Here is an 81,115-nt window from a genome sequence, read left to right on the forward strand (position 1 = left end):
ACAATCAACGACGCCACTCAGCACTCGGAGGCCACCCTCCGATCAGCCGACTGTCAACAACGTCTTAGCCGAGTACAGCTAGGGCTTGCGGGTCAGCGCCTCGACGGCCGCCTGCGCCCACTGTCGCCACTGCTCGGCGTTGGCCTTGGCTTCTTCGGCTTCCTTGGTCCGGCCCGCGGCCGCGGCCTTCTGCGCCTGTTGTTCGTATTGCTCGGCGCGGGCCTGGAACTGCTCGGCCCGGGCCTGCGCCTGCGGGTCGGCCCAGCCCGTGTCGCCGGCGTCGCGCACCTTCTTCTCGACCGCGCGCAGCCGGCGCTCCAACTCGGCGGAGCGCTCGCGCGGGACCTTGCCGATCGCGTCCCACTTGTCGGTGATCGTGCGCAGCGCCGCGCGGGCGGCCTCGTGGTTGCTGGTGTCCAGCTTCTCCGCCTCGGCCAGCAGCGCCTCTTTCGCGGTCGCGTTGGCCCGGAACTCCGCGTCCTTCTCGGCCGTCACCGCGTTGCGGGCGGTGAAGAACACGTCCTGGGCTGCCTTGAAGCGCCGCCACAGGGCGTCGTCGACCTCACGGGTCGCCCGCCCGGCCGCCTTCCATTCGGTCAGCAGCTTGCGGAACTCGGCGCTGGTGGCGGTCCAGTCGGTCGAGTCGGACAGCGCTTCGGCACGCTCGCACAGGCGTTCCTTGGCCTGGCGAATCCCCGAGCGCTCCCGGTCCAGCTCCGCGAAGTGCGATCCCCGCCGCCGGTTGAACGCCTCCCGGGCCGCGGAGTAGCGCCTCCACAGCGCGTCATCGACCTTGCGGTCCACCCCGCTGATCGTCTTCCACTCGTCGAGGATCGCGCGGAACCGGTCACCCGCGGCCTTCCACTGCGTCGAGTTGGCGGCCAACTCCTCGGCCTCCGCGGCGAGCGCCTCCTTGCGGGCGGTCTGGGTGGCGCGGTGCTCCTCACGCCGGGAGCGCTCCGCTGCGACGGCCGCCTCGGCGTGCTCGGCGATCGTGGCCAACCGGCCCGCCAGCGCCTCGACATCGCCCAGCACGGCCGCCGTCGGCAGCGTCTCGGCCAGCTCGGCCGCGTGCGCCTTGATCTTGCGCGCGTCACCGGACCCGGAGGCCAGGCGCTCCTCCATCAGGGTGACCTCGGTGGCCAGGTCGTCGAAGCGCCGGCCGAAGTGAGCGAACGCCGCCTCGCGATCGCCGGCCTGCCAGGAGCCGACGATGCGCTCGCCGGCGGAGCTGATCAGCCATACCGTGCCGTCGTCGTCCACGCGCCCGAACTGGTGCGGATCGCTGGGCGGCGGCACCACCAGCGGGTGCGCGGTGGTAGGCCGCGGTGTCGGCCGGGGACCGGGTCGCGGTCCCGGGCGCGGCGCGGGCCGAGCTGAATCGTCGCGAGGCTCGTCAGCCGTCATGCGCTCGTCACTACCCTTTCACAACCCTTCCGCGCGGTCCGTGTCCCGCGCGCCTGCCGCGCGTAGCGGCACCGTCTCCTGCCTCTGTCGGATGGTTCTCCAACAGCTGCTTAACGATATTCAAGCAGCTTGTTCTGGCACGCGCCGCCACCTTGCCATTCCCGGCGGCCCGGCGGCCGCGCGGCACCGGCGCGCCCTGCGCGCGGGCGGGTACGGTCGTGCTATCGCGTCACCGCCCCGGCGTTCGTCGAACCCTGGTGAGCGTTGTCTTCGGCTCTCCTCGAGCCGCACGTCGATGGGAGGTCACCATCGCCAAGGTGGATATCGCCGCGCTCCTCGCGCTGATCGCCGCGCTGATGTCGGGCGTCGGCGACGTGATCCGGCAGCGCTCCGCGCAGGAAATCACCGACGAACAGGTGGGCCACCTCGCGCTGTTGCGGATGTCGTTGCGCGACGTCCGATGGTGGCTGGGTGGGATCGCGGCGGTGGGCAGCTTCACGCTGCAGGCCGTGGCGCTGAGCCTGGGTTCGGTGGTGCTGGTGCAGGCCTTGCAGGTGACCGCGCTGCTGTTCGCCCTGCCGGTCTATGCCTGGCTGACCAAGCACCGGTTGAGCCGCCGCGAGTGGGTGTGGGCGGTGCTGCTGGCGGCTGCGGTGGCGGTCTTCGTCACCGTCGGCGAGCCGGCCGCCGGCTACCAGCGGGCGTCGCTGGATTCGTGGGCGGTGGTCGCGATGGTGATCGGGCCGGCGATGGCGTTCTGTGTGCTGGGCGCGCGGCTGTGGTCGGGCCCGCTGGCCGCGGTGCTGCTGGCGCTGGTGTCGGCGTCGTCGTGGGCGTTGTTCGCGGTGCTGACCAAGGCGGTGGTCGACGTGCTGCCGGACGGGCCGGGGGCGCTGGCGCGCACCCCGGAACTGTACGGCTGGTTGCTGGTCGCGGTGCTCGGCACGATCTTCCAGCAGTCCGCGTTTCGGGCCAGCGCGCTCACCGCGTCGTTGCCGACGATGACGGTGGCCGAGCCGCTGGTCGCGTCGGTGCTGGGCGTCACCGTGCTCGGTGAGACGCTCGGTGCCAAGGGCCCCGCGGTCATCGCCCTGGTGGCGGCGGTGGTGATGGTCGTCGTCGCGACCGCCGCCCTGGCCCGGGGCGAGGCCGCGTCCCTGAACGCGGCCGACGACGCGCCGGACGATCGAACCGATGTTGTGACGCTGATCCCATCGCGCGCGGCGGGCGAGGCGTGAAAAGGCCTGGCAGCGAACGGGCTTAGCCGTCGCGCACAGCTACCTGTGTAGTTCTCTTAGAGTTACCCCACGCGTTACATAGGTTGTTGAAGTACTACTTGAACGGTTACCTGCGGCGCAGTGAGCAACGTGTGGAACGTCATGAATTTGTAGTTGAACTGAACGCAAATTGTGCGTGTATTTACCTGCGCCTCGGGGAAAGCTGGGTCGGACGGTCGTGAGGCGGAGGGGTCGAGAATGTCGAAAGTTGATGTCGCAGCGTTACTAGCTCTCTGCGCGGCGCTGGCATCGGCGGTCGGCGACGTGGTCCGGCAGCGCTCCGCCCACGAGGTCACCGACAAGCCGGTGGGCCACCTCGAGCTGTTCCGCATGTCGCTCAAGGACACCCGGTGGTGGCTGGGCGGGCTGGCCGCGATCACCAACTACAGCCTGCAGGCCGCCGCCCTGGCGTGGGGCTCGGTCGTCATGGTGACCGCGCTGCAGGTGACGGCGCTGCTGTTCGCCCTGCCCATCTACGCGCGGCTTGCCCATCACCGGGTGAAGCCCCGCGAATGGGGGTGGGCGCTCATCCTGGCCGCCGCGCTGGCGGTCGTCATCATCGTCGGCGACCCGGCGGCCGGGCAGCAGCGCGGCCTCCTGCAAACCTGGCTGATCGTCGCCATGGTGATGATCCCGCTCCTGGTGGCCTGCGTGGTGGCGGCGCGTCGCTGGTCCGGCAGCCCGTTCTCGGCCGTGCTGCTCGCGGTGGTGGCGGGTTCCTCACTGGCGCTGTTCGCGGTGCTGACCAAGGGCATCGTCGAGATGGCCGAGAACGGCCCGATGGCGGTGCTGACGTCGCCGGAATTCGTGCCCTGGCTGCTGGTCGCCCTGGCCGGGATGATCTTCCAGCAGTCGGCCTTCCGCGCCGGCGCGCTGACCGCGTCGCTGCCGACCATGACGGTGGCCAAGCCGGTGGTCGCCGGCCTGCTCGGGGTTCTGGTGCTGGGCGAGACGATGAACGCCAGCGGCCCCAGGGCGTTCGTGCTGATCGGGGCGGTCGCCGTGGTTATCATCGCGACGATCGCGCTGGCCCGCGGCGAAGCCGCCACCATCGACCAGGCCGAGCAGAAGGCGGGTGGTGCCCCGCGAGAAATGCCGACCCGGGAGATGACCGAAGACGACGACTTCGGCCCCTTCAGTGACCGCCTGGTCGTGGCGGACAGCTTGCGCCGGTGACGTCCGCCCCGGCACGCCGCACCAGTGCCGGGCCGTCGCGTTAGTTTGGTGGCGTGCTGAGCGCCATTGCGATCGTCCCGTCGGCGCCGGTCCTTGTCCCCGAACTCGCCGGAGCGGCCGTCGCCGAGGTGGCCGATCTGGCCGCGGCGACGCTTGCCGCGGCCGCGCTGTTGCCCGACCGCTGGGTGGTGATCGGGGCGGGAACCGACGACGACGTGCTGGGGCCCGACGCGGCGGGCACCTTCGCGGGTTTCGGCGCGGACGTCCGCGTGCGGCTCTCCCCGCGGGCCGATGAGGCCGCCCCGCCGATGGCGCTCCCGGTCTGTGCGCTGCTCGCCGGGTGGGTGCGCGGCCAGGCGCAGCCGCATGCCAGCGCCCAGGTCCGCGTCTACCGCACCGACCACGACGCCGGCACCGCGCTGAGCCTGGGCAGGCGCCTGCGCGCCGAGCTCGACCGGGTGGCCGAGCCGGTCGGGGTGCTGGTCGTGGCCGACGGAGCCAATACGCTGACGCCGGCCGCCCCCGGCGGATACGACCCGGACAATGCCGACGCGCAACAGGCCCTCGACGACGCACTGGGCGGCGGCGACATCGCCGCGCTGCGCCGCCTGCCTGAGCAGATCCGCGGCCGGGTCGCATTTCAGGTGCTGGCCGGCGTGGCCGAGCCCGGACCCCGATCCGCCAAGGAGCTGTACCGCGGGGCGCCCTACGGCGTGGGCTACTTCGCCGGCGCCTGGCAGCTGTGACGGCCGTGCGCCCCCTGGCGATCATCGGCCCCACCGGCACCGGCAAGTCGCAGTTGGCCCTCGACTTCGCGGAACGCGTCGAGCGACTCGGCGCCCGCGCCGAGATCGTCAATGCCGACGCGATGCAGCTGTACCGCGGCATGGACATCGGCACCGCCAAGCTGCCCGTCGACGCCCGCCGCGGCATCCCGCACCACCAGCTCGACGTCCTCGATGTCACCGAGACCGCGACGGTCGCCCGCTACCAGGGCGCGGCCGCAGCCGACGTCGAAGCGATCGCGGGCCGCGGCGCGGTGCCGGTCATCGTGGGCGGCTCCATGCTCTACATCCAGTCGCTGCTCGACGACTGGTCGTTTCCGGCCACCGATCCCGCGGTGCGCGCCCGCTGGGAGCGGCGGCTCGCCGAGATCGGGGTCGGCGAGCTGCACGCCGAGCTGGCCCGCCGCGACCCCGCCGCGGCCGCGTCCATCCTGCCCACCGACGCGCGGCGCACGGTGCGGGCCTTAGAAGTGGTCGAGCTGACCGGCCAGCCGTTCGCCGCTTCCGCGCCGCGGATCGCCGCCCCCAGATGGGACACCGCCATTGTCGGATTAGACTGCGACACAACACTTCTCGACGAGCGCCTGGCCCGGCGCACCGACGCGATGTTCGACCAGGGTCTGGTCGGCGAGGTGATCGCGTTGCTGGACAAGGGCCTGCGCGACGGGGTCACCGCGTCGCGGGCGCTGGGCTACGCGCAGGTGCTGACGGCGCTCGACCAGAGCGGTCCGGCGGGCCCCGGCGCCGATCAACTGCGAGACGCGCGCGAGCAGACCTTCTACGGCACCCGGCGCTACGTCCGGCGCCAGCGGTCCTGGTTCCGCCGCGATCACCGGGTGCGGTGGCTCGACGCGTCCGAGGGCGCCGCGATCGTCGACGCCGCCGTGCGGGCGTGGCGCCACGTATCCTGAACAGGTGAAATTCGCGAAGGGCCACGGCACCCAGAACGACTTCGTGGTGCTGCCGGACCCCCAGGCCGAGCTGCGCCTGACCGGGGCGCGGGTGGCCGCGCTGTGCGACCGGCGCCGCGGGCTGGGCGCCGACGGGGTGCTGCGGGTCACCACCGCCGCCGCGGCGCTGTCGGCCGGCGTGCTCGACCGGGTGCCCGACGGGGTGAACGTCGGCGACTGGTACATGGACTACCGCAACGCCGACGGCTCCGTCGCCCAGATGTGCGGCAACGGCGTGCGGGTGTTCGCGCACTACCTGCGTGCCAGCGGCATGGAATCCCGCGACGAATTCGTGGTCGGATCGCTGGCCGGTCCGCGGCCGGTCGCGGTGCATCGCGCCGACGCAACCACCGCCGAGATCAGCGTCGACATGGGCAAGGCCAACACGCTGGGCCCCGGCGACGCGGTCGTGGGCGGCCGGCGCTTCTCCGGCCTGGCGGTCGACGTGGGCAATCCGCACCTGGCCTGCGTCGACCCACACCTGACGGCCGAGGGCCTGGCCGCGCTGGACGTGGCCGCGCCGGTGAGCTTCGACGCCGCCCAGTTCCCGGACGGGGTGAACGTCGAGATCATCACCGCATTGGCCGACGGCGCGGTGCGCATGCGCGTGCACGAGCGCGGAGTCGGCGAGACGCGCTCCTGCGGCACCGGAACGGTGGCGGCCGCGGTCGCCGCGCTGGCCGATGTCGGGGCGGCCACCGGCGCCCTGACCGTTCTCGTGCCCGGCGGCGAGGTCGTCGTCACCATCACCGAGGCGACCAGCTTCCTGCGCGGACCGTCCGTACTGGTGGCCCAAGGAGAACTCAGCGAGGAATGGTGGCACGCACAGCAGCGTTAAATCAGGTGCACGACACCGTTTTCGCGTGCATCATCTTGTATTGCCTATGACAGAACCAGAATTTCGTGATCACGCTCCGGTGATTCCGGAGCCCAGCACGGGTGAACTCGCCCTCGAAGATCGGTCTGCGCTGCGCCGCGTCGCCGGCCTGTCGACCGAACTCACCGACATCTCCGAAGTCGAATACCGCCAGCTCCGGCTCGAGCGGGTCGTCCTGGTGGGCGTGTGGACCGACGGCACCGCCGCGGACAGCGAGGCCAGCATGGCCGAGCTCGCCGCCCTGGCCGAAACCGCCGGCTCCGAGGTGCTCGAGGGGCTGATCCAGCGCCGCGACAAGCCCGACCCGTCGACCTACATCGGCTCGGGTAAGGCGGCCGAACTGCGGGAGGTGGTGCTGGCGACCGGCGCCGACACCGTCATCTGCGACGGCGAGCTGTCCCCGGCGCAGCTGACCGCCCTGGAGAAGGCCGTGAAGGTCAAGGTCATCGACCGCACCGCGCTGATTCTGGACATCTTCGCCCAGCACGCCACCAGCCGGGAGGGCAAGGCGCAGGTCGCGCTGGCCCAGATGGAATACATGCTGCCGCGGCTGCGCGGCTGGGGTGAATCGATGTCCCGGCAGGCCGGTGGCCGGGCCGGCGGCAGCGGGGGAGGCGTGGGCCTGCGCGGTCCCGGTGAAACCAAGATCGAGACCGATCGGCGGCGCATCCGCGAGCGGATGGCCAAGCTGCGCCGCGAGATCAAAGACATGAAGCAGGTCCGCGACACCCAGCGCAGCCGGCGGGTGCGCAGCGACCTGCCCGCGATCGCCATCGTCGGCTACACCAATGCCGGCAAGTCGAGCCTGCTCAACGCGCTGACCGGGGCCGGGGTGCTGGTACAGGACGCGCTGTTCGCCACCCTGGAGCCCACCACCCGGCGCGCCGAGTTCGAGGACGGCCGCGCGTTCGTGCTGACCGACACCGTCGGATTCGTCCGGCACCTGCCCACCCAGCTGGTCGAGGCATTCCGCTCCACGCTCGAAGAGGTCGTGGACGCCGATCTGCTGGTGCACGTCGTCGACGGCTCAGACGTCAACCCGCTGGCGCAGATCAACGCGGTCCGCCAGGTCATCTCCGAAGTCGTCGCCGATTACGGGACCGACCACGACGGCGACGCACCCCAGGAGCTGGTGGTGGTGAACAAGGTCGACGCCGCAAGCGATCTGACGCTGGCCAAGCTTCGCCACGCCCTGCCGGGCGCCATGTTCGTGTCCGCGCGCACCGGCGACGGCATCGACGCCCTGCGCCGCCGTATCGCCGAGCTCGCCATCCCCGCCGACACCGCCGTCGACGTGGTGATCCCGTACCACCGCGGCGACCTGGTGGCCCGCCTGCACGCGCACGGGCGCGTGCAGCAGGAGGAGCACAACGCCGAGGGCACCCGCATCAGGGCCCGGGTTCCGGTGGCGCTGGCCGGCCGGCTGCGCGAGTTCTCCGCCCAGTGAGCGCCCGGTTCGCCCCGGGTTCAGGGCGATCCGTGCAGCGCAAGGCCCGTCCGACCCCCGCGAGGCGAATGTAGGCGACCCCGCCGTCTGTCTACCAACCGTCCGGTTGGTATATCTTGGGCTGCAGAATCCCCAGTCGCCGGAGGTCTTTCCATGAGCAGCGCCATCAAATACCAGCGCACGCTTTTCGAGCCAGAGCACGACCTGTTCCGTGAGTCCTACCGGGGCTTTTTGGAGCGCCACGTCGCGCCCTACCACGACGAGTGGGAGAAGGCGAAGATCGTCGACCGCGGCGTCTGGCTGGAGGCCGGCAAGCAGGGCTTCCTGGGCATGGCGGTGCCCGAGGAGTACGGCGGCGGCGGCAACCCGGACTTCCGGTACAACACGATCATCACCGAGGAGACCACCACCGGCCGCTACAGCGGCATCGGTTTCGGCCTGCACAACGACATCGTTGCGCCGTACCTGCTGGCCCTGGCCACCGAGGAGCAGAAGCAGCGCTGGCTGCCGAAATTCTGCACCGGAGAGCTGATTACGGCGATCGCGATGACCGAGCCGGGGACCGGTAGCGACCTGCAGGGCATCAAGACCCGTGCGGTCAAGCAGGGCGACCACTACGTGCTCAACGGCTCAAAGACGTTCATCACCAACGGAATCAATTCCGATCTGGTGATCGTGGTCGCGCAGACGGACCCGGAAAAGGGCGCGCAGGGCTTCTCGCTGCTGGCCGTCGAGCGCGGCATGGAGGGCTTCGAGCGCGGTCGCCACCTGGACAAGATCGGGCTGGACGCCCAGGACACGGCCGAGCTGTCCTTCACCGACGTGCACGTGCCGGCCGAAAACCTGCTGGGCCAGGAGGGCATGGGATTCATCTACTTGATGCAGAACCTGCCCCAGGAACGCATCTCGATCGCCATCATGGCGGCCGCGGCCATGGAGCAGGTGCTGGAGCAGACCCTGGAATACACCAAGGAGCGCAAGGCATTCGGCAAGCCGATCGGCAGCTTCCAGAACAGCCGCTTCGTGCTCGCCGAGCTGGCGACGGAGGCGACCGTGGTCCGCATGATGGTCGACGAGTTCGTCCGCCTGCACCTGGACCACAAGCTGACCGCCGAACAGGCCGCGATGGCCAAGTGGTACTGCACCGAAAAGCAGGTGCACCTGATCGACCGCTGCCTGCAACTGCACGGGGGTTACGGCTACATGCGCGAATACCCCGTTGCCCGTGCCTATCTGGACGCCCGGGTGCAGACCATCTACGGCGGCACGACCGAGATCATGAAGGAAATCATCGGCCGCAGCCTCGGCGTATAGCGTTTCGTTTGCTGGATAACGGCCGCGCCCGAGATAAACGGCGCGGCGCACATTCGCCGGTCGGCTCGCGCGGCGCTATTGCCGGTGAGCGATCAGACTCACCGATGCGCGGTCGGTTCGTCGCGTCGGGTAGAGCGTGAATGCTCCGGTGGCTCCCGCACTGTCGGTATCTCGGGTGTGCGGATCGCGTCATCACGCCTGGTCAGGCCGGGATCGCGGCATCGGCGACGGCTCGTACGCCCTGCGCGGCCGCGACCGACGGAATTCCGGTGTGCGAGTCGGCGGTCCGGCGGCATTACTCCGTCCCGCGTTCCCGCGCCTATTGGCGCGATATCCGCAACGGCGCGCGAACGTTGCCGCAACGGTCGCGATTGGGCCATGGGCGCGCATCATTTCGACATCGGTGTGGTATCCGTTTTTGTAAAATTCGTGATTTGACTTCGCATTTCTTGTTGGCTGGAGCAAAGTTATGCGAGCCCGGCGATAAGGCTGATCCTGCGCGGGTCCATTCTCCGCGCAAGGACCGCCTGCTCGCCGGTTATGCAGGTAAGGGCATAGCCGCAGATAGAGCCATATCCGCCGGTTTGGAAGGCTTGGTGAAGGTGCAGAGAGGTCACATGCGCAAGCTGATCGGAAGCGCGCTGGTCAGCTTGACGACCACAGCACTGGTCGCCGTGTTGCTGGCCCCCACCGCGGTAGCGAGTCCGATCGGCGACGCCGAGGCGGCGATGATGGCCGCATGGGACAAGGCTGGCGGCGACACCTCGCCGCTGGGCGCCCGCAAGGGCGACGTGTACCCGGTCGGGGATGGTTTCGTCCTGGACTTCGACGGCGGCAAGATGTTCTTCACCCCGGCCACCGGGGCCAAATTCGCCTACGGGCCGGTCCTGGACAAGTACGAGCAGCTCGGCGGGCCGGCCGGCAGCGACCTGGGTTTCCCGGCGATCAACGAGGTGCCCGGCCTGTCCGGCCCGGACAGCCGGGTGGTCACCTTCTCGGCCAGCGACAAGCCGGTGATCTTCTGGACGCCCGAGCACGGCCCGTTTGTGGTGCGCGGCGCCATGAACACCGCCTGGGACAAGCTGGGGAGCTCGGGTGGCGTTCTCGGCGTGCCGGTCGGCGACGAGACCTACAACGGCGAGGTGTCCTCGCAGAAGTTCAGCGGTGGGCAGGTCTCGTGGAACCGGCAGACGAAGCAGTTCACCACCGAACCGCCTGCGCTGGCCGACCAGTTGAAGGGCCTGCAGGTGGCGATCGATCCCACCGCGGCGATCAACACGGCCTGGCGCGCGGCCGGCGGACCCACGGGACCCTTGGGCGCCAAGCAGGGCGGGCAGTATTCAGTCGGCGCTGACGGAATCGCCCAGAACTTCGCCGGCGGCAAGGTCTTCTTCACCCCGGCCACCGGTGCGAACGCCGTCGAGAGCGACATCCTGGCCAAGTACGAGTCGCTGGGCGGGCCGGTCGGCAGCGACCTGGGGTTCCCCACCAGCAACGAAACCGACGGCGGCATAGGGACTTCCAGCCGCATCGTCACCTTCTCCGCGGCCGACAAGCCGGTCATCTTCTGGACGTCCGACCGCGGCGCGTTCGTGGTGCGCGGGGCGATGAAGGCCGCGTGGGACAAGCTGCGCGCCCCCGCCGGCAAACTCGGCGCGCCCGTCGGCGACCAGGCCGTGAACGGTGACGTGATTTCGCAGCAGTTCACCGGCGGCAAGATTTCGTGGAACCGCGCGAAGAACACGTTCAGCACGGAACCGGCCAACCTCGCGCCGCTGCTGTCCGGCCTGCAGGTGTCCGGTCAGAACCAGCCGAGCAATTCGGCCATGCCGGCGCATCCGAAGAAGTTCGCCTGGCACTGGTGGTGGCTGATGGTCGCCATTCCGGTGCTGGCGTTGCTGGTGCTGCTGGTGTGGATGCTGTTCGCCCGGCGGCGGCGCCGGCCCGGCCGCGAGGACGCCATCGGCTACGCACCGGACCACCGCGGGGACTTCGGCTACGGCGCCGACGAACGCTGGGGACACGACGAATCCGACCACGACGCCGAGGCGTTCACGCTCAGCGCGCCGCACCAGCCCGACCCGGAACCCGACGCCGGGCGGGTCAGCTGGCAGCGTCAGGTCCCCGCCGAAAGCGACTACGGGTTCACCGACGAAGATCCCGACACCGTCGACACCGACTCCATCCCGGTGGTCTCCGAGGAGATGCTGTCGGAGGCCGAGTACTCCGACGCCGGAGCCGACTACACCGACTACACCGACTACACCGACGCCGTTCCCGACGTCGCCGAGCCCGAGACGGCGGACGACGCCGCCTACGTCGACGCCGAGGACCCCGACGCCGGCTACGCCGAGGAGGTGTATCCGGACGACGAGTATCCCGACGTCGCCGTCCCGCACACCCCGCCGGACAGCGACGCGGTGACCGGCGCCCTGGAAGCCGCCGAGCCCGAGGACGAGTACGCTGACCTCGCGGCGCCGGAGCCCGACGTCGAGCCCGCAGCGGACACGCCGGCGAACGCCGACGTGGCGGAGGCCGCGGTCGCGGCGGGGACGCAGGCACGAAGCGGTCGGCACGCCGCCGCGGATGCCGAGGACGCCTCGGAGAACGGCCTGGCGGGCCCGGACGGGCGACCCACGATCCACCTGCCGCTCGACGACCCGTACCAGGCGCCCGACGGCTACCCGATCAAGGCGAGCGCACGCTACGGCCTGTATTACACGCCGGGCAGCGACCTGTACAGGGACACGCTCGCCGAAATCTGGCTGTCCAGCGAAGAAGTCGCTCAGGCCAACGGGTTCACCCGGGCCGACTGACTCGGTGCGCCGCCGCCTCAGACCTTGCGGATGACCGTGACGACCTTGCCCAGCACGCTCGCGTCGTTGCCGGGGATCGGGTCGAATGCCGGGTTGTGCGGCATCAGCCACACCTGACCGCCGGCGCGTTTGAACGTCTTGACGGTGGCCTCGCCGTCCAGCATCGCCGCGACGATGTCGCCGTTGTCGGCGACGTTCTGCTGACGGACCACCACCCAGTCGCCGTCACAGATCGCGGCCTCGACCATCGAGTCACCGACCACCTTGAGCAGGAAAAGCGTTCCCTCGCCGACCAATTCGCGCGGCAGGGGAAAGACGTCCTCGACGGCCTCCTCGGCGAGGATGGGTCCGCCGGCCGCGATGCGCCCGAGCACCGGCACGAACGTGGGCTCCGGCAGGGCGTCCGAGCCGGCCACCTCGGTGGCGGGCGCCGCCACGTCGTCGTCGGCCCCGCGGACATCGACGGCCCGCGGGCGGTTGGGGTCGCGGCGCAGGTATCCCTTGCGCTCCAGGGTGCGCAGCTGGTGCGCCACCGACGATGTCGACGTCAGGCCGACGGCGTCCCCGATCTCGCGGATGCTCGGCGGGTAGCCGCGGTTGGTGACCGAGGCGCGGATGACATTCAGGATGGTGCGCTGCCGTTCGGTCAGCGAGGAGTCCACGGAGTGCAACCGACCCTCGGGGCCGGCCGATGAGATGTCGTTGCTGTCGCCCATGGCACTGAATGTAGCCGCACCGCGGACAAGAATCAAACATGTGTTCGAGTAGCGTGTCGCGCCGTCCGGACACCCCCGGGAAAAGGCCGGAGTCGGGTGAATCACAAATGTGTAACTCTTCGAGATATCGGGTATTTGTGCCTCGTGACAATGCTAGAGGCCGACGAACTTGTCGGTGGTGTGATCTAGCGTTTGCTCGTGCGACACGCTTCGCTCAAATGTTCGGTTTCGAACATACAAGCGATTAGTGTCGAACACACGAGCGAGAGCTAGTTGACCGGAGGAACGAAGATGACAGTCATCCACACGCCCGCGCCGCGTACCAGCAGTCTTCGGCGCCCGATCAACGGACCCGTCCAGGGTGCTCGCTACGGGCGGGACGGCCTGGCCAGGTCCCGCAGGCCCGCGCCATCGCGGCCGGTGGGCGCGGCGACGCGCTACCACGGCACCGGGGTGGCAAGGTCGGTCGCTCCGCACCGCAGGCGCGCCACGACCTGGGCGTCCACCCTCGGATTGGCGCTGGCTGCCGGGGCGATCACGCTGTGGCTGGGTCTCGTCGCGAACGTCGGCCAGGTGCTCAACGGCGACTCCACTAACTCGGCGGCCCACGTTCCGGACCGGCTCGCCGTCGTCCGCGTCGATGCGGGGGAGTCGCTTCAGGACTTCGCTCACCGGGTGGCGCCCGACGCGCCGACCACCCAGGTCGCCGACCGCATCCGCGAACTCAACGATCTGCACTCGCCCAACCTGATGGCGGGCCAGACCCTGATCGCTCCGGTCGGCTGACAACCGTTGTGCCGGCCCGGCGGCTCCGTTAGCCGTGCAGGTCAGCGCGCGGGTACGCTCAAAGTCCAGCGGTACCTTGTCGGCGCGATGAAGGAGCGGTCATGCACTGTCCGTTCTGCCGCCATCCCGACTCCCGGGTGATCGACTCGCGCGAAACCGATGAGGGGCAGGCCATCCGGCGCCGCCGATCCTGTCCAGAATGCGGGCGACGTTTCACCACCGTGGAGACTGCGGTCCTGGCGGTGGTCAAGCGCAGCGGCGTCACCGAACCGTTCAGCAGGGAGAAGGTCATCAGCGGCGTCCGCCGGGCCTGCCAGGGGCGCCAGGTCGACGACGACGCCCTGAATCTGCTGGCCCAGCAGGTCGAAGACACCGTGCGCGCCGCGGGCTCGCCCGAGGTCCCCAGCCACGAGGTCGGCCTTGCCATCCTGGGGCCGCTGCGCGACCTCGACGAGGTGGCCTACCTGCGGTTCGCCTCCGTGTACCGGTCGTTTGAGTCCGCCGACGATTTCGAACGCGAGATCCAGGCGCTGCGCGATCACCGCGGGGTGGCGACCCCGGGCTGACGGAAGGCGTCGGGTCGTCCCGGCCTAGGCTCGGTTCCATGCCCCCTGACTTGCATCCCGACCTTGCGGCGCTGGCCCCGCTCCTTGGGACCTGGACCGGGCAGGGTTCGGGTAAGTACCCGACGATAGCGCCCTTCGACTATCTCGAAGAAGTGGTGTTCGGCCACGTCGGTAAGCCGTTTCTGGCCTACGGGCAGAAAACCAGGGCGGTAGCCGACGGCAAGCCGTTGCACGCCGAAACCGGTTATCTTCGCGTGCCTCAGCCGGGTCACGTCGAACTGGTGCTGGCGCATCCAAGCGGCATCACCGAAATCGAGGTCGGCACCTATTCGGTCACCGGCGAGCTCATCGAAATGCAGATGTCGACGACGACGGTCGGGCTGACGCCCAGCGCCAAAGAGGTGACGGCGCTTGGGCGTTCCTTCCGCATCGACGGCGACAAGCTCTCCTACACGGTGCAAATGGGTGCGGTCGGGCAACCACTGCAGGACCACCTCGCCGCGGTGCTGCACCGGCAGCGCTGACCGCAAGGGCGTCGGCCGCGCTCAGTCCAGGTGTCGCACACCGTCATTGACGACCCGCCCGGCCACCCCGACCCAGCCCTCGGCGCTCCACGTCGTCTCGATGACCGAGCCCTTGCCCTGGGTGATCCGCAGGCTCTGGCTCAGGTAATCGGTGATCCGCATCGCCGCCGAACCGGTCGCCTCGTCCTCGACCACACCGAGGTTGGCGGCGAACATGCGCGACCGCAACGACCCGGCCGCCCGCTCGGTCCAGGCCCACAGGTAGTGCGCGGTGTCGTCGGGATAGTCCGACGGGTCGGCGGCGAGAACCTCGTCAGCCGAAGCGAATTCGTGCAGGGCGAATTCAGGTGCCCAGTCCGCGCGGGCGTTGATGCTGGCGCGGTGTTCGTCGTAACCCACCTGCACGATCCCGGCCGGCACCTGCAGCGTGTTGATCGGCGAACCGTTCTCGCGCAGCCACCACGTCGCGCCGACGGTCGGGTGCCCGGCGAACGGCAGTTCGGTTCGCGGCGTGTAGATGGTGGCGTGCGCCGTGGCGGAGCCGGGGGCCGGAAGGCCGACGAAAACGGTCTCGCTGTAGCCCAATTGGGTTGCCAGCCGCTGCCGGGCCGCGACGTCGACCCGGCCGGCCTCGACCACACCCAGCGGATTACCGAAATTGCCGTCCGAATCGGTGAACACCCGCAACACCGTCACGTCGATCCCCATGGCCCGACTGTACGACGCGGCGTCCGGGCGTATCGATCAAGGTGATCAGGTGGCGCTGCGCTCGTCGGACCCCATGGCGTTGAGCACCGCGACGCGAGTGGGAGCGGGACCTGAGACTTTCCGCTCCCCGCCGCCGGTGCGGAGCAGGCCGCGGAGGCTGGCCTGGTCGTATTCGGCGGGGTCGGTGGAATCGATGAAACGCTCGACGACGTCGATGAACCGCGCCGGGTCGTCGTGAAACGGGAAGTGGCCGGAGCCTTCGAAGATTTCCAGACGCGAGCCCGGCATCGCCGCATGCGCCATCCACGCGTGCCGGACCGGAACCACCACATCCTTTGTGCCCCAGACGATCTGCACCGGAATGGCCTCGGTCAGATAACATCGGTCGAGCATGGTGACGATCTGCCCACGCCAATCCACCACCGCCCGCAGCGTCCTGCTGAACGCCGCGGAGGCCGTCGGTTCGGGCAGGTCGTCGAGGATCCGCAGCACGTTGGGCAGGTCGCGACCCAGCCCGGTGCTGCCCAACGCCAGGCCCAGCACGCGTCCCATGGCCTGAACCGCCGGCAGCACCAGCGGCAACCGCAGCAGGGCGATCGCCTCGCTGCCCATCGGCAGCGAGGCCCAGCGCAGCACGAAGTTGACGTCCTTGGTGACGCCGCCGGCGCCCACCAGAATGAGTCGTTCCACCAAATGCGGGAATTGATAGGCGAATTGCATGGCCACGCCGCCGCCGAGCGAGTGGCCGATGATGGTGACCCGCTCGATGTCGAGCACGCTGAGCAAATCGCGCATCCCGTTCGCGTACGCCGCGATCGAGTAGTCGGCGCGCGGCTTGTCGGATTGCCCGTGGCCCAGCAGATCCGGGGCGATCACCGTGAAACGCTGGGCGAGCTTGGCCTGCACGGCATTCCACGTGGTGGAGTTGTCGCCGATGCCGTGGATCAGCAGGATGGCCGGCCCGGAACCGGCGATGCGGTAGGCCCGCTTGTAGCCGTGGATGGTGCGGAATTCGAGCTTGGGTGCGGCCACTTCACGCACCGGGCGGAGCGTGTTCGTGCGCTTCCGCTCGGTCATATCGCCAACCTTGGTGTCGGGCCGGGCTAGGGACGGCCTGGCTGGGGCGTCGCGCTGAGGGGGTCAGGTCTTGTCGTCGTCGTCGAACTTCTTCTCCGCCTGCTGGGCCAGAAACCGCTCGAATTCTGCGCCCAGCTCGTCGCCGCTAGGAAGATCCTCGTCGCGAGCCAGTAACGATCTGTTCTCCTGAGCGTCGATGAAGGCATCGTACTGGCGCTCCAGCGCGGCCACCACTTGAGCGACCTCCGCGCTCGCTTCGACCTGTTCGTCGATCTTGGCCCGAATCACCTCGGCCGCTTCGGTCAACGCCGTCAGCGGCAGCTCCAGCGACGCCGTCTTGGCGACCTGCTCGAGCAACGCCTGCGCGGCGGCCGGGTAATCGGTCTGGGTGAGGTAGTGCGGGACGTGCACGGTGTAGCCGACGACCTCGTGACCGTGCTGGCCCATCCGGTACTCCAGCAGGTTGGACGCACTGCCGGGAACCTGGATCTCGGAGATCCACGGCTGGAAGTTGGCGATCAATTCCGGGTTGTTGGAGTGTGCGGTCATGGTGGTCGGCCGGGTGTGCGGAACCGCCATCGGGACCGTGCCCAGGCCGATGGTCTGGCGCACGCCGAGGCGCTCGGCCAGCAACCGGACGGCGGTGATGAAGCGCTCCCACTTGAGGTCCGGTTCCATGCCGGCCAGCAACAGGAACGGCGTGCCGATCGTGTCGCGCATCGCGTACAGGTTCAGTTCGGGGTCCTCGTAGTGGGTGAAGTGGTCGGACTTGAACGTCATCAGCGGCCGCCGCGAGCGGTAGTCCAGCAATTCGTCGATCGCGAACGAAGCGACCAGCTCGGTGTCCAGCACGGCCTTCAGGTGCGCGGCCGCCAGCTTGATGGCATGACCGGCGTCGGAAAAGCCTTCCAGCGCATGCACCAGCACGGGACCGCGGCCGTCGGACGTCGACAACTGCGGCGCCGGCAGCTCGAGCTCGTACATCCCAGCCTGCCCTGGCTGGTACTGATCACCTGGGTCTCGGTGGTGAGCCATCTGCGATCGCCTCCTTTCGGGGGTCCCTTCAGGGTGCCCTACCAAGTCTCCCCCGAATCAGGCGGCACCAACATCCATCAGCGAACTTCGCAGTCACGCTATGAGCTGAAACGCGACCATCCCCAGGCGTAATCCGCCAACGACGGCCCGCGGGCCGCCGGCGTGCGCGCCAGCAAACCCTGGGGCGCACCGGGAGGTGTGGAAGTCGGCTTGTCGACCGCCGGTCAGGCATGATGAAGGCGATGCGCATTCGGATCCTGATGCTCTGCCTGGCTGTGGGGGTGGCTACGTCGCTGACGGCGTGTCGTCCCCCGGTGCAGCATGCGTCGGGCGCGCCGGTGTCGGCTCCGCGCGTGGGCGGCCCGGTGCAGCGGCTCAGCCAGCCCGAGCAGAAGGCCGTCGCGGGCCCGGTCGAGCCGGATCGGCGCATCGGGGCGATCTTCATCGACGGTGGCCCGCTGCACGTCTGCACCGGCTCGGTGGTGCATTCCGCGGGCGGCAACCTGATCATGACCGCCGCGCATTGCCTGGCCGGCGCCTCGCTGATCACCTTTGTCCCCGGTTTCGCCGGGGACGCCGCACCCGGTCCCGCCGATGTGTGGAAGGCCGACGCGGTCTACCTCGATCCGCGCTGGATGGCCAGCAAGGACCCGCACGCCGACTACGCGATCGCGCGGGTCAGCAACGAGGCCGGCGCTCCGGTCGAGTCCCGGGTCGGGCTGGCGCTGACGCTGGGCGTGACGCCCCCGCCGGGCAGCCGCGTCACGGTGCTCGGCTATCCGGCGGGCGTGGGTGGCTCGCCGATCGGCTGTCAGGCCAGCACGTCCGTCACCGACACCGGGTTCCCCGCGTTGGCCTGCGAGGGCCTGGTGGACGGTACCAGCGGTGCGCCCTGGGTCAGCGGCACGACGCTCATCGGGCTGATCGGCGGTCTCGAGCGGGGCGGCTGCGCCGCGAACATGTCGTATTCGGCGCCGTTCGACGCGCAGACCGCCGAGCTGCTGCATCGCGCCGAGGTCGGTGGGCCCGGCGATCCGGTCCCGAACGACCTCACCGACGCCTGTTAGCAGCCATCGCCAGCGCAGCGGGCCGCCACCATCGGTTTAGTGGCGAAACTGGTTGAGCGCGCGCACTTTGTTCATCACGTCGAGCGCCGCCACCTTGTAGGCCTCGGAGAACGTGGGGTAGTTGAACACCGCGTCCACCAGGTATTCCACCGTGCCGCCGCAGCCCATCACGGCCTGCCCGATGTGCACCATCTCGGTGGCGCTGGTGCCGAAGATGTGCACGCCGAGCACCTTGAGGTCCTCGGTGGACACCAGCAGTTTGAGCATCCCGTAGGAGTCGCCGGCAATCTGACCGCGGGCCAGCTCGCGGTACCTGGCCACGCCGACCTCGTAGGGCACCGAGTTCTTGGTCAGCTCCACCTCGGTCGCGCCGACGTAGGACACCTCGGGGATGGAGTAGATGCCGATCGGTTGCAGCTCGGTGATGCCGTCGCTCGCTTCCCCGAACGCGTGGTAGGCGGCCAGGCGTCCCTGCTCCATCGACGTCGCGGCCAGCGCGGGGAAGCCGATCACGTCGCCGACGGCGTAGATGTGGGGCACCTTGGTCTGGAAGTTGTCGTCGACGAAGATCCGCCCGCGGTTGTCGGCTTCCAGCTCGGCGTTGTGCAGGTCGAGGTGATCGGTCTGGCCCTGCCGGCCGGCCGAGTACATCACCGTCTCGGCGGGGATCTGCTTGCCGCTGGCCAGGGTGGTGACGGTGCCCGCCGACCCGACGTCGACCGCGGTCACCTCCTCGCCGAACCGGAACGTCACCGCCAAATCGCGCAGGTGGAACTTCAGCGCCTCGACGACCTCGGGGTCACAGAAGTCGAGCATGTCGTCGCGCTTCTCCACCACGGTGACCTTGGTGCCCAGCGCGGCGAACATCGAGGCGTACTCGATGCCGATGACACCCGCGCCGACCACCACCATCGAGGTGGGCAGCGACTTGAGATCGAGGATCCCGTCCGAGTCCAGCACCCGATGCTCGTCGAACTCGACGCCGGAGGGCCGGGCCGGCCGGGTGCCGGTGGCGATGACGACGTATTTGCCTGTGATGGTTATCTTTTCGCGCCTCGACGGATCCTCGACCTCGATGGTGTGTGGGTCGACGAAACGCCCGTGGCCGATCAGCAGGTCGATGCGATTGCGCATCAGCTGGTTGCGGACCACGTCGACTTCCTTGCCGATCACGTGCTGGGTTCGGGCCAGCAGGTCGGCCGGGGTGATCTTCTCCTTCACGCGGTAGCTCGCGCCGTAGAGCTCGCGCTGGCTCATCCCGGTGAGATAGAGGACCGCCTCGCGCAACGTCTTTGACGGGATGGTGCCGGTCTGGACGCAGACACCGCCGAGCATCTGGCCGCGCTCGACGACGGCGACCGACTTACCGAGCTTGGCCGAGGCGATGGCCGCCTTCTGCCCGCCGGGCCCGGACCCGATGACCACCATGTCGTACTCTTGCGCCGAACTCATGGCTTAAACAGTAAGGCAGCACAACGCACAGTGCTGGGTTCATCCACAGGTCCGCCGCCGCACCCGCACCCGCGCGCACCGGTTGACGGTGGCGGCCGTCAGCGTTGGTGCTCATGACGACGCCTCGAGAAGACTTCGAACTTTCCCGCCCCGGTGCCCTCATCGCCGCGCTGCCGGCCGTTCTCGGCTTCGTTCCCGAAAATTCGTTGGTACTAGTGTCTTTGGGTGACGGGGAACTGGGCTCGGTGATGCGCGTCGACCTCTCCGAGGAACTTGTCGATCGGGTGGAGCACCTGGCGGAGGTCGCCGCAGCGGCGGCCCCGGAGGCCGTGATCGCGGTGATCGTCGACGCGGACGGGGCTTACTGCCCCAGCTGCAACGAGGAATACCGGCAGCTGGCGGCGGCGCTCGCAGAAGCCTTGGCGCAGCACCACATTGAGCTATGGGCCACACACGTGGTCGACCAGGTGGCCCTCGGCGGCCGCTGGCACTGCGCCGAGGGCTGCGGATCGAGCGGCCTGGTCGACGATCCCGCGGCCTCCCCGCTGGCCGCCGCGGCGGTGCTGGAAGGCAGACGGCTCTATCCGCGGCGTGCCGACCTGCGGGCGGTCATCGCGCCCGACGACCCGGCGCGCAGCACCGCGCTGGCCGACGCGGTGCGGCAGCAGGCCACCCGGCGCCGGGCGGCGCATCGTGCGCATCCGGTCCGCTGCACCCGCGGCGATGTGGAGGCGGCGATGGCGGCCGCCGCCCGGGTCGCGGCCGGGGAATGCCTGTCCGACGCGGAGATGGCGACGCTGGGCTGTGCGCTGACCGACGCGCAGGTGCGCGACATCCTGTATGCGCTCGCGATCGGGGAGAGCGCCGGCGAGGTCGAGTCGCTGTGGGCGCTGCTGGCGCGCACGCTGCCGCCGCCGTGGCGGGTCGAGGCCCTGGTGCTGATCGCGTTCAGCGCGTACGCCCGCGGCGACGGCCCGCTCGCGGGCGTGTCGCTGCAGGAGGCGCTGCGCTGTGCGCCCGACCACCGGATGGTGGGCATGCTCGACACCGCGTTGCAGTCGGGTCTGCGGCCCGAGGACATTCGGGACCTGGCGCTGACCGGCTACCGACTGGCCAAGCGGTTCGGCGTGCAGCTACCGCCGCGACGGCCGTTCGGGCGCAGGGCGGGGTAGTGGCGATCGCGAGCGCGGCCCCGGGCGAAGCGGGGCGCCGCAGTCGCGGGGTGGAAACGAACGGCCCGGGTCAGACCTTTTCGACCTTGACCGCGTGCGCCATCTCGTGTGGCAGGGTGACGTTCTCGTGGCCCGGAATGACGATGGTCACCCCGGCGGAGCCGTTCTCGACGGTGACGCGCGCGTTCGGGACCACGCCGGCGTCCTTCAGGCGTGAGATCAGGTCGATGTCGCCCTGGACGTGCTCGGTCAGCTGGCGGACCACCACGGCCACCGGCGCGCCGGCGGGCAGCTCGGTCAGCCGGACCAGGGGGCCGTCTTCGGACCAGGACTCGGGGCCCACGCCCAGGTCCAGGAGCCCCGGGATCGGGTTGCCGAAGGGCGAGGTGGTCGGGTTGTTGAGCACCTTCACCAGGCGCCGCTCGACGTCCTCGCTCATCACGTGCTCCCAGCGGCACGCCTCGGCGTGGACCTCTTCCCAGGGCAGGCCGATGACGTCGACCAGGAGACGTTCGGCGAGGCGGTGCTTGCGCATCACGGAAATGGCCAGCGCCCGGCCCTTGTCGGTGAGCTCCAGGTGGCGGTCGCCGGCCACGTGAAGTAAACCGTCCCGCTCCATGCGCGACACGGTTTGGCTGACAGTCGGCCCGCTCTGATCGAGGCGTTCGGCGATGCGGGCACGTAGCGGCGTCACGCCCTCTTCTTCGAGGTCGTAGATGGTCCGCAAGTACATCTCGGTGGTGTCAACCAGGTCGTTCATTCAGCACCCTCCGTCGACGCTGAGTCTACTTGGCCAGCTGCGTGAATGGTTGCAACGCGTCGGCCGCAAGCAGTATGCCCGCCGCTGACGCGGCGGGCATACCGTCCTGCTACCTAGCTTGAGTGAGCCATTAGCTCGCGTACGACCGTAGCCTGTCGGCGCGCTCCCCGTTGCGGAGTTTGGACATTACGTCGCGCTCGATTTGGCGGACCCGCTCGCGGGACAGGCCGAACAGCTTGCCGATCTGGTCGAGCGTGCGCGGCTGGCCGTCGTCCAGGCCGAAACGCAACCGGATGACCTGGTGCTCACGCTCATCGAGGGTGGCCAGCACGCTGCGGATGTCGGTGTGCAGCAGCTCGGCGATCACCGCGTTCTCGGCGGACATCGCCTCGGCGTCCTCGATGAAGTCGCCCAACGGGGCCTCCTCCTCGGAGCCGACGGGCATGTCCAGGCTTACCGGGTCGCGGCTGTGCTCGAGCAGGTCGTTGATCTTCTCGACCGGGATGCCGGACTCGGCGGCCAGTTCCTCGTCGGTCGCCTCGCGGCCCAGGTTCTGGTGCATCTCGCGCTTGATCCGCGCCAGCTTGTTGACCTGCTCCACCAGATGGACCGGCAGCCGGATGGTGCGGCTCTGGTCGGCCATGCCGCGGGTGATGGCCTGACGGATCCACCACGTCGCGTAGGTCGAGAATTTGAATCCCTTTGTGTAGTCGAACTTTTCCATCGCGCGGATCAGCCCGAGGTTCCCCTCCTGGATCAGGTCCAGCAGCGGCATGCCGCGACCCGTGTACCGCTTGGCCAGCGACACCACCAGACGCAGGTTCGCTTCCAGCAGGTGGCGGCGCGCCGCCTGACCGTCGCGAACCACGGCCTCCAGATCACGTTTGCGGTTCTCCCCGAGGCGCTTACGCGTTGCAAGCAGGTGTTCGGCGTAAAGCCCGGCTTCGATGCGCTTGGCGAGTTCGACTTCGCCGGCCGCATTGAGAAGCGCCGTCTTACCGATTCCGTTGAGATATACGCGCACTAGGTCCGCTGCGGGGCTTTGAGCATCCAGATCGCCGTCAAATCTGCTCGTGCTGGCGTTCGCCATAGCGACCTCCCGTTCGGCTTTGTTCTGTCATCGAGTTCAACGACAGATCAGCTCTGAGAGTTCCCAGCGATTCGCCATCTCACACGTCTTGACGTGCAGAAATGTGCCGCAGACCTGAGAATGTCCTGAGAAGTCCGCCCGGGCGGCACCTTCAGCAGAAACGACGGCTAACTGTGATCGGTTCCGCCCCGCGCGCCCGGAGGCCACTCCGGCTGCGGGCGCTGCGGGGCTTCGAGCGCGCGACGTTCGGCCCGAGGGAACAGGGGGGTGCGCTGGCGGGCGTTGTCGAACCGGCGCGGCTCGTCGGCACTGCGCGGCGGCCGGTCGTTCGCGATCAAAACGGCCATCCACGGCAACGGGATTGACAGCGCCACGATCGCCAGGGAGATCAGCCCGTTGTGCCACGCGCCGTAGGCGACCGCGGCCAGGATGAGCGCCGGGATCCGGAAAGCCATCAACGTCAGGTACTTACGGACGCGAGCACGGTGTTGCTCCTCATACGAGGTCGCTGCGGCGGTGATGAGTACAGGGCGGCCCTTGTGGCCGTCAAAGTCATCGAACCCCGGGTCGGAGCCGTGCTTCATTTCTCCACTGTCCCACAACTGGCCGATTCCGGCTCAGGCGGTTTCCGGGCCCGCGGGGCAGTGCACAATGTCAGGTATGCAGACCCAAACGATCGAACGCACCGAGACCGACGAACGCGTCGACGACGGGACCGGCAGCGACACCCCGAAGTACTTCCACTACGTCAAGAAGGACAAGATCGCCGAGAGCGCGGTGATGGGCAACCACGTCGTGGCGTTGTGCGGCGAGGTTTTTCCCGTCACCAAGGCGGCCAAGCCGGGCTCACCGGTCTGCCCGGACTGCAAGCAGATCTACGACCGGATGAAGAAGGGCTGATCAGCCCGGCGGCTCCGCCGGCGCGACATCGCGCTGTTGCGTCGCGGGGTTCGCAATCGGGCTGGCGAGGGTCTCCACGGTCCGCTTCAGAGCAGGTGACCGCGTGAACAACCATTTGCGCAGCCGGTGGGCGTGCGTCCGGGGTGCGGGGAATTCCTCCTGGACCGCCGCATTGAGCTCGGCGCCGAGCATGATCGCGAAGCCGCCGAAGAACGCGAACAACAGGAACGCGATGGGCGTGGAGAGCGCGCCGTAGGTGTAGCCGGTGCTGGTGATCCATCCCAGGTAAAAGCGCAGGCCGAGCGTCGCGGTGACGAATACGGTGGTCGCCAGCATCGCGCCCAGGATCAGCCGGTGCGACGGCAACGGCTCGGGGAGTGCGACCCGGTACAGGATCATCACCCCGATCGTCAGCGCCACGATCAGCGCCGGGTAGTAGCCGTAGCGCAGCACGTTGGACAGGCCTAGCGGGATGTGCTCACCCACCTTGCGCGGGCCCATCACCACCAGCGGCGCCGTCGCCACCACGAACACCAGCATCACCACGTAGAGGAACAGCGCGAACAGGCGCTGGCGCACCGGGTGGCGCAGCGGCGTCTGGTCGTGCGCCTCGACCACGGAGTCGACGAACGCGGAGATGGCCGACGACCCCGCCCACAACGAGATGATGAACCCCAGCGACACCACCTCGCCGCGGGCGTTGTTGGCGATGTCCCGGACGGTCGGCTCGATGATCTCGTTGACCACGCTGCGGGAGAACACGCTGTGTGCGGTCGAAATCAGCTGACGCAGGATGCTGGGCAGCATGTCGGGGCCGAACAGCGGCGCCACATAGGCCAAGGTGCCCAGCATCCCTAGCAGCAACGGCGGCAGTGACAACGCCGACCAGAAACCAGCCTGAGCCGACTCCGAAAAAATCGAGTCGTCCCAACTCTTGGAAAGAGTCCTCTTGGTGATCCGCCAAATGTGATGGCGCGACGGCTTCGCGACCTGCTCGCTCATACCCGTCCAGCATTACCGAAGATCGCTCGCACCGCCCACATTGGCGAGGGGCGAGTTCGGCTGCGGGCTAGCTTTCGCTGAACTCCAGCACCGCGTCCAGCTGGGTCAGCTTCGCCTCGTGCTCGTTGGCGTGATGCTGGCAGAAGAGAAGCTCCAGTCCTGAAGGCAGCTTGGCGCGTACCCGAGCCGCAGCACCGCAGCGGTCGCAGCGGTCAGCGCGGGTCAGTTCTGGACTCGTCAGAGTTGCATTCATGGCTTCTCCGTTCTCTTGCATTCACTTTCTCAGACGTATGGCGTTTTCGCCTTGTTCCCCGATCGTTATCGGGTGTGTCGTTTCTCACGGGCTGGTCAGGTTTGGTGCGGGCGTCTCTAGGGTGTCGAAGTTGTGACCTTCGTTCCTGACGTCCTGGTGCATCTGTGCGGAACCGAGCAGTGGGCGCGGGCACGCCGGGTGGGCGCCATCCACCCGGACGCCGCCGGCGGAGGCGAGTTCATCCACCTGTCGATGCCGGAGCAGGTGCACCTGCCGGCCAACCGGCTCTACCGCGGTCGTGACGACCTGGTGCTGTTGCACATCGACCCGGCCCGGCTTACCGCGCCGGTGCGGTGGGAACCGGGGGTAGCAACCGATCCCGAGTCCATGTTGTTCCCGCATCTGTATGGCCCCCTGCCGGTGGCCGCTGTGGTCCGGGTCAGCGCCTACCCGCCGGCCGACGACGGCTCCTTCGCGCCGGTCTCCGGCGACGCGGCCGGGGAGTCCACGTAGGCGTCGGCCTCGATCTCGATCAGCAGCTCGGGCGCGATCAGCGCCGAGACTTCGACCATGGTGGCCGCAGGTCGTATCGCCCCGAAGACCTGCTCGTGCACGCCTGCCACCTCGCGCCAGCGCGAGATGTCGGTGACGTAGATGCGGGTGCGCACCACGTCGGTGAGGCCGGCACCTGCTTGGTGCAACGCAATCTTGATGCGGCGCAACGCATCTCGGGCCTGGGCGGCGATGTCGCCGGCGGGCCCGGTGCCGGTTGTGCCGGCCACCGCCACGTGCGGGCCGACCCGCACCGCGCGCGAGTAGCCGACGGCCGATTCGAAGTCGGATGCTGACGAGACGAGGGTGCGCTCCGCGGACATGGACGTCACCGTACGGCGGCGGCGCGGCGGCCGCAGCCGAATTTCAGCGGTCCTCGAGATAGCTTGTGGCGCAGCCGCTTTCGACCGGCGGCCGACTCATCTAGTCCAGGTAGTCGCGCAGCACCTGAGACCGGCTGGGGTGGCGCAGCTTCGACATCGTCTTGGACTCGATCTGGCGGATGCGCTCACGGGTCACGCCGTAGACCTGCCCGATCTCGTCGAGGGTACGGGGCTGGCCGTCGGTGAGGCCGAAACGCAGCCGCACTACGCCCGCCTCGCGTTCCGACAGCGTCTCCAGCACCGACTGCAGCTGGTCCTGCAGCAGCGTGAACGACACCGCGTCCACGGCCACGACGGCCTCGCTGTCCTCGATGAAGTCGCCCAGCTGGCTGTCGCCCTCGTCGCCGATGGTCTGGTCCAGCGAGATCGGCTCGCGCGCGTATTGCTGGATCTCCAGCACCTTTTCGGGCGTGATGTCCATTTCCTTGGCCAGCTCCTCGGGCGTGGGCTCGCGGCCCAGGTCCTGCAGCAGCTCGCGCTGGATACGGCCCAGCTTGTTGATGACCTCGACCATGTGCACCGGGATGCGGATGGTGCGGGCCTGGTCGGCCATGGCGCGGGTGATGGCCTGACGGATCCACCACGTCGCGTACGTGGAGAACTTGTAACCCTTGGTGTAGTCGAACTTCTCGACCGCGCGGATCAGGCCCAGGTTGCCCTCCTGGATGAGGTCCAGGAACGCCATGCCGCGGCCGGTGTAGCGTTTGGCCAGCGACACCACCAGTCGCAGGTTGGCTTCCAGCAGGTGGTTTTTCGCGCGGTCGCCGTCGCGGCAGATCCACACCATGTCGCGGCGCTGGGCGGCAGGCAGTTTGTCGCCGCGCTCGGTCATTTCGGTCATCAGCTGCGTGGCGTACAGCCCGGCCTCGATCCGCTTGGCCAGCTCGACCTCTTCCTCGGCGTTGAGCAGCGCGACCTTACCGATCTGCTTGAGGTAGGCGCGAACCGAGTCGGCGGAGGCTGTCAGCTCGGCATCCTTGCGCGCCTGCCGCAACGCCTCGGATTCGTCCTCGTCCCACACGAAATCGCCGGAGGCCTTGTCCTTTTCGCTGGGCTCGGCGATTTCCTCGTCGTCCTCCGCGGCGGCCTCGCCGGCCTTGGCCGCGGGCTTCGCGGCGGCTTCTTCGTCAGCCTCGGCCTCGTCGGAGTCGGCGTCGGCCTCGTCGGCCTCTTCGCCGTCGGCCGCTACGTCGTCCTCGAGGTCGTCGAGGCTGAGGTCGGCGTCGATCTCGAGGTCGTCGCCGGGCTCACCTTCGAGGTCTGGTTCGTTGTCGAGATCCTCGACGGCACCGTCGGAATCGAGGGCGTCCGGATCCGCCGGCCCGCCCTTGGCCGCTTTCGTTCCGCGCGCCGACGGGGCCTTGGCGCCCTTGGCCACGGCGCGGGTCTTCTTGTGGTCGGCGGCCGCACCGGCCTCGGACTTGGTGGACGGCGATGCTGCCTTGGCGGCCCGCTTCGCGGGTGCCGATCCGTTGGCGGCCTTGGCCGCCGGTCGCTTGGCGGGGGACGACGGAGACTTCGTGGCGGTGCGTTTCACCGGCCCATCCGTCGCCGGGCTTGCTTTCGTCGCTGCCACTTACACCCCTTCGTTTGGGCTCACCTTCGGTGGGTATTGGGCATGGTTAACCGAAAGTGTCTGCTATGTCGATGTCGGCGTTGGTATCAGCGTGGTAGGTGCACGCTATCGGTTGGGCATTCGCCGAGGACCATTGTAACGACAGTGCGCGGTACTACGGCTCTGCCGGGCGAAATCAGTGGGTCACGTCCGAGGTGGCGGCCATGGCCGCGCCGACGATTCCGGCGGTGTTGAGCAGGGCCGCGGCCACCACCGGGGTGCGGTTGGTCAGCAGCGGCACCCATTTGTCGGCCTTGCGGCTGATTCCGCCGCCCGCGATGAACAGGTCCGGCCACACCGCGTTCTCGATGCTCACCAGCACTTTGGTCACCTGCTTGGCCCACTTCTCGTAGGACCAGTCGTTCTTCTCCTTCACCGAGGACGCCGCCCGCTGCTCGGCCTCCTTGCCGCCGACCTCGAGATGGCCGAACTCAGTGTTGGGTATCAGCGTCCCGTTGTGAATCACCGCGGAGCCGATCCCGGTGCCGAAGGTCAGCAACACCACCAGGCCGGACTGGCCCTTGCCCGCGCCGTAATGCTCCTCGGCCAGCCCGGCCGCGTCGGCGTCGTTGAGGACGGTGACCTCCTGACCGTTCAGCTCGGCGCTGATGATGTCGCGCGCGTTGCTGCCGATCCAGGCCTTGTCCACGTTGGCCGCCGTCTGCACCACGCCGTGGGTGACGACACCGGGATAGGTCACTCCGAGCGGGCCGGTCCACTCGAAGGCGTTGACCACCTGGGCGATGGTCTTGGCCACCGCCGAGGGCGTCGCGGGCTGCGGGGTCAGCAGCTTGACCCGCTCGCCGATCAGCTGCCCGGTGTCCATGTCGACGATGCCGCCCTTGATGCCGCTGCCGCCGACGTCGATGCCGAATCCGCGACGCTGCGGCCTGCCGTCGGCGACGGCGGTGCCGGGCGTGTCCGTGGTCGAGTCGGTGCTGGTCATCGAATCTCCTCGGCGTGACTGGGCTGTCCGCCCACCTTAGCGCCGCGGCGGTGTCGCCCGTGGCGTCTGCGCGACCGCGGCGACTGTGATGCGATAGACCGGTGACCCCTTCCGATGACGAGCTCGTACGGCTGCGCTCGGTCGCCGAAACCTTGGCCACGGAGGCCGCGGCGTTCGTGCGGCGTCGGCGGGCAGAGGTTTTCGGCGCCGAGGTGGGCGGCGTGCACAACCCGGACAGTGGCGCGGTGCGCTCGAAGAGCACCCCGACCGACCCGGTGACGGTGGTGGACACCGAAACGGAACGGCTGTTGCGCGACCGGCTGGCCGAATTACGGCCCGGGGACCCGATTCTCGGCGAGGAGGGCGGCGGGCCCGCCGATCCGGCGGGCACCCCGGCCGGATCGATCACCTGGGTGCTCGATCCGATCGACGGCACAGTGAATTTCGTCTACGGCGTCCCCGCCTACGCGGTGTCGGTCGGTGCGCAGGTCAACGGCGAGTCGGTGGCCGGTGCGGTCGCCGACGTTGTGGGACACCGGGTGTACTCGGCGGCGCTGGGCCTGGGCGCACATGTGACCGACGACGAGGGGACGCAGCTGTTGCAGAGCTCCGCCGTCGATGATTTGTCGATGGCGTTGCTGGGCACCGGTTTCGGCTATTCGCGGCAGCGCCGCGCGGCGCAGGCGGCGCTGTTGGCCCGGATGCTGCCCGTGGTCCGCGACGTCCGTCGCATCGGTTCGGCCGCGCTGGATCTGTGCATGGTCGCCTCGGGCCGGCTCGACGCCTACTACGAGCACGGCCTGCAGGTGTGGGATCGCGCCGCCGGTGGGCTGATCGCCGCGGAGGCGGGGGCCCGGGTGGTGCTGCCCGCGCCCGGCGTGAACGGGGCCGGCCTGGCGCTGGCCGCCGCGCCCGGCATCGCCGACGAGCTGCTGGCCGTCCTGGAGCGGTTCGGCGGCCTGGATCCGATTCTGGATTGACCGCCCCCTCAGCAGCTGCTGGCGTGAATCTTGGCCAGCAGCGTGGGATCTGAGGGCTCGGTGGCGCCGGGACGCAGGGTGGCGAGCACCGCGTCGATGTCGTCGTTGTGGGCCAACGCGCTGAAGTCCGTGCCCAGGGAGAGGTCGACGGAATCGTCGGCGCGGTTGTCGTTGAACAGCTCGGTGCAGGGCGCCACCAGCCACACGGCCGCCGCGGTGGCCTGCCCGGCGGTGCCGAAACGGATCTGGCCCTGGCAGGTGAGTCTGGTGCCCGCATAGAGGGGGTCGTTGGCGGCGGTCGGCTGGGCGAAACCGAGGTCTTTCATCGCCCCCGCCACATCGCCGGCCTGTCCGCCCCGGCCGCTGGCGTTGAGGACGCGAACCTTGGTGTCGGCGAGCTTGGCGGGTGTGACGTCCATCATGGCGCTGCGCGATACCTGCTCGCCGAGCTGGGCCGGCGACGCGCCGGCCGCGGCCTGGGGCGGGGGATTGCACACCGCGGCCTCGTGCACCTTGGCGGGCCGGGTCAGCGCGATCGTCCAGATCACGCCGGTGGCCACCGCGAGCAGCACCACCACGACGATGGCCGGCCGGGGGTTACGCCGCCGAAAAGGCCGACCGTGCTTGTCAAAGGCTGTACCCTCGGTGATTTGCGTGACCACAGCTGCACTCTAAACCCACTGTTCAGACACGAGCGCAAGGGTAAAAATAGTGGTGTGATGCAAATCACACCTTAATGGGCCGCGATACGGGCACGAATCGTTTGGTGGATGCGTTCGACGCTGGTACAAAGCGATGCTTGGATAACGAGGGCATGTGAGGGGATAGGGCAATGCCTACCGATTACGACGCTCCACGGCGTACCGAGACCGATGACGTTTCGGAGGACTCGCTGGAGGAGCTCAAAGCGCGACGGAACGAGGCGGCTTCGGCCGTCGTCGATGTCGACGAGTCTGAATCCGCTGAGAACTTTGAACTGCCTGGTGCCGACCTGTCGGGTGAAGAACTGTCGGTGCGTGTGATCCCGAAGCAGGCCGACGAGTTCACCTGCTCGAGCTGCTTTTTGGTGCAACACCGCAGTCGGCTGGCCAGTGAGAAGAACGGCGTGATGATCTGTACCGACTGCGCGGCCTGATCGGTCAGCTGCGTAATGCCGACAACACCCGCTCCGGGTGACGGCAGCTCACCAGCCAGTACGGCGTCGGATCGTCCGGATCGTCGAGTACGGCCAGGATCATCGGCCCCACCCATGCCCTGTGCAGCACGTACGCCGCTGGGTCGAGCTGCCGGCCCAGGGCGGCGGACTTGGCCGAGGGCGCTATCTCCGCGGACCGGGAGATCACGGTGACCGGCAGGTGCGCCTGGCCGGCCCACAGCTGCACCTCGCCCGGCGCCGCGGGGTCGGCGGTGACCCGGATCTCGATGCGGCCCAGCCACAGCAGCGCCGCGGCCGCGACCGCGAACAGCGCTGCGTATGGCCACCACGACGACGCGCGGGTGACGCCCATGTTGAATTCGAAGGCGATGATCGCGGCCAGCGCGAAGGCCGGTGGCCACCACCACCACGGGACCCACAATCGTTCGCGATACCGCACGTTGTGCGGCGCGACGCGCGTATCGGACACGCAGTCAAGGGTAGTCTGTGGCCCCGTGTCGACCAGTCTGGCCATCGTCCGTCTTGACCCCGAGCTTCCGCTGCCCAGCCGCGCCCACGAGGGCGATGCCGGGATCGATCTGTTCAGCGCCGAAGACGTCAAACTGGAGCCCGGGCGGCGCGCCCTGGTGCGGACGGGGGTGGCTGTCGCCATCCCGTTCGGAATGGTCGGCTTGGTGCATCCACGCTCGGGACTGGCTGCGCGAGTTGGACTTTCGATCGTCAACAGTCCGGGTACCATCGACGCGGGCTATCGCGGCGAGATCAAGGTTGCGCTGATCAACCTCGACCCGGCCGAGCCGATCGTGGTGCACCGCGGCGATCGCATCGCCCAGTTGTTGGTGCAGCGAGTCGAATTAGTGGAGTTGGTCGAGGTGTCGTCGTTCGACGAGGCCGGGCTGGCCGAAACATCCCGTGGCGATGGTGGTCACGGTTCCTCCGGCGGACATGCGAGTTTGTGATGGCATTCGGTAGACGCACACCCAAAGACGACGACGCCTCCGGCGCCGACACTGCGGCGGCCGGCGAGGTCGCGGCCCCCGGCGCCGACGAGCCGGCTCCCGAGGAGCTCGAGGGCCCGTTCGACATCGAGGACTTCGACGACCCCGCGGTCGCGGAGCTGGCGCGGCTCGACCTGGGCTCGGTGCTGATCCCCATGCCCGAGGCCGGCCAGCTGCAGGTCGAGCTCACCGAAACCGGTGTGCCGAGCGCGGTCTGGGTCGTGACGCCCAACGGGCGCTTCACCATTGCCGCCTACGCCGCGCCCAAGACCGGCGGCCTGTGGCGCGAAGTGGCCGGCGAGCTCGCCGAATCGCTGCGCAACGACTCGGCCCAGGTCAGCATCAAGGACGGCCCGTGGGGTCGCGAGGTGGTGGGCACCGCGACCGGCGTGGTGCGCTTCATCGGCGTCGACGGGTACCGCTGGATGATCCGCTGCGTCATCAACGGCCCGCACGAGACGATGGAAGCGCTGGAGCAGGAGGCGCGAGCGGCGTTGGCGGACACCGTGGTTCGGCGCGGCGACACGCCACTTCCGGTGCGTACGCCGCTGACCGTGCAGCTACCCGAGCCGATGGCGCAGCAGCTGCGCGAGGCCGCCGCCGCCCAACAGGCCGCGCAGCAGGACGACGCCGAACAGGCCGAGGGGCAGCAGGTGCCGCCCAACGAGCCGGCCGCGCGCCGCGGCGTCGACGGGTCGGCCATGCAGCAGCTGCGCACCACCACCGGCGGCTGAGCCGGCTACAGCTCGGCCAGCGCGCTCAGGCAGGCCGCCCCCAGGGCGGCCGGGTCCGCGCCGATCTGGTCCAGCGTCACCGTCCGCAGCGCCGCGCGCGGCGCTGCGGCGACCCAGTCGAGCCCGGCCTGCAACGGATGGATCGGATCGTCGACCGCGGACGCCACGCCCAGCGGCGCGGCCAGCCCGGCCAGCTCGTCGCAGCTGGGAGCGACGTAGGCGGCCGCCTCCTCCATGGCTTCGGGCAGATGCGGCCACTGGGCGCCCCACGACCGGGTCAGCTCGTCGGCCAGCCAGGGCGGGCTGGACGCCCGCATCTGGGTCGTGGTCGCCGCCAGCCCGTCGGCGCGCAGCTGTGACGCCGAATGCCGCGCCGCAAGCGCCGCGGGCGCGGCCCCGGGCGCGCCCGCCCAAGCCGGCAGCGCGGCCAGCACCGCGACCGTCCGGTCGGGATGCGCCAGCGCCCACGCGGCCGCCACCGCGGCGCCGATCGAGACGCCGCCCACAGCGATCGGCCCTTCGTGGCCCGCGTCATCCAGGGCCGCCAGGTAGCCCTCGACCAACCGGTCGGGCCGCGGCGGCGGGGTCAGCAGCAGCGCGCCCAGCTCGGACAGCGGACCTGAAAATGCCCGGTGAACGTAGTCGTCGTCGGAGCCGGTTCCGGGCAACAACACCGTCGTGACACCGCGCAGATCGACCACCACCTCTTGATAGTGCCCTGCCGTTTCGTCGCGTTCCAACACGACGTTTGAGTCGGTTGGCGCTGGGGAACCAAGAGGTCTACGGTGTCCGTTGGCATAAATGGAAGCGTCGAGGCTTATCAGCATTGTCAGGAGTGGCCATGGGGGCCCAAGGGTATCTGCGCCGGCTCACCCGTCGGTTGACGGAGGATCCGGAGCAGCTCGACTCGGAGGAACTGTCCGACGAGGTCGCGAACACCGGCGCGCAACGCGCGATCGACTGCGAGCGTGGCCAAGAGGTCACGATGGTGGGCACGCTCCGTAGCGTCGAGTGCAACGGCAGGGCCTGCGCCGGCGGAGTGCGCGCCGAATTCTTCGACGGCAGCGACACCGTCACCCTGGTATGGCTGGGACAGCGCCGCATCCCGGGCATCGACTCCGGCCGCACCCTGCGAGTGCGTGGGCGCCTCGGCAAGCTGGAGAACGGAACCAAGGCGATCTACAACCCGCACTACGAAATTCAGCGGTGACCGACCCCCACGATCTGGGGGCAACCCCGCGGGAGTCGGGCGCATCGGAACGAATGACCTCTAACCGCATCAACCCGGAACGTCTGCTGGCACAGGCAGGCGGGGTCAGTGGTGTCATCTACTCGTCGCTGCCGGTGGTGGTGTTCGTCGTCGCCTCCAGCGTGTCGGGACTGGTGCCCGCGATCGTGGCCGCGCTGGCGGTGGCCGCGCTGATCCTGGTGTGGCGGCTGATTCGCCGCGAATCCCCGCAACCGGCGTTCTCCGGCTTCTTCGGTGTCGCGCTGTGCGCGCTGATCGCCTATGTGCTGGGGGAGTCCAAGGGCTACTTTTTGCTCGGCATCTGGATGTCGTTGGTGTGGGCTGTGGTGGTCGCGGCGTCGGTACTGATCCGCCGTCCGCTGGTCGGCTACGGGTGGAGCTGGGCCACCGGCCGTGGCGACGGCTGGCGCCAGGTGCCCCGGGCCGTCTACGCGTTCGACATCGCCTCGGTGGGCTGGGTGCTGGTGTTCGCCGCCCGGTTCGTGGTTCAGGGGCTGCTGTATGACGCCGACCGGACCGGCTGGCTGGCGGTGGCGCGGATCGCGATGGGCTGGCCGCTGACCGTGCTGGCCGCGTTGGCCACCTACGCGGCGATCAAGTCGGCGCAACGGGCCATCGCCGCCACGGGCGCCCCCGCGGTCGACGTGGAACCCGGCGCCGTCACCGACTGATCAGCCGCCGGCCGGGTCGTGGCTGCCCAAGAGCAGCTTCTGCAGGTCCTCTTCCGCCTCGGCAACCGCGACGAACAGCAGCTCGTCACCGCCCTCCAGTGGCTCGTCCTCCTCGGGCACGATCACCCGAGGGCCGCGCAGGATCGTCACCAGCGAGGTGTTCCGCGGCAGTTGCAGTTTGCGCACCGGCTTGCCGCCCCACGGCGTGTCGTCGGGCAGCGTGATCTCGACCAGGTTGGCCTGCCCCTTGCGGAATTCCATCAGCCGCACCAGATCGCCGACGGCGACGGCCTCTTCGATGAGCGACGCCAGCATGCGCGGCGTCGACACCGCCACGTCGACCCCCCAGGCATCGGTGAACAGCCATTCGTTGCGGGGGTCGTTGACCCGCGCCACCACCCGCGGCACCGCGAATTCGGTCTTGGCCAAAAGGCTCAGCACGACGTTGGCCTTGTCGTCGCCGGTCGCGGCCACCACCACGTCGAACTCCTGCAGGTGCACCGACTCCAGCAGGCTCAGCTCGCAGGCGTCGCCCAGTCGCCAGTGCGCGGCCGGGATGGCGTCCACGTCGACGTGATCGGGGTTGCGTTCGATCAGCGTCACATCGTGGCCGTTGCCGATGAGTTCGCGGGTGACCGAGCGGCCGACCGCGCCGGCGCCGGCTACAGCTACCTTCATCTGCGCCGCTCCTCAACACTCGAATTCATCACAGGTCTTCGCTGGGTGGTAGGGCGGCGATGGCCACCGCCTCGGCGGCGCGGCCGGAGATCGCGGCGACATACACCTGGTCACCGGCCTGGATAACCGATTTCGGTTCCGGCAACACGCCGGCCCCGAAGCGGATGAGGAACGCCACCCGGGCGCCGGTGGCCTGCTCGAGGTCGGTGACCCGGTGCCCGATCCAGTCCTCGTGCAGGACGACCTCGGACACCGCGACGGTGCCGGTCGGATCGCGCCACTTGGCCGTCTCGCTCTCGCGCAGCAACGCGTTGAGCAGGCGGTCGGTGGTCCAGGGCACGGTCGCGATCGTGGGAATGCCCAGCCGTTCGTAGACCTCGGCGCGCTTGGCGTCATAGATGCGGGCCACCACCCGCTTGACGCCGAACGTCTCCCGGGCCAGCCGCGCAGAGATGATGTTGGAGTTGTCGCCGGAGGACACCGCGGCGAACGCGTCCGCTTCCTCGATCCGGGCCCTCAGCAGCACATCTCGGTCGAATCCCTGCCCCAGCACCCGTTCGCCGGCGTATTCGGGGCTGAGCCGGTTGAACGCCGTGCTGTCACGGTCGATGACCGCGACGTCGTGCCCGATGCGGGAGAGCCCGTCGGCGACCGAGGAACCCACCCGGCCGCAGCCCATCACCACTACTCGCAACTTGAGGTCCTCTCGACCGCGTCCTGCGCCCTTCTCCGGCAACCCACATCGGCCAGCCGTTTCGGTCGGCGAACATTGTCCTACGAACGCTACCGCCAAACCCGTCTGGGCTTACTCTTGGCTCTCGTGTCCAAACTTTCAACCGCCACCCGTCGGTTGCTTATCGGTCGGCCGTTTCGCAGCGACCGGCTGAGTCACACACTGCTGCCCAAGCGGATCGCCTTGCCGGTGTTCGCCTCCGACGCGCTGTCCTCGGTTGCGTACGCGCCCGAGGAGGTCTTCCTGATGCTCTCGGTGGCCGGGGTGACGGCGTATGCGCTGACACCGTGGATCGGGCTGGCGGTGGCCGCGGTCATGCTGGTGGTGGTCGCCAGCTACCGGCAGAACGTTCACGCCTACCCGTCCGGCGGCGGCGACTACGAGGTGGTCACGACCAATCTCGGCGACACCGCCGGGCTCGTGGTCGCCAGCGCGCTGATGGTGGATTACGTTCTGACCGTTGCGGTCTCGACGGCGTCGGCGATGGCGAACATCGGCTCGGCGATCCCGATCGTGGCCCAGCACAAGGTGTTCTTCTGTGTGGTGTCCATCCTGCTGGTGATGGCGCTGAACCTGCGCGGCGTGCGCGAGTCCGGGTTGGCGTTCGCCATCCCGACCTATGCGTTCATCATCGGCGTGCTGGTGATGATCGGCTGGGGCCTGTTCCGGATCTTCGTGCTGGGCAATCCGCTGCGGGCCGAATCCGCCGGATTCCAGATGCACTCGGCGCACGGCCAGGTCGTCGGTTTCGCGCTGGCGTTCTTGGTGGCCCGGTCGTTCTCGTCGGGGTGTGCGGCGCTGACGGGTGTCGAGGCGATCAGCAACGGGGTGCCGGCGTTCCAGAAACCCAAGTCGCGCAACGCGGCGACCACCCTGCTGATGCTGGGCGGCATCGCGGTGGCGCTGCTGATGGGAATCATCGTGCTGGCCCAGCAGATCGGCGTCCAGCTCGTCGAGGACCCCGCCACGCAGCTGGGCGGGGCGCCGAAGGATTACTACCAGAAGACCCTGGTCACCCAGCTGGCGCAAACGGTGTTCGGCAGCTTCCACATCGGGTTCCTGCTGATCGCCACGGTGACCGCCCTCATCCTGGTGCTGGCCGCCAACACCGCCTTCAACGGGTTCCCGGTGCTCGGCTCGATCCTGGCGCAGCACAGTTATCTGCCGCGCCAATTACACACCCGCGGAGACCGATTGGCGTTCTCCAACGGGATCCTGTTCCTGTCCGGGGCGGCGCTGCTGGCGATCATCGCGTTCCGCGGCGAGGTCACCGCGCTGATCCAGCTCTACATCGTCGGCGTGTTCATTTCGTTCACCCTGAGTCAGATCGGCATGGTGCGGCACTGGACCCGGTTGCTGCGCACCGAAACCGATCCGCGGGCGCGGCGCAAGATGATGCGCTCGCGGGTGGTCAACACGGTCGGATTGCTGTCCACCGGCGCGGTGCTGCTGGTGGTCCTGGTGACCAAGTTCCTGTCGGGGGCATGGATCGCGCTGTTTGCGATGAGCCTGCTGTTCGGACTCATGAAAATGATTCACCGGCACTACAACACCGTGAACCGCGAACTGGCGGAGCAGGCCGCCGCCCAGGACGACGTGGTGCTGCCCAGCCGCAATCACGCTGTGGTGCTGGTGTCGAAGCTGCACCTGCCGACGCTGCGCGCGCTGGCCTACGCCAGGGCCACCCGGCCCGACGTTCTGGAGGCCGTGACGGTCAGCGTCGACGACGCGGAAACCCGCGAACTGGTACACAAGTGGGAAGAAAGCGATATCAGCGTCCCGCTCAAGGTCATCGCCTCGCCGTATCGTGAGGTCACCCGTCCCGTCCTGGACTACGTCAAGCGGGCCCGGGAAGAGTCGCCGCGCACCGTGGTGACGGTGTTCATTCCGGAGTACGTGGTGGGCCACTGGTGGGAGCAGGTGCTGCACAACCAGAGCGCTCTACGACTCAAGGGCCGCTTGCTGTTCATGCCGGGCGTCATGGTGACTTCGGTTCCGTGGCAACTGAGTTCGTCGGAGCGGCGCAAGACCCTGCAGCCGCATGTGGCGCCGGGTGACGCGCGTCGGGGAATCTTCGATTGACCCGCGAATCGACGCGCCCGCCGCGCGCGGCCCCGCCCGCAGTAGGGGAGCTGACTCTGACCACCGAGGCCCCGGCCAACGGGGGAAGTTGCGTCGCGCACCACGAAGGCCGTGTGGTGTTCGTCCGGTACGCGCTGCCCGGTGAACGGGTGCGTGCCCGGGTCACCGCGGATCGCGGATCCTATTGGCACGCAGAGGTTATCGAGGTCATCGACGCGGCGCCCGGCCGTATCGCGTCGCTGTGCCCCATCGCCGGGGTGGACGGCGCCGGCTGTTGCGACCTGGCGTTCGCCGACCCCGAGGTGACCCGCACGCTCAAGGCCGAGGTCGTGGCCAACCAGCTCGAGCGCCTTGGCGGGCATGCGTGGAGCGGAGAGGCCGAGCCGCTGGCGGATTCCGCGCCGACGGGGTGGCGCACCCGCGTCCGGCTCGACGTAGGCCCCGACCGTCGCCCGGGCTTTCACCGGTACCACAGCGAGGATTTGGTGACCGACCTGCGTTGTGCGCAGCTGCCGACGGGCATGCTCGACGGGATCGCCGACCTCGAGTGGCCGCCGGCCGCCCAGCTGCACGTGGCCGTGGACGACGACGGCACGCGGCACGTGGTGCGCACGCTGCGGCAGGGCAGGCAGACCGCGACCAAGGTGATGGAGGGTCGCTACGAGGCGGTGCAGCGAGTGGCCGGGCGCAGCTGGCAGGTGCCGGTGACCGCGTTCTGGCAGGCGCACCGCGACGCGGCCGCCGTGTACAGCGAGCTGGTCGCCGACTGGGCGCAACTGGGCACCGGCATGCGCGCGTGGGATTTGTACGGCGGCGCCGGCGTTTTCGCCGCGGTGCTCGGCCACGCCGTGGGCCCGTCCGGGCGGGTGCTCAGTGTCGACACCTCGCGCGCGTCGACCCGGGCCGCCCGGGTCGCCCTGGCCGACCTGACGCAGGTGCACGTCGTCACCGACTCGGTGCGACGGGCGCTGGCGGTGCAGCGCGGGCGCGCCGACGTGGCGGTGCTGGATCCGCCGCGGGCGGGTGCCGGGCGCGAGGTCATCGATCTGCTGGCCGCCGCCGGCATTCCGCGGGTGGTGCATATCGGTTGTGAGGCAGCATCTTTCGCCCGCGACATCGGGACCTACCTCGGCCACGGTTACACCATGGAGAAGATCAGGGTGTTCGACGCCTTCCCGCTGACGCATCACACGGAATGCGTCGCGCTGCTGACCCGCAGGTGAAGGTGAGGTTGGGAGTCCGGCTAAACTCCGTTGCGGTGTGCCGGGAAGTCTGGTCGGCGTGACGTTGTCGACCAACCGAAAGGCTCGGGTGCCTACCACCAGAGATCGCGACACGACCGTCGAGTCGCGGCCATCGTGAGCGAAACAATTCGTTACGCGCTCGTCGTCTTGTTATCCAGCGCAGTCGGTTTGGTCGCGGTGCTGGCGAACCGTCTCACCGAGCGGGTGAAGATCCCGGTGGCCCTGCTGGTGCTCGTCGGAGCCGCCGTGGCGGTGCGCGCGCTGCCGGCGCTGCAGCCACCGTCCGAGCGGACCGTGGAGCGGGTGATCACCATCGCGCTGGTGTTGGTGTTGTTCGACGGCGGCATGCATATCGGGCCGGCGCGCTTTCGCGCGGCGGCCGTCCCGATCCTGTCGGTGGGCGTCCTGGGAACCGCGCTCACTGCCGTCGGGGCGGCGCTGATGGTGCACTACGTCTGCGGAATCGGCTGGTTTCCGGCGGTGCTCGTGGCCACTGCCGTGGCTCCCACCGATCCCGCGGTGGTCTTCTCTGTGCTGGGCAAACGCGAGATCAGGGGTCGCAGCAGCACGATCCTGGAGGGCGAGTCCGGTGCCAACGATCCGGTCGGCATCTCCTTGATGTCGAGCCTGATCGCCGCTGGTGGTCTCAGCGCGGCCGGATTCGCCGGCGTGGGAACCCAATTCGTCCTGCAAATGGCGATCGGCCTGGCGGTCGGGGTGGTCGGCGGCCGTGCCCTGCTCGCGTTCATGCGCCGGGTGGCATTGCCGAGCGAAGGTCTGTACTCGCTGCGAACGTTGGCATCCTGCCTGATGTTGTACGGCATCGCCACGCTGACGCACGGCTCGGGATTCCTGGCGGTGTTCGTCGCCGGCATCGTGATCGGCGACGCTCGCGCGCCGTACAAGCCGGAGATCAAGCGTTTCCACGCTGCCCTGGCCGGACTGGCTGAAATCGTCGCGTTTGCCGTTCTGGGTTTGACCGTAGACCTCAATGTGCTTGCCCATCGCGATGTTTGGATTCCGGGGCTGGTCCTCGGTTTTGCCTTGACGGTGGTGATCCGGCCGTTGGCGGTGGGGTCGAGCCTGGTGCGCGTCCGGCTCGAGCGAAACGAACGCATCTTCGTCCTCTTCGCCGGGCTCAAGGGTGCGGTGCCGATTCTGCTGGGCGAATTCCTGCGGGCCGCGCACGTCGCCGACGCTGAACGCCTCTACGGCATCGTCGTCGTCGTCGTGATTTTCTCGGTCCTGGTGCAGGGCGGTTCCGTGCCGGGTGTCGCTCGACTGTTACGTCTGCCCATGCGCACGGTCGAGACCCAGCCGTGGGAAATCGGTGTCCGGCTCGCGGACGAACCGCAGGGGGTCCATCGCTTCAGCGTTGCCCCAGGGTCCGAGGCGCAGGGGTGCACGGTCGAGGGGCTGGGCGATCGTGTCGGCGACATCTGGGTGAGCATCGTGGTCCGGACCACCGGCCTGGTGCCGGTGCGGGGCGACACCGAACTCCAGGCCGGCGACGAGGTGGTCATCCTGGCGGATCCCGAACTTCACGCCACCCTGGCCGACCTCTTCGGCCCGCCTTAAGCCGGCCGCCGGCCGCTTCCCTGGTGTGCTCGCCGCCGCTGCGTAGACTGACTGAATGCTGGAACAGATCCGTGGGCCCGCCGATCTGCAGCACCTTTCCCAACACGAAATTCGCGAACTGGCCGCCGAGATTCGCGAGTTCCTGATTCACAAGGTCGCTGCCACGGGGGGACACCTGGGGCCGAATCTGGGCGTGGTCGAGCTGACGCTCGCCCTGCATCGGGTGTTCGACTCGCCCCACGATCCGATCATCTTCGACACCGGCCATCAGGCCTACGTGCACAAGATGCTGACGGGCCGCTCGCACGAGTTCGAGAGCCTGCGCAAGAAGGGTGGGCTGTCCGGCTACCCGTCGCGCGCCGAGAGCGAGCACGATTGGGTGGAATCGAGCCACGCCAGCGCGTCGTTGTCGTACGCCGACGGCCTGGCCAAGGCCTTCGAGCTGAGCGGGCACCGCAACCGGCACGTGGTCGCGGTGGTCGGCGACGGCGCGCTCACCGGCGGCATGTGCTGGGAGGCGCTGAACAACATCGCCGCCTCGGGCCGCCCGGTCATCATCGTGGTCAACGACAACGGCCGCAGCTACGCCCCGACGATCGGCGGTGTGGCCGACCACCTCGCCTCGCTGCGGCTGCAGCCGGTCTACGAGCAGGCGCTGGAGAAGGGCCGCGACGCGCTGCGCGCGCTGCCGCTGGTCGGCAAGATCGCCTACCGGGTCATGCACAGCGTCAAGGCCGGCATCAAGGACTCGCTGTCACCGCAGCTGATGTTCACGGATCTGGGCCTGAAGTATGTCGGCCCGGTCGACGGTCACGACGAACGCGCGGTGGAGGCCGCGCTGCGGCACGCCCGCGGCTTCGGCCGCCCGGTGATCGTGCACGTGGTGACCCGCAAGGGGATGGGCTTCGCGCCGGCCGAGGACGACGAGGCCGAACAGATGCATTCGTGCGGCGTCATCGACCCGGTCACCGGCCAGGCCACCAGCATCGCCGGCCCCGGCTGGACGGCGACGTTTTCCGACGCCCTCATCGGCTATGCCCGCAAGCGCCGCGACATCGTGGCCATCACCGCGGCCATGCCCGGCCCTACCGGGCTGAGCCCGTTCGGGCAGCAGTTCCCGGACCGGTTGTTCGACGTCGGCATCGCCGAGCAGCACGCGATGACGTCGGCCGCCGGCCTGGCCATGGGCGGCATGCACCCGGTGGTGGCCATCTATTCGACGTTCCTCAACCGGGCCTTCGACCAGATCATGATGGACGTGGCGCTGCACGAGCTGCCCGTCACGATGGTGCTCGACCGGGCGGGGATCACCGGTTCGGACGGCGCCAGCCACAACGGCATGTGGGACATGTCGATGCTGGGCATCGTGCCCGGCATGCGGGTGGCCGCACCGCGGGACGCCACCCGGTTGCGCGAGGAACTCGGTGAGGCGCTCGACGTCGACGACGGCCCCACGGCGCTGCGCTTCCCCAAAGGCGATGTGGGCGAGGACATCCCGGCGATCGAGCGTCGCGGAGCGGGCATCTCGGGCGTCGACGTGCTCGCGGTCCCGGCGGCCGGATGCAACCACGACGTGCTGCTGATCGGCGTCGGCGCGTTCGTGCCGATGGCGCTGGCGGTGGCCAGGCGGCTACAAGACCAGGGGATCGGCGTCACGGTCGTCGACCCTCGCTGGGTGCTGCCGGTCTCGGAGAGCATTCTCGAATTGGCGGCCCAGCACAAGCTCGTCGTGACTTGCGAGGACAACGGGGTCAACGGCGGGGTGGGCTCGGCGGTGTCCGCCGCGCTGCGCCGCGCCGACATCGACGTTCCATGCCGCGACGTCGGGCTGCCGCAGCAGTTCTACGAGCACGCCTCGCGCGGTGAGCTGCTGACGGATCTGGCGCTGACCGACCAGGACGTGGCCCGCCGCATCACCGGTTGGGTCGCCGCGCTGGGCAGCGGCGTCGCCGAAGCGGAGATCCGCGAGCACCTCGACTAGTCAGCGGGCTCGGTGCCTTCCGGCGCCTGCAGCGCCCGGGCCAGAACCCGATCCACCAATTCCCGCTGCCACGGCCGCGCCTGCCCGGCGCGCAGGAACGTCTCGACGGCGTCGTACGGATCGGGCGCGGGCACCCAGTCCCAGCACAGCCGTCGCACCAGGTCCGGCGAGACCAGGTTCTCAATGGGGACGTGGACCCGCTCGGAGACCTCGGACAGCGCCGAGCGCGCGGCCTCCAGCCGGGCGGCGGCCTCCGGTTTGCGCCTGCTCCACCGTGCCGGCGGCGGCGGACCGTTCGGCGGCTCGCTGTCCGCGGGTGGGTTCTTGTTCCGCCGGGCCTCGTCCAGCGCGCCCAGCCACGTCGCGGCGCTGCGCCGCTGATTGCGGCCACCGAACACCGGCAACGCGACGAGCTCCTCGACGGTCGTCGGGTTGGCCAGGGCGGCGTCGATGATGGCCGAGTCGGGCAGAATGCGGCGCGGCGCGATGTCGCGGCGTGCCGCGATCCGGTCGCGCGTCAACCACAGCTCGCGGACCGCGGCCAGGCCACGCTGATCGCGCACCCGATGAATGCCCGACGTTCGCCGCCACCGGTCCCGGCGCGCGGCGGCGCCCGGGTCTTTCGTGCCCGCGTCGCGCAGGTAGTCGAATTCCTGTGCGGCCCAATCGGTTTTGCCCTGCTCGGCCAGGACGTCGGCGATCGCGTCCCGCAGCTCGATGAGCAGTTCCACATCCAGCGCGGCGTAGTTGAGCCACTCGGCGGGCAGTGGCCGCTTGGACCAGTCGGCCGCGCCGTGCCCCTTGGCCAGCCCGAAGCCCAGCAGCCGCTCGACCATGGTCGCCAGGTTCACCCGCTCGAACCCGGCCAGCCGCCCGGCGAGCTCGGTGTCATACAGCGCAGGCGGCCGCATGCCCACCTCGGCCAGACACGGCAGGTCCTGATCGGCGGAGTGCAGGATCCATTCGTCGCTGCCCAGCACCTCGGCCACCGGCCGCAGCGCCTGCAGCGGGTCGGCGCCGTGGCTGACCGGATCGATCAGCACGGTGCCGGAACCGGCCCGGCGGATCTGGATCAGGTAGGCCCGGTTGGAGTAGCGGAAGCCCGACGCCCGCTCGGCGTCCACCGCGAAGGGCCCGTGCCCGCGGTCCAGGCGCTGCGCGGCGGCCTCGATCTCGTGCACGCTCACCGAGATGGGCGGGACGCCCTCGGAGGGTTGCGGCAGCGGGGTGGGGGCGGGGTCGGTGCCCACGTCGCCGGGCGCGCTGCCGCCTGGCCCGTCGGCCGACGGTTCGCCCATGCTAGGCGCGTGACCGCGAGCTCAGGTCGGTGACTCCGGCGGGGGGTAGGCCCGCGGCGTGCTCCAGTACCTCGCAGAACGCCTCGACGTGCCCCCCGACCGCGGGCGACGTCGCGGTCCAGGACGCGCGCAGCTCGAGCTGGTGGGCGCGCGGCGGCCCGGAGATGTCTCCGTAGCGCACCGATGTGGTGGCGGTGACGGTGCCGCCCAGGGCGACGACTTGTTCCATACGTGACTCCAGTGCCTCGACTAGCCAGCTCCACGCTACTTCGGGCAGCAGCGGGTCGACCGCCTCACTGGGGTCAAGGTCGGCCTGGATGTAGGCGACCATGCGGATGGTGCCGTCCCACGCGTCGGCCCCCTCGGGGTCGTACAGCAGGATCAACCGTCCGAAGGCGTCGCCGTCGGACCGCTCGGGAATGATTTCGCGATCGGGATGTTTGACCTCGGCGCCCAGGGCGTAGCTGTGGGGAGCCAAGCGTTGCGGCGGCCGGATGGGACCCAACTCGATCTCCGGCCGCACGACGACGGCGTTCATCGCCGCTACCGCTTCGCGGAATGGGGCCGGTTCGGATGAGGTCACTTGACGCCGCTCCTGTTCATCCCGACCGTTCTGCATCGTCACGGCACGGGTCACAGGGATCGACGGTAGACCTACCGCCCGACAGGCCGCGACAGGCGCGCCGCGTTTCAAACGCGCCGCGACCAAGCCGTTACCGGGCCTCCACCTAAGCTATATGTGCAGCTCAGGCGCCGGTCAGCGGGTGAAACGCGCCTGGCGCTTCTCGCGGTGCGCGGCCAGGCCTTCCTGCACGTCGGGGCCGCTGAAGCTGAGGAACTCCAGGCCCACCGAGGTCTCGAACGTGGGGCCCATCATGCGATACCAGTGGTTGAGGCTGCGCTTGGTCCACTGGATCGCGTTCTGCGCCCCCTGCGCCAGGTTCTCGGCGATGCGGGCGGCGGTGGACAGCACGTCGTCGTCGTCGACGCAGGTGGACACCAGGCCGATCCGCTCGGCTTCCTCGCCCAGCAGCGTCTCGCAGGTCAGCAGGTAGTACTTGGCCTTGGCCATGCCGACCAGCAGCGGCCAGCAGATCGCGGCATGGTCGCCGGCCGCCACGCCCAGCTTGGTGTGGCCGTCGATGAGCTTCGCGGTGCGGCCCGCCACCGAGATGTCGGCGAGCAGGGCCACCACCAGGCCCGCGCCGACCGCCGGCCCCCGGATGGCCGACACGACGGGGGTGTCGCAGTTGATCATGTTGTGCACGAGGTCGCGGGCCTCGCGCATGATGCGGAGCCGGCCCTGGTAGTCGTTGATCGTCTCGTCGATCAGGTCGAAGCTGCCGCCGGAGGAAAAGGCCTTGCCTTCCCCGCGGACCAGGACGGCGCGCACGGCGGGGTCGCGGTCGATCACCGGCCAGATGTCGGCGAGGTCGCGGTGCATCTGCGGCCCGACCGAATTCAGGCCGGGGGAGTCGAGAACCAGCGTCAGCACCCCGTTGTCCCCGAGCTCGCAGCGCAGGCTGGGAAACGCGTCGTAACTCGCTGGGGGCTGACTCACGGGCATCTTCGAGCTCCTGACGTTCAAACGGTCGCGGTCGTTGATCGTACGCAGCGCAGTTCGGTGCACTCCGGTCATGGCAGCATTAAGGCTGATGAGTACTCGCCGCGACCTTCCCGAGTCGCCGTATCTGGCCGCCGTCAGCGGCCGCAAACCCAACCGGGTGCCGGTGTGGTTCATGCGGCAGGCCGGTCGCTCGCTGCCCGAATACCGGGCGCTACGGGCCCAGACCGACATGCTGTCGGCCTGCTTCGACGCCGAGCTGGTCTGCGAGATCACCCTGCAGCCGGTCCGCCGCCACGATGTGGACGCGGCGATCCTGTTCTCCGACATCGTGGTGCCGTTGCTCGGCGCGGGCATCGACCTGGACATCGTCGCCGGCGTCGGGCCGGTCATCGAGTCGCCGGTGCGCACCGAGGCCGACGTGGCCGCAATCAAACCCCTTGAGCGGCAACGGGTTGCGCCGGTGTCCGACGCGGTGTCGCTGCTGGTGGCGGCGCTCGGCGACGTCCCGCTGATCGGCTTCGCGGGCGCCCCGTTCACGTTGGCGTCCTATCTGATCGAGGGCGGCCCCAGCCGCCACCATGCGCGCACCAAGGCGATGATGCTGGCCGAGCCGGACACCTGGCACGCGCTGATGGAGAAGCTGACCGACATCACCGTGGGCTTCTTGCGGGTGCAGCTCGAGGCCGGGGTGGACGCCATCCAGGTGTTCGACTCGTGGGCCGGGGCGCTGTCCCTGGCGAATTACCGCACCTACGTGCAGCCCCACAGCGCCCGGGTGTTCGCCGCGCTGGCCGACCATGGCGTGCCGATGACCCACTTCGGGGTCGGCACCGCCGAACTTCTGGGCGCCATGTCCTCGGCCGGCGCCAACGTGGTGGGTGTGGATTGGCGGACGTCCCTGGCCGACGCGGCCGCCCGCGTGCAGCCCGGCACGGCGTTGCAGGGCAACCTCGATCCGGTGGTGGCGCTGGCGGGCTGGCCGGTGGTGGAGCGCGCGGCGCGCGCGGTCGTGGACGACGGGCGGCGCGCGATTGACGCCGGGGCCGCCGGTCACGTGTTCAACCTTGGCCACGGCGTGCTGCCCGAAACGGATCCCGGCGTGCTGACCGACCTGGTGTCGCTGGTCCACTCCCTATGACCTCGACCTCGTATTGTGTTGTGGGGGGCGGGATTTCGGGCCTAACGGCCGCCTATCGGCTGCGTGCGGCGGTCGGTGACGACGCCGCGATCACGCTGTTCGATCCGGGAGACAGGCTCGGGGGTGTGCTGCGCACCGAGGTGGTCGCCGGGGTGCCGATGGACTTGGGCGCCGAGGCTTTCGTGCTGCGCCGACCCGAGATGCCCGCACTGCTTGATGAACTGAATTTGTCTGAACGTCAGCGGGTTTCGACGGGCGCGCGCCCGCTGATCTACAGCCGGCAGGAGCTGCGTGCGCTGCCCGCGGGCACCGTGGTCGGGATACCGTCGTCCGCGGCGTCGGTGGCGGGACTGGTCGACGAGGCCACGGTGGCCCGCATCGAGGCCGAGCCCACCCGCCCGCTGGCGTGGGAACCGGGCGCCGACCCCGCAGTGGCCGATGTGGTCGGCGAGCGATTCGGCGAACAGGTGGTGGCCCGGTCGGTGGATCCGCTGCTGAGCGGGGTCTATGCGGGTTCGTCGGCCACCATCGGCCTGCGCGCGGCGGCCCCGATGGTGGCGGCGGCGCTGGACCGCGGCGCCACCAGCCTGACCGGCGCCGTGCGGCGGGCGCTGCCGCCGGCCACCGGCGCGCCGGTGTTCGGGTCGCTCGAGGGCGGCTACCAGGTGCTGATCGATGAGCTGCTCGCGCGCGGGCGCCCGCGCTGGGTGCGTGCCGCGGTGTCGCGGCTCGAGCGCGCCGGCGCCGGCTGGAACGTGGTCGACGACACCGGCGCGCGCTGGGCCGCCGACGCGGTGATCCTGGCCGTGCCGGCGGGGCAGTGCTGCCGGCTGCTGGCCGGAATCGCACCGAGCAGCGTCGCCGCGGCCCGTCGCATCACCAGCGCATCGTCGGTGGTGATGGCGCTCGCCGTGTCCGGCGATACCGCGTTCCCGGACTGTTCGGGCGTGCTGGTGGCCACCGGTGAGCGGTTGCGCGCCAAGGCCATCACCCTCTCGTCGCGCAAGTGGGGTGCCCGGGGCGGCGCACAGCTGCTGCGCCTGTCGTTCGGGCGGTTCGGCGATCGCGTGGCGGCTGAGGCGTCCGACGACGAGCTGGCGACCTGGGCGCTGGGCGATTTGGCCACCGTGTTCGGGCTGACCGTCGAGCCCGTCGACATCCGCATCCGGCGCTGGATCGACGCGATGCCCCAGTACGGGCCGGGCCATGCCGACCTGGTGGCCGAGGTGCGGGCGGGCCTGCCCCCAACGCTCGCGGTGGCCGGCAGTTACCTCGACGGCATCGGCGTACCGGCCTGCATCGGCGCCGCCGGGCGCGCGGCCGAGCGTGTGATCAGGGCCATCGGAGACTTGGACGCGCGGGTGGCACGATAGGTTTCATGGCCAAGCTCGACTACGACTCGCTCAACTCCACGATCCGCTACCTGATGTTCTCCGTGTTCTCCGTAGAGCCGGGTGAGCTCGGTGACCAGCGCGACGACGTCATCGACGAAGCGTCGACGTTCTTCAAGCAGCAGGAGGAGCGCGGCGTCGTGGTGCGCGGCCTCTACGACGTCGCGGGCCTGCGGGCCGACGCCGACTTCATGATCTGGACCCACGCCGAGCGCGTCGAGGCGCTGCAGGCCACCTACGCCGACTTCCGGCGGACCACGGCGCTGGGGCGGGCCAGCTCGCCGGTGTGGAGCAGCGTGGCGTTGCACCGGCCGGCCGAGTTCAACAAGAGCCACATCCCGGCGTTCCTGGCCGGCGAGGAACCCGGCGCCTACATCTGCGTGTATCCCTTTGTGCGGTCCTACGAGTGGTACCTGCTGCCCGACGAGGAACGCCGCCGCATGCTGGCCGAGCACGGCATGGCCGCGCGCGAATACAAGGACGTCCGCGCCAACACGGTCCCGGCGTTCGCACTCGGCGACTACGAATGGCTGCTGGCCTTCGAGGCCCCCGAACTGCACCGGATCGTGGACCTGATGCGGGAATTGCGCGCCACCGACGCCCGCCGGCACACCCGCGAGGAGACGCCGTTCTTCACCGGCCCCCGGGTTGCCGTCGAGCAGCTGGTGAACGCCCTGCCATGACCGGGCCGGCGACGATGCAGAGCGAAGCGATGAGGAGAAGCGGCGCCGTATGAGCCAGCCATTCGACCCGGCCGACCCCACCCGCTTCGAGGAGATGTACCGCGACCCGCGGACGTCGCACGGCCTGCCTGCCGCCACACCGTGGGACATCGGCGGTCCGCAGCCGGTGGTCCAGCAGCTCGTCGCGCTGGGCGCCATCAAGGGTGAGGTGCTCGACCCGGGGACCGGCCCGGGCCATCACGCCATCTACTACGCGTCCAAGGGATATTCGGCGACCGGCATCGACGGGTCGGCGGGCGCCATCGAGCGCGCCCGGGAGAACGCCCAAAAGGCCGGTGTGTCAGTTAATTTCGAGCTGGCCGACGCGACGAAGCTGGACGGGTTCGACGGCCGGTTCGACACGGTGGTCGACTGCGCCTTCTACCACACCTTCAGCACCGAGCCCGAGCTGCGCCGGTCCTATGTGCGGGCGCTGCACCGCGCCACCAAACCGGGCGCACGGCTGTACATGTTCGAATTCGGCGAGCACAACGTCAACGGCTTCAAGATGCTGCGGTCGTTGTCGGAGAACGACTTTCGAGAGGTGCTGCCCGACGGCGGCTGGGAGATCAGCTATCTGGGTACCACCACCTATCGGGTCAACATCAGCGTCGAGTCCATCGAGGCAATGGCCAAGCGCAATCCTGACATGGCCGATCAGGCGGAGAAGCTGCTGGAGCGCTTCCGGGTGATCGAGCCGTGGCTCGAGGGCGAGCGGGCGCATGCCCCGTTCTGGGAAGTGCACGCCACGCGGGTGTAAGGCATCGCGCCCACCCACCCGACCGCATCGCACGCCGCGACACATAAACGTCTGCGACGACACGCCGACACGTGTCGCAGTGGCTTATGGCTGGTGGATCCTCGCGGCGGGCAGGGACGTCTTTAGTGCGTGGAAGACGTGTTTAGAGGCAGCGATGCTGTGCGCCGGGGAAGCCTGAGCCTGTATCAGCTGCGAACCCAGTTCCGTGCGCTCTATCCCGACATCTATGTGTCGGGCGACGCCGCACCGCCGTTGCGAACGAGATGTGTTGCGGCATGGCTGTGGTCGGGCCGGCGCGCCGTGATCGCCGGGCTGGCCGCGGCGACGTTGCACGGCTCGAATTGGATCGACGACGACGAACCCATCGAATTGATCTGGCGTAACCAGCATGCTCCGGTCGGCGTGATCACCCGCAATCAGCGAGTTGAGCCCGACGAGATCACCCGTGTCGCGGGACTGCCGGTGACCACTTTGGCGAGAACAGCATACGACCTGGCCAGGCAGCTGCCCAGGGGCGAGGCGGTGGCGCGACTCGACGCGCTGATGCGCGCGACACCGTTTGACGTCGAGCAGGTGTCGCTGCTGGCGAAGCGGTACCCGCGTGCGCGGGGCCTGCGACGCCTACGCACGGCACTCCCTCTCGTTGATCCCGGTGCGGCGTCACCCAAGGAGACCTGGCTGCGTCTGCTACTCGTTGATGCCGGGCTGCCTGCACCGGAGACGCAGATACCCGTGAATGAGAACTGGCGAACCGTTGGCGTGCTCGATATGGCTTGGGAGAGATACAAAGTGGCCGCCGAGTATGACGGTGATCAGCACCGCGCCGACCGCCGCCAGTACGCCCGAGACCAGTGGCGGGTCCGCAAGCTTGAAGAACTCGGCTGGATCGTCGTCCGGGTGATCGCCGAGGACAAACCCGAAGGCGTCGTGCGACGCGTGCGTGACGCGCTCATCCGTCGAGGTTGCCGCGAGATATAAAGCGTTGCGATCCACCTCGGCGTGTCGTCGCAACCGGTTATGTGTCGTGAACCAAACCCAGCCGCGGGCTATCCGCCCGCCGGCACCAGCCGCAGGCAGACCGAGTTGATGCAGTAGCGCTGATCCGTCGGCGTCGGGTAGCCCTCGCCGGCGAACACGTGGCCCAGGTGGCTGTGGCAGTTGGCGCACAGCACCTCGGTGCGCGTGGTGCCCATCGAATGGTCGGGACGCAGGATCACCGCGTCGGAATTCGCCGGGTCGAAGAACGACGGCCAGCCGCAATGCGACTCGAACTTCTCTGTGCTGCGGAACAATTCGGCACCGCAGGCCCGGCATTGGTACACGCCTTCGGTTTTGGTGTCAGTGTATTCACCGGTGAAGGGCCGTTCGGTGCCGGCCTGGCGCAGCACGTGGAACTCTTCCGGGCTGAGTTTCTTGCGCCACTCGTCGTCGCTCAGTTGCACCTTGGGCTGCGACACGTCGGGGGAAGCCATGGCATCCACGCTAGCGCGCCTGGCGGCGATCCGCCGCGCCCGGCCCGGCAACACCCGCGATCAGAGGCTCAGTGGACGTGTGCCGCTGCGCCCGGCTCCGCCGCCGGCGCGATCGCCTCACGCTCGCGCTCGGCCGTCAGCCACGCCGGATCGATGCCGTCGTCCAGCCGGTTCTCGGCCCTCGCGTCGAGGTAACGGAACAACAGCACGGTGAAGGCGACGATCAGCAGCAGCGACCAGCCGTAGGTGATCTTGAGGTAATGCAGCGCACGGCCGTACCTCATCGCCCGGTAGATCAGCCAGTCGTCCAGCGTCATGAAGCCGTAGATCCCGAGCCAGGCCGGCCAGTTGCGGATCAGCGAATTCCGCAGCACCACCGTCATCAAGAACGGGAACAGCATCATCGAGTAGTAGCCCTGGGCCAGCGGGAGCACCAGCCAGGAACACAGCAGCAGCACGCCCGACGAGCTGGTGAACCAGAACAGCGGGTCGCGGGTGCGGTAGTAGCGGTACAGCAGCCACAGCGCGCCGATCGTAATCAGGACGAACATGATTCGCATGAACACGATCAGCCAGGTGGGTAGGCCGAAGTACACGCCGTTGCCCTCGATGGAGCTGTTGAAGTAGTCCCGGGTGCCGCCGATGTACGGCAGCGTTTTGGTGAAGAACTCCATCGGGTGGCTGACCAACGGCCAGGCGGCGATGTTGATCACCACGGGCACGACGAACGCGGGTATCAGGGTGCGCCACTGGCGGTTCAGCAGGGGCAGCAACAGCAGCGGCCCCAGCACGGGTTTGAGCGTGAGCGTGAGGCCGATCGCGAGGCCCGCCCACCACTGCCGGCTGACTCTCCCGTCCAACAGCCAGCGCAGGAACAGCATCTCGGCCAGCAGGACGCAGCCGTTGATGTTGGTGAACACCAGGGTGCTGGTCACACTCTCGGTGCAGAACATGGCCAGCAGCAGGGCGGGCGCGGCGACCGAGGACAGCGTGAATTTGAACATCCGCAGCAGCAGGTACCAGGCGATCAGGATCGCGGCGGTGTTGATCAGGATGAACAGGAACCGCGACGGGTTGAAGGGCAGGTACCCGAACGGCGCCATCAGCAGGGTGCCGCCCGGCGGGTACAGGTAGTGCGGGTCGACGTAGTCGAAGTGCTCGTTGTAGATGTCCCAGCCGTGCCGGAAGTTCAGGACCGCGCGGTACACCGGTTTGAAGTCGTCGGTGATGTTGCCGTTCAACGTGAGGATGATGCTGCGGTGCAGCACCGAGAAGATCGCGATTGGCCACAACGCCATCCGCAGCACGGTCGCGACGCTCGGGGCGCCGGTGCGGGGGCCGAAGGCGGCCAGGGTCCGATCACGCAGGCCGGTTCGGGTCGATTCAGCTGCCGTCACCAGCGCACCGTACACCGGCGCCCGCCCGGGCCGGAAAGCAGCGTCAGGCGGGGCAGTAGGTGTCGGTGTTGGGCAATTTGCCGCTGCTGAGGTAGCCGATCAACGGCGGAACGGCGCAGCCCGAGAAGATGCTGGCGCCGTGGCCGATGCCCTGCCACATCACCCGCTTGCTGGCGGCGTTGGCGTTGATGATGCTGGCCGCGGTGGCCGCGACGCCGTCGGTGCCGACGATCGGGTCGTGCTGCACGCCGAGCAGCAGCACGTCGACCTTCAGGGTCTTCGGCGTGGGCGGCGGCGAGCCGGTGGGCCAGTGCACGCACTTGACCATGTTGAGCGCGGCGACGGTCCCGAACTCGGGGTAGAGCTTGCCCCAGGCGACGACGAGTTCGCGCACCCGGTCCGGGGTGGGACGGTTGACCGCGTCGCTGCACACGTTGACGAACTGGCCGTCGGAGTCCTGGATCGCATTGGCGTGGTTGATCAGGTTGTTCAGCGCGTTGGTGTCGCCGGAACGGGCGCTCGCGAGCGCGTTGGCCAGGTCGGTGGTGGCGCTGACCCGGCCGCCGGCGGGATAGCCGAGCGCGACGGTGATGGCGTTGGCCACCTGCGCCACCGACGCGCCGCCGGGGCCCTTGCCGGCGCGTGCGTCGGCCAGCAGGGCGCTGACGGCGCCCTTCGGGTCCGCGCCCAGCGCGCAGTTCACCGCGATGCACTGCGCGGCGAACGCGTCGAGGGAGGCCTGCTGCCCCTTGACCTGTTGCTCGGCGGCGGCTTCGGCGTTGGTGCCCAACGCAACCGGTGAGTCGAGGATCAACCGGGCCACCTTGTCCGGCCGTGACCCGGCGTAGGCCAGCGCCACCTGCGCGCCGTTGCCGATGCCAACCAGCGCGAGGGCGGGCACGTCCCACATCGTGCGCAACCGCTCGATGTCGGAGGCGGCGTGCGCGTCGTCGTAGGAGGAGGCGTTGGGCCCGATCCCGACCGCGTCGCCGCAGTTGGTGGTGGCGGTGTTGGAGACCTCGGAGAGGTTGGCCACCGGGTCGTCGCCGGTCTGGAATTGCGACTGGTCGCGCATCTGCTGGCGGTCGAACTTGTCGCGGCAGTCGATGGGGCTCGACATCCCGATGCCGCGGCGATCGACGGACACGATGGGGTGGGTGGCGAGCACGTCGGCGCCGGCCCGCGAGAGCCAGACCGGCAATTGCGTCGAGGACGGCAGGTCCGAGCCGGTGGTGAAGACCAGCGGCCCGGCGTCCTGGGGCGTCTTGTCGGAGCGGGCCCGCACCACGCCGATGCTCAGGGTGCCGCCCCCGCCGTTGACCGGGTCCAGGTCGGCGTCGTAGTTCGCGCAGTCCAGTTGGACGCCGGCCGCGGCGGGAACGGCCGCGTCGGCGAACACCTTGGACGTGCAGTCGTGCCACGCCAGGTCGTTCTTGGGCGCGGCGATCGGCGGTGGGCCGCTGGGCGCCGGCTTCGAGGTCGCCGCTCCCTGCGGTCGCGCACCGGAATTGGTGGCGAACCGAGGATCGGCGGCCAGGCCCGGGACGCAGCCGGCCAGCAGCGCGGTCACCGCAACCAGGATCGTGGCGCACGTGTACGGCCGACTCATGCCGACCACAGTAGCTAGGCCTTGACGTAGCGGGTGTAAAGGTAGCCGGCGTCGTCGGTCAGCACGTGGGCACACCGCATCCGGGTGAGCAGCTGCCCCGGGCCGGTCGCGATGCGCCGCGCCTGGCCGCCGACGATGCAGGGCGCGATGGTCAGGCACAGCTCGTCGAGCATGTCGCGTTGCATCAGCGAGTCCAGCAGCGTCGGTCCGCCCTCGGTGAGGATGCGGCGCATGCCGCGGGCACCGAGGGCGGCCAGCAGGGCGGCCTCGTCGACCCTCTGGGGGTCGCGGCCGGAGCAGTCGACCACCTCGCACAGGCCGCTGAGCGCCCGGCGTGTCTGCTCGGCCGCCGCGGTGCAGGTGAGCACCAGCGGTTGCACCTCGGTGCGGGTGAACACCGCCATATCCCGGTTGAGGCGACCTGATCCCGTGACGATCGCCAGCTGCGGGACCTCGCTTTGGCCGCGAGCCTGCCGCCGCTGACGCTCGGCGGCGCCGACCTGCGCGCCCGAGTAGCCCTCGATCCGCACGGTGCCCGCCCCCACCACGATGACGTCGGCGAGCTCGCGCAGCAGGTTGAAGATGAACCGGTCGCCGGGGCCGCCCATCGCGCCGCTGCTGCCGCCCGTGGTGGCCCCGCCGTCGACGCTGGTGATGAAGTTCGCCCGCACCCACGTCCCGTCGTGTTCGGGATAGTCGTAGAGCCGGGGGAGGTCGCCGTCGTCGAGTCCGCGAACCGCGCCGAGCAGCGACAGCGGCGTCTCCGAAGTCGCGGAACTCTCCAGGCCGCCAGAGTCGGGCATGAGTCTGATTGCAGCACGCCGCTACAGTTCCTGCATGCACGGGTCCACCTCCGCGGGCGCTTCGGGCGGCGTGGCCCGCCTGGTCGATCGTCACCCGACGGTGTCGCCCGAGCGGCTGATCGCCCAATTGCGGCCGCCCCCAACCTTCGCCGACGTGAGCTTCGCGACGTATCAGCCCGATCCGGCGGAGCCGACGCAGGCCGCCGCGGTGGTGGCGTGTGAGGAGTTCTGCCGGCAGGCCGTCGAGCGTCGCGCCGGCCGGCGAAAACTGTTGGGCCGCCGGGTAGTTCTGCCCGGCGTTGGGCTCTACCTCGACGGTGGCTTCGGCGTCGGCAAGACCCACCTGCTGGCGTCGGCCTACTACGAACTGCCCGGCGACGGCCCCGGCGAATCACCGGATGGCCCGGCGCCCAAGGCGTTCGCGACGTTCGGGGAGCTGACCCAGCTGGCCGGGGTGTTCGGCTTCGTCGAATGCATCGACCTGCTGGCCGACTACACGGCGCTCTGCATCGACGAATTCGAACTCGACGACCCGGGCAACACCACGCTGATCTCGCGACTGCTCTCGTCGCTGGTCGAGCGCGGGGTCTCGGTGGCCGCCACCTCCAACACGCTGCCCGAGCAGCTCGGTGAAGGCCGGTTCGCGGCGCAGGATTTTCTGCGCGAGATCAACACGCTGGCAAGCATTTTCACACCCGTACGGATCGAGGGGCCCGACTACCGGCACCGCGGGCTGCCGCCCGCACCGCAGCCTTTGTCCGACGACGAGGTGGCCGCGCGCGCCGCGCGGGTCGACGGTGCGACGCTCGACGACTTCGACGCGCTGTGCGCGCACCTGGCCACCATGCACCCGTCGCGGTATCTGACGCTGATCGAGGGGGTGAGCGCGGTCTTCCTGACCGGCGTGCACGGCCTCGACGATCAGAACGTCGCGCTGCGGTTGGTGGCGCTGACCGATCGGCTCTATGACGCGGGCATTCCCGTGGTGGCCTCGGGCGCCAAGCTGGACACCATCTTCAGCGAGGAGATGCTGGCCGGCGGATACCGAAAGAAGTACCTGCGGGCCACTTCCCGGCTGCTGGCGCTGACCGCGGCGGCTAACCCAGCTCGCGGATCATGACATAGTCGCTCTCGACGCCGGTACCCAGCTGAAACGTTCTGGTGCCGTTGATCGTGAACCCGCTCTTGAGGTAAAAGCGTTGTGCGCGTTCGTTTGCCTGGTTGACGCCCAGCCACACGCGCCGCGCGCCCCATTCGCCGGCGGTGGCCAGCGCGAGGCCCATCAGCGCGGTCGACGCCCCGCCGCCGTGATACTCGGGCAGCACGTAGATCTTGGACAGCTCGGCGGCATCGGCGCCAGAGTCGCGAACCAGCATGGCGTAACCGACAATCCGTCCGTCCCGGCGCGCGGTGACGAGGGCGCGATCCGGATCCGCCAGATACCGCGCGAAGTGGGCGGCCGACAGGTTGGCGTCCACGAACGACGCGATGTTCTCCGCGGTCACCGAGGGCGGACACGCCAACGGAAAGGTTTGCGCCGCAACGGCGGCCAGCTCTACGGCGTCACCGCAATCCGCCGGCGCGATCTGGAACGTTCCGGTCAGAGGTTCCACTGCGCGAGGTGATAGCCCGTCTTCTTGTCGAGCAGGACGACGGTGGAGACCGGATCGCGGTAGGCGTCCCAATACACGCCGCCGCGCACGATCGCCCCGTTCGGGGCGTTGACGAGCACGTTGTCCAGCGCGTCGGGCGCATCGGAGGCCCGCGGCTTGTAGGCGTCGGCGTTCGGGGTGACGCCGTTGAAATCCATGACGGTCGCCATGACGTACGGGTTGGGCACCCGGATCGCGCGGATGGTCACGTCGGCGCGCTCGACGGTGCTGCCGGGAAAGCCCTTGTAGGTGCCTTCGCGTGTGTAGCCGAATCCCGGCGGCGGGTCGCAGGGCCCCACGCCGCTCACGGTGACGTCGGCGATGAACGTGCCGGTGTCCACCCGCAGCGTGTCGCCGATGTGGCCGATCGGCGCGTCCCCGGCCCACGCGCGGGGCGTCGGCACCGCGCCGGCGCCGACGGCGATGACGCCGGCAACGGCGACCAGAAAGGCGGACGCCACCATCGGCCAGCGGTGCATCCTCGCCATGTCGTGCCTCCTTGGCGCCGTTGCGGGGGACCCTCGCATGATTGCACACGCGCGGACGCCGAAGGGAGGGGTCGGCCGCACCGGTCAGCCGCCTCCAGCCGCGCGCGGAGCGGCATTGCCGCCGCCGGACAGGGATTGCAGCGCCGTGATCAGATCCGCCTCGACCCGGTCTTTGTCGACGCCGCACCGGTGCAGCGGGCCGTTCCCGCCTTCGAGCTCCAGCAGCGCCAGCAGCTGATGCTCGGTGCCGACGTAGTTGTGGCCGAGGCGAAGTGCCTCGCGCACACTCAGTTCGAGCGCCTTGCGCGCTGGCCCGCTGAACGGAATGAGCTGCGGCGGTTCGGCATCCGAGCGCAGCGCGGCGATCGCCTCGGTCGCGGCGGCCCGCAGCGCCTCGGTGTCGACCTGCTGCAGGTGCAGCAACACCGTTGCCAGGGCGGCCGCATCGCCGAGCACACCGAGCAGCAGGTGATCGGGGGTGATCTCGCCGTTTCCCGCTTCGTGCGCGGCGTTCTGCGCCGCGACCACCGCGCCGCGCGCCCGTGGGGTGAAACGCGCGAATCCCTGTTCGAGATCGAGGGCGGCGGGCTCGGCGCGCGGGACGAAGCGCTTCTGGGCGGCCTGCTTGGTGACGCCCATGCTCTTGCCGATGTCGGTCCACGACGCGCCGGAGCGGCGGGCCTGGTCCACGAAGTGGCCGATCAAATGGTCGGCAATCTCGCCCAGGTGCTCGGCGGCCAGGACCGCGTCGGCCAGCTGGTCCAGCACGTCGGGCCGGGTGGATTTGATGGCGTCGATCAGTTCGTCGAGGCGGATCGGGTAGGTGATGCGGACAGGCTCGGGCATGACGTCAACGCTAGGTTGACGCCCCGAGGCTGTCAACCCTAGGTTGACGACGACGGCCGAGGGGGTGCGGGCCATTGACCGTTCTGGGAGAATTCGTCAGTCATGAAGCCACTGCTCGCGCTGTGCGGTCTGGCCGTCGCGGTCGGCCTGGCCGCGCCGGCACACGCCGACGGCACCGACGACTCGTTCATCGCGTCGCTGCACGCGGCCGGCATCACCTTTTCGGACCCGAGCAAGGCCGTGGGCGCGGGCAAGTGGGTGTGCGACAGCGTCAGCCAGGGCACGCAGATGCCCGATGTGGTCAAGACGCTGCTGTCCAAGAACTCCGCGCTGAGCGAGGACAAGGCCAATCAGTTCGCGGCCATCGCCGCCACCACGTACTGCCCGAGCGCCGTCGCGACGAGCACCCCGAGCACCCCGGGCACGCCCAGCACCCCGGAAGCCCCGTAGCGCTCGAGATGCCATCCACCGACAGGTTTGCGACAATCACTGCGTTATGCGATTCCTCCTGGGGCTGACCAGCCTCGCAACCATGATCGTTCTGGCCGCGCCCGCGCACGCGGACATCGACAACGACCAGGACTTCCTCAAAGACCTCCGCGACGCCGGCCTCACCTACCAGGACGCCGGCAACGCGATCACCATCGGCAAGTCGGTGTGCGACCTACTCGACGACGGCCAGTCCGACGCGAAGATCGTGACCGACCTGCGCAACCAGAATCCGGCCTTCCAGGGCGCCGCCGCGGCCAAGTTCACCTACCTCGCGGCCGCCCATTACTGCCCGAAGTACATCACCGGCGAGGACCGCGGTCCGAAGCCGGAAGGGGCCGTCGGCAACTGAGCCGGCCGCGGCCGCAATAGGCTGGTGGCCGTGCGCGTCGATCCCGGACCGCTGACGTGGGACGCGGCCGCTGCGACCTGGCATGTCGACCTGGTCTCCGCGGCCGTCGTCGCGGTGCTCGCCACGGGATACGGCTGGTGTTACCGGCGCACCCGCGGCGCCGAACCCCCGGCCCGCCCCGCGAATGCCGCGTGCTTCGGCGCGGCCATGCTGGTGTGGCTGCTGGCCACGATCAGCGCGCTCGGCGCCTACGCCTACGTGCTGTTCTGGGTGCGCGCGCTGCAGGTGTTGTTGCTGCTCTACGTCGTCCCGTTTCTCATCGCGCAGGCCAAGCCGGTCACCGTCTTTCGCGACGCCGTCGGGCCGGCGGGGCGAGACCGCATCGATCGGTTGCTGGCGACGCGGTTCGCACGCGTGCTCGTGCATCCGGCGACCACGTCGGTAGCGATGCTCGCCACGCCGTGGCTGCTGTACCTGACGCCGTGGTACACCGCGGCCCTGCAGACCGAGTGGATCGGTGCGCCGACGCGAATCCTGTTGGTGGCGTTGGGCTTCTGCTACTTCTATGCCCGGCTGCAGGAAGACCCCGTGCCGCACAGGTACCCGCAGTCGATCTCGCTGCTGATCAGCGTCGCCGAGGCGCTGGGCGACGGTGTGCTGGGATTGGTCATCTGGCAGGGCTCGTTGATCGGTGCGGCGTATTACGCGGGGCTGCAACGGACTTGGGGTCCCGACCAACGGCTCGACCAGACGATCGGTGCCGGCGTCCTGTGGATCCTCGGGGATCTGGTCGGGTGGCCGTTCGTGCTGCTGCTGATGCGGGCCATGTCCCGCGACGAGCAGGCGCACGCGGTCGCGGTCGATGCCGAGCTGGACGAGGCCGAGGCGCGAAGCGCCCAGACCGACGCCGCCGAGAGTGGAACGCCTGCGCAGTCGGGACTTTGGTGGGAGAACGACCCGCAGTTGCGGGAGCGGTTCCGTCGCTGAAGCGCTAGGCCGCGCGCGCCGTCCAGGTGAAGCTCTGCATCTCCGGGATCCGTGGCGCCAGCGCCGCGGCGACGCTGCGACCGATCCGGTCGGAGGCCCCCAGCGGTGTGTCGGCGTTCAGGAACCCTTCCACTTCGACACGCAGGGTCCGCCCGGTCCACCTGGCCCGGGCGTGCGCATGCGTCACGCCGGGGACCGAGGCGGCGACGGCCTCGGCGGTGGTGATGATGTCGGGGTCGACGCCGTCGAGCAGGCGGTGCGCGATGTCGGCGGTCACCTCCCAGCCGACGTGGCAGATGAACCCGGTGACCACGATCCCGGCGACCGCGTCGGCCCAGCCCCAGCCCAGTGCCACGCCGATCAGCCCGAGCACCGCACCGGCCGACGACAGCGCGTCCAGCCACGAATGCTTGGCGTCGGCCACCATCGTCGCCGACCGAATTCGCCTGCCCACCACCAGTTTGTAGCGAGCCACCAGCTGATTGCCCACCACGCCGACGACGGCCGCGCCGATGCCCCAGCCCACGTAACCGGTGCCGCCGTGACGCAGCAGCTTGGTGACGCTTTCGAAACCGGCGACCACGGCGCTGCCCCAGATCACCAGTGCCACCCCGATCCCGGCGAGGTCCTCGGCGCGTTCGTAGCCATAGGGGTACCGCTCAGTGGGCAGCTTGCGCGACGCGCGGAAGCCGATGAACACCAGGACGCTCGTGGAGACGTCCGACAGGTTGTGCAGCGCGTCGCCCAGCAGCGCCACCGAGCCGGACAGCAGCGCGATGACGAACTCGACCAGGCCGGTCAGCGCCAGTCCGACGGCGCTGACGGCGACGGCGCGATTGGCCTGCCGGCGCTCGCCGGCGTCGTCCGCCGCGGTGTCGAGGGGAAAGCTCGCCGCCGGGTCACGCACTCCGTTGGTCACATGCATACCGCCAGCATGCCCTACTCCGCGGCGGCTCCCAAGTGCTTTACGGAGCCCTCCGTTCGTACACCGTCACCCGGTCGCGTTGGCCCCACCACAGCACCGGCTGGCGGGAATCGACTTCGGTCCGCTGTGTTTCGAGGATCTGATGCATCCGGTCATCACCCGTGCCGCCGCCGCGGCCATCGCCGATGTACATGAGACGACTCCCGTTGTAGGCCAGCAGTATTGGCGCGTCGACGTCCTGATCGTGGGGCGGCGTCCCAGTAAGGGCTGTCGATCGTCACCGTCGGTGGTCCCGCCGCAGCGACCCGGCCGCCTGTGCGGAACCGCTACTTGGCCTGCTCGGGGTTGGACGGGCCATCGCGCCAGGGGCGGGGGCTCTTCGGCAGAATCATGAACGCGACGGGCAGGCGTACCAGCGCGTCGCGGGCGGCCACCTCGAGGAACACGATCTCCATTTCCAGGCGGTTCAACGGCCGCGTTTCCATCATGAAACGCGTCCGCAGGTAGCGGGGCGTCCGGAGCCACTCGACCACATTCATGTCCGCGACTCTACCCCTTGAGCGGAAATACTTGATTTGCACAATATTTCACGGCAATCAACGCCGGTTAGGGCTGAGATTCGGGAACGTCAGCCCATGCCGATGCGAATGTTCTTCACCTGCAAGAACTCGTAAAGGCCTTCGGCGCCGCCCGTGCGGCCGAACCCGCTCTGCTTGTAGCCGCCGTAGGGGCCCTGGGGCTCGATGTCGCTGTGCCTGTTCACCCACACCGAGCCCGCTTGCAGCTGACGCGCAACCCGGTGTGCTCGTTCCAGGTTGGACGTCGCCACGAAGGCGTTGAGACCGTAGCGGGAATCGTTGGCGATTCGGACCGCCTCCGCCTCGTCGCCGAACGGCATCACCGAAGCGACCGGCCCGAAGGTTTCGGTCTGCGCCAGTGACGAACGGTTGTCGACGTTGGTGAAGATCGTCGGCTCGATGAAATAGCCGGACGCCAGCTCGCCACCCAGTCGTCGTCCGCCGGTGACCAGATCACCGGCCCTTTCGCTGACCGCCCGGTCGATGACCCCCAGGATGCGTTCGGCGGCGGCTTCGGTGATGACGGGACCGAGCATCACGTCGGGTTGCAGCGGATCCCCGATCTTGGCGGCCTGCACGGTCGCGACGAGTTTCTCCACGAAGCGGACGTACACGGACGCCTCGACGAGGATCCGTGAGGCGCACGCGCAACTTTGGCCCGCCTGGGTGATCGGCCCCTGGTGCGCCGCGATGACGGCGGCCATGTCGAGGTCGGCATCGGCGAACACGAGATAGGCGGACTTGCCCCCCAATTCGGCCGTCACCGGGGTGAGGTTGTGCGACGCGGCTTGCAGCACCTTCTGGGCGGTAGCCTGACCGCCGGTGAAGTGGATCTTGCCGACCCGGGGATGACGCACCAGCGCGTCACCGCCTTCCGGTCCGGCCGGTAACACGTTCACCAGTCCCGGCGGCAGGCCCGCTTCGAGGCACAGTTCGCCAAAGCGCAAGGGCGCCAACGACGCAAGCTCGGAGGGCTTGAGGATCACCGCGTTGCCCGCCGCCAGCGCGGGAGCCACCGCGGCGCCGGCGACCACCAGCGGTCCGTTCCACGGCGCGATGACACCGACGACGCCGTAGGGCTCGCGTTCGACGAGATTGACGTCGAACGCTCCGGCGACGGGCGTGCTTGCCCCGTGCGTCTTGTCGGCATAACCGGCGTAGTAACGCAGGAACCGTTCGGTCAGCACCGAGTTACCGGCCACCGAGACCGGGACGCCGTAGTCGTGCACGTTGAGCTCGGCCAGCTCCGCGAAGTGGTCGCGCACCACATCGGCCAACGCGAACAGCAGATCGCGACGGCGATCGACGGGATAGGACATCCATTCCCGGTGCGCCTCCCGGGCGCTGTCGACTGCCCTGTCGATCTCGCTCTCGCCGGCCATGGGAATGGTCGCGTTGGGCCGCCCGGTGCCGGGGTAGACGTGCTCGTAGTCGCCGCCCGACGCCGTGGTAATGCGTTCTCCGGCAATGAGTAACGCACCCGAACGCGGTGGTGAGGACGCGGTTGCCGTCATGGGCGAATTTTCCTCCGTTGTCGCGTCAGCCGACGGGCGAGTGCTCGGCCTGGTTCTCGGCCGTCACCCGCTGCTTCTGTTCGGCGATCACCTGATTGAGGTATTCGGCCTTGGCGCAGCCGTAGTACGCCGCGAACTGCAATGCGAGTTCGTCCATCTCGGAAAAGGAGACGTCGCCACTCTTCAGCGCCGCGTACACGTGCGACATGATCGGGATTTCGGCGTCCTGAAAGGCGACGCAGGCGACGGTGATCAACCGGCGCTCTTTCATCCCCAGGCCGGGACGCAGCCACATCTCACCGAAGACGAAGTTCAGAATGCCGGCACCCGAGTACGGGTTGTCGCGCATCGGCGCGAACGGTAGGCAGTTGATCTCCTTGAAGGACGCCTCGCCGCCTCGCAGCCGCTGCTCGGGGTCGCTGGCGGTGACCAGCGGCAGCAACGGTTCCGGGGGAGGGGGTTGTTCGCCACGAGCCTCGGTGATCTTGGCCCACTGCATGTCCACCGCGATGTTGAACCGGGACGCCTTGGGCCAGCCCGCGTAGACCGCGAAATGCAGTACGGTTTCCCGCATTTCGGTGATTGTGAGGTCACCGCTGTTGAGCGCGGCGTAGACGTGTTGCTCCAGGGGCGCCTGCGCGTCGGCGGCCGCGACGCACGCCAGGGTGACGAACCGTCGATCGCGGCGGGACAGGCCCGGCCGCGACCACACCTCGCCGAAGACGAAGTCGATCAGCGCGCCCGCGTACGGGCTATCGCCATCGGGTGGATCGAACGTCATCACCTCGGCGAAGGTGCGCACCCCACGTTCGTGTTGCGCGCCGTCGCGGATCGCGGCCTTATCGGATCGTGACACCGGCGTCGACTTTCAGTTCGAGTCCCGTGACGTAACGGGATTCATCGGACATCAGGTAGAGCACCGCGTTGCTCACGTCGGACGCCTCGATCAGCGGTGCGGGCAGGGCGTTGAGGAAGATGGGCACCAGGTCGGGCCGCTGCTCGGCGATCAACGTGTGCATGCTCGGCGGCGCCATGCCGGTGGCGACCCCGGTGGGGTGCACAGTGTTGACGCGAATGTTCTGTGCGGCAAGCTCATTGGCCAGAGCCAGGGTCATCCCGACGATGCCGTGCTTGGACGCCGTGTAGGGCACGTGCAGCGGGGTGCCCTTGATGCCGGCCGACGAGCTGATGTTGACCAGGCTCCCGCCGCCCTGGGCGACCAGGTGGGGGAGGGCGGCCGCACAGGTGTTCCAGGCGCCGATGAGGTTGACGTCGAGGACCAGCCGCCACTGTTCGGCGGTAGTGGTGTCCCAGGTGCCGACGGTGAGCACCCCGGCGTTGGCGACGGCGCCGTCGAGTCCGCCGAGTTCGCCGACGGCCGCGTCGACCGCCGACTTCATGGCGGCCTCGTCGCGCACGTCGACGACTTTCGCGATCGCCCGGCGGCCGTGTTTCTCGACCAGTCGGGCGGTCTCGTTCAGGTCCTCCTCGGTGGCCAGCGGATATTCCAAACCCTCTGGCGTGGAACAGATGTCCACCAGGATGCAGTCGGCGCCCTCTTCGGCCAGCCGCACCGCGTGTGAGCGTCCCATGCCCCGCGCGGCCCCGGTGATCAGGACCCGCTTGTCCGCGACCCGGCCCGCAGCGTTGTTCGTCGTCATCCGCGTATCAAACCTTGTTGCAGAAGCCCGCGTCGACGGGGAAGGTCACGCCGGTGACGTACTTCGCCTCGTCGGAGACCAGGTAGGCAATCGCGGCGCTGACGTCCTCGGGCTCTATCATGCCGACGGGCATCGGGTTTTGCAGGTGTGGACCCGCGCCGGGATTCTTCTCCAGGAACTCGGTCATGTCGTCGTTGGTGGCCATCATCGTGTTCACCGCGGTCGGATGCACCGTGTTCACCCGAATGCTCAGCGGCGCAAGCGCATTGGCCAGCGTGCGCATCAGTCCGACGATGCCGTGTTTGGATGCCGCATAGCCCAGGCCGCCGCCCTGCAGGCCGCCGAAGCCCTTGATGCCGGCGGTCGAGCTGGTGAAGATGATGACCCCGCCGCGGTTGCCGGACAACAGATGTGGGACGGCCGCCCATGCCGTGTGATAGGCCCCGTCGAGGTTGACGCTGGTGACCGCGCGCCACTGCGCGAGCTCCTCCTCGATGGTCAACTGGCGAAACGCCAGCGGTGCGATTCCGGCGTTGGCCAGCACGATGTCGAGGCGGCCGAAGTGTTCGACGCCGGCATCCATCGCGGTTTTGACTTGCTCGAAGTCGCGGACGTCGGCGACGGTGCCCAGCATCTTGCCGCCGGCCTCCTCGACCAGCGCGACGGTTTCGTCCAGTTCCTCGTGGGAGGCCATTGGATAACCGTTGGCGGGAATGTCGGCGCAGATGTCGATGCCGATGATGTTGGCGCCCTCGCGGGCGAGCCGCACCGCGTGGCTGCGGCCCTGGCCGCGCGCCACCCCGGTGATGAAGGCGACCTTGCCATCTATTGACCCCACGGCGCTCGTCCTCTCTAGTCATCGCCCCAGATCAGGGCAGAGTAACGCGGTTACTCAGCTTCGCACAGTAACATGGTTACTGTGACGGCAAAAGGGGCCTCGCTGCGGGCCACGGAGGGCGCTTCCGGGCAGGCCGATCCGATCCTGGACATCGTGGTCGAGATGCTCGACACCGAGGGCTACGAGGCCGTGCAGCTGCGCGAGGTGGCCAGGCGGGCGCGGGTGTCCCTGGCGACCATCTACAAGCGATATCGCACGCGCGACGAGCTCATCGTCGCGGCCCTCGACGGGTGGATGGACGCCAATCGCTATGCGCGGCTGCCGTCGCTGATCGACGATCTGCCCGGCGAGTCGATCTATGTGGACCTGATGCACGTGATGCGCACCATCTTCGAACCCTGGGAACGCCATCCGTTGATGCTGCGCTCCTATTTCCAGGCACGATCGGGGCCCGGTGGAAAGCGCCTGATCCAGCGCGGTGTCGACGCCGTGGTGCCCGTTGCCAAAGCCGTTCTGGCGCAAGCTGATCCGGGCTTCGCCACGGATCTCGAGCTCATCCTCACCGGGGTCGTCTACGGGTTTCTCACCCGGTTCGCGCAAGGCGAGATCGACGTCACCGAAATCGTGCCCGGGATCGAGCGCACGGTGTTCTGGTTGACCACGGCGTACGAGCATGGTTCGGCCGGCGCGACACAGGGCTGACGCCGAAAGTCGCGCCTTGCGCGGCGCGGAAAACCGATTATTCAGCCGTTCATAAGCCATTTTTTCCCGGCTGTCCCTATTCTTCGTCTTCATGCCGCTATGGGTCGACGGCATCGTGAACGTCCACAAGAAAGGAAGCGCATGATGTCCTCACCTCACCGGCTGGCCGCGCTGGCCGTCCCGATCTTGGCGGGCGCGGCTCTGGTCGCCAGCGCCGCGGTCGCGGTCGCCGATCCCCTCGATGACGCATACCTGGCTCAGTTACGCGGCGCCGGCTTCAGCTGGCCGCCCGAACACGACGCCGCCCTCACCGGAATGGGCCGCCTGATCTGCGACGACATCGGGTGGGGTTGGACGTATGACCAGATCGCCCAGAGCATCCACCAGACTCTGGATCCGAGGAACGTGACGTTCGGAGACGTCGGATCCATGGTGAGCCTTGCGCATTCAACCTACTGCCCGCTGCAGCGATGCTGGACCGACCACTGCTGAGCTAGCCGAAACCCCTTGCGCAGCCGCGATTACGGTCACATCAGCGGGGGCCCCGGCAGCATCCAGATGACAGACGGGTCGATGTCTTCCTTGTATTGCGGGCAGTAGGTGGCTATCGACAGGCCGACGAAGTAGGCGGACTGCCGGACCGAAAGGTCCGTCTGCCGCGCCAGTTGGATCGCCAGCACCGATGCGTTGGGGTTGGCGGCGATGCCGGCGCACACCGTGCGGGCCTTCGCAAGCGCATCGTCGTTGTCGGGCATGGTGATTCCGCCCTTGGCGAGGTTGGCGAGAAAGGCGTCGTCGGTGGCATCCGCTGCGGCCGGCGTCGGGAAGGCGAGCGCGGCAGCCGACAGGGATACCGCACAGGCGGACAACCACTTTCCAGCATTCATCGGCGTCATGCCTCTCCCTCGGTGCGCGGGCCGAATCGGCGGCGGTTCAAAGGACGACTTGTTTGAACGATAGTCGAATTCGCGGTGTCCTTGGCGCTGCGCGCACGTCAGGACGAGCAATGGGTGGTCTTGACCCGCCCGTTGGGTGAGCCCAGCTTGGCCAGCGCGTCGTTCGCGGACGCCGTCGTGTCGGGACCCGAACCGCCCTGGAACCGGCCGGAGGCACGGTCGAACGCGACCGATGCGCAGCCGTTGCGCGTGCCCGCCACCACCTCACAGGCGTCACCGGCCTCGGCGGTGCAGTGGGCCAGCGCGATGCGGTTCGCCTCGTCCTGACTGGCGCCGGTGCCCCAGCCGGCGGCTCGTCCGCTTCCGACGGATACGGCCAGGGCAACGTAGTCGTCGTCGGCCCGCGCCGTCGGCGTCGGCAACACGACGCAACCGCTGACGACCGTAGCGACGATGGCAATGATCGAGCGCACCGCTTCACTCCTTTGGCAATGCTCAGGAGAGGAATGTAGCGCCAAGGGTGGTGGCCGCGCGGGCGAATGGGCCGCCGCGTCGCCAGGCTACGAGTTGTCTTCCGGGTCTTCGGCCAGGTAGGTGACGTCGTACCAGCGCCGGCTGCGTTCGGCGTCGAAAGTGTCGGTCGCGGTTGCCCGCTCGAGCCGGACATCGGTTAGATGCGGATTATCCACGCGGATGCGGTCTTCGAGCTCGGCATGCAGCGCGTCGCCGTCCAGGACGATATCCGCGTCCGCTCGGCCCGTATACCTCGTCCAACTCACGCCCACATTGTGCTCCGATGACGGCGCCGCGCGAAATCCTCGGCCCACCTGTGGGTCTCACGAACAAATTCGCCCTTCGCGAGCCGATCCGTTTCTTCTATACTCGGCATACTCTGGTGGAGGATGCGATGACTACAACTTGGGACACGCTGGACCGCTACGTCGTCATCTCGACGGATACCCACGCCGGGGCGGATCTGTACGGCTATAAGCCTTATCTGCCGGCGCGGCTGCACGAGGAGTTCGATGCGTGGGCCAAGGCGTACGCCAGCCCGTTCGACGATCTGATCGTCGCCACCGCCAATCGGAATTGGGACCACGAGCTCCGGGTCTCGGAGATGGACGCCGACGGGGTGGCCGCCGAGGTGTTGCTGCCCAACACCGTTCCGCCGTTCTTCCCGAGCACCCCGAACATCACCATCAGCCTGCCCCGCACCCGTGCGGATTTCGAGCTACGTTGGGCCGGTGTGCAGGCCCATAACCGGTGGCAGATCGACTTCTGTTCGCTGGCGCCGGCCAGGCGCCGCGGGTTGATTCAGATCTTTCCCAACGACATCGAGCTGGCGCTGGAAGAAATCCGCTGGGGCGCTGAGCAGGAATGCTTTGGTGGCGTGCTCATTCCGGCGGTCTCGCCCGGTGACCCGCACGTGGCGCCGCTTTTTCACACCCGCTACGAACCGATCTGGGCGCTGTGCGCGGAGCTGGACCTGACGGTGGTGCAGCACGCGGGCGCCGGCAGCCCCGAGATGCCGATGGACCAGCCCGCGTCCAACGCGGTGCTGATCACCGAGATGGCCATCTGGGCCCAGCGCACCCTCGGTCACCTGATCTTGGCCGGGGTGTTCGAGCGCTATCCGACGCTGCGATTCGTGCCGACCGAGCAGGGCACGCTGTGGGTGCCCGGGCAGATCGGCATCCTCGACGCCATGGTGCCCACCATGAAGTCCGACGCCGGCAACCGCACCTACGGGATGTTCGGCGGATCCTCCGTCGACGCGCTGACCCTGACTCCGAGCGAATACGTCCAGAGGAACTGCTATTTGGCCAGTGAGCTGATGCCCTTCGACGGGGCGATGATCGACTTCATGGGCCCCGACCACATCATGTGGGGTAGTGACTATCCGCACGAGGAAGGTTTCGCGCCGCACTCCAAGTTGGCCATTCGCTGGGCCCTGCACGACAGGCCGGCGGACTCCTGCCGAAAGATCTTGGGCGGCAATGCCGGTCGCCTGTATCGGTTTGACCTCGATGCGCTGGTGCCCGTTGCCGCCAAGATCGGGCCCACGGTCGCCGAGGTGCACACCCCTCTCGAGGACACCGGCTATCGCGCCCCGGCCGCCTTCGGCTACCGACCGTTCGAGGGAGGGCTGGCCCTCAAGCGGCTGGCGCCGGAACGACGCTAGCCGGACTTTTCGGTCAGGGCTGCGCTGAGTCGCCTTGTCGCAGTGCGCAGTTGGGCTCCCAAATGGGCGAGAGCCGCGCCACTCATCGGCTCGGCGCTGGGGACCAGGCTGAGCATCAGCGCGATGCGTGACTCGCGCTCCAGGATCGGGGAGTCGATGTGGCTCACCTCGTAGCTGCGGTCCGGGTCCACGTCGACCGGGAACCACTCCTCTTGGTGGATGAGTTCGTCGGTCAACTCCTGCGCCAGCCGGCTCAGCCGGGTGGAACGCACCTCGGCGCTGCGCACGATCTGCGCCAGTTCCCGCAGGCGCAGGTCGGGCAGGATGTGCAGGCCGACCGCGTAGCCGCGCCGCTGGGCGGAGGTGATGGCCCGGCGGTAGCGATCGCGCACGTCTTCGGGCAGCGCCGCCAGCCAACTCTCCCGAGCGTCCGGCCCGGCCCAGGCGACGGTCGACGCCCCATACGGAGGCCGGTGGGGGAACTGGGTGCCGATGGGCATCGGGTGGCCGCCGCCGTGCGGGCTGCGCACCTGATCGACGACGGTGGAGGAGTCGTCGCTCACCGAGAACGCGACGCAATGGGCGCCCGTCGCGGCCGCCAGCTCGGCCATCGCGGAGCGGGCCAGCACCAACGCCGGATAACGGGCTGACGCCTCCCGGCCCAGACGGACCAGGGCGGGACCGAGGTGATACGTCTTGCGAACCGGGTCGCGCAGCAGCCAGCCGGCGCGCAGCAATTCGGACAACATCGAATGGCAGCTGGCCTTGTGCACGCTCAGGTGGCGTGACACCTCGGCCAACGTCATGCCCCGGCTGGAGTCGCCTGCCAGCTGCTCGAACAGGTTCACCACCCGCTCGGTCTGCGGCGAGGGACGCGGAGCCATAGCCGCAATAGTCGCATAATGCGACCGCTTGCGGTGCTATGCGCGACCATGTGACGATGCTCACGATGACGGACCTTCGGGGCAAGGTGGCGGTCGTAACCGGCGGGGCCGGGGGTATCGGCCGGGCGATGGGGCGTCGTTTCGGGCACGAGGGCATGAAGGTGGTGCTGGCCGACGTCCTCGCCGAACTGCTGGACGAGGCGACCCGGGAACTCGCGGACGAGGGCGTGGAGGTGGCCGGGGTGGTCACCGACGTCACCGACTATTCGTCGGTCGAGTCGCTGGCCAAGGAGGCGCTCGCGCGCTTCGGCGCGGTGCACGTGGTGTGCAACAACGCCGGCACCGGCGGGGTCTCCGAGGGGTACATGTGGGAACACGACCTGGCCGATTGGCGGTGGGGGATCGATGTCAACGTGCTGGGCGTCATCCACGGCATCAAGGCCTTCGTGCCGATCCTGCTCGAGCAGGGCGAGGGACACGTCGTCAACACCTGTTCGGGCAACGGCGGATTCGCGCCGATCGCCCGCGGGGCCATGGGCGGACCGGCCACCGCGGTCTATCCGATGACCAAGGCCGCGGTGCTCTGCCTGACCGAGAGCCTCTACACGCACCTGGAGATGACCGGGACGCGGGTCCGCGCGCACGTCCTTTTCCCCGGCGGCTTTTTGAATACCGGCATCTGGGAGTCGTGGCGGCACCGGCCGCCGCGCTACGCGGCGACCCAGGAACGTCGCACCCCCGACCAGACACTCGCGAAGGTGGTGGCGCGCTTCGAGGCCGCCGGTGCGCATGTCGAGTTCACCCCGCTCGACACGGTCGCCGACCTCGTGCTGGACGGACTTCGCGAGGACCGCTTCTGGATGATGGGCCCGCCCACACCGGCCGATGCGGTCGTGAGCAGCAAGGCCGCATCGATCCTGAATCGCGGCGCACCCGACTATCTGGTCGACGTCCTCGGCCGACATGCCGGAAGCGACTGAAGAAACCGAAGGAGAAAAGCGATGAGCAGCACAGCAATTCGCTACGGCCCCCGTCCACCGGAGGCGCAGGTCGACCACGAGATCGATGCCACCAAAGCGCCCATCGCCACCGAGGCGGTGACCGTCACCTACCTCACCGATCCCGACATCGTCGCGGCCGTGCTACCCCAACCGCTGGGGCCCGCGGCCGAACCCTTGGTGCGGGTCCAGCTGCAACGGGTCCGGATAGAGGGCATGGCGCCATTCGGGTCGGCGGTGTTCTCGGTGACCGCGCGGCACGGCGAACGCGAGGGCGACTACCCCCTGTTCATGCCCCAATCCACCGAACAGTCGGTTACCGGCGGCCGTGAAACATTCGGCGAGCCAAAGAAACTGGCCCACATCGCGGTGGAGCGCGACGCGGACCGCATCACGGCCACGGTTGACCGGCTCGGCTATCGGCTCATCACGGTGAGCGGTCAAGTCGAAGGTCCGGCGGAGTTGCCGCCCGACCAGATGAACACCGAGTTCTACTTCAAGTTCCTGCGCGCCCCCGACGGCGGCGGCATCACCGACCCCCACCTCGTCTACGGCGAGTACCACCGGCATTACGAGTTGCTGGAGCACGTCGACGGAACGCTCGAGTTGGGGGAGTCGCCGTTGGACCCGGTGGCCGACATCGTCGTTCGCGAAATCAGGTCGATCACCTGGTGTCGCCGGCGCACCGTCCAGGTGGGGCGGATCGCGCAGCGGGTGCCGCAGGAATGGCTGCTGCCATACGTGCACCAGCGCTACGACGACGTGGCCCTGCTCGCCGCCCCCCGGCCCGAGCCGGCGCGGGCATAGCGCCATGGACCGGTACACGGTCATTTCGGCCGACTGCCACGCCGGCGCCGACCTGCTCGGCTACCGCGAGTACCTCGACCCGCAATACCGAGACGAATTCGACGGCTGGGCAAAGACATTCGTCAACCCGTTCGGCGACCTCACCGAGCCCGAGGCGGAGCGCAACTGGAACAGCGACCGGCGCAACTCCGATCTGGATCGCGAAGGCACCGCCGGGGAGGTCATCTTCCCCAACACCGTGCCGCCGTTCTTTCCTCAGGCCAGCCTGGCCGCACCCCCGCCGGAGACCGCCCGGGAACTCGAGCTGCGCTGGGCCGGGCTGCGGGCGCACAATCGCTGGCTCTCCGACTTCTGCTCGTTGTCGCCCGAGCGGCGCGCCGGGGTGGGCCAGATCCTGCTGTCAGACCTCGACGAAGCGGTCGCCGAAGTGGCACAGATCGCCAAACTCGGGCTGCGCGGCGGTGTGCTGCTGCCCGGCGTCGCGCCCGGCACCGGCATTCCCGCGCTCTACGCCGAGCACTGGGAGCCGCTCTGGGCGGCGTGCGACGAGGCGGGCCTGGTGGTCAACCATCACGGCGGCAACGCCGGACCGACCCCGACGGACGGCTGGGGAAGTTCGTTCGCGGTGTGGGTGTACGAGACACACTGGTGGGCCCATCGGGCGTTGTGGCACTTGATCTTCAGCGGTGTGCTGGATCGCCATCCGGACCTCACCGTGGTGTTCACCGAGCAGGGTGCCGGGTGGATACCGGCGACCCTGGACTCTCTCGACGTCGCGGCGGCGCGTTACGGGCGAGCGAATTCGGCGATCGCGCGCTTCGCCGGACCCACCGCCGGCACGCTTTCCCTCAAGCCCAGCGAGTACTGGTCGCGTCAGTGCTACGTCGGCGCCAGTTTCATGCGACCCGTGGAATGCGCCGAGCGTCACGGAATCGGTATCGACCGGATCATGTGGGGAAGCGACTACCCGCATTTCGAGGGGACTGCGCCATATACCCGAGAAGCGTTGCGCCACACCTTCTCGTGCGTCCCGGCGGAAGAGGTGGCGGCCATGGTCGGCGGGAATGCGGCGGCCGTGTACGGCTTCGACCTCGACGCCCTCGCTCCCCTGGTCGACCGGATCGGACCGACCGTGGCCGAGGTGGCCGAGCCGCTGGCGTCGGTGCCCGCCGACGCGCGCAGCACCGTCTTCGAACCCGACCCCATCCGCACCTGGTAGCGAAAGGCCCACCGTGAACCCCTATCTCATCATCTCCGCGGACACCCACGCCGAGCTTCCGACCGAGCGGTACCGCGAATACGTCGACCCCGAATACCGCGAAGACTTCGAGGTATACCTGGCCGAGAAGACGGCCGCGGCCCAGGCGGGCGGATTCATCGACGAGGAGTTCGCGCAAGCGTGGTTCTCCGAGCATGGTGACGGCATCGCCGGCGGGTGGGATGTAGGCCTGCGGGACAAGGAATTAGACGGCGACGGGGTGGTGGGCGAGGTTATCTTTCCCGACGCCGACGCCGTCACCGGTGTCGCCGGGGCTCCGTTCGGGGCCGGCCTGGGTCAGTCGGGCGACCTCGACCCCGGACGCGCGATGGCCGGGGCGCGGGCCCACAACCGTTGGTTGGCCGAACTGTGCAGCCACAACCCCGAGCGGCGGGCCGGCGTCGCGGTGGTGCCGATACTGGCGGACATCGACGCGGCGGTCGCCGAGATCACCCGGGCTGCCGAGTCCGGACTGCGGGGCGGGATTCTGATTCCGGCGCGCTGGGTCGGCTACCCGCCCTACCACGACCGTCGTTACGACAAGGTCTGGGCCGCTTGCCAAGACCTGCAGATGCCGGTCCATACCCATTCCGGCCCGGCCCCGCAGGAGGAGTACGGAGGACATCTGGGCATCTATGTCACCGAGGTGCGCTGGTGGGGCGCCCGGCCGCTGTGGTTCGCGTTGTGGTCCGGCGTGTTCGAGCGCTTCCCCGGGCTGCGATGGGGGGTCACCGAGTGCGGTGCCTTTTGGGCGAATGACCTTCTCTGGCTGATGGATACGCGGTATCTGCGCGAGCACTCGGCCAAGAAGATGAGCCACCTGATGGAGGGCGATCTGACGATGCCGCCCTCGGCCTACTTCGACCGGAATTGTTTCATCGGTGCGACCACCACCGAGCGCCGGGAGCTGGCCCGGCGGTACGAGATCGGCGTCTCCAACCTGTTGTGGGGCAATGACTTTCCCCATCCGGAGGGGACGTGGCCGCACACCCGCGACTGGCTACGCCGCTCCTTCTGGGACATCCCGGTCGAGGAGACACGGCAGATGCTGGGCCTGGCGGCGGCCGAGATCTACAACTTCGATCTGGACGCCCTCGCCGGGCTGGCCGACCGCATCGGTCCGACCCCGCAGGACCTGGGCCAGGACGACGCGGTGAGCGTCCGCAAGTGGGAGTCGGCGCGCCGGGCCGGACGGCACTGGCTGACGGACGCCGAGCCCATTCCTGACCTGGTGGAGAACTGAGCGCGCTCAGTTAGGTCGATTCGTTCCTTCAGCGCCTTCGGGGCGATGGCTCGGTAGGGCACTGCAGGCCGCAGGTTTGCATTACCGCGTCCAGTTGGTCGTCGTCGAGGGCGTCTACCGGCAGCGGTGTCTGGTCGCTGCGATGCCGCAGGCCTTCGAGAACGATCGCCACATACCGGCGCCACAGCTCGGCATCGACATGCCCCGCATACTCACTCACGGTCCCGGCCAGCAGTCCGAAGATGGGCATGTCGCTCGGCGACACTCCAGGCCGCAGGTGACCGTCTTTTTCGGCTCGTTCGACCAGCTCGGTCAACCTCGGCACCAGCCGGGCTTTGGCGGCGTCTACTCGATTGCCTCCGTAGGCGTTACTGAAAGCGATCTCCCGCATTCCCCGGTCGGCCGCGGTGAGCCCACACATTTGCTCGACGAACCATACGAAGCCCTGCCACGAGTCACGCTGACGCAACGCTGTTTCCGCCAGGGCGGTGAGTTCATCGATGCCGCCTTCGAAGATCGCTTCGAGCAGGTCCTGCTTGGTGGGGAAACGCCGGTACACGGTCCCCACTCCCACGCCCGCGTGGTGAGCGACATCGTTGAGTGTGGCGTCCAAGCCTTTTGCGGCGAACAGCTCACGCGCGGCGTCGATCACCCGCTGCCGGTTGCGCTGAGCATCGCTCCGTAGCCGGCGGCCTGCCATCTCACAAGCGCTCACCCGGAGAAGTGTAACCGCGGCTACACTTTCTCTAAGCGGATTGACTCTATCCACTTAGCTCGTTAGGTTGTCTAGCTAGACGTTCATCGGTCGCCGGCACTGGGGGTGGCCTCGAGCCGCTGAAAGGCCCTCACCGTGATTGCCGATCTGGATAACCCCTACGAGTACGGCTCGGCGGCCGACCCGAATGCCGACCGCCGCAATGTTGGGCGAGCGCGATGAAGGGCCTGCTCGCGCGCGTGTGGTTGCCGATGCTGGTCGTGGTAGCGGTCGCGGTCGGCGGCACCACCGTTATGCGATTGCACGGAGTGTTCGGCTCCAACCCCGCCTTGGTCACGTCGAACAGCTCCGACACTGCGGAATCCTTCAACCCGAAGGTCGTCACTTACGAGGTGGTCGGCTCGGGCACCACGGCGGTGATCAATTACCTGGACCTAGACGCCAAACCTCAACGAGCCGAAAATGTGCCTCTGCCATGGTCTTTGACGCTACGCACCACCGCACCCGCTGCCACGCCCAACCTCTTCGCCCAGGGTGACGGGCAGAGCATCACCTGCCGAATCACCGTCGATGACAAGGTCAAGGACCAACGGACCGCCACCGGCGTCGACGCCGAGACCTATTGCCTGGTGAAGTCAGCATGAGCCTACAAGTGACCGACGCCCCGACCGACGCCATCCCGGTCGCTCAACCGGCGGCCACGCGCTCGCGGATACCGAGAATGATCCGCGTATTTGCCGTGCCGATCATATTGGCCTGGGTGGCCGTCGTCGTCGTGCTCAATACCGTTGTGCCGCAGCTGGAAGCGGTGGGGAAGATGCGCGCGGTGTCGATGAGCCCCAACGATGCGCCGTCGATGATTGCGACAAAGCGGGTCGGCAAGGTCTTCCAAGAATTCTCCACGAGTAGCTCGGTGATGATCGTCCTCGAGGGCGATAAACCGTTGGGGCCGGACGCACACCACTTCTATGACCGCGTTGTGCAGCAGCTGCGGGCCGATACCAAGCACGTCCAGCACGTCCAGGATTTCTGGGGCGATTCGTTCACCGCGGCGGCCGCTCAAAGCGTCGACGGCAAGGCAGCCTACGTTCAGGTCTACATCGCCGGCGACCAGGGAGAGGCGCTGGCCAACGAATCCGTTGCGGCCGTGCGCGATATCGCCACACGCACGCCGGCACCTGCGGGCGTGAAAGCGTATGTGACGGGGCCGGCGGCAACCAGCGCGGATCAAAACGCGACGGGCGACAAGAGCATGGAAGTCATCGAAATGCTCACGTTCGCCGTCATCATCGTGATGCTGCTGATCGTCTACCGGTCGGTCGTCACGGTGGGCATTGTGCTCACGATGGTCGTGCTCGAATTGTCCGCCGCGCGGGGGATCGTGGCATTCCTGGGTTACCACAATGCTTTCGGGTTGACGACGTTCGCGACCAACATGGTCGTGACGCTCGCCATTGCCGCGGCCACCGACTATGCGATCTTCTTGATTGGCCGATATCAGGAGGCGCGCAGGCTCGGCCAAGACCGAGAGTCGGCTTATTACACCATGTTCCACGGCACCGCACATGTCGTGCTGGCTTCGGGACTGACCATCGCCGGGGCGGCGTTCTGCCTGCGCTTCACCCGGCTTCCCTACTTCCAGACCATGGGAATCCCGCTGGCGGTCGGCATGGCGATCGTGGTGGCTGCGGCCCTGACCCTGGGCCCCGCACTGATTGCGGTGACGAGTCGCTTCGGCATAGTGCTCGAGCCCAAAAGCCTGACGCAGCCGCGCGGCTGGCGCCGAATCGGCACCGCAACCGTGCGGTGGCCGGGCGCGATTCTCATCTGCGCGATCCTGTTGGCCCTGGTGGGCTTGTTGACCCTGCCGGGCTATTACACCACCTACAACGACCGCATTTACCTACCGGCCGATGTCCCGGCCAACGTCGGGTACGCGGCGGCCGATCGGCATTTCTCCCAGGCCAAGATGAATCCAGATCTGCTGATGGTCGAAACCGACCACGATCTGCGAAACCCAGCCAATTTCCTGGTGATCGACAAGATCGCGAAAGCCCTTGCCCGAGTGCATGGCATCGCCCAAGTGCAGACCATCACCCGGCCGGAAGGACGCCCGATCCAGCACACCACGATCCCGTTCACGATCAGCATGAACAGCACCGGCCAGATCATGACCAATGACTACACCCAGAAGACTTTGAACAACACGCTGCAACAGGCCGCCGACATGCAGGTCACCATCGATTCGATGGAGGTGATGCAGAGCCTCACCAAGGAGATGGCGGCCATCACGCACAGCATGGCCACCAAGATGAACAAGACGAGCGCCGATGTGCAGGAATTGCGCGACCATATGGCCGATTTCGACGACTTCTTCCGGCCCCTGCGCAGCTACTTCTACTGGGAGAAACACTGTTTCGATATCCCGGTCTGCTGGGCGATGCGGTCGGTGTTCGACGCCCTGGACGGCGTCGGCACCATGAGTGACGACCTGGCCGACCTGGTGCCGGACATCGAGCGTCTCGATGCGGTGATGCCGCGGATGGTCGCCCTGATGCCGCCGATGATCCAATCGATGAAAAACCAGAAACAAATGATGCTCGACCAGTATCAGGTCCAGAAAGCGCAGCAGGACCAAACCATGGCCATGCAGCAGAATGCCACGGCCATGGGAGAGGCCTTCGATGCCGCCAAGAATGACGACTCGTTCTACCTGCCGCCGGAAGCCTTCGACAACGCCGACTTCAAACGCGGCATCAAACTGTTCCTGTCGCCCGACGGTCACGCCGTGCGGTTCACCATCATTCACCAGGGCAACCCGCTGACCGAGGAAGGCACTTCGCGCATCGAGCCGCTCAAAACCGCTGCCGCAGATGCGATTAAGGGAACCCCGCTGGAGGGATCGACGATCTACCTCGGCGGCAGCGCCGCGATGTACAAAGACCTGCAACAAGGCGCCGACTACGACCTACTGATCGTCGCGGTCGCCGCCCTGATTCTGATCTTCATCATCATGGTGGTGCTGATCCGCGCCGTGGTGGCCGCGGCAGTCATCGTCGGGACGGTGGTGCTCAGCCTGGCCGCCTCGTTCGGGCTTTCGGTCCTGCTGTGGCAACACGTCATTGGGATTCCGCTGCACTGGATGGTGTTACCGATGTCGGTCATCGTCTTGCTCGCGGTCGGGTCCGACTACAATCTGCTGCTGGTCTCGAGAATGAAAGAAGAGATCCATGCCGGCCTGAACACCGGCGTCATACGCGCCATGGTCGGCACCGGATCCGTAGTCACCTCGGCCGGCCTGGTATTCGCCTTCACCATGATGTCGATGGCGGTGAGCAAGCTGATCGTGATCGGCCAGGTCGGTACCACCATCGGTTTGGGCCTGCTGTTCGACACCCTGGTGGTGCGCTCGCTGATGACGCCCTCGGTGGCGACCCTGCTCGGACGGTGGTTCTGGTGGCCGCAGCGCGTACGCCCGCGACCGGTTCCACGGCCTTGGCCGCGGCCGGCGCGGCACCGGGCAGACCAGGTGTCCGTGTCGTAGAGCGCGATTGGGATTCAACGCGGAGGTGCTTGCGGACTAGGCGCACAGCCTGTTTGCTGTAGAAGAGGCGTCGGCAGCCGGTCCAAGGTAGTAAATCCTCATTCCGCGAGGATTCAAAGCAGCGGGGAGGGCCGTATTTCCTTGCGGCACAGACTATGTAGCGGTGGCGTCGTGGACGTGGAGACGCCTCGCGACCGCGACGCCGCGCCGCATGAGATTCAGATCCGGCCAGGTGCCGCAATCGCACAGCACTGCTTCTGATGGGCTGAGTGTGCCTCTCAAGCGCATCGATGAATTGCAGCCCGGCGACAGGATTCGGATGAAGATCGGGCACGCCACCGTCGTCGCCACCGAGCCCCTCGACGACGACCGCACCTTGCTGACCTTTACCTACGGAACCACGGGCACCGCCGACAACGCGCTGACGGTGGATGTCCTCGACGACGACGAATGGGGCTGGTAAGGGGCCACAAAGCTTGTACGGCGACGGTTCGGCATATGACTATTGGATGGGTACGGACCCGCAGGAGGAACCATGACTCCAGACCGTCTGACCGGCTTGGCCGGTGTATCCGCCTTGTCGCTCGCCATCGCCCTGCCGCTTTCCCCGACGGCTCTCGCCGACAATCCGTCCTGGAACGGCCAGTACGCGATCACGTTCATGGTTGGCCCCAAGGCCGGCACCAGCATGGCGGTCGGTGACCCCGAAACGCAGCACACCGAGACCTACGGATTCAGTTCCAGCTGTACGAACGGGAAGTGCGTCGCGACCATCGTCAGTGGTCCTCCGCCGACGAACCCGACGGTTCCGCAGCCGGTGCAGTTCACCTGGGACGGAAAATCCTGGACGCAAACGAACGATTTCCAGTGGGACTGCATGATGCCCGACACCACGATCCAATGGAATCCCGCCCGAGCCGTGACGCGCTACACGCCGCAACCCGACGGGTCGCTCGCCGGTGTCATGCACACCGACATCCTCAGCGGCGCGTGCCAGGGCACCATCGACATGGACATGTCGGCCGTGCGCGTGTGAGCCCGCTGTCGGCGCCGACCGCGCGAGCTATGCGCCATCGTCGCCGTCGCGCAGGCACTGAATCATGCTCTGCAGGAGCCGGAACGCGTCCGACTGCTCGGCCTCGGTCATGCCGGACAGCATTCGGACTTCGACGGACCGGACCGCGGCGCTCGCCTTCTCGAGGCTCCGTCGGCCGCGGGGCGTGAGCCGCGTGGGGAGAACCTTGCCGACGGGTGCCTCCGCGGGTCTGGTCACGTAGCCGTCTCGCTCCAGGGCCTGCAGCAGCACATTCATCGACTGCCGTGTCACGAACGCGCCCCGCGCGAGCTCGGAGTTCGACAAGCCCGGGCGTTGAGCAAGCAACTCGAGGCAGGAATAGTGCGTCACGCTCATCCCGAGCGGCCGCAGTACCTCCTCCATGGCTACGCGGAGGGCGCTCGACGCCTCTTTCAGCAGGTAGCCCAGGGACGTCTCAAGGTCGACGCCGACGCCGTCTTGACTCATGTCAGTATTCTGACATAGGTTGGCGTATGTCAGAAAACTGACACGAATCGAAGGAGCATCATCATGCCCGTCACCGGCCCCGACTTCATCTCGCTCCAAGCGCGCGACCTCGACGCATCGCGGGCGTTCTACGAGCAGTACCTGGGCCTGGTCCGCTCGCAGGCCGGGCCTCCGCACGCCGTCGTCTTCGAGACGAAGCCGATCGCGTTCGCACTCCGCGACGTCGTCCCCGGCACCGATCTCGCATCTGTTGCTCAGCCCGGCATCGGTGCCGCGATCTGGCTCCACGCGACAGACGTTCAGGCCATTCACGATGCTCTCGCCGCCGACGGTCACACGATCGTCTCCGCGCCGATTGACGGCCCCTTCGGCCGGACATTCACTTTCGCCGACCCCGACGGCTACCAGGTCACGCTTCACGACCGTGCCTGATCGGTCGAGCGGGGCCAGTTCTGCGATGAGTCCGGTTGCCCCACAGGGCAATTCGCTCAGGTGTGGACTTTCCAGCCCGCCAACGGGGTCGGGGCCGCGGGGGCGTTGGGGTCGTTGAACTCGATGTAGACGTCGCCCTGTTTGATGTCGCTGTCGTAGGCGATGAAGCCGTGGGCGCTCTGGCCGCTGGTGACGCTGCCCGAGCGCAGCGGCGGCACCTTGTTGATCTTCTGGTAGTCGACCAGAGCGGAGCCGGCCTGGACATCGCGGTTCGGGTCTTGCCGCCACGCGGAGGAGGCGGCGGTCAGCGAGGCCTGGCTGTAGGTGAACGGCGTGTTGGACTTGCCTTCGATGGTCAGTTCGATGACGTTGCAGCCTCCGCCGCCGGAGCAGCCGGACGAGATCCAGGTCGCGTTATTGAGCGTGATGTCGGCGGTCGCGGCGCTGTACTCCGTGACATGGATGGTGGTGCCGGATTTTCCCGTCGGGAAGGGCGACTGCTGGGACGTCGGGTCGGCGGTGCCGTGGGGCGCGGTCAAACACGCCGCCAGCGCGAGCGTCGCTGCGAGCGCGCTCGTGTGAGCAGGTCTGGTCACTGCGCGAAGATAACGCATCCGGGGATTTGCGGGCGAGTTCACGCCTGAGCGAATTGCCCTGTGGGGCAACCGGACTCATCGCAGAACTGGCCCCGCTCGACCGATCAGGCAC

Annotated in this window: 88 protein-coding genes and 1 pseudogene; 46 read left to right on the forward strand and 43 right to left on the reverse strand. The window is 68.4% G+C overall.

All coding sequences use genetic code 11. From position 1 onward, the window contains the following. Window positions 1-78: 78 nt before the first annotated feature. Window positions 79-1,407: a DUF349 domain-containing protein gene (locus ACYQ8K_RS16430; RefSeq protein ID WP_459970537.1), complete on the reverse strand. Its 1,329-nt coding sequence runs from the start codon at window positions 1,405-1,407 to the stop codon at window positions 79-81. Between the two features lie 308 nt (window positions 1,408-1,715). On the opposite strand from ACYQ8K_RS16430, the gene ACYQ8K_RS16435 reads away from it, so the two are divergent. The 8 genes from ACYQ8K_RS16435 to ACYQ8K_RS16470 all read left to right on the forward strand — a co-directional run bounded on the left by ACYQ8K_RS16435 (window position 1,716) and on the right by ACYQ8K_RS16470 (window position 12,049). Continuing rightward, a complete protein-coding gene (locus ACYQ8K_RS16435; RefSeq protein WP_459970669.1) occupies window positions 1,716-2,645 on the forward strand; it encodes a DMT family transporter in 930 nt (309 codons plus the stop codon). 237 nt (window positions 2,646-2,882) lie between these two features. After that, window positions 2,883-3,860 (forward strand): DMT family transporter, encoded by a 978-nt coding sequence (locus ACYQ8K_RS16440; RefSeq protein ID WP_459970539.1) that lies wholly within the window; start codon window positions 2,883-2,885, stop codon window positions 3,858-3,860. Between the two features lie 53 nt (window positions 3,861-3,913). Further along, window positions 3,914-4,606, forward strand: a complete 693-nt coding sequence (locus tag ACYQ8K_RS16445) for a class III extradiol ring-cleavage dioxygenase family protein (RefSeq protein ID WP_459970540.1) — start codon at window positions 3,914-3,916, stop codon at window positions 4,604-4,606. Window positions 4,607-4,611: 5 nt separating this feature from the next. Further along, window positions 4,612-5,556 (forward strand): tRNA (adenosine(37)-N6)-dimethylallyltransferase MiaA, encoded by a 945-nt coding sequence (gene miaA / locus ACYQ8K_RS16450; RefSeq protein ID WP_459970671.1) that lies wholly within the window; start codon window positions 4,612-4,614, stop codon window positions 5,554-5,556. A 4-nt stretch (window positions 5,557-5,560) separates the two neighbouring features. Further along, window positions 5,561-6,433, forward strand: a complete 873-nt coding sequence (dapF, locus tag ACYQ8K_RS16455) for a diaminopimelate epimerase (protein ID WP_459970542.1) — start codon at window positions 5,561-5,563, stop codon at window positions 6,431-6,433. A gap of 46 nt (window positions 6,434-6,479) precedes the next feature. Beyond that, the gene (gene hflX, locus ACYQ8K_RS16460; protein WP_459970543.1) at window positions 6,480-7,919 is read left to right on the forward strand and encodes a GTPase HflX; all 1,440 of its coding nucleotides are present in this window, start codon (window positions 6,480-6,482) and stop codon (window positions 7,917-7,919) included. Window positions 7,920-8,072: 153 nt separating this feature from the next. After that, window positions 8,073-9,233, forward strand: coding sequence for an acyl-CoA dehydrogenase family protein (locus ACYQ8K_RS16465; RefSeq protein ID WP_459970545.1), 1,161 nt, complete (start codon window positions 8,073-8,075; stop codon window positions 9,231-9,233). Window positions 9,234-9,850: 617 nt separating this feature from the next. Beyond that, window positions 9,851-12,049 (forward strand): LGFP repeat-containing protein, encoded by a 2,199-nt coding sequence (locus tag ACYQ8K_RS16470; RefSeq protein ID WP_459970547.1) that lies wholly within the window; start codon window positions 9,851-9,853, stop codon window positions 12,047-12,049. A gap of 17 nt (window positions 12,050-12,066) precedes the next feature. Here ACYQ8K_RS16470 and lexA read toward each other — a convergent pair whose 3' ends face one another. Beyond that, window positions 12,067-12,765, reverse strand: a complete 699-nt coding sequence (gene lexA / locus ACYQ8K_RS16475; protein ID WP_459970548.1) for a transcriptional repressor LexA — start codon at window positions 12,763-12,765, stop codon at window positions 12,067-12,069. Window positions 12,766-13,056: 291 nt separating this feature from the next. Here lexA and ACYQ8K_RS16480 point away from each other — a divergent pair, with 291 nt between their 5' ends. The 3 genes from ACYQ8K_RS16480 (at window position 13,057) to ACYQ8K_RS16490 (ending at window position 14,641) form a co-directional block, all read left to right on the forward strand. Next, a complete protein-coding gene (locus tag ACYQ8K_RS16480) occupies window positions 13,057-13,551 on the forward strand; it encodes a LysM peptidoglycan-binding domain-containing protein (protein WP_459970550.1) in 495 nt (164 codons plus the stop codon). Between the two features lie 101 nt (window positions 13,552-13,652). Next, window positions 13,653-14,117, forward strand: coding sequence for a transcriptional regulator NrdR (nrdR, locus tag ACYQ8K_RS16485; RefSeq protein WP_083063831.1), 465 nt, complete (start codon window positions 13,653-13,655; stop codon window positions 14,115-14,117). 38 nt (window positions 14,118-14,155) lie between these two features. Next, complete coding sequence (locus ACYQ8K_RS16490; RefSeq protein ID WP_459970552.1) at window positions 14,156-14,641, forward strand: peroxynitrite isomerase; 486 nt, start codon at window positions 14,156-14,158, stop codon at window positions 14,639-14,641. Window positions 14,642-14,662: 21 nt separating this feature from the next. Here ACYQ8K_RS16490 and ACYQ8K_RS16495 read toward each other — a convergent pair whose 3' ends face one another. The 3 genes from ACYQ8K_RS16495 to ACYQ8K_RS16505 all read right to left on the reverse strand — a co-directional run bounded on the left by ACYQ8K_RS16495 (window position 14,663) and on the right by ACYQ8K_RS16505 (window position 17,461). Then, window positions 14,663-15,349, reverse strand: a complete 687-nt coding sequence (locus ACYQ8K_RS16495; protein WP_459970554.1) for a PhzF family phenazine biosynthesis protein — start codon at window positions 15,347-15,349, stop codon at window positions 14,663-14,665. A 45-nt stretch (window positions 15,350-15,394) separates the two neighbouring features. Then, a complete protein-coding gene (locus ACYQ8K_RS16500) occupies window positions 15,395-16,426 on the reverse strand; it encodes an alpha/beta fold hydrolase (protein ID WP_459970555.1) in 1,032 nt (343 codons plus the stop codon). 63 nt (window positions 16,427-16,489) lie between these two features. Continuing rightward, window positions 16,490-17,461, reverse strand: a complete 972-nt coding sequence (locus ACYQ8K_RS16505) for a proteasome assembly chaperone family protein (protein ID WP_459970557.1) — start codon at window positions 17,459-17,461, stop codon at window positions 16,490-16,492. A 230-nt stretch (window positions 17,462-17,691) separates the two neighbouring features. Here ACYQ8K_RS16505 and ACYQ8K_RS16510 point away from each other — a divergent pair, with 230 nt between their 5' ends. Beyond that, entirely contained in the window at window positions 17,692-18,528 is an 837-nt protein-coding gene (locus ACYQ8K_RS16510; protein WP_459970559.1) for a trypsin-like serine peptidase, read from the forward strand. A 36-nt stretch (window positions 18,529-18,564) separates the two neighbouring features. Here ACYQ8K_RS16510 and sthA read toward each other — a convergent pair whose 3' ends face one another. After that, window positions 18,565-19,980, reverse strand: coding sequence for a Si-specific NAD(P)(+) transhydrogenase (gene sthA, locus ACYQ8K_RS16515; protein ID WP_459970561.1), 1,416 nt, complete (start codon window positions 19,978-19,980; stop codon window positions 18,565-18,567). Between the two features lie 113 nt (window positions 19,981-20,093). Here sthA and ACYQ8K_RS16520 point away from each other — a divergent pair, with 113 nt between their 5' ends. Beyond that, window positions 20,094-21,152, forward strand: a complete 1,059-nt coding sequence (locus ACYQ8K_RS16520) for a DUF4192 domain-containing protein (RefSeq protein ID WP_459970563.1) — start codon at window positions 20,094-20,096, stop codon at window positions 21,150-21,152. A 70-nt stretch (window positions 21,153-21,222) separates the two neighbouring features. Here ACYQ8K_RS16520 and ACYQ8K_RS16525 read toward each other — a convergent pair whose 3' ends face one another. From ACYQ8K_RS16525 to ACYQ8K_RS16535, 3 genes are all read right to left on the reverse strand, one after another. Next, window positions 21,223-21,912 (reverse strand): metal-dependent transcriptional regulator, encoded by a 690-nt coding sequence (locus tag ACYQ8K_RS16525; RefSeq protein WP_064951794.1) that lies wholly within the window; start codon window positions 21,910-21,912, stop codon window positions 21,223-21,225. A gap of 130 nt (window positions 21,913-22,042) precedes the next feature. Beyond that, a complete protein-coding gene (gene sigB / locus ACYQ8K_RS16530; RefSeq protein WP_007774892.1) occupies window positions 22,043-23,002 on the reverse strand; it encodes a sigma-70 family RNA polymerase sigma factor SigB in 960 nt (319 codons plus the stop codon). Window positions 23,003-23,169: 167 nt separating this feature from the next. Continuing rightward, window positions 23,170-23,604: a DUF3099 domain-containing protein gene (locus tag ACYQ8K_RS16535; protein WP_459970565.1), complete on the reverse strand. Its 435-nt coding sequence runs from the start codon at window positions 23,602-23,604 to the stop codon at window positions 23,170-23,172. A 58-nt stretch (window positions 23,605-23,662) separates the two neighbouring features. On the opposite strand from ACYQ8K_RS16535, the gene ACYQ8K_RS16540 reads away from it, so the two are divergent. Then, complete coding sequence (locus ACYQ8K_RS16540) at window positions 23,663-23,902, forward strand: DUF3039 domain-containing protein (RefSeq protein ID WP_064879665.1); 240 nt, start codon at window positions 23,663-23,665, stop codon at window positions 23,900-23,902. Here the strand turns inward: ACYQ8K_RS16540 and ACYQ8K_RS16545 are convergent, their stop codons facing one another. Both ACYQ8K_RS16545 and ACYQ8K_RS16550 read right to left on the reverse strand, forming a co-directional pair. Beyond that, entirely contained in the window at window positions 23,903-24,904 is a 1,002-nt protein-coding gene (locus tag ACYQ8K_RS16545; RefSeq protein ID WP_459970567.1) for a YihY/virulence factor BrkB family protein, read from the reverse strand. 67 nt (window positions 24,905-24,971) lie between these two features. Next, a complete protein-coding gene (locus tag ACYQ8K_RS16550) occupies window positions 24,972-25,157 on the reverse strand; it encodes a DUF7455 domain-containing protein (protein WP_459970569.1) in 186 nt (61 codons plus the stop codon). Between the two features lie 132 nt (window positions 25,158-25,289). Here ACYQ8K_RS16550 and ACYQ8K_RS16555 point away from each other — a divergent pair, with 132 nt between their 5' ends. Continuing rightward, window positions 25,290-25,670 carry a DUF952 domain-containing protein gene (locus tag ACYQ8K_RS16555; RefSeq protein WP_459970571.1) on the forward strand — a complete coding sequence of 127 codons (381 nt, stop codon included), beginning with the start codon at window positions 25,290-25,292 and terminating at the stop codon, window positions 25,668-25,670. On the opposite strand, the gene ACYQ8K_RS16560 is transcribed toward ACYQ8K_RS16555, so the two are convergent. The 3 genes from ACYQ8K_RS16560 to ppgK all read right to left on the reverse strand — a co-directional run bounded on the left by ACYQ8K_RS16560 (window position 25,604) and on the right by ppgK (window position 28,653). Beyond that, window positions 25,604-26,032, reverse strand: a complete 429-nt coding sequence (locus ACYQ8K_RS16560) for a RidA family protein (RefSeq protein ID WP_459970573.1) — start codon at window positions 26,030-26,032, stop codon at window positions 25,604-25,606. The genes ACYQ8K_RS16555 and ACYQ8K_RS16560 overlap by 67 nt on opposite strands. A 100-nt stretch (window positions 26,033-26,132) precedes the next feature. Then, a complete protein-coding gene (locus tag ACYQ8K_RS16565; RefSeq protein ID WP_459970575.1) occupies window positions 26,133-27,668 on the reverse strand; it encodes an RNA polymerase sigma factor in 1,536 nt (511 codons plus the stop codon). A gap of 175 nt (window positions 27,669-27,843) precedes the next feature. Then, on the reverse strand, window positions 27,844-28,653 hold the full coding sequence (gene ppgK, locus ACYQ8K_RS16570; protein WP_459970576.1) for a polyphosphate--glucose phosphotransferase: 810 nt from the start codon (window positions 28,651-28,653) through the stop codon (window positions 27,844-27,846). 101 nt (window positions 28,654-28,754) lie between these two features. On the opposite strand from ppgK, the gene ACYQ8K_RS16575 reads away from it, so the two are divergent. After that, window positions 28,755-29,633 (forward strand): inositol monophosphatase family protein, encoded by an 879-nt coding sequence (locus ACYQ8K_RS16575; RefSeq protein WP_459970578.1) that lies wholly within the window; start codon window positions 28,755-28,757, stop codon window positions 29,631-29,633. Between the two features lie 8 nt (window positions 29,634-29,641). Here the strand turns inward: ACYQ8K_RS16575 and cei are convergent, their stop codons facing one another. Continuing rightward, the gene (gene cei, locus ACYQ8K_RS16580; RefSeq protein ID WP_459970580.1) at window positions 29,642-30,295 is read right to left on the reverse strand and encodes an envelope integrity protein Cei; all 654 of its coding nucleotides are present in this window, start codon (window positions 30,293-30,295) and stop codon (window positions 29,642-29,644) included. Window positions 30,296-30,465: 170 nt separating this feature from the next. Here cei and ACYQ8K_RS16585 point away from each other — a divergent pair, with 170 nt between their 5' ends. Beyond that, window positions 30,466-30,768 carry a DUF4193 domain-containing protein gene (locus ACYQ8K_RS16585; RefSeq protein ID WP_036468275.1) on the forward strand — a complete coding sequence of 101 codons (303 nt, stop codon included), beginning with the start codon at window positions 30,466-30,468 and terminating at the stop codon, window positions 30,766-30,768. Between the two features lie 4 nt (window positions 30,769-30,772). Here the strand turns inward: ACYQ8K_RS16585 and ACYQ8K_RS16590 are convergent, their stop codons facing one another. Beyond that, window positions 30,773-31,258 carry a DUF3093 domain-containing protein gene (locus ACYQ8K_RS16590; RefSeq protein WP_459970583.1) on the reverse strand — a complete coding sequence of 162 codons (486 nt, stop codon included), beginning with the start codon at window positions 31,256-31,258 and terminating at the stop codon, window positions 30,773-30,775. Between the two features lie 25 nt (window positions 31,259-31,283). On the opposite strand from ACYQ8K_RS16590, the gene dut reads away from it, so the two are divergent. Both dut and ACYQ8K_RS16600 read left to right on the forward strand, forming a co-directional pair. Beyond that, window positions 31,284-31,748 carry a dUTP diphosphatase gene (gene dut / locus ACYQ8K_RS16595; protein WP_459970585.1) on the forward strand — a complete coding sequence of 155 codons (465 nt, stop codon included), beginning with the start codon at window positions 31,284-31,286 and terminating at the stop codon, window positions 31,746-31,748. Further along, window positions 31,748-32,521, forward strand: a complete 774-nt coding sequence (locus ACYQ8K_RS16600) for a DUF3710 domain-containing protein (RefSeq protein ID WP_459970587.1) — start codon at window positions 31,748-31,750, stop codon at window positions 32,519-32,521. Before dut ends, ACYQ8K_RS16600 begins: the two co-directional genes overlap by 1 nt. A 5-nt stretch (window positions 32,522-32,526) precedes the next feature. On the opposite strand, the gene ACYQ8K_RS16605 is transcribed toward ACYQ8K_RS16600, so the two are convergent. Then, on the reverse strand, window positions 32,527-33,225 hold the full coding sequence (locus ACYQ8K_RS16605) for an alpha/beta hydrolase (RefSeq protein ID WP_459970672.1): 699 nt from the start codon (window positions 33,223-33,225) through the stop codon (window positions 32,527-32,529). 137 nt (window positions 33,226-33,362) lie between these two features. Between ACYQ8K_RS16605 and ACYQ8K_RS16610 the strand changes: the two genes are divergently transcribed. Both ACYQ8K_RS16610 and ACYQ8K_RS16615 read left to right on the forward strand, forming a co-directional pair. After that, complete coding sequence (locus ACYQ8K_RS16610; protein ID WP_459970589.1) at window positions 33,363-33,731, forward strand: OB-fold nucleic acid binding domain-containing protein; 369 nt, start codon at window positions 33,363-33,365, stop codon at window positions 33,729-33,731. 53 nt (window positions 33,732-33,784) lie between these two features. Then, window positions 33,785-34,441 (forward strand): DUF3159 domain-containing protein, encoded by a 657-nt coding sequence (locus ACYQ8K_RS16615; protein ID WP_459970591.1) that lies wholly within the window; start codon window positions 33,785-33,787, stop codon window positions 34,439-34,441. Here the strand turns inward: ACYQ8K_RS16615 and ACYQ8K_RS16620 are convergent, their stop codons facing one another. After that, entirely contained in the window at window positions 34,442-35,119 is a 678-nt protein-coding gene (locus ACYQ8K_RS16620) for a potassium channel family protein (RefSeq protein WP_459970593.1), read from the reverse strand. A gap of 28 nt (window positions 35,120-35,147) precedes the next feature. Next, complete coding sequence (locus ACYQ8K_RS16625) at window positions 35,148-35,813, reverse strand: potassium channel family protein (protein WP_112710436.1); 666 nt, start codon at window positions 35,811-35,813, stop codon at window positions 35,148-35,150. Window positions 35,814-35,939: 126 nt separating this feature from the next. Here ACYQ8K_RS16625 and ACYQ8K_RS16630 point away from each other — a divergent pair, with 126 nt between their 5' ends. The 4 genes from ACYQ8K_RS16630 (at window position 35,940) to dxs (ending at window position 42,737) form a co-directional block, all read left to right on the forward strand. Beyond that, window positions 35,940-37,934 (forward strand): APC family permease, encoded by a 1,995-nt coding sequence (locus ACYQ8K_RS16630; RefSeq protein WP_459970595.1) that lies wholly within the window; start codon window positions 35,940-35,942, stop codon window positions 37,932-37,934. Beyond that, complete coding sequence (locus ACYQ8K_RS16635) at window positions 37,931-39,157, forward strand: class I SAM-dependent RNA methyltransferase (RefSeq protein WP_459970597.1); 1,227 nt, start codon at window positions 37,931-37,933, stop codon at window positions 39,155-39,157. Before ACYQ8K_RS16630 ends, ACYQ8K_RS16635 begins: the two co-directional genes overlap by 4 nt. A gap of 135 nt (window positions 39,158-39,292) precedes the next feature. Next, complete coding sequence (locus tag ACYQ8K_RS16640; RefSeq protein ID WP_459970599.1) at window positions 39,293-40,756, forward strand: cation:proton antiporter domain-containing protein; 1,464 nt, start codon at window positions 39,293-39,295, stop codon at window positions 40,754-40,756. Between the two features lie 55 nt (window positions 40,757-40,811). Beyond that, entirely contained in the window at window positions 40,812-42,737 is a 1,926-nt protein-coding gene (gene dxs, locus ACYQ8K_RS16645; RefSeq protein WP_459970601.1) for a 1-deoxy-D-xylulose-5-phosphate synthase, read from the forward strand. Here dxs and ACYQ8K_RS16650 read toward each other — a convergent pair. The 3 genes and pseudogenes from ACYQ8K_RS16650 to ACYQ8K_RS16660 all read right to left on the reverse strand — a co-directional run bounded on the left by ACYQ8K_RS16650 (window position 42,734) and on the right by ACYQ8K_RS16660 (window position 45,602). Then, entirely contained in the window at window positions 42,734-44,035 is a 1,302-nt protein-coding gene (locus tag ACYQ8K_RS16650; protein ID WP_459970603.1) for a ribonuclease D, read from the reverse strand. The genes dxs and ACYQ8K_RS16650 overlap by 4 nt on opposite strands. Before the next feature lies 1 nt (window position 44,036). Next, window positions 44,037-44,703 (reverse strand): annotated as a pseudogene (locus ACYQ8K_RS16655) (DUF3000 domain-containing protein). An 89-nt stretch (window positions 44,704-44,792) separates the two neighbouring features. Further along, window positions 44,793-45,602: an enoyl-CoA hydratase/isomerase family protein gene (locus ACYQ8K_RS16660; protein WP_459970605.1), complete on the reverse strand. Its 810-nt coding sequence runs from the start codon at window positions 45,600-45,602 to the stop codon at window positions 44,793-44,795. 88 nt (window positions 45,603-45,690) lie between these two features. On the opposite strand from ACYQ8K_RS16660, the gene hemE reads away from it, so the two are divergent. The 5 genes from hemE to ACYQ8K_RS16685 all read left to right on the forward strand — a co-directional run bounded on the left by hemE (window position 45,691) and on the right by ACYQ8K_RS16685 (window position 50,591). Then, window positions 45,691-46,740 carry a uroporphyrinogen decarboxylase gene (gene hemE, locus ACYQ8K_RS16665; protein ID WP_459970607.1) on the forward strand — a complete coding sequence of 350 codons (1,050 nt, stop codon included), beginning with the start codon at window positions 45,691-45,693 and terminating at the stop codon, window positions 46,738-46,740. Beyond that, window positions 46,737-48,113: a protoporphyrinogen oxidase gene (locus ACYQ8K_RS16670; protein WP_459970609.1), complete on the forward strand. Its 1,377-nt coding sequence runs from the start codon at window positions 46,737-46,739 to the stop codon at window positions 48,111-48,113. The genes hemE and ACYQ8K_RS16670 overlap by 4 nt, the downstream gene beginning before the upstream one ends. A 5-nt stretch (window positions 48,114-48,118) precedes the next feature. Beyond that, a complete protein-coding gene (hemQ, locus tag ACYQ8K_RS16675) occupies window positions 48,119-48,814 on the forward strand; it encodes a hydrogen peroxide-dependent heme synthase (protein ID WP_007774838.1) in 696 nt (231 codons plus the stop codon). Between the two features lie 49 nt (window positions 48,815-48,863). Further along, entirely contained in the window at window positions 48,864-49,613 is a 750-nt protein-coding gene (locus ACYQ8K_RS16680; RefSeq protein ID WP_459970611.1) for a class I SAM-dependent methyltransferase, read from the forward strand. 129 nt (window positions 49,614-49,742) lie between these two features. Next, window positions 49,743-50,591, forward strand: a complete 849-nt coding sequence (locus ACYQ8K_RS16685; RefSeq protein ID WP_459970613.1) for a DUF559 domain-containing protein — start codon at window positions 49,743-49,745, stop codon at window positions 50,589-50,591. A 68-nt stretch (window positions 50,592-50,659) separates the two neighbouring features. On the opposite strand, the gene msrB is transcribed toward ACYQ8K_RS16685, so the two are convergent. From msrB to ACYQ8K_RS16705, 4 genes are all read right to left on the reverse strand, one after another. Then, the gene (msrB, locus tag ACYQ8K_RS16690; RefSeq protein ID WP_459970615.1) at window positions 50,660-51,085 is read right to left on the reverse strand and encodes a peptide-methionine (R)-S-oxide reductase MsrB; all 426 of its coding nucleotides are present in this window, start codon (window positions 51,083-51,085) and stop codon (window positions 50,660-50,662) included. Between the two features lie 68 nt (window positions 51,086-51,153). Next, window positions 51,154-52,497 (reverse strand): arabinofuranan 3-O-arabinosyltransferase, encoded by a 1,344-nt coding sequence (gene aftC / locus ACYQ8K_RS16695; RefSeq protein ID WP_459970617.1) that lies wholly within the window; start codon window positions 52,495-52,497, stop codon window positions 51,154-51,156. A 28-nt stretch (window positions 52,498-52,525) separates the two neighbouring features. Next, the gene (locus ACYQ8K_RS16700) at window positions 52,526-54,091 is read right to left on the reverse strand and encodes an alpha/beta fold hydrolase (protein ID WP_459970619.1); all 1,566 of its coding nucleotides are present in this window, start codon (window positions 54,089-54,091) and stop codon (window positions 52,526-52,528) included. Window positions 54,092-54,105: 14 nt separating this feature from the next. After that, complete coding sequence (locus ACYQ8K_RS16705; protein WP_459970621.1) at window positions 54,106-54,894, reverse strand: pyrimidine reductase family protein; 789 nt, start codon at window positions 54,892-54,894, stop codon at window positions 54,106-54,108. On the opposite strand from ACYQ8K_RS16705, the gene zapE reads away from it, so the two are divergent. Next, the gene (gene zapE, locus ACYQ8K_RS16710; RefSeq protein WP_459970623.1) at window positions 54,893-56,014 is read left to right on the forward strand and encodes a cell division protein ZapE; all 1,122 of its coding nucleotides are present in this window, start codon (window positions 54,893-54,895) and stop codon (window positions 56,012-56,014) included. The two genes, ACYQ8K_RS16705 and zapE, sit on opposite strands and share 2 nt — an antisense overlap. Here the strand turns inward: zapE and ACYQ8K_RS16715 are convergent. The 3 genes from ACYQ8K_RS16715 to ACYQ8K_RS16725 all read right to left on the reverse strand — a co-directional run bounded on the left by ACYQ8K_RS16715 (window position 55,992) and on the right by ACYQ8K_RS16725 (window position 57,880). After that, complete coding sequence (locus ACYQ8K_RS16715) at window positions 55,992-56,507, reverse strand: GNAT family N-acetyltransferase (RefSeq protein ID WP_459970625.1); 516 nt, start codon at window positions 56,505-56,507, stop codon at window positions 55,992-55,994. The genes zapE and ACYQ8K_RS16715 overlap by 23 nt on opposite strands. Continuing rightward, entirely contained in the window at window positions 56,495-57,025 is a 531-nt protein-coding gene (locus tag ACYQ8K_RS16720) for a hypothetical protein (protein ID WP_459970674.1), read from the reverse strand. Before ACYQ8K_RS16720 ends, ACYQ8K_RS16715 begins: the two co-directional genes overlap by 13 nt. Before the next feature lie 93 nt (window positions 57,026-57,118). After that, a complete protein-coding gene (locus ACYQ8K_RS16725) occupies window positions 57,119-57,880 on the reverse strand; it encodes a Clp protease N-terminal domain-containing protein (protein ID WP_459970676.1) in 762 nt (253 codons plus the stop codon). Between the two features lie 102 nt (window positions 57,881-57,982). Between ACYQ8K_RS16725 and ACYQ8K_RS16730 the strand changes: the two genes are divergently transcribed. Genes ACYQ8K_RS16730 through ACYQ8K_RS16740 form a run of 3 tightly spaced genes read left to right on the forward strand, consistent with a single transcriptional unit; the run spans window position 57,983 to window position 59,708 of the window. Then, window positions 57,983-58,330: a DUF732 domain-containing protein gene (locus tag ACYQ8K_RS16730; RefSeq protein WP_459970626.1), complete on the forward strand. Its 348-nt coding sequence runs from the start codon at window positions 57,983-57,985 to the stop codon at window positions 58,328-58,330. Window positions 58,331-58,376: 46 nt separating this feature from the next. Continuing rightward, window positions 58,377-58,721, forward strand: a complete 345-nt coding sequence (locus ACYQ8K_RS16735) for a DUF732 domain-containing protein (RefSeq protein ID WP_459970628.1) — start codon at window positions 58,377-58,379, stop codon at window positions 58,719-58,721. Window positions 58,722-58,751: 30 nt separating this feature from the next. Then, window positions 58,752-59,708, forward strand: a complete 957-nt coding sequence (locus ACYQ8K_RS16740) for a cytochrome c oxidase assembly protein (RefSeq protein WP_459970629.1) — start codon at window positions 58,752-58,754, stop codon at window positions 59,706-59,708. 4 nt (window positions 59,709-59,712) lie between these two features. On the opposite strand, the gene ACYQ8K_RS16745 is transcribed toward ACYQ8K_RS16740, so the two are convergent. The 7 genes from ACYQ8K_RS16745 to ACYQ8K_RS16775 all read right to left on the reverse strand — a co-directional run bounded on the left by ACYQ8K_RS16745 (window position 59,713) and on the right by ACYQ8K_RS16775 (window position 65,224). Then, the gene (locus ACYQ8K_RS16745; protein ID WP_459970631.1) at window positions 59,713-60,633 is read right to left on the reverse strand and encodes a cation diffusion facilitator family transporter; all 921 of its coding nucleotides are present in this window, start codon (window positions 60,631-60,633) and stop codon (window positions 59,713-59,715) included. Between the two features lie 40 nt (window positions 60,634-60,673). Next, on the reverse strand, window positions 60,674-60,826 hold the full coding sequence (locus ACYQ8K_RS16750; protein ID WP_459970633.1) for a hypothetical protein: 153 nt from the start codon (window positions 60,824-60,826) through the stop codon (window positions 60,674-60,676). Window positions 60,827-60,959: 133 nt separating this feature from the next. Continuing rightward, window positions 60,960-61,172, reverse strand: coding sequence for a hypothetical protein (locus ACYQ8K_RS16755; protein ID WP_459970635.1), 213 nt, complete (start codon window positions 61,170-61,172; stop codon window positions 60,960-60,962). 89 nt (window positions 61,173-61,261) lie between these two features. Beyond that, window positions 61,262-62,725, reverse strand: coding sequence for an aldehyde dehydrogenase family protein (locus tag ACYQ8K_RS16760; RefSeq protein ID WP_459970637.1), 1,464 nt, complete (start codon window positions 62,723-62,725; stop codon window positions 61,262-61,264). A gap of 25 nt (window positions 62,726-62,750) precedes the next feature. Continuing rightward, window positions 62,751-63,581 carry a carboxymuconolactone decarboxylase family protein gene (locus ACYQ8K_RS16765; protein WP_459970639.1) on the reverse strand — a complete coding sequence of 277 codons (831 nt, stop codon included), beginning with the start codon at window positions 63,579-63,581 and terminating at the stop codon, window positions 62,751-62,753. Further along, window positions 63,565-64,386, reverse strand: a complete 822-nt coding sequence (locus ACYQ8K_RS16770; RefSeq protein ID WP_459970641.1) for a mycofactocin-coupled SDR family oxidoreductase — start codon at window positions 64,384-64,386, stop codon at window positions 63,565-63,567. Before ACYQ8K_RS16770 ends, ACYQ8K_RS16765 begins: the two co-directional genes overlap by 17 nt. A 7-nt stretch (window positions 64,387-64,393) precedes the next feature. Then, entirely contained in the window at window positions 64,394-65,224 is an 831-nt protein-coding gene (locus tag ACYQ8K_RS16775) for a mycofactocin-coupled SDR family oxidoreductase (RefSeq protein ID WP_459970643.1), read from the reverse strand. A 72-nt stretch (window positions 65,225-65,296) separates the two neighbouring features. Here ACYQ8K_RS16775 and ACYQ8K_RS16780 point away from each other — a divergent pair, with 72 nt between their 5' ends. Next, the gene (locus ACYQ8K_RS16780; RefSeq protein ID WP_459970644.1) at window positions 65,297-65,926 is read left to right on the forward strand and encodes a TetR family transcriptional regulator; all 630 of its coding nucleotides are present in this window, start codon (window positions 65,297-65,299) and stop codon (window positions 65,924-65,926) included. A 141-nt stretch (window positions 65,927-66,067) separates the two neighbouring features. Continuing rightward, window positions 66,068-66,418 carry a DUF732 domain-containing protein gene (locus ACYQ8K_RS16785; RefSeq protein WP_459970646.1) on the forward strand — a complete coding sequence of 117 codons (351 nt, stop codon included), beginning with the start codon at window positions 66,068-66,070 and terminating at the stop codon, window positions 66,416-66,418. A gap of 35 nt (window positions 66,419-66,453) precedes the next feature. Here the strand turns inward: ACYQ8K_RS16785 and ACYQ8K_RS16790 are convergent, their stop codons facing one another. From ACYQ8K_RS16790 to ACYQ8K_RS16800, 3 genes are all read right to left on the reverse strand, one after another. Then, window positions 66,454-66,822: a DUF732 domain-containing protein gene (locus ACYQ8K_RS16790; RefSeq protein WP_459970647.1), complete on the reverse strand. Its 369-nt coding sequence runs from the start codon at window positions 66,820-66,822 to the stop codon at window positions 66,454-66,456. 98 nt (window positions 66,823-66,920) lie between these two features. Continuing rightward, a complete protein-coding gene (locus ACYQ8K_RS16795; RefSeq protein WP_459970648.1) occupies window positions 66,921-67,295 on the reverse strand; it encodes a DUF4189 domain-containing protein in 375 nt (124 codons plus the stop codon). Window positions 67,296-67,382: 87 nt separating this feature from the next. Then, window positions 67,383-67,601 (reverse strand): hypothetical protein, encoded by a 219-nt coding sequence (locus ACYQ8K_RS16800; protein WP_459970650.1) that lies wholly within the window; start codon window positions 67,599-67,601, stop codon window positions 67,383-67,385. Between the two features lie 128 nt (window positions 67,602-67,729). On the opposite strand from ACYQ8K_RS16800, the gene ACYQ8K_RS16805 reads away from it, so the two are divergent. After that, entirely contained in the window at window positions 67,730-69,004 is a 1,275-nt protein-coding gene (locus tag ACYQ8K_RS16805; RefSeq protein ID WP_459970651.1) for an amidohydrolase family protein, read from the forward strand. On the opposite strand, the gene ACYQ8K_RS16810 is transcribed toward ACYQ8K_RS16805, so the two are convergent. After that, complete coding sequence (locus ACYQ8K_RS16810) at window positions 69,001-69,888, reverse strand: IclR family transcriptional regulator (RefSeq protein ID WP_459970652.1); 888 nt, start codon at window positions 69,886-69,888, stop codon at window positions 69,001-69,003. The genes ACYQ8K_RS16805 and ACYQ8K_RS16810 overlap by 4 nt on opposite strands. Window positions 69,889-69,938: 50 nt before the next feature. Here ACYQ8K_RS16810 and ACYQ8K_RS16815 point away from each other — a divergent pair, with 50 nt between their 5' ends. The 4 genes from ACYQ8K_RS16815 to ACYQ8K_RS16830 are packed head-to-tail and all read left to right on the forward strand — an operon-like array spanning window position 69,939 to window position 74,194. Beyond that, entirely contained in the window at window positions 69,939-70,868 is a 930-nt protein-coding gene (locus tag ACYQ8K_RS16815) for an SDR family oxidoreductase (RefSeq protein WP_459970654.1), read from the forward strand. Between the two features lie 21 nt (window positions 70,869-70,889). Continuing rightward, on the forward strand, window positions 70,890-71,693 hold the full coding sequence (locus tag ACYQ8K_RS16820; RefSeq protein ID WP_459970656.1) for an acetoacetate decarboxylase family protein: 804 nt from the start codon (window positions 70,890-70,892) through the stop codon (window positions 71,691-71,693). 4 nt (window positions 71,694-71,697) lie between these two features. Beyond that, entirely contained in the window at window positions 71,698-72,912 is a 1,215-nt protein-coding gene (locus tag ACYQ8K_RS16825; RefSeq protein ID WP_459970657.1) for an amidohydrolase family protein, read from the forward strand. Window positions 72,913-72,925: 13 nt separating this feature from the next. Beyond that, window positions 72,926-74,194, forward strand: coding sequence for an amidohydrolase family protein (locus ACYQ8K_RS16830; RefSeq protein ID WP_459970659.1), 1,269 nt, complete (start codon window positions 72,926-72,928; stop codon window positions 74,192-74,194). 28 nt (window positions 74,195-74,222) lie between these two features. Here ACYQ8K_RS16830 and ACYQ8K_RS16835 read toward each other — a convergent pair whose 3' ends face one another. Beyond that, the gene (locus tag ACYQ8K_RS16835; RefSeq protein WP_459970677.1) at window positions 74,223-74,894 is read right to left on the reverse strand and encodes a TetR/AcrR family transcriptional regulator; all 672 of its coding nucleotides are present in this window, start codon (window positions 74,892-74,894) and stop codon (window positions 74,223-74,225) included. Window positions 74,895-75,127: 233 nt separating this feature from the next. Between ACYQ8K_RS16835 and ACYQ8K_RS16840 the strand changes: the two genes are divergently transcribed. The 4 genes from ACYQ8K_RS16840 (at window position 75,128) to ACYQ8K_RS16855 (ending at window position 79,489) form a co-directional block, all read left to right on the forward strand. Continuing rightward, on the forward strand, window positions 75,128-75,553 hold the full coding sequence (locus tag ACYQ8K_RS16840; protein WP_459970660.1) for an MmpS family transport accessory protein: 426 nt from the start codon (window positions 75,128-75,130) through the stop codon (window positions 75,551-75,553). Beyond that, window positions 75,550-78,453: an MMPL/RND family transporter gene (locus ACYQ8K_RS16845; RefSeq protein WP_459970662.1), complete on the forward strand. Its 2,904-nt coding sequence runs from the start codon at window positions 75,550-75,552 to the stop codon at window positions 78,451-78,453. The genes ACYQ8K_RS16840 and ACYQ8K_RS16845 overlap by 4 nt, the downstream gene beginning before the upstream one ends. A gap of 319 nt (window positions 78,454-78,772) precedes the next feature. Further along, window positions 78,773-78,916, forward strand: a complete 144-nt coding sequence (locus tag ACYQ8K_RS16850; RefSeq protein WP_459970664.1) for a hypothetical protein — start codon at window positions 78,773-78,775, stop codon at window positions 78,914-78,916. Between the two features lie 72 nt (window positions 78,917-78,988). Further along, complete coding sequence (locus ACYQ8K_RS16855; RefSeq protein WP_459970665.1) at window positions 78,989-79,489, forward strand: Rv2253 family sensor-like surface protein; 501 nt, start codon at window positions 78,989-78,991, stop codon at window positions 79,487-79,489. A gap of 27 nt (window positions 79,490-79,516) precedes the next feature. Here the strand turns inward: ACYQ8K_RS16855 and ACYQ8K_RS16860 are convergent, their stop codons facing one another. After that, on the reverse strand, window positions 79,517-79,975 hold the full coding sequence (locus ACYQ8K_RS16860; protein ID WP_459970666.1) for a MarR family winged helix-turn-helix transcriptional regulator: 459 nt from the start codon (window positions 79,973-79,975) through the stop codon (window positions 79,517-79,519). A 63-nt stretch (window positions 79,976-80,038) separates the two neighbouring features. On the opposite strand from ACYQ8K_RS16860, the gene ACYQ8K_RS16865 reads away from it, so the two are divergent. Further along, window positions 80,039-80,407, forward strand: coding sequence for a VOC family protein (locus ACYQ8K_RS16865; protein ID WP_459970668.1), 369 nt, complete (start codon window positions 80,039-80,041; stop codon window positions 80,405-80,407). Between the two features lie 56 nt (window positions 80,408-80,463). Here ACYQ8K_RS16865 and ACYQ8K_RS16870 read toward each other — a convergent pair whose 3' ends face one another. Continuing rightward, window positions 80,464-81,021: a hypothetical protein gene (locus tag ACYQ8K_RS16870; protein ID WP_459970678.1), complete on the reverse strand. Its 558-nt coding sequence runs from the start codon at window positions 81,019-81,021 to the stop codon at window positions 80,464-80,466. Window positions 81,022-81,115 lie beyond the last annotated feature (94 nt).

Source organism: Mycobacterium sp. MUNTM1 (assembly GCF_054660795.1).

What these genes read in the sequence shown, in the direction of transcription:
- ACYQ8K_RS16490 (WP_459970552.1), top strand. Translation starts at nt 14,156, where the DNA reads ATGCCCCCTGACTTGCATCCCGACCTTGCGGCGCTGGCCCCGCTCCTT.
- ACYQ8K_RS16755 (WP_459970635.1), bottom strand. Translation starts at nt 61,172, where the DNA reads ATGAATGTGGTCGAGTGGCTCCGGACGCCCCGCTACCTGCGGACGCGT.
- nrdR (WP_083063831.1), top strand. Translation starts at nt 13,653, where the DNA reads ATGCACTGTCCGTTCTGCCGCCATCCCGACTCCCGGGTGATCGACTCG.
- ACYQ8K_RS16760 (WP_459970637.1), bottom strand. Translation starts at nt 62,725, where the DNA reads ATGACGGCAACCGCGTCCTCACCACCGCGTTCGGGTGCGTTACTCATT.
- ACYQ8K_RS16505 (WP_459970557.1), bottom strand. Translation starts at nt 17,461, where the DNA reads ATGGCTCACCACCGAGACCCAGGTGATCAGTACCAGCCAGGGCAGGCT.
- ACYQ8K_RS16440 (WP_459970539.1), top strand. Translation starts at nt 2,883, where the DNA reads ATGTCGAAAGTTGATGTCGCAGCGTTACTAGCTCTCTGCGCGGCGCTG.
- ACYQ8K_RS16500 (WP_459970555.1), bottom strand. Translation starts at nt 16,426, where the DNA reads ATGACCGAGCGGAAGCGCACGAACACGCTCCGCCCGGTGCGTGAAGTG.
- sthA (WP_459970561.1), bottom strand. Translation starts at nt 19,980, where the DNA reads ATGAGTTCGGCGCAAGAGTACGACATGGTGGTCATCGGGTCCGGGCCC.
- ACYQ8K_RS16525 (WP_064951794.1), bottom strand. Translation starts at nt 21,912, where the DNA reads ATGAACGACCTGGTTGACACCACCGAGATGTACTTGCGGACCATCTAC.
- sigB (WP_007774892.1), bottom strand. Translation starts at nt 23,002, where the DNA reads ATGGCGAACGCCAGCACGAGCAGATTTGACGGCGATCTGGATGCTCAA.
- ACYQ8K_RS16670 (WP_459970609.1), top strand. Translation starts at nt 46,737, where the DNA reads ATGACCTCGACCTCGTATTGTGTTGTGGGGGGCGGGATTTCGGGCCTA.
- ACYQ8K_RS16700 (WP_459970619.1), bottom strand. Translation starts at nt 54,091, where the DNA reads ATGAGTCGGCCGTACACGTGCGCCACGATCCTGGTTGCGGTGACCGCG.
- ACYQ8K_RS16465 (WP_459970545.1), top strand. Translation starts at nt 8,073, where the DNA reads ATGAGCAGCGCCATCAAATACCAGCGCACGCTTTTCGAGCCAGAGCAC.
- ACYQ8K_RS16520 (WP_459970563.1), top strand. Translation starts at nt 20,094, where the DNA reads ATGACGACGCCTCGAGAAGACTTCGAACTTTCCCGCCCCGGTGCCCTC.
- ACYQ8K_RS16835 (WP_459970677.1), bottom strand. Translation starts at nt 74,894, where the DNA reads ATGGCAGGCCGCCGGCTACGGAGCGATGCTCAGCGCAACCGGCAGCGG.
- ACYQ8K_RS16805 (WP_459970651.1), top strand. Translation starts at nt 67,730, where the DNA reads ATGACTACAACTTGGGACACGCTGGACCGCTACGTCGTCATCTCGACG.
- ACYQ8K_RS16620 (WP_459970593.1), bottom strand. Translation starts at nt 35,119, where the DNA reads ATGAAGGTAGCTGTAGCCGGCGCCGGCGCGGTCGGCCGCTCGGTCACC.
- ACYQ8K_RS16860 (WP_459970666.1), bottom strand. Translation starts at nt 79,975, where the DNA reads ATGAGTCAAGACGGCGTCGGCGTCGACCTTGAGACGTCCCTGGGCTAC.
- ACYQ8K_RS16430 (WP_459970537.1), bottom strand. Translation starts at nt 1,407, where the DNA reads ATGACGGCTGACGAGCCTCGCGACGATTCAGCTCGGCCCGCGCCGCGC.
- hflX (WP_459970543.1), top strand. Translation starts at nt 6,480, where the DNA reads ATGACAGAACCAGAATTTCGTGATCACGCTCCGGTGATTCCGGAGCCC.
- ACYQ8K_RS16735 (WP_459970628.1), top strand. Translation starts at nt 58,377, where the DNA reads ATGCGATTCCTCCTGGGGCTGACCAGCCTCGCAACCATGATCGTTCTG.
- ACYQ8K_RS16660 (WP_459970605.1), bottom strand. Translation starts at nt 45,602, where the DNA reads ATGCCCGTGAGTCAGCCCCCAGCGAGTTACGACGCGTTTCCCAGCCTG.
- ACYQ8K_RS16855 (WP_459970665.1), top strand. Translation starts at nt 78,989, where the DNA reads ATGACTCCAGACCGTCTGACCGGCTTGGCCGGTGTATCCGCCTTGTCG.
- ACYQ8K_RS16780 (WP_459970644.1), top strand. Translation starts at nt 65,297, where the DNA reads ATGGTTACTGTGACGGCAAAAGGGGCCTCGCTGCGGGCCACGGAGGGC.
- zapE (WP_459970623.1), top strand. Translation starts at nt 54,893, where the DNA reads ATGAGTCTGATTGCAGCACGCCGCTACAGTTCCTGCATGCACGGGTCC.
- ACYQ8K_RS16545 (WP_459970567.1), bottom strand. Translation starts at nt 24,904, where the DNA reads ATGAGCGAGCAGGTCGCGAAGCCGTCGCGCCATCACATTTGGCGGATC.
- ACYQ8K_RS16550 (WP_459970569.1), bottom strand. Translation starts at nt 25,157, where the DNA reads ATGAATGCAACTCTGACGAGTCCAGAACTGACCCGCGCTGACCGCTGC.
- lexA (WP_459970548.1), bottom strand. Translation starts at nt 12,765, where the DNA reads ATGGGCGACAGCAACGACATCTCATCGGCCGGCCCCGAGGGTCGGTTG.
- ACYQ8K_RS16840 (WP_459970660.1), top strand. Translation starts at nt 75,128, where the DNA reads ATGAAGGGCCTGCTCGCGCGCGTGTGGTTGCCGATGCTGGTCGTGGTA.
- ppgK (WP_459970576.1), bottom strand. Translation starts at nt 28,653, where the DNA reads ATGACCAGCACCGACTCGACCACGGACACGCCCGGCACCGCCGTCGCC.
- msrB (WP_459970615.1), bottom strand. Translation starts at nt 51,085, where the DNA reads ATGGCTTCCCCCGACGTGTCGCAGCCCAAGGTGCAACTGAGCGACGAC.
- ACYQ8K_RS16865 (WP_459970668.1), top strand. Translation starts at nt 80,039, where the DNA reads ATGCCCGTCACCGGCCCCGACTTCATCTCGCTCCAAGCGCGCGACCTC.
- ACYQ8K_RS16600 (WP_459970587.1), top strand. Translation starts at nt 31,748, where the DNA reads ATGGCATTCGGTAGACGCACACCCAAAGACGACGACGCCTCCGGCGCC.
- ACYQ8K_RS16770 (WP_459970641.1), bottom strand. Translation starts at nt 64,386, where the DNA reads ATGACGACGAACAACGCTGCGGGCCGGGTCGCGGACAAGCGGGTCCTG.
- ACYQ8K_RS16870 (WP_459970678.1), bottom strand. Translation starts at nt 81,021, where the DNA reads ATGCGTTATCTTCGCGCAGTGACCAGACCTGCTCACACGAGCGCGCTC.
- ACYQ8K_RS16820 (WP_459970656.1), top strand. Translation starts at nt 70,890, where the DNA reads ATGAGCAGCACAGCAATTCGCTACGGCCCCCGTCCACCGGAGGCGCAG.
- ACYQ8K_RS16610 (WP_459970589.1), top strand. Translation starts at nt 33,363, where the DNA reads ATGGGGGCCCAAGGGTATCTGCGCCGGCTCACCCGTCGGTTGACGGAG.
- ACYQ8K_RS16615 (WP_459970591.1), top strand. Translation starts at nt 33,785, where the DNA reads ATGACCTCTAACCGCATCAACCCGGAACGTCTGCTGGCACAGGCAGGC.
- ACYQ8K_RS16480 (WP_459970550.1), top strand. Translation starts at nt 13,057, where the DNA reads ATGACAGTCATCCACACGCCCGCGCCGCGTACCAGCAGTCTTCGGCGC.
- ACYQ8K_RS16495 (WP_459970554.1), bottom strand. Translation starts at nt 15,349, where the DNA reads ATGGGGATCGACGTGACGGTGTTGCGGGTGTTCACCGATTCGGACGGC.
- hemE (WP_459970607.1), top strand. Translation starts at nt 45,691, where the DNA reads ATGAGTACTCGCCGCGACCTTCCCGAGTCGCCGTATCTGGCCGCCGTC.
- ACYQ8K_RS16825 (WP_459970657.1), top strand. Translation starts at nt 71,698, where the DNA reads ATGGACCGGTACACGGTCATTTCGGCCGACTGCCACGCCGGCGCCGAC.
- ACYQ8K_RS16585 (WP_036468275.1), top strand. Translation starts at nt 30,466, where the DNA reads ATGCCTACCGATTACGACGCTCCACGGCGTACCGAGACCGATGACGTT.
- ACYQ8K_RS16750 (WP_459970633.1), bottom strand. Translation starts at nt 60,826, where the DNA reads ATGTACATCGGCGATGGCCGCGGCGGCGGCACGGGTGATGACCGGATG.
- ACYQ8K_RS16650 (WP_459970603.1), bottom strand. Translation starts at nt 44,035, where the DNA reads ATGGGCGAACCGTCGGCCGACGGGCCAGGCGGCAGCGCGCCCGGCGAC.
- hemQ (WP_007774838.1), top strand. Translation starts at nt 48,119, where the DNA reads ATGGCCAAGCTCGACTACGACTCGCTCAACTCCACGATCCGCTACCTG.
- ACYQ8K_RS16720 (WP_459970674.1), bottom strand. Translation starts at nt 57,025, where the DNA reads ATGCACCGCTGGCCGATGGTGGCGTCCGCCTTTCTGGTCGCCGTTGCC.
- ACYQ8K_RS16540 (WP_064879665.1), top strand. Translation starts at nt 23,663, where the DNA reads ATGCAGACCCAAACGATCGAACGCACCGAGACCGACGAACGCGTCGAC.
- ACYQ8K_RS16560 (WP_459970573.1), bottom strand. Translation starts at nt 26,032, where the DNA reads ATGTCCGCGGAGCGCACCCTCGTCTCGTCAGCATCCGACTTCGAATCG.
- ACYQ8K_RS16790 (WP_459970647.1), bottom strand. Translation starts at nt 66,822, where the DNA reads ATGACGCCGATGAATGCTGGAAAGTGGTTGTCCGCCTGTGCGGTATCC.
- ACYQ8K_RS16730 (WP_459970626.1), top strand. Translation starts at nt 57,983, where the DNA reads ATGAAGCCACTGCTCGCGCTGTGCGGTCTGGCCGTCGCGGTCGGCCTG.
- ACYQ8K_RS16850 (WP_459970664.1), top strand. Translation starts at nt 78,773, where the DNA reads ATGAAGATCGGGCACGCCACCGTCGTCGCCACCGAGCCCCTCGACGAC.
- ACYQ8K_RS16725 (WP_459970676.1), bottom strand. Translation starts at nt 57,880, where the DNA reads ATGCCCGAGCCTGTCCGCATCACCTACCCGATCCGCCTCGACGAACTG.
- ACYQ8K_RS16810 (WP_459970652.1), bottom strand. Translation starts at nt 69,888, where the DNA reads ATGGCTCCGCGTCCCTCGCCGCAGACCGAGCGGGTGGTGAACCTGTTC.
- ACYQ8K_RS16680 (WP_459970611.1), top strand. Translation starts at nt 48,864, where the DNA reads ATGAGCCAGCCATTCGACCCGGCCGACCCCACCCGCTTCGAGGAGATG.
- dxs (WP_459970601.1), top strand. Translation starts at nt 40,812, where the DNA reads ATGCTGGAACAGATCCGTGGGCCCGCCGATCTGCAGCACCTTTCCCAA.
- ACYQ8K_RS16745 (WP_459970631.1), bottom strand. Translation starts at nt 60,633, where the DNA reads ATGCATGTGACCAACGGAGTGCGTGACCCGGCGGCGAGCTTTCCCCTC.
- ACYQ8K_RS16785 (WP_459970646.1), top strand. Translation starts at nt 66,068, where the DNA reads ATGATGTCCTCACCTCACCGGCTGGCCGCGCTGGCCGTCCCGATCTTG.
- ACYQ8K_RS16705 (WP_459970621.1), bottom strand. Translation starts at nt 54,894, where the DNA reads ATGCCCGACTCTGGCGGCCTGGAGAGTTCCGCGACTTCGGAGACGCCG.
- ACYQ8K_RS16510 (WP_459970559.1), top strand. Translation starts at nt 17,692, where the DNA reads ATGATGAAGGCGATGCGCATTCGGATCCTGATGCTCTGCCTGGCTGTG.
- ACYQ8K_RS16845 (WP_459970662.1), top strand. Translation starts at nt 75,550, where the DNA reads ATGAGCCTACAAGTGACCGACGCCCCGACCGACGCCATCCCGGTCGCT.
- ACYQ8K_RS16470 (WP_459970547.1), top strand. Translation starts at nt 9,851, where the DNA reads ATGCGCAAGCTGATCGGAAGCGCGCTGGTCAGCTTGACGACCACAGCA.